Here is a 92004-nt window from a genome sequence, read left to right as displayed (position 1 = left end):
ACGCACCAGTAGAGTTGTAGCAAAGTGATACCCGCGTAAGCAGTAGAAAAAAGATGGGCAGAAAAACGGAGAAGCGAAGCGTCCGTTTTTCAGGAACCTATATCATGCCCTTGGTTGCTCCGAGCATAGCGGAGCAATGGTTCCCCAAAATGGTAGAAACAAAGGGGGCGGTGGCTGTTTGCACAGAGAGGTTCACACGATAACGGAGCGGGCAGGACAGACGGAAGAAGCGGAGCGTTCGCCTTTATCACCGGATTTTCACTTTGGAAAAGTGAATCGAAAAAATCCGGGGATAACAGCGATCTGAAGTTGTTCTGCCCGCGGAGTGGTCAAGTGTGAACAACCGTGGCGAAGTGCAATAAGACAACATCCAAAGTTTGTGATAAAAATCACAGATGGTGTGACTTGCTCGACGTATACTGAAAATATAAGAAAAACATTCATTCCGCGGTTCCGGTTCCCCAGTAGAGAGAACGTGTTCCGGATCATGTGAAACAATTCACATAAATCGCGGCTTTGGACACATGATGATACGTCTATTGCAACAATATAATGTGTCCAGAAATCCAAAAAAGCGGAGGGATTACGATGTCGGTGATCGAAAAAGATGTTAAACAACAAACAGGCTGGAGAAACTTTACCAAAGGAACATGGACCAAGACGGTTAATGTGAATGATTTTCTGGAACATAACCTGTCCCCATACTATGGCGATGAGGCGTTCCTTGCAGGTGCAACCCAGAATACTAAAGAATTGTGGGATATTGTATCCGACCTGACCAAAAAAGAACGGGATAACGGTGGGGTGCTTGATGTTGATGTGAATACGCCTGCAACAATTACTTCCCACCAACCGGGATATTTGGATCAAAGCAAAGAGCAGATTGTCGGAGTTCAAACAGACGCTCCGTTCAAACGTTCCATTCAGCCATTCGGCGGAATTCGCATGATGATTGATGCTTGTGAAGCATACGGGTTCGAAATGCCACAAGGTGTCATTGATATATTTACAAATATTCGTAAAACGCATAACCAAGGTGTATTTGATGCTTACACTTCCGAGATGCGTGCAGCACGTAAAGCGGGTATTATCACAGGTTTGCCGGATGCTTACGGTCGTGGCCGGATCATCGGTGACTATCGCCGGGTAGCTTTGTACGGAGTAGACTTCCTGATTCGTAACAAAAAAGGTGAGCTCAATGCACTTGAAGTTGATGTTATTGATGAAGATGTCATTCGTTTGCGCGAAGAGTTGTCCGAACAGATTCGTGCACTGCAAGAACTGAAACAACTGGGCGAGATGCATGGCTTCGATATTTCATTACCAGCAACAACGGCTAAAGAAGCATTCCAATGGTTGTACTTCGGCTACCTTGCAGCGATCAAAGAACAGAACGGTGCTGCAATGTCCCTTGGACGTGTATCTTCATTCCTGGATATCTACATTGAGCGTGATTTGCAAGAAGGTATTCTGACAGAAGAACAGGCTCAAGAACTGGTTGACCACTTTGTCATGAAACTGCGGATTGTCAAATTCCTGCGCACGCCGGATTACAACGAATTGTTCAGTGGTGACCCAACATGGGTAACGGAGTCTATCGGCGGGATGTCCGTCAACGGCGAAACACGTGTAACCAAAAACAGCTTCCGTTTCCTGCACACACTGCACAACCTGGGACCTGCTCCAGAGCCGAACTTGACTGTTCTGTGGTCCACGAAGTTACCTGAAGCTTTCAAAGATTATTGCAGTAAAGTATCGATCGAAACCAGCTCCATCCAGTATGAAAATGATGATCTGATGCGTCCAATCTATGGCGATGATTATGGTATTGCCTGCTGTGTATCTGCAATGAAGATCGGTAAACAAATGCAGTTCTTCGGCGCACGTGCCAACTTGGCGAAAGCATTACTGTATGCCATCAACGGTGGACGTGACGAAAAATCGGGAGCACAGGTTGGTCCGGAGTATCCTGCCATTACAAGTGAGGTACTGGATTATAATGAAGTGATGAAACGCTTCAAACCGATGATGGAGTGGCTCGCTAAACTGTACATGAATACTCTTAACGTCATCCACTACATGCATGATAAATACAGCTACGAGCGGATTGAAATGGCGCTCCATGACCGTGACATTCTACGTACGATGGCTTGTGGTATCGCGGGACTGTCGGTAGCAGCGGACTCACTCAGTGCCATCAAATATGCCAAAGTTAAACCGATTCGCAACGAACAAGGCATTGCCGTTGATTTTGAAATTGAAGGTGAATTCCCTTGTTACGGCAACAACGATGACAGTGTAGATAGCATTGCTGTAGAGCTGGTAGAAAGCTTCATGAGTATGATTCGCAAGCACAAAGCCTATCGTAACGCAATGCCAACGCAATCTGTACTGACCATCACTTCCAACGTGGTGTACGGTAAGAAAACAGGAACAACACCAGATGGACGTAAAGCAGGCGAACCATTTGCACCAGGGGCGAACCCAATGCATGGACGGGATAAAAAAGGTGCACTGGCATCGCTCGGTTCTGTAGCAAAACTGCCTTATGAACACAGCCTTGATGGTATTTCCAACACCTTCTCTATTGTGCCAAAAGCACTGGGTAAAGAAGATGCTACACGCAAATCCAATCTGACTGCGATGATGGATGGATATTTTGGTCAAAATGCGCATCACTTGAACGTAAACGTATTTGATCGTCAGCAACTGATTGATGCAATGGATCACCCGGAACAATATCCGCAATTAACTGTACGGGTGTCCGGTTACGCAGTTAACTTTATTAAACTGACACGTGAGCAACAACTGGATGTTATCAATCGTACGTTCCACGGTTCGATGTAAGTTACTTTTCCAGTAGTCCAGTCAAGTATTCTGATTCAACATAGAAATGAACGCATAGCGGATGCGAAAAGAAAGGAAGAGGCAACATGGTTAACGGACATATTCATTCACTCGAAACTTTCGGGACGGTTGACGGCCCAGGTATCCGCTTCGTGCTTTTTATGCAAGGATGCCTGCTCAAATGTCAGTATTGTCACAACCCTGACACATGGGCACTGGATGGTGGAAAAGAGATGACATTAGAGGAGGTACTGGCTGAAATACAGCCGTACCTGTCCTACTATCGTAGCTCTGGCGGTGGACTTACTATATCTGGCGGAGAGCCTACCCTGCAAGCTCACTTTGTCGCAGAAATATTCAAGGAAGTCAAACGTCGCTGGGGGCTTCATACGACACTGGATAGTAACGGGTTCAATGAACCGGATCGTATTCATGATCTGCTTGACCATACTGACCTTGTATTACTCGACCTGAAACATATCGATGACGAGAAACATATCAAACTGACAGGTAAATCCAATGAACGTACGCTGAAGACTGCAAGATGGTTATCCGATCATGGTCGAAAAATGTGGATCAGACATGTATACGTGCCTGGCATTCATGATCAGGAAGAAGATTTGTTGAATCTCGGGCGTTTCATTGGCACGCTAAATGGAGTAGAGAAGTTCGAAATTCTTCCTTATCATCAAATGGGAATTTACAAATGGGAAGCACTGGGTAAAGTTTATCCGCTGGATGGCGTACCTTCACCAACCGAGGAAGAAGTTGAACGGGCATATCGCCTGATTGAGCAAGGTCGTGCAGAAACAGCCAGCGTCATTTGTTCAGGAAAGTAAGCGGTAAGCGAACATCTATTCACAAGCAACCTTTACGAATATTATTTCGTAGAGGTTGTTTTTTTATTTTTTTATCTGAACGGTTAACTGGAGCTAGGTAAATCTTTAGATTAACTCATACAGCTTGTTTATATTAACAGATAACTATTTTCATAGTTTTTCACTTCTATTAAAAGTTTACAATTCTTATTCATTATTTTTAGCAACTTTTCCCGTTTCTGAGCGTCTAATCATATGACTTTTAGAGGGGATATTAATAAAATGGGAGCAGAAGGAGCCAAAGACAAAGAATGAATTTGAAGAAGAAGTTGTCCATACTCACCGCTTTTGCTGTTTTTCAGGCCTTTGCAGTTATTCCTGCGAATGCACAAGCAGCAGATTCAAGCGAATCTACGCCAGTGAATACCGCAAAAGTGAAATCCGTTGAGGTTGTAAAGAAAGAACAGCCAATTGCTGAGTCCGAAGTAAAATCAGGAGCAACGACTGATCCTGCTAACAATCCATCAAACAACTCACAACCTGCCAACAATGAAAGCGCCATAGAACCCAATCAGGGAACAACAGATCCTTCTGGAACAGAAGCTACACCTGTAAATCCGGCAACAGGAGCAAACGGGGAACAAGGAACAGGCGAAGAAACAAACACACCAAACACACCAACACCTGCTGAAGTAGAGCAACCAACGACTGGTGGAACAGCTTCGACTGTGCGATCTGCCGGAGACCTGACACTTTATATGAATAGCAACAAGATGGTTCAGGATGGAAAAACGTATCTGGCTGGACAGCCGATGGCTGTAAAAAATGGTGTCTCCTATGTAGCCATTCGTGCTCTGGTTGATCGGGTAGGTTACGACGTAAAATATGATAACCAAACCAAAGAAACGATCATTCTAAGCGGTACGGACGAACTTCGTTTCAAAACAAACAGCAAAGTGTATACCGTTAACGGAGAATCCAGAACGATGAAAGGCCCCGCTTATCAAGAAAAAAACACGTTTATGATTCCATTGACGTCCATTACACAAGCGCTGAACATCACATATACCGTGAATCAGCCTGCGAAGACGGTAGTATTGAAGCTTAACACTAAACCTGTAGCCAGCTTTACGGTACAAAAGGAAATTTTTGCAGGAGATCAAGTGATCTACACGACTAAAAACAGTTCGCCGAACGGCCTTCCGATTGTGGATGAGCAGTGGACTGGACGTCAAGATTCCTTTGATCAGCCAGGCGTTTATACGGTGACTTATACGGTTCAAGATTCCAGTGGCCAGTGGAGTAACCCTTATACGCTTACGATCAAAGTGGAGCGTCCGAATCTTCCCCCAGTAGCGATGTTTACAACGGACAAGGAAGAATACAAAATGGGTGAAAAAATTTCCTACACTGATCAAAGTACAGATGATGAGGATGCAATCGTCAAAAGAGACTGGAGCAACAATGCACTCGCATTTTTCCTTCCGGGACCGAAGACGGTATCACTTACGGTTACAGATCAGCACGGTTTGAGCAACACCTATACGAAAGAGATTATGATCACAAGCGAGACGCTTTATAATCAGTCTGATTTCAACAAATTGTTCGTACCAGTAGGGGACAAATTTACATTCAACGGCGGAGAAGTTCCTGGCATGGAAAAAGTTCCGTTTACGTACACGGATGAACCAAGCCTGCTTATTCGTAGTAACAGCCCTGAGACCGTTAACCAGGAAGGCATTGTCTACAAGGAATCTTCCTTTGGACAGACGCGTTTCATGATTCACCATGTCAATAATACGGGCAAAAGAGTAAAAATGTATGTGATTGCAACCAATAACAATCCATACACAGCTGTATTCGATCAGCAAAATATGGGCTTTGCAGGACCGACGCCATTTGCTACCGTTGCGGGTAAATTGTCCATCGATAAATGGTTCAAATCCATGCAAACGGGGGCAGATTCGAAGAGAGTATACATCCAGCCAGGAGAAAGCAAATTGATTCTGACGGAATTGAACAATATTTCGATGAAAGAAGGGCAGGTCATCTCCCTTTATTCCGACGCTTTCAGTGATTATACTCTTGACTACAACATTGTAATGATCGAAGAAAATAAAGATCCGATGGCCGTGTTGTCCTCATTGCCAGTTCTGGACCGTGACGGCGTTCATAACCGTGGGACTTATCCAAACGCAACACGAATCATTACGTACGATCAGGAAGTTGGCACGAAGCCTTCCCGTTTGCCACTCGGGGATAATGCAAGTGATCCGAATCTCGACGGCACAGACCCGATGGCCTTCACAAGCGCTTCTAACGCTGGTAACTTCGGTGTACTGTACAAAATCACCCTGAACAATGTTGCTCCGCGTACACTGATTTCGTTTAATCCTCGCGGAGGCAAGTATTACGGTTCAGCACTTGTGAATGGACAGCTGGTACAGTTGTCGAATAACAGCCAGTCTCTAAGTGCGCCGAATGAACAAAATGTGCTGTATCGCACAGGTTCTTACGGTGAGAGTGTTACCATTGTTTTCTCTGCTGCCCCTGGTAGCAACTTGCCGGTAAACATTCTGTTTACCCCACTTCCAGCTGAGAAGTAATATTCAAGTGAATCAACCGTACGGTTTGGAGTGAAAGCTTATATTTTATATACCCGTTCACCCCAAAAGTCACCTGTATGACCTATATTCTGAACCGTCAACCGAAGGACTCCATACTTATGGGGTCCTTTGTCTTTAGTTTAAGTTTTTAGTTTAAGCAAAACGCCTATACTTGCGTGTAGGGTTCCGTTGACTCTGTTCTTCATTTCATGCATTATTAGAGGTATACAAAAAGAGCAGAAGCAACGGTTTTTGCCAAAAGATTTTGTCGCATGATGAAAATGCAAAAGGTTTGTATGACAGGAGGTGCTGTAAATCATGCTGTCGACGGAAGAGATTATATCAACTATGTCCTCACAGGGACTTCGTATAACTGATCAGCGCAAGACACTTGCACGGTTATTTGCCGAGTCTCCGGGGTATCTTACACCCAAGGACGTCTACGAATATATGGGTAAGACTTACAGCGGATTAAGCTTTGACACGGTGTACCGAAACTTGCGTGTAATGCAGGAACTAGGCGTGCTGGAGCAAGTTATATTCGAAGATGGAGTGAAGTTCAGAGCACATTGCAGCGAAGGCCACCATCATCATCATATGATCTGCCTGAAGTGTCAGAAGACCTACCCGATCGTTTTTTGTCCGATGCAACTTGCTGATGCTCCCGAGCAATTTCAGGTTGTGGATCACAAGTTTGAAGTATTCGGATACTGCAAGGATTGTGCTGAACATGCTCCAGCGAAGAAGTCATCTACACATCAGCATGCACACAGCCACGGGAAGAATTGAAGATGAAACTTTCGCGTAGAATCGTGCAAGCTCCCATCCGGGTATACCGCAATTATATCTCTCCATTAAAACCGCCGACCTGCCGATTTTATCCTACGTGTTCGGCGTATGCGATGGAAGCAATTGAAGTGCATGGTGCACTCAAAGGTTCCCTTCTAGCGGCGAAACGGATTGCCAAATGTCATCCGTTTCATCCGGGCGGTGTAGATTTGGTTCCGCCTAAGGTGGAAAAAAATGTAGTGATATCCGAACCGTAATGTGCAGAAGAGCCTGATGTTCATTTTTGCTGATCAAAGTGTTATAGAGCAGGTAGCTGGAACCCAGAAGCTTGGTTCTATTCGGTGGTATACTTGACAACAAGGTCAGCATTTCAGTATATTTTTTGTATATGATTTTCCAGTGAAGGGATAAGTACAGACACACCCCCAGTGCAGAGAGCCGGAGAAGCTGAGAACCGGTCTGGGAGGAGGATGGAAGATGGTCCCGGAGGAACCTCTTTCGAGCGTGCAATCAGCGACTTGTCGCTATTGTCGTAAGCCTGAGGCGTGATCCAGCGTTAATGGGCGGTCGAAGGACCGGAAGAGCCTGCGTTTTGTGAAAAATGTGGGGAAATTGGGTGGTAACACGTGAGAGATACTCTCGTCCCATACAGGGCGGGAGTTTTTTTGTGTTCATTTTCGGATCAGGAAGATGGTTCCATTCGAGCGATTGGTATGTATTCGTTAGAACAATTGAAGGAGGAGAAGTCATTCATGACGGATCAAAAAACATTTTATTTAACAACGCCGATTTATTATCCAAGCGACAAGCTACATATTGGGCATGCGTACACAACAGTAGCAGGTGATGCAATGTCTCGTTACAAACGCTTGCGTGGATACGAGGTGCGCTATCTGACAGGTACCGATGAGCATGGCCAGAAGATTGAGCGCAAGGCTCAGGAGAAAGGATTGTCTCCACAGGCCTTTATCGATGAGATTGTCGTAGGCATCAAGGAACTGTGGAACAAGCTGGACATCTCCAATGATGACTTCATTCGCACAACCGAGGAGCGTCACAAAACCGTCGTACAAGATATCTTTGATCGTTTGCTGAAGCAGGGTGATATCTACAAGGGTGAGTACGAAGGCTGGTACAGCATCCCGGATGAAACTTATTACACTGAAACACAGCTGGTGGATGTTGAAAAAAATGAGAAAGGCGAGATTATCTCGGCTAAAAGTCCGGATAGCGGACACCCGGTTGAACTCGTCAAAGAAGAATCTTACTTCTTCCGTATGAGTAAATATGCAGATCGTTTGTTGAAATATTACGAAGAGAATCCTGGTTTTATCCAACCGGAATCCCGCAAAAACGAGATGATCAACAACTTTATCAAGCCGGGTCTTGAGGATTTGGCGGTATCCCGTACCACATTTGAGTGGGGTGTCAAAGTTAAAGGCGATCCGAAACACGTCGTTTACGTATGGATTGACGCGTTGTCCAACTACATTACAGCACTGGGCTACGGCTCTTCGGATGCTTCATTGTACGACAAGTTTTGGCCAGCGGATGTTCATCTGGTGGGTAAAGAAATTGTTCGTTTCCATACGATTTATTGGCCAATTATGCTCATGGCGCTGGATCTGCCATTACCGAAAAAGGTATTTGCACATGGCTGGCTGTTGATGAAAGATGGCAAAATGTCCAAATCCAAAGGAAATGTAGTAGATCCTGTAACCCTGATCGATCGTTACGGCCTGGATTCGCTTCGTTACTATTTGCTGCGTGAAGTACCGTTTGGTTCCGATGGTACATTTACACCAGAAAGCTTCGTAGAGCGTGTGAACTCCGATCTGGCGAACGATCTGGGCAACCTGCTGAACCGTACCGTAGCGATGGTGGACAAATACTTTGAAGGCAAAGCTCCTACGTTTGCTTCCAATGTAACGGAATTTGATGCTTCGCTGGAAGAAGCAGGACATGCAACGGTGGAAAAAGTGGAGCAAGCGATGGAGAACTTGCAGTTTTCTGTGGCGCTTACAGCGATCAGTCAATTTGTTAGCCGTAGCAACAAATATATCGACGAAACACAGCCATGGGCTCTTGCTCGTGATGAAGCGAAACGGGATGAGCTGGCATCCGTAATGTCCCATCTGATTGAAAGCTTACGTATTGCCTCCATTCTTCTACAGCCGTTCCTGACTCGTGCGCCGCGCAAAATCTGGGAACAGCTAGGTATTCAAGAAGGTGAGCTGACAGCTTGGGATTCAGCGAAACAATGGGGCATCGTGCCTGCTGGCAACGCATTGCACAAAGGCGAGCCGATCTTCCCGCGTTTGGATGCGGAACAGGAAATTGCCTATATCTCTGAAGCGATGACAGGTGGACAAAAAGCAGCACAGTCCGATGCAAGCCAGGCAGAAGCAGGAGCCGCTACTCCAGCTTCAGCAGAACCGGTAACAGCACCTGAAGGCAAGGAAGAGATCGGCATTGATGATTTTGCCAAAGTTGAGCTACGTGTGGCACAAGTCATCGCTTGTGAGCCTGTTAAAAAGGCAGATAAATTGCTTAAGCTGCAACTGGATCTTGGTTATGAGCAACGTCAGGTTGTATCTGGTATCGCAAAGTTTTATTCGCCAGAAGAGATGGTTGGACGTAAAGTCATCTGTGTGACCAACCTCAAACCAGTAAAACTGCGTGGAGAGCTGTCCCAAGGCATGATCCTGGCAGCTTCTCATGGGGATCAGCTGACCCTGGCAACCGTACCGGACAGTATGCCAAATGGCGCGCAAGTGAAATAAAAAGTTTTTAAGTATAAGACAAGCAACTAGGGTGTTCAATCGTACAGAGATTGTCACAAGTTTGAACCAAGGGTGGTCCGAAGTGATTCGGACCGCTTTTTTATGCTGAAAAAAGAGCTGATAACTGAAGGACAAGCATATATTGTTATGAACTCCGTACTTCGGGAAAGAATGAATAGGACATGAGCCTTGACAATTAGGAGCAGGTTACCTATAATTCTTTCAGTAATATTTACGATTAAGTGATGTGGAGTGAATTATATATGACATTTATTCAAAAGAAGAGACAGACACGATTAGATCGATCCAGCAAACTTGGCAAACGGAGTATAATGAAGCTACTTTGGAGCGGTCTGCTCATACTTAGTTTGCTTGTATTGTCTGCATGTGGGCAAAACAACGAGAATACAGCCAAAATTGTTGAAGGCAAAGTTAATGTGGTGACCACATTTTATCCGGTATATGCGTTTACTGCAGCGATTGGCGGAGAGGATGCCAATGTTATTAACTTGCTGCCTACGGGAGTAGAGCCGCACGATTGGACACCCAAGAGCCAGGATATTGTGAATACGTCCAAGGCACAGCTTTTCTTATACAATGGTGCGGGTCTGGAAGGATGGGTGCCGAACTTTTTGAAATCACTGAACAGTGATACAAAAGTGAAATCCGTGGCTGTCAGCGAAGGTGTCAAGTTGTTAACAGCAGAAGGAGACGATGGTCACGGACATGGTGAAGAGCATGAGGATGAACATGCCGATGACCATGCAGACGAGAGTGGCAATGAGGAACAAGTAGCCGACCATCATATCGATCCTCATACATGGGTTAGCCCCAAATCCGCAATGATCATGGCGGAAAATATCAAGAACAGTTTAGTAGAAGTTGATCCTACACACAAAGCTGGTTACGAGCAACGTTATAAGGAGCTTCATACCAAACTTGAAGAACTGGATCAGCGTTTCACGAATGAATTAGCATCCGTAGCAAAGAAGGAAATTGTAGTGTCACACCAAGCGTTCGGTTATCTTGCACGTGATTATGGTTTGAAGCAACATGCCATCATGGGACTGTCCCCGGATGCAGAACCAACTGGACAGGATATTGTAAAACTGGCTAAACTGGTTAAAGATGAAGGTATCAAGTACATTTTCTTTGAAGAGCTTGTATCCGACAAATTAGCCAAAACACTTGCCAGCGAAGCAGGGGTAGAAACGATGGTGTTGAACCCGGTTGAGGGTCTGACGCAGGAACAGGTGAAGAACAAAGATGATTATTTCACCTTGATGGAGAAAAATTTGCAAAATCTGCTGATCGCATTAAAATAAGAAGAATGAAGGTAAACATCCAGAAGTCTTTGCTGTTCCATCGGCGAAGACTTTTGGAATGTTAAGCACGATATTTACGTATTTTTATTTATTATGAAGGGCGGCTTTGCCATGCAGCAAATCATGCCATTATGTCATGATCCGATTATCCAGATCGAGAATTTGTCTTTTTCCTACGGGGATCAGCGCGTGATTCAAGATCTCAATTTTATGGTTCAACAACGTGACTTTGTAGGTATTATCGGTTCAAACGGAGCAGGGAAAACAACGTTGCTTCGTATGCTGGTAGGACTACTTCCTCCTGCGCAGGGGGATATCAAGTTGTTTGGAGAGTCGATTCGTAAATTCAAGGATTGGAACCGGATCGGGTACGTGCCACAAAAAAATGCATTTAATCCGTTGTTCCCAGCTACGGTTCGTGAAGTTGTTATGTCCGGGCTGTATAACAACAAAAACATGTTCCGCCGCATCTCTCGTCAAGGCCAGCAACAATGCATCGATGCGATGAAGGTTATGCGAATCGAGGATATTGCCAACAAACGTATTGGACAACTGTCCGGCGGTCAGCAGCAACGTGTTTTTTTGGCCCGTGCGTTAATTAATCACCCTGATCTATTGATTCTCGATGAACCTACCGTGGGGATTGATGCAGAGTCACAAGCCAGTTTTTTCGAACTGATTACCCATATGCATGAACATCATCGGATGACGTTTCTCATGGTGTCACATGATATGGATCGCATGGAGAGTTATCTTGGCGCGGAAGCGGCGCTCACGAATGGCAAGATTCATTTCCATGTGCGTCATTCGCATGAGATCGAGGATTGTGCAGAAACCAACCTGCAGCATACAACCGCGCAGGTACGCTAGCTATGTATGTGGGCCACTAGATGATAGGCCGAAGGAGTCGTGTTAGTTTTGGAAATATTATGGAGTGATTTTTTTCAGCGTGCACTTGCAGGTGGTTTGCTTATTGGTATCACTGCTCCGCTGATTGGACTTTTTCTTGTACTGCGCAGACTCTCGATGATCGGAGACACCTTGTCACACGTAACGATCGCAGGTGTAGCGCTTGGTTTTCTGATCGAGGTATACCCGATCGGTGTTGGGTTGATTTTTGCGGTACTCGCATCGTTTGCTATTGAAAAGTTGCGTAAAGCATATAAGAGCTATGCTGAGTTGTCCATTGCGATTATTATGTCTGGAGGCGTAGCGCTGGCTTCGCTGTTTTTTACACTGGGGAAAGGGTACAATGCGGATGTGATGAGCTATTTGTTTGGTAGCATCTACACATTGGACGTGGCGGATCTGAAGCTGGTGGGTATCGTGACGCTAATCGTTGTTATTGTAGTGGGCTTCCTACATAAAGAGTTTTTCCTGCTCAGCTTTGAGGAGGACGCAGCTGCAGTGACCGGATTGCCAGTTAAAATGCTGAATATGTTAATTACAGTGATGACAGCATTGGTGATCAGTACGGCGATCAAGATCGTGGGTGCTCTGCTTGTATCCGCCTTGTTGACCATTCCTGTCGCCGTCAGCCTGCTCATGGCTCGAAGCTTCAAATCAGCCATTATTCTGTCGGTGGTCATCGGAGAGATTGCGGTTGTGATTGGACTAGTTACAGCGGGGATCTGGAACCTGGCACCCGGAGCAACCATTGTGTTACTGCTCATTGGTATGCTGATCCTAACGATGATTGCTAAAAAAGGGTTCCGAGCCTGATTTCTGACTACTACACTTATCGTTTGAAAACAAGTACTTAAGAGCAAGTGAGCACCAGGAAGGGAGACATTGCTTCATGCCTGATGTTAATGTATGGCTGGCTTTTGTTGCTGGCCTCGCTTCTTTTATATCACCGTGTTGTCTTCCGTTATATCCTTCGTATCTCTCATACATCACGGGAATGACCGTGCAACAGTTGAAAGAGGATCGGAACCAGCGAGAGGTACGCTTGAAGACGTTAACGCATACACTGGCGTTTATTCTCGGATTCTCTGCAGTATTTTATTCGCTGGGTCTGGGTGCAGGATTATTTGGACAATTTTTTAATGATAACCGGGATTTGATTCGTCAACTGTCCGCGATTTTAATTATGTTGATGGGACTGTTTTTGTTAGGTATCTTCAAGCCGCAATTTTTAATGAAGGAACGCAAACTGGATATGAAATGGAAGCCGGCGGGGTATTTAGGTTCCTTTGTTTTTGGGATTGGTTTTTCGGCAGGCTGGTCGCCTTGCATCGGACCGATTCTGACGGCGATTATCGCCATGGCAGCGAGCGAACCTTCAACTTGGCTGACACTGATTACAGGTTATACGGTAGGCTTTGCTTTACCCTTTTTTGTTCTAGCGTTCTTTATAGGTTCGACACGCTGGATTTTGCGTTATTCAAACCTCATGATGAAGATTGGCGGAGCTTTAATGCTCTTAATGGGTATTTTGCTATTCACGGATCAGATGACCCAAATCACAATCTGGCTGCAGCAAATTACACCCGATTGGATGATCAACTTAACATGAAGCATTTTTCTTCTTCAGCAGAATAAATCATTGAAAGCAGGCTGCAGGAACCAGAACTTCTCTGGAACATGCAACCTGCTTTTTATCTGATGATATACGAGTTGAATTAGGTAAAATAGTCAATGTTGGCTAAAGGAAAGTGTTCGAAAATGCGTTCTGTAATGAATTCACGCAGGGCATCTTGCTGGTCATCTTTATACACATATTTGTACTGACCCCAGCGACCCCATTTCATTTTCCGTTTCTCAATATCCATCTCCAGCTTGGTTTTTGGATATCTTTTTTCAATGGTCGCTTTAGCCGTTTTGGTGAAACGGTGCTGAATCATTTCAAATGTCAGGTCTTTGGTAGCCTCTTCAGGCAAGGTATCTGCCAGCTTTTGCAGTAGCTCAGCATAACCTTCTTGCCAGCCATCGTACCAAATAATCGGAGCAATAATGAAACCGAGTGGATATCCGGCATGCGCTATTTTCCCAGCAGCTTCAATTCGCTCTTCAAAGCGTGAAGTGGCGGGTTCAAAGTTTTTGATAACATAATCCGAGTTCACGCTGAACCGGATACGCGTATGGCCATTATGCTTGATGTTAAGTAGCGGATCGACGTGATGATATTTTGTCACAAAGCGTAAACGCCCGTATTCTTCATCAGCCATAAAACGAATAAGGTCGCTCAGGTTTTCCGTGATATGTTCCAGACCGACGGGGTCGGAGGTACAGGCTGCTTCGAAACGGGTAATTTCGGGTTTGCGTTCCTCGATGTAACCTTTGGCAGCCTCAATGATTTCTTCCGTGTTTACGTACACGCGAACGTATGGTTTTGCACCTAATGTGGTTTGAAGATAACAATAATGGCAATGACCCATACAACCTGTCGAGATAGGGATCGCATACTCTGCTGATGGTTTGGACTGGTCAAATTTCAAGGTTTTACGTACCCCTACAACCAGAGTTCGCTTGGCCATCCGGTATTTTTCTTGCTCTGTCTCACCGGGGAGGTTGGTGATTCGATTGTGTGAAGTGGTCATCTGATAAGGAATGTTTTGGGAGGTTACCCATTGCATAATCCGTTTTCCTTTTTCATATTCAAGCGCACCTGGTTCAAAATACACCAAATCGGGAATAAAGGGTTTAGTACCCTTTACTTTTCTAACAGGGGGCTGGGCCACGCTTGTGCTCACAGAATCACTCCTTTCAATACGAAACTGGACTTAGTTTGCCTCAAATGAAGAGAAGTCACGCCTGCCAATCCTTGTGTAAGGCGGATCGGAATCGGGTAGGACTTGCCAATGCGCATTGATAACATGTATCATTAGAAGATAGGGACCAGGTACGTAGAACCGGTCAGAGAGAAGAGAGGGAAGCAGATGCCAACGCCCAGTATGGAAGATTATTTGGAGCGTATATACAAATTGATTGATGAAAAGGGCTATGCTCGTGTGTCTGATATAGCTGAAGGACTGGAAGTACATCCTTCATCCGTGACGAAGATGATCCAAAAGCTGGACAAAGACGAGTACCTGATCTATGAGAAGTACCGCGGGCTGGTACTAACGCCAAAAGGGAAAAAAATGGGCAAACGGTTGATGGAACGCCATCATCTGCTTGAGCAGTTTCTAACGACGATCGGTGTTCAGGAAGAGAACATATATAACGACGTAGAAGGTATTGAACATCACTTAAGCTGGGACTCCATTACATGTATTGAGTCTCTCGTGGAATATTTCCGTCAGGATGAGAGCCGTCTGCAAGATCTAAAAAACATTCAGGAAATCATGAGTAACACGGACTCTTGAGCCTTGAATTCATATGTTGATAAATAAAGGATGCTTCTTGCCAATGGAATGGCGAGGAGCATTTTTAATTTCAATATTTTAATTCCAACCAACATTTGGTCAATTGCGCAACTAAACCCGTCTGCCATGCGTCTATTAAACTAGTAGAATTTACCGCAAATTTAATGATGTTGGAGGATTGTATTGATGAAATTGCGTAAAGGATTGTTGCTACTGCTCATTTTTGTTCTTGGATTACAGTCAGTCGGTATGACCGCTCAGGCAGCAAGTTCAAAACAGATTACTATTTTTCTGGATGGTCAGCGTCTGGAATCAGATGTGTCACCCTATATCATGCCCAAGGTGAACGTAACAATGGTGCCGTTACGGGTCATCAGTGAAGGACTGGGGGCTTCTGTGTTATGGTCCCAGGCAACCCGGACGGTGACGATTCAGAAATCGGATTCAACGATTACGATGACCAGTGGACGTCAGCAAGCGACAGTGGACAATACCGTGGTTGATCTGGATGCTTCCGTGCAACTCAAACAAGGTCGCGTGATGGTTCCAATTCGTTTTGTAAGTGAAAATTTGGGAATTCAAGTGAACTGGAATCAGGCGGCTCAAACCATTGATCTGTACACCGGAGCAGAACCTACGCCAACGCCAGAACCAACGCCAGCTACACCAGCAGAACCGGGAGGAAGTGTAACCCCACCAGCAACGAATGAGATGCGCGGAGCCTGGATATCTACAGTTAATGGTGACTGGCCATCTTCTGGCGCGAAAGGCAATGTAGACAAACAGAAGCAGGAGTACACAAGTCAACTGGATCAGTTAAAAGACATGGGGATCAATGCTGTGTTTGTACAAGTTAGAGCAAATGCAGACGCCATTTATCCATCCAGTCTAGTGCCTTGGAATAGTGTTCTGACAGGAACCCAGGGGAAAGATCCAGGTTATGACCCACTGGCTTTTATGATTGAGGAAGCGCACAAACGCGGGCTTGAATTCCATGCCTGGTTCAATCCGTTTCGGGCAACGAACTCAGCAACAACAGCCAATCTGGCGACTAACCATGTATCCAAGCTACATCCGGACTGGATTGTAAATGCATCGGGTAAACTATATATTAATCCAGGTGTTCCGGAAGCACGTCAGCATATTATGGATACCATTATGGAAGTGGTGAACAACTATAACGTGGATGGAGTGCATTTGGACGATTACTTCTATCCTTCTAACGTGACCTTTAATGATGATGTTGCTTACAAAATGTATAACACGTCAGGTTCAACAGACCGTGCAGCATGGCGCCGTGACAACATTAATCAGTTTGTACAGCAACTTGGACAACGTATTCATCAAGCGAAAGCTAATGTAGAGTATGGGATCAGTCCATTTGGTGTATGGCGTAACAAAGCAAATGATCTGACTGGCTCAGATACCAAAGCGGGCGTAACTGCTTATGACAGCATGAATGCAGATGTTCGGACATGGATCAAACAAGGGTGGATCGACTACGTTGCACCACAGGTATACTGGAGCATGACGCTAAGTGCAGCAAGATACGATAAGGTCGTCGATTGGTGGGTTAATGAGGTAGCCAATACCAATGTAAAATTGTACATCGGCCATTCTCCTTATAAACTCGGAACGCCAGAGATTGGGTGGCACACATCACAAGAAATCATTGATCAATTGACATATAATCAGAAGTATCCATCTATTGGCGGAGACATTTATTTCAGTTCCCAGTATCTTACGAAAAACCCGCTCGGTTTGATTGAACGACTGAAAGCTTACTATGGATTGTAGGGTCTAGTCTAACGTTAATTTTTCTATGTTAATGATCACGGATTCTTCAACTCATAGTTATATGACCAACCCCTGTTCTCATACAGTGGCAGTAGAAGTATGGCTGCCTGGAGAACGGGGGTTTTTCGTTGTGTTAATTAATGGCGTTTTTGAAGGTGGAGGCGTAAAAGGGGTTTCCCTTGCAGGAGCTGTACAGGGAGCACAGGACTGCGGAGTGCAATTCAACCGAGTTGCTGGCACATCATCCGGTTCGATTGTTGCTGCCCTACTGGCTGCGGGTTACCGGGCCGAGGAGATGAAAGAAATCATTGAGAGTACGCCGTTTGCTTCGCTTCTGCAACGGTCGCCTATATTTAATACACGCTGGATTGGTCCAGCAACAAGATTGTTTTTGAAAAAAGGGTTATATTCAGGTGAAGCACTGGAATCATGGATACGCAAAATGCTGGCACAAAAAGGAATCCGAACCTTCGCTGATTTGCCACCTGGAAAGTTGCTCATTACCGCATCGGATATTTCTAACGGAAACATTCTCGTCTTGCCCGACGATATTCGGCGCTTTGGGATTGAACCTTCGAAGCTTGAGGTTGCTAAAGCTGTACGTATGAGTTGTAGCATTCCATATTTTTTCGATCCTGTCATTATTCGGAAATCACCGATGATGTCCAAGGGGCTACCTTTCCAAGATCAGTTTGTGTATGTCGTGGACGGAGGGCTACTGAGTAACTTCCCACTGTGGTTGTTCGATGGAGAACGCTCTGAATCAGGGGGAGAGATCATTCCAGTAGTCGGTTTTAAAATGGTAGGTAAGACAGAAGTAGAACCTGCAAGAATTAAAGGGCCTTTGACCATGTTGCAAGCGCTTGTCGAGACCATGTTAACAGCTCACGATGAGCGTTACATTGAGCAGATTAACCGATTCCGTACGGTCAAAATTCCTACGCTGGGTATTAAACCGACACAATTTAATCTCTCCGTTCAAGACAGTACGAACTTATATCGTTCAGGCGTGGCCTCTGGTCTGGAGTTTTTCACCACATGGAATACGAAGATGTACAACGAGCAATTAGAAAAGCAGCGAAAAGAAATGCGGAAGAAACAGGCGGATTCGCCACCGCTGGTTCCCATATAGAAACGTGAAAAAAGCAATTCTCCGGATGATGGAGAATTGCTTTTTGGGTTTTATTTTACATTTTACTGTGAGAAGAAAACAGAGATATCACCGGAAGGACAAATCAGTGATACTTGGGAACGTCCTCTTCGTTGTTTTTGCCTTTCTGGCCCTGAATGACCTGAAAAGGATAGTCCTTGCGTTTCTTGGACGAACTGCTCTTTCTTGCATTGACATTATTTTGTGCGTTCACTTTAGCCATCGTTTTTGCCGAAGGTTTGATCTTTGGTGTTTTGGCTTTTCGTGACCAACGGGCAGGCGGGAATTTGTACAGCAGGAACACAACTCCGAACACGATCAGAGGGATGAGAATACTGGACAACGAAGCTCTAGTCATAAAACTGATAACCCCAAGAGCAGCCAGTACAATGAATGCCCAAAATACAATAGCCTGCTTATTCATTTCATTCACCCTTTCACAGGATCAAGTGTTGCTACAGGAACTTCCGTTGCGGTCGAAACGTTGGCAAGTTTCGCATCCAGTTCAAGCATGCGATTGAAAGACGCAATGGATACTTCCACTTGAGCGTTCGTAGGTTCTTTGGTCGTAAGCAATTGCAACCACAGGCCAGGGTATCCCAGATAACGTAAGACAGGAATATCACGAAGCGAATTCGTAATCTTGAGTAGTTCGAACGAAATACCTAGTACGACTGGCAACAAGAGCAAACGCTGTCCCATCCGTTCCCATAAATTATCGTATGTGAATACGGAGTATAAGAAAATACCGATGATGACAGTCAACATGATAAAGCTACTACCACAGCGGTAATGTAGCCTGCTGTACTTCTGAACATTTTCTGGTGTAAGTTCTTCGCCAGCTTCGTATGCGCTTATGACTTTGTGCTCTGCACCGTGGTATTGAAACAGGCGTTTAATCATTGGTGTCTGTGAGATTAGCCACAGATAAGCGAGTAACAGGATCAGTTTGATGACACCTTCCAATACATTATGCAGAAATTGATTGTCGAATACATTTTTAAATAAGAAGTCCTCGATCACGACAGGAAGCAGCGTCAGTACAATTTTGCCGAAAAGGAAGGAAAGTATGGCTACCGCAGTCACACCGATTATCATGCTAAGGCTCCAGCCAGTTCCTTGTTTCTCTTGTTGTTTGGCTTTTTCTTCAGGTTCGAGCTCATCATCAGCATAAGCGTCAGCAGAGTAATTAAGATGTTTGCTACCTTTGACACTTGAATCTATAATGCTGACAATTCCGCGTAATAAAGGAATCCGCCGCAATTTCATGACCCAGGTCTTGTCTTGCTTGGGAACTTCCAGATACGTAATTTCGCCGTCTTTTCTACGAACGGCCGTAACATTGACGTGTTTACCGCCAAACATTACGCCCTCGATGACAGCTTGCCCCCCGTAGCTGACAGGCTTGGATTGTTGAGGCAAATTATTCACCTTCCTATTCTGTTCTAAGCCTTTACAATCAAAGGCAGTTTAATATCCTTATTGTATCGAATTTTGAGAGCAATTTCTAGTTTACGAGAGAAAAGGCAAGTGCTGCTGTTAAGATTGTCCTGATTTGAACATACTACGCCCTAGAACTGTGAGAAAATATCTAGCATGCTTGCGAGATCATCTTGCGAAGAAGGGGACGTTTATGATGACAGATCATACTCATGAGGACGTATTAACGAATCATAATCACGAAGGTAAAACGGATCAGCGCACAAATCGGCAACGACCGCGAGAACGTGACGAAAACGTGACGAAACGGCGCTCCGTGCCAAGGCAGGGAGATGCGCACTATTTCACAAATCCGTTTTCCTTTGCGCTGGAACTGGGGTTCTTTGCCGGGCTAATCTGGGGAGGAATCCACTGGCTATTTCATTTTCTGCATTTTACCATTGTACCCGTGGGTTTTCTGGCGGAGCCTTTTTTCAAGCATAAATATATTTATACACCGGCAGGTCACTTGACAGGTTGGTTGTGTTTTATCGTGTTTTCCATCTTTGCGTCACTGTTATATACCTTTACCATCCGCAAATTAAAAGGGCCGTTTCCCGGTATGGTGTATGGGATCGTCTGGTGGGTGATCCTCTTTATCCTGCTTGGGCCTAAACTCGGAATGATGAAACCGTTAAATCAATTGACATGGGATTCAATTTTCACGGAAATTTGTTTCTTCCTTCTTTGGGGGCTGTTCATAGGTTACACTGTAGCGATGGAGTACACCGACGAAAGGAAACGGGAGCCAGAGCACGCAGGAGCCTAGACGCAAAAAAGCTTCTCAATCCGGTAACGGCTGTGTTAAAATAGCAGATGGTTATTTGCAGAGAGGGTGGAGCAGCGATGAAACGAATTATTGTGATCAATGGCCCGAACCTGAACATGCTTGGTGTTCGTGAACCAGGTATCTATGGAACGCTTAGTCTGAAGGATATTGAAGACAAAATTCGCAGACAGGCTGAAGAATTGGGCGTCTCCATCGCTTTTTATCAATCCAACCATGAAGGAGACATTATTGACCGCATTCATGCCGCAATGGGTGAGGCAGACGGGATCATGCTGAATGCCGGGGCTTTTACTCATTACAGTTATGCGATACGGGATGCAATCAATGCCGTGAAAGTTCCTACCGTGGAGGTTCATCTATCCAACATTCATGCACGCGAAGCGTTCAGACATCATTCAGTGCTAGCAGCAGAAACGATCGGGCAGATTGCCGGATTTGGCGAAGTAAGCTATGAACTGGGATTGCTGGCTCTCGTGCGTCATCTGGACAAACAAACCTGAGCCGGGAACCCGGGAATGTGAGAGAAAGAAGGGTTACCGATGGAAAACAAACGAGTACACAAGTTACGTGAGGCCATGGCCGAGCGTGAACTCAAAGCAATGCTGATTACGAATCCGATTAACCGCCGTTATATGACGGGATTTACGGGTTCGGCAGGATATGTGCTTATTACTGAACAGGAAGCTTATTTGCTTACTGATTTCCGTTATATGGCACAGGCATCCACGCAAGCCCAAGGTTTCAACGTGGTAGAGCACGGTGTAAAACCGATGGATTCTGTACGTGATTTGCTGGTTGCAGCGAACATCAACGAAGTTGGCTTCGAACAGGATTCGGTTACATTTGGTACGCACGCTTCTTATGCGGAATCGTTGCAATCGGTTAAACTTACAGCAGTATCCGGTATTGTTGAGCAGCTTCGGATGTTCAAGGATGCTGACGAAATTGCAGTGATGCAGCGTGCTGCAGATTTGGCAGATGCCACATTCAGCCACGTTTTGCAATTTGCGAAACCGGGTATGACTGAACGTGAAGTGGATCTTGAAATGGAGTTCTTCATGCGCAAGCATGGGGCGACCAGCTCCTCCTTTGACACCATCGTCGCTTCAGGCGAACGTTCTGCTATGCCTCACGGTGTTGCAAGTAGCAAAGTAATTGGACAGGACGAACTGATTACGTTTGACTTTGGTGCGTTGCTGGACGGATACTGTTCAGATCTGACACGTACGATTGCAACAGGTAATCCTGTACCTGAACTGCGCAAGATTTACGACATCGTACTGGAAGCACAATTACATACGCTGGAGAACCTGAAACCAGGTATGACCGGACGGGAAGCGGATGCACTTGCTCGGGATATCATTGCAGGCTATGGATATGGAGAACAGTTTGGACACAGCACGGGCCATGGTCTGGGTATGGAGGTTCATGAAGCTCCGCGTCTGTCCAAGCTTAGCGATGATGTGTTGAAACCGGGAATGGTGGTTACAGTTGAGCCGGGAATTTATATTGATGGACTTGGCGGCGTACGAATTGAGGATGACGTTGTGATTACCGAGTCAGGTATTCATATTCTTACGAAATCGGACAAAAAGTTCACCGTTATTGGCTAACATACCCAAACACTTTTTACTTATATCAGGAGGGATCTTTTGTGATTTCAGTTAACGATTTTAAAACAGGTTTGACCGTGCAAGTAGACAACGATATCTATACCGTGCTTGATTTCCAACACGTAAAACCAGGTAAAGGCGCAGCTTTTGTACGTTCCAAGTTAAAAAACCTTCGTAATGGTAATACGGTTGAAAAAACATTTCGTGCAGGTGAAACGATTGGCCGTGCAATTATCGAAAACCGTGGAGTATCTTACCTGTATGCAAGTGGTTCTGAGCATACGTTTATGGACAATGAAACATACGATCAATTCACACTGACTAGTGATCAACTGGAGTGGGAACTGAACTTCCTTAAAGAAAACATGAACGTGAAGATCGTTAGTTACCAAGGTGAAATCCTGGGTATCGACTTGCCTACAAGCGTTGAGCTGAAAGTTATTGAAACAGAGCCAAGCGTTAAAGGTAACACAGCACAAGGCGCTACGAAGAACGCAAAAGTGGAAACAGGTCTGAATGTACAAGTTCCTTTGTTCATCAATGAAGGCGACGTGCTTCTGATTGATACACGTGAAGGTAAATACTCTTCCCGTGCGTAACTTTCACTTGCTGTAAGCTTTAATGCAAGAATGGAAACCCTTTGCCATGAATATGGCAGAGGGTTTTTTTGAAAAAAGATTAGCCTATCAGACGCTTTCGTAATATACTGGGTTAAAGTCATTTCTCGTAGAGAATAATGACGAAAGATATCAATTGATGCATACTGCACAAGGTAGGGAGTGGATTTGCGTTGTCATTGTACGTCATGAAATTTGGGGGCAGCTCGGTCGGAGATACAGAACGCATGAAGCGTGTAGCCGGACGTGTTGTAGAAAAAGCGGATGAAGGACATCAATGTGTCGTCGTGGTTTCGGCCATGGGAGATACTACAGATGATTTGATTGATCAGGCGAAGCTGCTAAACAGTGATTTGCCTGCTCGTGAAATGGATATGTTGTTGACAACAGGGGAACAAATTTCGATCTCCTTATTGTCCATGGCCATTCAGGCACTTGGACGCAAGGCCGTATCCTTTACAGGATGGCAAGCCGGTTTCCGAACAGAACCGGTTCACGGTAAAGCCCGGATTCAGGATATCCGTCCTGAACGTGTCAAATCTGCGCTTGCTGAAGGCAATATCGTTATTGTCGCTGGTTTCCAAGGCATGACGGAAGACGGCGAGATCACTACACTGGGCCGCGGCGGTTCGGATACAACAGCTGTTGCGCTCGCAGCAGCAATTCAAGCGGACGCTTGCGAGATCTATACGGATGTGGACGGAATTTATTCCACAGATCCGAGGATCGTCAAGGTAGCGCGCAAACTGAAAGAAATATCCTACGACGAAATGCTGGAGCTTGCGAATCTGGGAGCGGCGGTATTGCATCCACGTGCTGTAGAGTACGCGAAGCATTCCGGTGTACCTTTGATTGTAAGATCAAGCTTTAACCATAATGAAGGAACGGTTGTGAAGGAGGAAGCGGCAATGGAACAAGGAGTAGTGGTAAGTGGAATCGCGTATGACAAAAACGTAGCTCGCATCAGTATTTTGGGTGTTCCGGATGTCCCGGGCGTCCTTGCCGAAGTATTTGGCGAACTGGCTAGTGAGCAACTGGACGTCGATATTATCGTGCAGAGCGGGGTTCAGGACGGCAAAGCGGACTTCTCCTTCTCGGTTGCACTGTCTGATCGCGAGAAAGCACTTCGTGTCATTGAAGGTCTGCACAGCCGGTTGCCTTACCGTGAAGTTACCTCCGAAGAGAACCTGGTTAAAATCTCGATTGTTGGTGCAGGTATGGTGAGCCATCCAGGTGTAGCTGCTAAAATGTTCAAAGTGATCTCAGGTGAAGGCGTAAGCATCAAAATGGTCAGCACTTCCGAGATCAAGGTCTCCTGCGTTATCGATGGAGAGAAGCTTCATGACGTGATTAAAGCTCTGCACACGGCTTACGATCTGGATACGGCTGAGCAAGCCGTAATCGGTGGACCGCAAGTTCGCAGATAAGATTGCAAATGATGCGTAAAATAAACGTATAATTAGGAAGAGGTGTACCGTTGCCACTAGGCAGCGGTACACCTCTTTTAGCTGTGACTATAGTCGTCTGCACATGTTGCCTCCTCTTACTTTACGGTAAGGTTTTAGCTCGTTCCCTTCCCTCATCTCTGGTACACAATCCAGCAGATTCAATTGTGAACAATAGGTAACATCATGCATTTTCCCTAGTTTATCCAGTCTGCGTGCACTGGATGATGTGCGAACCAGATCTGTAATCTGGTCATGACACTGAGACACAGCCTGATGCAGAATAATACCAAGATCGTTCAGTTGCAGTGGCGAATGGGTCTGACGATACAACTCTTCAATAATACATCCGGCACATAGGCCGTCCTCCAGAGCAAACTCATCCTGCTCTCCGGCACATAATAACAAAATATCCCGTTGTAATTCCAGTAGAGCGGAAGCAACCGCTCTAACATTTAAGAATGCTCCCGCAAGTATATGTCTGGCTCTGGATGCTTTAATCAGAGCTCTTGTACCATCTGTTGTGGTGAGGATAATGACTTTTTCCGCAATGTCACCACTCATATATTCATAGGGAGAATTACCCGCATCGAATCCGGTTATTTGTTTGTCAAAACGTTCCCCGCCCCGAATACTGTTTCCTACCAACATCTGTTTAGCTTGCGGAACAGTCTCCGTAGCTATAACCCCCGCAGCATGATGAGCAAGCGCGGTCACAATTGTGCTTGTTGTTCGCAAAACGTCAATGACGACCACACTTCGCCCTTCAATATCTATCGTTCGTACTTCATTTACATTACCTACAACGTCGACACGCACACCCCACAACTCCTTTTAGTTCCTCGGGATCGAGCATGGATTTCTCAGAGGAACAGTCCATTCTGTCTGCAAGCAATATATGCATGAATGTCTAGACAGGTGCCTAGAACAAAAGATGTCTATGAGTTTTGGCTCGCATTCATCGTCCTTGAAGAATTGATAGATTTCAGCGTCATAAAATGAATGTACAGGCATAAACTTGAGATATGAACAAGCATCAGAGATGAAATTAATCAAGTTGGAGGAGCCTACTCATGAAAGTGAAATGGAGGGATCTTTTTCCTGAACCCATCCGAACCATTCTGGGCAGAATGCCGCCCGCCTTATTGGAACAAGTAGAGGAAATCCGTATTCGAGAAGGCAGGCCGCTGGAAATTAATGCAGGAAACAATTATCACTTCCTCACCCCAGAAGGTGTACCAACGGGAAAACCAGAGGAAGCATATGTTCCTCTGAAAGAAGTAACGCACAGACTGCTTGATCTCATAAGCAACCATTCGCTCTATACCTTGGAAGAAGAATTACGAAAAGGATTCATCACCATCCCGGGAGGGCATCGAATCGGACTTGCTGGCCGGACGGTGCTCAGTGGAGGGCGTGTAGAATATTTACGGGATATCAACGGATTTAACGTCCGTGTTGCCCGGGAAGTGCAGGGCGTGGCTGACCCGATTCTTCCATACCTGCTAGATATGAGGAACGGACAGGTGATGCATACCCTGATACTATCTCCACCGCAGCAAGGCAAAACAACGTTGCTGCGAGATTTGGCAAGGCAGATCAGTAACGGCACGAAACTGACAGCCGGTGGTGAACTGAGGCAGGGGATACGCCCCCGACTAAAAGTGGGCATTGTAGATGAACGTTCTGAGATAGCGGGAAGCTATAAAGGTGTGCCTAGCTTCGACGTAGGGCCGCGCACAGACGTAATGGATGGATGCCCCAAGGCTGAAGGCATGATGATGATGCTTCGTTCCATGTCACCGGACGTTCTGATTGTGGACGAGATTGGTCGGCCAGAGGATGCGGAGGCAGTTATGGAGGCTCTGCATGCAGGAGTTTCTGTCATTGCCACGGCTCACGCACGGGATCTGACTGAACTATCTGCAAGGCCTGCCTTGAAAACACTGATTGCCGAGCAGATGTTTCAGCGTTATGTACAGCTGCAGCGGACGAGCAGAGGCATGAGCTTTCGACTGTCCGATGGCAAGATGAGAGGACTGCAACAGACCGGGGCAGGAGGTGAAGCCTTTGCTTAATATGCTTGGCGCGGTGCTGATCCTGTTCGCAAGTACTCTCGCTGGTTTTTACAAGGCGAGGCAATATGCATTGCGGCCAAGGCAGCTACGTGAGTTGATTGCAGCACTACAGCGGCTGATGACAGAGATTAATTACGGCTTAACGCCGCTGCCTGATGCGATGAACAAGATGGGGGCCCAGACCAAAGAGCCGGTGAGAACTCTTTTTTTACATGCCTCCACACAGATGGAACCTCCACATGGCCTTACAGCCAGGGAGAGTCTGCAAGCCGGTGTCGAGGAGGCATGGGGGAAATCAGCGATGAAATCAGACGAGCGGGAGGTCATGCTACAGTTGAGTTACAGCCTTGGCACCAGTGATCGTCAAGATCAGACCAAACATATTTCGTTAGCCATTCAGCAACTTATGCATGAGGAATCCCGCGCACAGGCCGATCAAGTGAAGTACGAACGAATGAGCCGCAGCCTGGGGATGCTTGTCGGAGCGTTAATCGTCATACTGATCTTCTGAAATAGCCGGGATAGCGAGGTGCCAAGGTCATGAATTTAGAAGTGAACGCAATCTTTCAAATTGCGGGCATTGGAATCATTATAGCGATGATTCATACCGTATTGAAACAAATGGGAAAGGAAGATATGGCTCACTGGGTGACCGTAATCGGATTTGTCGTTGTACTGTTCATGGTTGTTCGAATGCTGGACAGCCTGCTACAAGAGATTAAATCCATATTTCTTTTTCAATGAAATCGGTCATGAAGCCGGATGGTGGTGACCCGTGGAGATTATTCAAGTTGTTGGTCTGGCACTCATTGCAACCGTATTGATTTTAGTCATTAAGGAACAAAAGCCGATGTTTGCCTTTCTGATTGCGGCAGCCACTGGTGTAGTGATCTTTATGCTGTTGATTGGCAAAATTGGCACAGTCATCGAAGTGCTGAAGCGACTTGCTGAAAATTCCGGTATGGAGAGCATCTATCTGAAAACGGTATTGAAGATTATCGGCATTGCTTACATTGCCGAATTCGGTGCACAGATTGTCAGAGATGCAGGGCAAGAGAGCATCGCCTCCAAGATTGAACTCGCTGGCAAAGTGCTGATTCTTGTACTCGCGATTCCGATCATTAGCATCATTATCGAAACCGTGATGAAACTGATGCCAGTGTAGAAAGGGCGGGCGGATAACTGATGAAATTGATGCATAACAAGCCGCGCTGGCGCCTCATCATTGTGCTGATGATATGTTTCATGTTCGGTGTAATTGGACAGGTTGTAGCCACCACGCCTTCAAACGAGTGGATAAAGCAGCAGGCTGATGAGCTTCCGAAGGATCAGGTCGAGAAATATTGGGATCAACTGATGAAACAGTACGGTGGTTTTTTTCCAGAAGGCAAAACACCATCGTTCATGGACATGTTAATTCCCGGGAATGAAGGATTCAGTCTGAAATCGGTATTTTCGGCAATTGGCACGTTTATGTTACATGAAATTTTATATAACGGCAAACTTTTGGTCACGATCGTGATGTTGACAGTGCTGAGCATGATTTTGGAGACACTTCAGACTGCTTTTGAGAAGAACAATATTAGTAAAATTGCATATGCCATCTGTTATCTGGTCATCATTATCATCGCAATCAACAGCTTTAGCGTAGCGATTGGTTATGCAAAAGAGGCTATATCCAGCATGATCAACTTTATGATGGCGATGGTTCCACTTCTGTTCACACTGCTCGCTTCGATGGGTAATGTCGTTACCGTTTCGGTGACGCACCCGCTAATTATTTTCATGATTCATCTCGTAAGTACGCTGATCCATCTGCTGGTGTTCCCACTTCTCTTCTTCTCGGCTGTGCTGCATCTGGTGAGCTCGCTTTCGGATAAATACAAATTGACACAAATGGCTGACCTGTTGCGAAACATCAGTGTAGCCTTGCTGGGCATTCTGCTGACGATGTTTCTGGGGGTTATTTCGGTACAGGGAGCTTCGGGGTCGGTTGCGGATGGTGTCAGTTTGAAGGCAGCCAAATATATTGCAGGAAACTTTGTACCCGTTGTAGGGAGGACATTTGCAGATGCAACGGATACCGTGATCACGGCATCGTTGCTTGTCAAAAATGCAATCGGACTGACAGGTGTCATTATTATCTTGTTCCTCTGTGCGTTTCCGGCCATTAAAATTCTGGCGCTGGCCTTGATCTACAACGTGACCGGAGCGATCATGCAACCTTTGGGAGAGACGCCGATCGTAGATTGCTTGCAAGCGATTGGTAAAAGCATGATTTATGTGTTCGCGGCACTGGCCGCCGTTGGACTCATGTTTTTCCTGGCAATTACGATTCTGCTGACCGCAGGGAATCTGACAGTGATGATGCGTTAAATATCTGTCTGCAGGAAAGGGGCTGGATAGGATGGGGTGGCTGAGCAACTGGCTGCAGGATCTGATCATGATCGTTTTACTGGCAACGTTTGTAGATATGCTACTCCCGAATCGTTCCATGGAACGGTATGTCAAGCTTGTGCTGAGCCTTCTCATCCTACTGACCTTGTTATCCCCCATCACGAAACTGTTGAAAAGTGATCCGGTAGGGGAACTAAAACGCGCCATGACCGCAATGGATGCACCTCCTGACCGGCAAGCCACACTGGAGCAGATTCTGGCTCAAGGGAAGCGAATGCAGGCGAGTGAACAACAACAGTCCCTAAAGTGGACGGCGAAGGAACTCGCTAACGTTATGAAAGGTCAGATTGAAGAGACAACTGGCGCAAAGGTTCAGTCGGTTGAGGTGCAACTGGCGATGAAGAAATCAAATTCGGATACCCAAGCAACCACTTCTGTTGAACTGCCTGTCATTCAGCATGTGGAGGTGCAACTAGCAAGTGGAAAGGGTGATTCGAGACAGGATTCGGATGTGGCTGAACTTGTGAGCAGCAGCCCGATGACAGAAACCAAAGATTCGTTAGAACATGATGAAAATTACCCGAGTACTCAACCTGTGGAGATTGATCCAGTTGAAATTAAGAATATACAGATTGAGTCAAACGGCCAGCGATCCGAGCAACCAAAGAGAGATCAGGTAGCTTCTAATCAAGCATCCGAACCCTCCGTTACCTGGAATGATAGTGAAGATTCAAACGTTAAGCAAACTAGTGTTTCACGGTCTGAACACGCAGTACAAATTATCACATTGCTCAAGGAGAAGTGGGAAGTTGATGCGAGCCAGGTGCGAGTGACGGAGAGAGAAAATGCAGAAGTGCTCTGAAAAGGAGGCGGTCCGATGAAACACTGGTTCAAAAAGCTGGAAAGCTGGATGGGTGGCGGTGAAGGTGGTGCGAAGCGCAGTCAAACCTTACGGTGGTTAATCATTTTGGGACTGATCGGTGTGGGCATCATGCTCTTTAATTCCTTTGTCAACGTCAAAAAGATCGATTCTGAAAACATCGGTCGTGAACCACCAGAACAAGCTACTTCCATGTCGACGATGCAAAATGGTTTGTTGGAAGAAAACCCTTTTCAGGCGATTGAAGTGGCATTCGAAGACAAGATCAAAGGCGTGTTGGAAAATATCGTTGGTGTAGGCACTGTGGATGTGATGGTTACCGTGGATTCTACGGAAGAACTCGTGGTGCAGCGGAACGTCAAAGATTCACAGCAGCTTACCGAAGAGACGGATGCCAATGGCGGTAAACGGCATATGACGCAATATACCCGTGACGGTGAGATCATTACGTATGAATTATCAGGGGATCAGACACCCATTGTCACGAAAAAGCTGAAACCGCAAATCCGCGGAGTGCTGGTGGTGGCAAAAGGTGCAGAGAACAAGGTTGTGAAAGACCTCATTACAGATGCCGTTGAAAAAGGTTTGAACGTAGCGGCTTACCGGATCTCGGTTGTTCCGCGCAAACAGGATTAAAGCTTTGAATGATGATAAGAAGAGATGTGTTGTCAGAATCAACCCTATTTTTGAGGAGGAACTTCTAAATGAATAACAAACGTCAAACAATATGGCTCGTTTCCATGCTGAGTCTAATGGTTATCTTGTCCGCCTATTATCTCTTTACTGAAGATTCCGGGCCCGTTAATCCCCCTGTAGCAGACAGCCAGCAAGTAGATGCGATGAAACAAGGCGAGGCAAAGGAAACTGCTGGTATTCTTGATCCAACAGAAGGTCTGGTGATCAACGAGGTCGTGAACAGCGGAGAGATTAAGGGTGATTCCGGTGCGGCGACCCCGGCTGAGAACACTACTGGCGCAGAAGGTAAGGAAGCCGGAAGCACAGAAAAAACACCTGCTACTGAACCAGGCAGCAAAGAAGGAGAAACGGATCAAAAGTCAGAAAGTAGTGCGGAAAAAGGAGCGGTGACTACCCCAGCAACGGAAGGGAAAACAGAGGGGACTGCTGCTAAAACAGATGAAGAAGTGCTAAAAGAGATGGAACAGCAAAATACGGCTGTGTCGGCAAGCAGTCAGTTCCAGAATTACCAGTGGCAGCGTGAAGAGAGTAACAACCGTAAGTACGAGGAATTGATGACCATTGCAGGAGATCTTAGTAAAACACCGGAAGAAAATGCAAAAGCAACAGAACAGCTCCGGGTACTTGAAGATAAAGAAGCCAAAATTACAGGCATTGAAGAGACACTTTCCCAGCAATTCGCAAATGCAGTCGTTCAAGAAGAGGCTGACAAGTATAAAGTGGTGGTTCTGAGTGACAAACTTGACGTTAAACAGGCGGTTTCTATTGTTGATCTGGTTATGAAAGAATTGTCTGTATCACAGAACAAAATCAGCGTGCAATATGTCACAGAACAGTAATCGGAAATGTGATAAGGAAGCCCCGGGAGCCTGTTCGACTCTCGGGCTCTTTCCATTTTTAATGATTATGATATAATACTAAAAGCCATATGACCGTCCTCGTGAGACTGGCATGATGCCGAAGGAGTGAATAATGGAAATGTTTAAATTGAGCGAAATTAAAGAACTGATCAAATTGGTTGATGAAAGTTCTGTTCAGGAATTGGAAATTGAAAATGAAGGATCACGTTTGTCGATTCGCAAACCAGGTAAAACGGAGTTCGTACAGGCTGCTGCCGTACAACCGCAAGTGATTGCTGCTCCTCAGGTGCAACCTGCTGCTACCGCAGTGGTTAGCGAGGCTGCCCCGCAAGCCGATACAACAAGTCATTTACATAAAATTGTATCTCCGATGGTAGGTACATTTTACAGAGCTTCCTCACCGGAAGCTGGTTCTTTTGTGAGTGTGGGTGATAAAGTTGTTGAGAAAACAACGGTATGCATCATCGAAGCCATGAAACTGATGAACGAGCTTGATGCGGACATCAAGGGAGAAATCGTTGAAGTGCTGGTTGAAAATGGACAGCTTGTCGAATACGGACAGCCTCTGTTCCTGGTAAAACCGGAATAACGGTTTACAGGTTTATAGCAGCCGCATGAGCTTCGAAGGAGGACAAAGACGAAATGAAATTCCATAAAATATTGATTGCCAATCGTGGTGAGATTGCTGTGCGCATTATTCGTGCCTGCCGCGAGCTTGGCATTTCGACAGTGGCTGTTTACTCGGAAGCGGACAAAGATTCCTTGCATGTCCGTCTTGCAGACGAGGCCTACTGTATCGGACCAACACTGTCTAAAGACAGTTATCTTAACTTTACTAACCTGATGAGTGTAGCTACTTTGACGGAATGTGACGCCATCCACCCTGGATACGGCTTCTTGGCAGAGAATGCTGATTTTGCGGAAATCTGTGATTCCTGCAACATTACATTCATTGGTCCTTCACCGGAAGCTATTACCAAGATGGGTGACAAGGCTGTAGCGAAACAGACGATGAAGGATGCAGGCGTACCTGTTATTCCTGGATCAGACGGCCTTGTAGAAACTACCGAAGAAGCGATTATGATTGGACGTGATATCGGGTATCCTGTCATTATCAAAGCTACCGCTGGTGGTGGGGGTAAAGGGATTCGGATCGCTGAAAACGAAGAGCAATTGGTAAAACAAATCACGGCTGCACAGCAGGAAGCTCAGAAAGCATTCGGGAACGCCGGTGTGTATCTGGAGAAATTCCTGACAGGCATGAAGCACGTTGAAATTCAGATTATGGCTGACAAACACGGCAATGCCGTGCATCTTGGCGAGCGTGATTGTTCGGTTCAGCGCCGTCGTCAGAAGCTTGTTGAGGAAGCACCGTGTCCTGTGATCAACGAGGAAGTCCGTACGCTCATGGGAGAAGCTGCTGTGCGAGCTGCACTTGCGGTGAATTACTCCGGAGCCGGTACACTGGAATTCCTTCTAAGTCCAAACGGGGAGTTCTACTTTATGGAGATGAATACTCGTATTCAGGTTGAACATCCGGTTACCGAGATGGTAACGGGTGTCGATCTGATCCGTGAAATGATCTCTGTTGCCGAAGGTAATCCGTTATCTTTCCGTCAGGAAGATGTGGTTATTAACGGATGGTCCATTGAATGCCGAATTAACGCTGAAGATCCTGACCGTAACTTTATGCCTGCACCAGGCAAGATTGGTTTTTACCTTGCACCGGGTGGCCCTGGAGTTCGGGTAGACAGCGCAGCGTACCCTGGTTACACAATCTCACCATTCTATGACTCCATGATTGCAAAATTGATCGTTTGGGGCGCAACTCGTGATGAAGCGATCGCCAAAATGAAGCGTGCTTTGGCAGAATTCGCGATTGAAGGCATCTCAACAACGATTCCTTTCCATCAGAAACTTCTGGAGCATCCAACGTTTATTCGCGGAGATTTTGATATTAAATTTCTCGAGGAAAACGAGATTTAACAGTCATATTGGACTTGTTTGTCATAATCTAGCCCAAATGATATAGTATGTAATAATAAGAGCGCATGTCTCCTGCATCGGATAAGCCCGCCTTCTAGCGGATGGTTGCAGGAGCTCCGGTAAAGCCGGACCGGAAGGGTTCTGAGTGTTTTGAAAATGAACCGGCACCCTGACGGATGGCCGCAAACTTATCTCGCGAAAGGTGTGTTGAACATTTATGAGTACACTACCGACAGAATTTGAACGCACGGATATCGGTGAAATCCAGATCGCACCTGAAGTTATCGAAGTGATTGCTGGACTTGCAACTGTGGAAGTTAAAGGAGTAGCTGGGATGAGCGGTGGATTCGCAGGTGGATTCGCGGAATTGCTCGGCCGCAAAAACCTTTCAAAAGGAGTTAAGGTTGAAGTAGGTCAACGCGAAGCTGCAGTGGATGTTTCCGTTATTATTGAATATGGATACCGTTTGCCGCAGGTTGCTACTGAAATCCAACAAAACGTGAAGCGCTCCATTGAAAACATGACAGGATTGAACGTAAATGAAGTGAATGTTCACATTCATGACGTTCAGTTCAAGAGTGCTGAAAAGGTGGAAGAGATCGACCTGAACACGCAACGTGTAAAATAATAAGACAGATTTCCCCCGGCACTTCTGTCGGGGGTTATCCCGTCTTGGACGGGTCTTTCGTTATGCACTTGAGACGGACAAGGTGATCAACGTTAAGCTTTTCAGCAGTTAAGCAATGTGAGTGAGCAAGGGAGGCTGTGCAGTTCGTGGCTAAAATACTGGATCGGCTTCTGTTGTTTATATACAGCATAAGCGTAGGAGCAATATCGGCAGCGGTAATCTTACTGATTAGCGGTGTGCTGCCATACGAATTGAATTACCAGCAGGAACAAAATGTTATTGTTGCGTCCATTGTCGCGGCAGCGATTTTGTTTGTCCTGAGTTTACGTTTTTTCTACATCTCGATTCGCCGCGAGCGTGGCTCGTTACCTTCTGTGGATCAACGTACCGAGTTCGGGGATGTTCAGATTTCAATGGAGACAATTGAAAATCTCTGTTTGAAGGCTACTTCCCGTTTTCGTGGAGTACGTGACGTCAAAGCGCGCATCCGTGTGGTGGAGTCAGGACTGGAGATTAAGATTCGGGCTGTTGTGGATGGGGAGACACCTATTCCGGCGCTGACTACGGATCTGCAAAAGGCGATACATGATCATGTGCAAGAGATTACAGGAATTCCTGTTTCTTTTGTAACCGTATATATCGCTAATGTGACCCAGTCGCCTAACTACAAGAGTCGCGTGGAATGAGGTGAGTTTCACTGATGTTGTGGAAAGAGCTTTGGGATAGCTACAAGGGACGTATTCTAGGCGTTGCCTTTGGTATTTTATTGGGATTTCTTTATGTTTGGATCGGTTTTTGGGATATGTTGTTCTTTGCACTTTTGGTGTTCATCGGGTATACATTTGGCAGACGAAGCGATGAGAAGCTAGGCTCGTTCATCCCTTGGGGAGAGTTACGACAATGGCTTGGAGATCGCTGGCGTCCGTTCAAATAAGCCTATCAGAACCCTGCAATATGTTTCTTCCGAAAATAGAACTGTAGTTTGAGTTGCCCGATTTTTGGAGGAAACGTGTCGCAGGTTTTTTTGTGAAAAGAGATCGCAATATCAGAGAGGAGCCATGGGTATCCTGTATAGGGTAATGAAGTGGTTTCTTGAATTTTAAAATAAGCATGATGACGCTCGGGATTGAGCGCTGCAGGAGGCAGGACATGAAAAGACGTTTGGCAAGGGAAATTGCAGTACAGAGTCTGTATCAAATGGAAATGAATGAAGTAAGCGCGTCTGAAGCGGTAAATATGCTGATTAATGAAGCGGCTGAGGAAAATGAAACGGAAGTTGAAATCCGTGATGAAGAAAAAATGCGCAGCTACGTTACCGAAATGGTGCAAGGTGCGTGGTCTCATAAGGAAGCGATTGATGGTTTGCTTGTGGATTATTTGAAAGGCTGGCAACTAAGCCGATTGTCTCGTGTAGACCGCCAAATTTTGCGCTTGTCCACCTATGAGATGGTATTCCGTGATGATGTACCAGCAAAAGTTTCTGTCAACGAAGCGATTGAACTGTCGAAGTACTTTGGTACAGATGAATCAGGCAAATTCGTCAATGGTGTTCTTGGCCGCATGATTCAGGAAGTGGATAGCATCAAGCAAAAATTATCCTGAGGGAACATTCTGATGGAGTAGAGTATACAAGCCAGCTTTTCTGTAAGGATGTATCTAGATCGTTTTATCTAATATATGTTCATATAAGGGAGAGAGACTACAATGACAGCATCTATTATTAACGGTAAAGAAGTATCCCAAGAGCTCCGCGCAAGCATGACCGCAGAAGTAAAACAACTAAGCGAACAGGGAGTAGTGCCGGGTCTGGCTGTTGTGCTCGTGGGGGAAGATCCGGCTTCTCAAGTTTATGTGCGTAATAAGGAAAAAGCATGTCATGACCTCGGCTTTTACTCTGAAGTACATCGGTTGGATGCAAGTACATCGCAAGCGGATTTGCTAGCTCTCGTGGACAAGCTGAACAATCAGAAGTCCATCAATGGTATTCTTGTGCAGCTTCCACTGCCGAGCCACATTGAAGAGAAAGCGGTAATCGATGCGATTGCTGTAGACAAAGACGTAGATGGATTCCACCCAGTGAATGTGGGGAATCTGGTTATCGGTGATGACAGCTTGCTGCCATGTACACCTGCAGGTGTCATTGAATTAATTAAACGCACGGGTCTGGAAATGTCCGGTAAACACGCTGTCGTTATCGGTCGTAGTAACATTGTAGGTAAACCGGTGTCCTTGTTATTGCAACGTGAAAATGCAACCGTAACGATGTGTCATTCCCGTACGGCTAATATGAAAGAAATTACACGTCAAGCGGATATTCTGGTCGTAGCGATCGGTCGTGCCAATTTTGTGGATGCCGATTATGTTAAACCAGGCGCTGTTGTGATCGATGTCGGCATGAATCGTTTGGATAACGGAAAACTCGCAGGGGATGTAGATTTTGAAAGTGTAAAAGAAGTCTCTGGCCCAATTACACCTGTTCCCGGCGGCGTGGGTCCAATGACGATCACCATGCTGATGCAGAACACTCTGATCGCGGCAAAACGCGCTCACGGATTGGCCTAGGTAACTGTCTGTGGCAGAGCAAAAAATTTACTCTATTAAAGACCTGAACCGATATATCCGGATGAAACTGGAATCGGATCAGGTTCTGTCGGACGTCTGGCTGCGCGGAGAGATATCCAATTTCACGCATCACTCCAGCGGCCACATGTATTTTACGTTAAAGGACAAGGACAGTCGGATTAAATCCATCATGTTTGCATCGCATAATCAGCGTTTACCCTTTGTACCGAAGGAGGGTGCAAGGGTTATTGCGCGTGGTAACGTTTCGGTATATGAACGCGACGGGCAGTATCAATTTTATGCGACACATATGCAGCCAGATGGTATAGGCAGTCTATATCTGGCTTATGAGCAGCTGAAAAAGAAACTGGAGGACGAAGGATTATTCTCTCCTGCTCGCAAAAGACCCATCCCAAGTTATCCACAAACGATTGGTGTTGTAACATCTCCTACAGGAGCGGCTGTTCGTGACATTATAATCACACTGCAACGAAGGTATCCATCGGCTAAAGTTGTATTGTACCCGGTGCTTGTTCAAGGCAAAGGGGCTGCACCATCCATCGTCAAGGCAATAAACAACTTGAACCATATGGCTGAAGCAGATGTGCTTATTGTAGGACGGGGCGGTGGATCACTCGAAGAACTGTGGGCTTTTAATGAAGAAATTGTAGCTCGAGCCATAGCAGCTTCAACCATTCCAGTGATCTCTGCGGTTGGTCATGAAACGGACTTTACGATTGCAGACTTTGCTTCCGATTTACGTGCTGCGACACCAACAGCGGCAGCGGAACTTGCTGTGCCGAATCGTGCAGAGCTGATGGAACAGATTGCACGAAGACAGCGCCAGTTACAGAACAGTCTGAAGCAACGTGCCGTATATCATCGTGAACGCCTAACTCGTCTTCAGCGCTCCCCCGTGCTGGTGCATCCGCGCAGAACGTTGATGCAGCATACAGAACGTCTGGATATGTTACATCAACGCTTGCAACGAAGTGTGGATACACGAATGAAATGGACGGGAGAAAAACAAGAACGGTTGCGGACAGCTTTACAGCGGTTTAATCCTCGGGAACAAGTGAATACAGCACGCCGGGATAATGCAGCCGCTCGTAAGCAACTTGAACTTGCGATGAGATCAATTACACGTAGCAAGCAACAAGAGTGGAAGTCACTGGTAAGGCATCTGGATGCACTCAGTCCGCTGAAGGTAATGTCACGTGGTTATAGTCTTGTCTACGATGAGCAGGAACAGCAATTGATTAAATCCATAAATGATGTACAGCCGGGCGACTCGGTGAAGATCAAATTAGCGGACGGACAGCTGGACTGTCAGGTCTGGGGAATGAAGGAGGACAACAACATCCATGGCGAATGAACCGGAACTGAATTTTGAAGAGGCAATGGCGGCATTAGAAGACATCGTAGGTCAGCTGGAGCATGGGGATGTTCCTCTGGAGCAAGCGATTGATTTGTTTCAGCGCGGAATGAAACTTTCCCAGTTATGTGGCCTGAAGCTGGAACAAGTGGAACGTAAGATCGAGATGATCGTAGAAGAAGATGGGGAGCTTCGCAAGAAGCCTTTTGGCACGGCTGACGAGGAGAGCGGTGAGATCAATGAGTAACCGTCTTTCATTCGAAGCGTATCTTCAGGAAGTAACTGGAGATGTTACGGAAGCGCTGAAACACACCCTTCCCGAGCATTGGGATGTACCTCGTTCGCTCACGGAATCGATGCAGTATTCATTAATGGCTGGAGGTAAACGCCTTCGTCCACTTCTGGTCGTTGCTGCGGCGGAAGCCTTCGGCGCGGAGCGTACAGCTGCGATGCCGGTAGCCTGCGCCGTGGAGATGGTTCATACGTATTCGTTGATCCACGACGACTTGCCTGCGATGGATAATGATGATTATCGTAGGGGAAAATTAACGAATCACAAAGTATATGGCGAAGCGACAGCCATTCTTGCGGGAGATGCACTGCTGACCCACGCTTTCTACAGCATTGTTCAGACAGGACGTCAAAGCGGAGTGAATGCTGATGCTCTGTTAGCTATTGTCCAGGATTTAGCTGAACTTGCAGGAGCCAGAGGCATGGTTGGCGGCCAGGTTGCTGATATGGAAGGCGAGCAAGGGTTGACCGATTTGTCTCAGCTTCAATATATTCATCTGCATAAAACAGGTGATCTGATTGTCTTCTCCCTCCTTGCAGGTGCTCGCATCGGCGGGGCTACAGAAGGACAGTTGGAGGCGCTGAGTGTATTTGGGCGGGATTTAGGACTTGCATTCCAGATTCAGGATGACATTTTAGACCTGACGGGTGACGAGCAAAAGATGGGAAAAAAAACGCAAAGTGACGTGAATCAGCAGAAGGTAACTTATCCGTACTTTATCGGAATGGAAGCTTCCGTTGCAGAAGTAAAATCCCTCACACAATCCGCTAAAGATGCACTTGAACGAGCGCAATTGCCGGATGCTTCAAGGTTAATGGAGATTGCCGATTATCTGATGAGCCGTGACCATTAACATTTAACTTAGGCAGCTGATTCAATGTGAAATGAACAGTGTAATGATAGTAATGGCTTCTTTATGCCAATAAACGAAACGAAAGCTTCTTTCAATGATTGGAGAATACATAATTACAGAGCTTCGGATATGAATCGTAAGCGAACGACTCTTGATCGGCTGAAGCGGGCTGTAAATTATGATTCTTGTTCATTTATGGTATAATGATTCAATGTTATTCAATCCATTACACTCAATAAATGATATATATCTAATAAACAACAACATTCTAGGAAAGCGGGGAGATTCTCGTGCTGCTTCCACAAATTAAACAACCCAGTGATCTAAAGGTGATGTCCCAGGATGATCTTGTCCTTTTGTCGGCAGAGATCCGCCAGTTTCTGATTGAGAAGCTGTCTGCTACAGGCGGGCATCTTGCACCGAACTTAGGAGTGGTTGAGCTCACCGTGGCCCTGCACTACTGCTACAACAGTCCAACGGATAAAATGATTTTTGATGTGGGGCACCAGGCTTATGTGCATAAAGTTTTGACGGGGCGGATGGATCGCTTTGATACGTTGCGTCAACAGAACGGATTATGCGGATTTGTCAAACGGAACGAAAGTGAACACGATGTATGGGAAGCCGGACACAGTAGTACTTCATTGTCTGCTGCCATGGGTATGGCTATGGCTCGTGATCTGAAAGGTGAGGATAATCAGGTTATCGCCATCATTGGAGACGGAGCGCTTACAGGCGGTATGGCGTTTGAAGCACTGAACCATATCGGACATGAACAGCGTAAGCTGATGGTTATTCTCAATGATAATGAGATGTCTATCGCACCCAATGTGGGAGCCATGCATAAATACTTGAGTAAAATTCGTTCAGATCGTCATTACTTGAAAGCTAAAGATGATGTGGAAGGTATTCTCAAAAAAATTCCGGCCATTGGTGATCGTCTGGCGAAATCGGCGAGCTGGATTAAGGATAGTGTCAAATATATGATGGTTCCTGGTGTTCTTTTTGAAGAACTGGGTTTCACGTATTTGGGCCCGATTAACGGGCATGACATCCCGCAACTGATTGAGGCTTTCAAACAGGCTGACAATGTGGATGGTCCTGTAATGGTCCATGTGCTTACAACCAAAGGCAAAGGTTATCAGCCTGCCGAGGCGGATTCGCATAAGTGGCACGGAATTTCGCCATATAAAATTGAATCAGGTCAAGTGCTCAAAGCTGTTGGAAAACCGATGTACACCGAAGTATTCGGTCAGACGCTCGTTGAACTAGCGAAAGAGGATAAACGTATCGTTGCGGTTACACCTGCAATGCCTACAGGTTCAGGTCTAATTCCTTTCAGCAAAGAGTTTCCGGATCGCATGATTGATGTGGGGATCGCAGAACAGCATGCAGCTACGATGTGTGCGGCACTGGCCATGGAAGGGTTAAAACCGGTTTATGCGGTATATTCTACGTTCATGCAACGTGCATATGATCAGATCGTTCACGACATCTGTCGTCACAATGCAAATGTTATATTTGCAATTGACCGCGCTGGATTTGTTGGACCTGACGGTGAGACACATCAGGGAGTATACGATGTTGCGTTTATGCGTCACATTCCGAATATCGTACTTATGATGCCAAAAGATGAGAATGAACTGCGCCATATGATGAAAACGGCGCTGGATTATAACGAAGGTCCGATTGCGTATCGTTACCCGCGTAACAATGTGGTTGGCGTACCAATGGACGATGTGTTAGTTCCGATTCCAATTGGTTCCTGGGAACAGCTACGTCCAGGTGAAGGATACGCGATTATCGCCTCAGGTTCCATGGTTCAGCTGGCTGAAGAAGTAGCAGATACGGTGAAACGGGAAGGGATAAATACTGGAGTTATCAATGCTCGTTTCCTCAAACCATTGGATGAACAGATGCTTCGTGATCTGGCTGTCCGTGGAACAAAGCTGATTGTGCTCGAAGAAACCTCGCAGGCAGGCAGCATGGGAAGTGCGGTGTTGGAATTCTATGCTGAACAAGGTATACATGATGTTCATGTGCATCTGATGGGCATTCCTGATCGATTTATCGAACATGGCAGCATCAAGGAACAACGTGAAGAGGTTGGTCTCACGGTGGAGAATGTAAGTGCCGAATTGCGTAAAATGGCCGTTCAATCTTCATACGGAATGTCCAAAACACGTTTCCCTTCCTAACATTAGAATGATTAGCGGATAGGAGAAAGACATGTCACTCCCGAAAGAACGAATCGATGTGCTGCTGGTGGAACAGGGCTACTACGAAAGCCGTGAGAAGGCAAAAGCTGCAATTATGGCTGGACTTGTATATGCCAATAATGAACCGATTGAAAAAGCAGGCATGAAAATTCCAAGGGATGCTCAGCTGAAGGTAAAAGGTTCAGTGCATCCTTATGTAGGCAGAGGTGGACTAAAGCTTGAAAAAGCGATTCGTCATTTCAACCTGAATATGAATGATCTTGTCATGTTGGATATCGGTTCATCCACTGGTGGTTTTACGGATTGTGCTCTTCAACATGGTGCATCCCATGTATACGCCATTGATGTGGGGTATAATCAACTGGACTGGTCACTGCGTAATGATGAGCGGGTCACCGTGATGGAACGTACGAATTTCCGTTACGTCACGCCTGAAGATCTGAGTGGACCTGTGCCAAACTTTGCAAGCATTGACGTATCCTTTATTTCGTTGCAAATTATACTTCCGCCGCTTCTGGCTCTGTTGCAACGGCCTGCGGATATTGTGGCTCTAATTAAACCACAGTTTGAGGCGGGACGAGATAAAGTGGGTAAATCAGGTGTTGTCCGAGACCCGAAGGTACACAAGGATGTATTGCAGACCATGCTTCATTTTGCCAGTCAACTTGGATTAAACCTAAAAGGCCTGACCTTCTCACCGATTACGGGTGGGGAGGGGAATATCGAATTTCTCGCACACTGGCGTCTGGAAGCACCAGAGGCCGCACAACCAGAGAACGACGAGGCTTCACTTGATGGGCTTGCAGAGCAGGTCGCCAAAGAAGCCGCTCATACTTTTACGGGAAACTCATCATAGGATGGGTTTCTTTTCGCTGGAAAGATATTTTGGGACAAAGGAAAACGGGTGTTCGATCTCGAATATATCACTGAGGTGAGCGGTAATGGAGGGTCAATATGACACAATCGTTATTGGTGTGTTTGCTGTCTGTTTAATCGTATGGTTGTTTCTCGGACTGCGTAGCTGGCTGAATCGTCCGATTCCGGTAAGCTTTACCGAGTTGAGACTTAATGAAAACATTCAAGATTCTCCTGCTCTGACTTTACTTGAGGCCAATGGATACGACGTGATTGGCGGGAAAATGAAAGTACCTTTAGCCTTTGAGGCCGATAATTCCGTTTTATACAGCAGGTTGTTTATTGATTATGTTGCTGAGCGGCAGGATGCAAGGTATTTAGTCAAAACTTCCCGTCGCAGGCAACCGCTTGAACGAAGCGGACCTGCTATAAGGGACCGCTTTCTTCCCTATTTATTATTGTACCCCGGATGTGAAGGATTGCTTTATGTAGATCTGGATGATTCCGATATAATGGTAATCAGGCTTATGGATTATCAAGAAGACGTGTATGATGGAGAGGATCTGGATTAATATATAATAAGTTTGAAATATGGCATGATACAGCATTGCATTAAAGGTCAAGACTGCATCTTTGCAATACATTTTTAATTGGAGGCATGTATGAAAGGACAACGACATATCAAGATTCGTGAAATAATTAGTCAAAATGAAATAGAGACCCAGGATGATCTGGTTGAAGCATTGCGACAAGCGGGTTTTCAGGTGACACAAGCAACGGTATCGCGGGACATCAAAGAGCTTCTTTTAATCAAAATTCCAATGGATGATGGACGATATAAATATTCATTGCCAACCGATCAGCGCTATAATCCGATTCAAAAGCTTAAGCGCGCGCTCGTGGATAATTTCCTGCACATTGATCACACCAACAATCTTGTAGTGATGAAATGTTTGCCGGGAACAGCGAACTCCATTGCAGCATTGCTTGACAATATCGAGTGGACTGAAGTGATGGGCACGATCTGTGGAGATGATACAATCCTTATTATTTGCCGTACAGAAGACAACAGCGTCACTGTCATTGAGCGCATCATGGGATATATTGCTTAAATCAGCCGGAGGTGTTTTTGCAGATGTTAGTTACATTATCAATTCGCAATCTCGCCGTGGTGGAAGAAGTCGATGTGGTCTTTCATCCGGGATTTCATGTGTTGTCCGGGGAAACCGGTGCAGGTAAATCCATTATCATCGATGCTCTCGGCTTGATCGCGGGAGGACGGAGTTCAGCAGATCTGATTCGGTACGGATGTGACAAGGCAGAGATGGAAGCGCTGTTTGAGATGGAGCCTAGTCATCCGGTGTGGAATACGCTGGAGCAGCTGGGTATTCACTGTGAGCCTGAGGAACATCTGGTGATTCGGCGTGAATTGAACACACAGGGTAAAAGTACATCACGGATTAACGGACAGCTTGTGAATTTGACAATGCTACGCGAAGTGGGCGAGAAGCTGATCAACATTCACGGTCAACATGAGCATCAGAGTTTGCTTCGTGCAGAAAGTCATCTCGGGTTGCTGGATACGTATGGCTCCGATATAATCGGCCCCGTCAAAGCTAAATACCAGGAGCGCTACAGCAAATTTATTGCAGCTGAGAAGGAATTGCGGGCGCTACAAGAGTCAAGCCAGCGGGCTTACCAACTGCTTGATATGTACCGTTTTCAACTGGAAGAAATCGCTGCGGCTGGTCTTACCCAAGGGGAAGATGAATTACTTGGCGAAGAACGGGTCAAACTATCCCATAGCGAGAAAATGATGGACAGTGTTTCGGGTGCATACGATTTACTGAGTGGACAACGCGGATTAGAAGCGATAAGCATAGCTTTATCACAAATTGAAGATATCTCTGGATATGACAGTAAAAGATTGCAGCCGATTGTGGAGCAACTGCAGTCGGCTTTTTACCAATTGGAAGACGTCACCTTTCAACTGCGGGATTATCGGGAACGAATCGAATTTAATCCCGGCAGACTGGAGGAAGTTGAACAACGATTAAATCTGATCTCTGGACTAAGACGCAAATATGGAGATAGTGTAGAACTCATTTTGAATTATTATGAACAGATCAGTCATGAGACCGACCAGCTAGAGAACAAAGATGAGCGCTTGGAGAAGCTTCGTACGGAGCGTGACAAACTGCTTGTGCTTGTGATGGAATCGGCTGAGGAGCTAAGCAAAGTGCGTAAACAATGTGCGGAGGAACTGGCTGCTCAGGTAGAAAGTGAGCTCAAGGATCTGCAGATGGAAAGAACGTCACTACGTGTTCAGATCGTGCCTGCTGAAGATCCAAAAGGCATTGAATGGAATGGACGCCGTATCAGGTTCAGCCGCCAAGGTGCCGACAATGCGGAATTTCTGATCTCTCCTAACCCGGGTGAGCCTCTTCGGCCACTAGGTAAAATCGCTTCAGGCGGAGAATTATCCAGAATCATGCTGGCGATGAAGAGCATATTTGCTCGTCATGACCGCATTCCGGTATTAATTTTTGACGAGGTGGATACAGGGGTTAGCGGCCGGGCGGCACAATCCATTGCGGAGAAGCTTCATCGTCTGTCTTCGACGTGTCAAGTATTCTCAATAACACACTTGCCACAAGTAGCTTGTATGGCGGATCATCAGTATTTGATCGAGAAACATGTTTACGACGGACGCACGATGACTCAAGTGGAATCGCTGTCCGAGGAAGGCCGAGTGAAAGAATTGGCACGTATGCTCGGTGGTGTGGAAATTACAGAAAAAACATTGCATCACGCGCAAGAAATGCTGAATTTGGCGGAAGCCAAAAAAGGGTGAAACGGACGGCTGGCGTAATGTTTGACAGTAATAAAAGCCTGGGGGCGGGGTTATCTTATAGGTACGCAATTGGCGACCACCTTTCGTCAAGCGAAAGAAGCAAAGGGAGTGTGACAGCCATTGAATTCCCCCCTCAGGAAAAAATTGCTAGGTCTTTTATTTGCCTTCTTTCTATGTGTACTTAGCCAGGTTGTACAGCCGATGCAGAGTTATGCTTCTCTGCCTGATGAAGTGCAGGTCTTTGCGGGCAGGCAAGCAGACGTCAGGCTTGCAGTACCAGCCGCTTCAAGCGCTGTCGTAGATCGGCCGGATATCGTTGGACTGGATCATCAGTCTGCGCTCAAGGTTACTCGTCAGGAACCTTTACATCTTCATCCTCAGCAGACGGGACATGCTAAACTAACCTTGAAGCTATGGGGGAAAATTCCCGTTAAAACGGTTAATGTAAACGTAATTCCTGATCTGCGTGTTGTTCCAGGGGGTCAAACGATTGGCGTCAAAGTTAAATCTGCAGGTATCCTGGTTGTTGGGCATCATCTCGTTCGTTCTAATCCGGATGAACAAAAATCACCAGGTGAAGCGGCTGGGATCAAATTAGGTGACTTGATTACACATATGGATGGCAAACGTCTGGATGGTGTATCGGGTGTATCCGAGGCCGTAGAACTTGCTGGTAAACGTAATCAAGGTATTGATGTTGTGCTAAAACGGGGGAATGAAACCATCAAAACCAAGTTAACCCCGGCGTATGATGCAGAAGATAAAGCATGGAGACTGGGATTGTACATTCGAGACTCGGCAGCTGGTGTAGGTACGCTTACCTTCTATGCACCTGATCAAGGCGTTTATGGGGCGTTAGGTCATGTCATCACGGACATGAATACTCAAACCTCCATCGTTGTAGGCAGTGGACAAATTGTACAATCTAATGTTACATCCATCTCGAAAAGTGAAACTGGTGATCCTGGTGAGAAAAGAGCCCATTTTCTTAAAGAAAGCAAAATTTTAGGAAACATCGAGCGTAATACGGCTTTTGGTATCTTCGGTAAGATGTCTCAGAATCCGGAACATAGCTTGTATTCGCAAGGAATACCTGTCGCTTTTTCACATGAAGTGAAGGAGGGACCGGCTGAAATTTTGACTGTGGTCGATGGGCAACAGGTCGAGCGATTCACCATCGATATTGTGCATGTTGCCGATCAATCGGAGCCAGCGACAAAAGGGTTGGTATTGCGTATTACAGACCCTAAACTGATCGATAAGACGGGTGGCATCGTTCAAGGAATGAGTGGTAGCCCGATCGTTCAAGATGGCAAGCTTATTGGAGCAGTGACTCATGTCTTTGTCAATGATCCGAAATCCGGTTATGGATGCTTCATTGAATGGATGCTCCAAGATGCTGGTGTAATGATGAAAAAAGGTCAAGCGAAAAACCTTAAGGCTGGTTAAACAGCTTTAAGGTTTTTTTGTCGAAAGTAAACATATTATATCGTATGCTGAAATAAAATATTTATTATAAAGGATCGAGAAAAAAAAATAAAGAAAAATAATTTTCGACAGAAGGAATTTCACTTGGCGTGTCGAAAATTTAACGTGTAAGGAAATGTACGAAATTGTAAAATACGAGGTTTTAAATAAAAGGAGGATACCGTTTTGCAAAAAATTGAGGTATTGCTGGCCGATGATAACCGTGAATTTACGAATTTGCTCGCCGAATATATATCCGAACAGGAAGATATGGAAGTGACCGGTATTGCATACAACGGTGAAGAAGTATTGCAATTGCTGGAACAAACCCGGGATGTACCGGATGTGTTAATTCTGGATATTATCATGCCTCATCTGGATGGACTCGGAGTGTTGGAACGCCTGCGCGGCTTGAATCTGTCTCCGCAGCCCAAAGTAATTATGCTCACCGCATTCGGCCAGGAAAACATCACACAGCGTGCTGTGCAACTCGGAGCTTCCTATTACATTCTCAAGCCATTTGACATGGAAGTACTGGCGAATCGGGTACGTCAGCTTGTGGGCACGCAAACGACAATGTCTACAAGCAGCGGTTCTTCTTCCTCCATGTATATCAATAAATCTAATGTTGTACCGATGGGCAAACACAAAAATCTGGATGCCAGCATCACGTCAATCATACATGAAATCGGAGTTCCTGCGCATATTAAAGGATATCAGTATTTGCGGGAAGCCATCACGATGGTATACAACAATATCGAAATTTTGGGCGCCATCACCAAAACGTTGTACCCGGCCATTGCAGAAAAATTCAAAACAACGCCGTCTCGCGTCGAACGTGCCATTCGTCACGCCATTGAAGTGGCATGGACACGCGGCAACATCGACAGCATCAGCCACCTGTTTGGTTACACCATCAACATCAGCAAGTCGAAACCGACGAACTCCGAGTTCATCGCGATGGTCGCTGACAAGCTGAGAATTGAGCATAAGGTTAGCTGAACTGATGAGCTGTAAGATTTTGAGGGTATTAAGGATTACAGTTTAGTTGCGGCTATAAAAAATAAGGACGTTTTGAGCCGATAATATCGAATAAATAATACAACAAAAACCACTTGTTTATGGGATTTCTACAATCACATAAACAAGTGGTATTTCTTATCGACAAATTTATGCTTTGTATCAGTTCGAAAAATCTTTTCCGCAAGACATCGGCTTCCTTTGTTTGGCGTATGATTTACGAAATCTGGCGAAGGTCAAGCCAAATCAAGTCTATATTTATTTCAAAAAAAGAGGAAATTCTCAACGTAAATTAAATAAAACTGACACCGTAAGATTAACGACGTCAGTTCGAGACATAAATGTTTTACAATGTTTTGAATTGAGATATTAAAATCAGAATTCAATGAGATGTTCTTTTCTTCTTATCCTTGTATCCATGATGTAACAGCAATGGATGATGGCTTTGGTTCAAGATATGTTGCTCCACCCAAAAGCGTATCGCCGAAGAGCCCTTTTTGATAAACTTGACCATACGTTGATTTATAAATTGGATAGCCAACTCCTATACCTGTTTTACCTCCAGGGACATTCATAGGAACCATAACGGATGTGGATACGCCAATGTGTTCATTAAGACTACGACCAAACTCTGCCGCAACAAACTTTTTAACTCCGATGCTGAGAGAAGTTTGTACCTCTACTGATACACTTTCGTTTGCAACTATCGAAATTTCTACACCATTGCATAACTGAGTTTTCGGTTTATTGCAAAAGTATTTGCCTCTCGCAATTTCAGTCCAATCATCAACACTTTGGGTTGGACTTTTTACAAGTTTGAAACCCCAAATGTTCTGTGGACTAATAGAGTCATCTTGCTCTTTTACAAGATCTCGAGGGTTATCAGATTCATTGTTTACTATTTGAATTGAAACTAACTTTGCGCTTTCGGAAGGCTTTTCAAGTCCGTATTTCTCAATAAGTTCTTCCTGATTAATTTCTGTAGCGTAAACAGTGGTGTTTTCTTTAATTGGTTCCCCATTTAGGTAAACATAGCCAGAAGTTTCACCAGAATCTACGGGGATCAACTCTTTTTCGGAAGCACTAGCGAGACTATAAAAAGTAGCATATAAAGCCAAGACTGAAGAAGCGAGGACCAGAGATAATTTCTTCTTCAATTTTTTAGTCCTCCTTTTAATATTATGTACTAATAATATCCAATTGGAATGGTATATTCAAGATATATTTGTAAATATAATTAATCTTTTGGAAGTAATAAGAGTCAACTATTAAGTTTCATTTTAAAATGATTTTTCCACATGAATATATTGGCTAACGTTAAGTTATATAGAAGTGTATAAACTGCTACCCAGCTATTGCCGAAAAAATTCAAAATGATGCAGTTCACATCGAACTTGCGATCCGTCACGCCATTGAACTGGCATGGACTCGAGGGCATCAGTGACAGCATTAGCCACCTGGATGTTTTGCTAAAGCCCAATAAATATCCGAATTTTTAGTGTATTTCTATATTTGATTTAATAGACATTACAAACTAACATTTTGAACAACACGAAAAAGTGGAAATGTGACTTATTACCTAAAAAGTTTACAGGTTTAAGCAAAGCATTGGTGTTTTTCGAAAAAATTTACCTGAAGTTAACGCTTTTTTAGGTAAAAAGTGGTACGATGTGACCACGGATAGATCAAAAGTGACATGGTTGACGATATGGCGAGGGGTTGATTTATGTGTTTACTCAAATAGGTGAAATTGCTGAACCGATTCCAGTCGTACTGCCAGAGACCAAGTGTGATGCCTTATATCAACTGTTTAAATCCAATCCAAATTTGGAGGGGGTAGCGGTTGAAGGGAAAAAAGGAATTTCATTGATGATGCGAACACGTTTTTTTCAACAGATCGGCTCACAATATGGTTACAATCTCTACATGGGGCGTCCTGTGAAGCTACTTATGAACGTAAACGCACTGGTCGTAGATTATTCGGAACAAATTACAGATGTCAGCGTGGCGGCGATGAAGCGTGAAGAAGCGGATCTGTATGATCTAGTTCTGGTAACATCTGGAGGTCGATTTCATGGGGCGGTGAGTATTCGGCGATTATTGCTAGAGGTTGCGGATGTTCGAGCGGAAATGGCGATATTTATGAACCCGTTAACAGGGCTTCCTGGCAATCGGATCATAGATGACCGATTAGTTCAGGTGCTTAAACAGGATCAATTCAGTGTTCTTTATATTGATCTGGATCAGTTTAAATCGTATAACGATAGTTATGGTTTCAAAATGGGGGATGAGCTTATCCAAGCAACGGCCAATTTACTCCGTGAGCATTTTGGGGTAGCAGAGGCTTTTCTTGGACATATCGGCGGGGATGATTTTATCGCAATCCTGAACCACCATCAGTATAAGCGGGTCTGTGAAGAAGTCATTTCCCAGTTTGAAGAGTTGAAGAAGAATTTTTACAATGAACAGGACTGGAACAATCAGTATGTGATGGGTGAAGGCCGCTCGGGATTGAATCGACCCATTCCTTTAGTATCGGTATCCATCGCAGTTGTAACCAATCTATATCAACGATATGAAAATATTAATCAGATTATTGATGAAGCTACACGTGTGAAAAAAAGCTGCAAATCCATCAATGGCAGCATCATTTGTTCGAATGACATGGAGGGGGAGGCTGTGCGGGCCTAGTTGTACCTAAACTTAGATACTAAATAGGTTAATGTTAATCGTTTAGAAGAGAAGTACTCATATTGAATTGAAGCTTAAATACGTGCAAACCAAATGAGCCTGAGTCACTGTCAATGGTGAATGACAAAAAAACGCCGAGATTTGGAGAATACGTCCCAAAAAACAGCGTTGTCTAATTAGATCTTTATAAATAATTCACAGTCACATGTGTTAAGTAATAAAAGATCGTTTCGTGATAGAAAGGGAATATTAAACCCATCTCACAATATGTATATTTTCTTTACAGGTCTACATCCGTTTAGGTCTAACCATAATTCACCTTCCTTAGATACGAATGTCCACAGAAGAATAAGCCGAAGCAGCAGATTCACTTGCTTTGTTTGGTACAGAGCTGCTTACGCGTCCCTGTTCTGATTTTTCCTCATCGGGAGCACTGTCTTCCAACTTAGGTACCGCCGATTTTCCTCGGTCAATCTCTTGGGATTCTTCTTTGCGCGAACCTACAGATGAGGGAAACTGTCCCGAATCGTGACGTCCAGGCTTATGAATATCGTCTGCCAACTCACCGAGCTTATGATTCGCTTTTCTTATGTTAGACTCTAGATCCTGCACTACTTCTCTTTTTTTCTGAAAAACCGTGCGTTCCGCGTTTTCAAGCATCTGCGTTTTGCCAATATCGCTGTGTGTGTCGTTCTCCAACACAATCCGGTCAAACCGGGTTTCCCCCTCAATCGTATGAATTGAACTTTGCATTTTGTCCCGTAAACCAACCAGCTTTCCCATCTGATCATACGTCTGACTATGCTTGATAAGATGATTCATTGACGGAGTCTGTTGTGGCTCTTCAGGCTTCGATTGTGGTTGCTTCGTCTGATTCATCTGTTGTAACTTGTTCTTCTCTTCCATCTCTTCTGCTTTGATCTGCGCGATGTGACTATCAATCTGCGCAATGGAACCGGTTAAGGATTTTATGCGTTCTGCCTTAGTTTTGATATCAAGCTCATCATTGGATTTAACAATATGGATTTGTTCATTTAATTTTACTTTCTGCTGCATCAACCCTTGAATTTCTTTATCTCGGTTTGAGGTCGGGCTGGCCGGTGGTGTGAAGCTGCTTTTGGTTGCAGGTGAAATTGAATTCATTTTACCTTCTCCCTCTTTAGTATGGTAACGGTCTTTTATCCATATATCGGTTGATGAGGGAGAAGAATGAAGGTTCTACCTGTTCACTAAAAATATACTTATGTAAAGTATTGCGAACTTTATCAGGATAATTGATAATGGTTATCAATGAGTGTGTGGTTTTTAGCGGTCATTGTTTCAGAAGAAACGGAGATTGGAGAGAAATAATGCAATTAAACGAACAGATGCAATATTGGAATTATGCGGCCGTGAAGGTGCTGGATATACGCCGCATCGTCTTAAAGAACGAAATACAACATGGATCATATACACTGCCTGCTGCTTGTTTTATATATTCGATTCGAGGGTCGGCCGACATTCAATTGAACGGAAATAAGTATAAATCAGAACCATTTTTTTTAATTCATGGAGCCAAAGGATCATTATTGAATATACAGGCCAATGAAGATTTCGAATATATTATGTTGTATTACAGAGCATTTCGAGCATTTCCAAATTATCGTAAAAGGTGGTTACAAGGACAGGTTCTAGGTGCTCCGTTTTCCTTACAATATGGATTTACACCGAGGAGTCCATTGAACTTGTTAAGGTATTTTAATGAGATGGAGAAAGTATGGACGCAACCAACCAATTTGGACCTGCTTTATACGAAGAGTCTGTTTTATCAATTCATTCATGAACTGATGGTTCAGCTAGCTGCACAAGAGGTTCAAACCGAAGTTGTTGATCCGGTGAAACAGACGCTTGAATACATTCATCAGCATTATAGAGAACAGGTTACACTTGAGTTGCTAGCAGAACAATTCAATTTTAGCTCGCGTCATTTATCTATGCGATTCAAACGAAAGACGGGTTACAGTCCCATCGATTACTTAATTCAGACGCGAATCGGCAAGGCTCAGGATTTACTTGTACGTTCAGATGCAAAGCTTGGTGATATCGCTGCAGAGGTTGGTTATTCAGATGTATATTATTTTAGCCGAATCTTCAAGAAACATGTGGGCATGTCTCCAACCCTGTATCAAAAGAAGATGAAGGAATTGGGCCGAATAGAAGATCGTCCATTGCACGTATCCGAATCGTCCATTGGCTGGGCATTGAAGTCAAGATATATTGATTATGATAATCATTATCGATATATAAACGGAGGGTCCACACCAATGAAAAGAAAAAATTCAAGTTCCAGCATGATCATGATTGCAATATTAAGTCTAACGATGCTCCTTACGGCCTGTTCTTCAGGTACCGCCAATACACTTTCAGCTGGAGAAGGAACGGGTGCTAATTCGACTAACAGTAGTTCATCAGTAACATCAGAGACGGGAAGTCAAGTAAACAAAGATAAAGAAACACGCACGGTCTCGACCATAAAAGGTGATGTTATCGTTCCGGCTAATCCGAAAAGAGTTGTTGTGCTGTATCTTCAAGGTGATGTTGTTGCACTTGGAGTCAAGCCAATCGCTACATCAGATGTATACGACGGGGCTGCTTACAAGAGTGAGCTTGAAGGTGTAAATTCACTCGGTACCTGGTTCGAACCGAACCCTGAAGCGGTCATTGACCTTGATCCAGACCTGATTATTGTTCCGTCGGAAGAAACATATAACACGTTGAAAAATATCGCACCTACGGTGTATATTCCGTACGAGAAAATGACAACGGAAGAACGACTTCACAGCATAGCCAGCATTTTTGGCAAAGAGAAGGAAGCTGAAGTCTTGATTAACAACCTTAACAGCAAAGTGGAAGAGAGTAAAAAAACTCTTGCAGACGCTGGTATATTGGATAAAACCATTTCCATTATTGAAGGCGGACTAAAAGGTATGGTCGTTGTGGAGAGCAAGCAATTTGGTCGGGGTTCTCAGGCAGTCTATGAGTATTTGGAGATGAAAGCTCCTAAAGTAGTACAAGACAAAATCGATGTCGTATCAGACGAAGATGGCTCTACAATCTCAATGGAAGTTCTTCCAGAATACATAGGTGACTATGTGTTCCGCTCTGTGTATGAAGGGGCAGATGTTCTAACGGATAATCCGATATGGCGTAACATCAAGGCGGTCAAAGAAGGTCGGTTAATCGAGATTGATTTTGATTTCTTTTATTATTCAGATATCTATTCCATCAATAAACAACTCGATTTTGTTGTAGATAAACTTTTGTCTGCTCCAAGAGCACAATAAATGAAGAGGAAATCGCGCACATAAAGTTACGCAGGAGGCGAAAATGATATTGGGATTGTAATTTGAACCCATTTCCATTAGACTTAAACGATAATGAGAATCAATATCACATAATTAATTACCATAGTCGAGTGGATGGAGGTCCTGTAGAGATGAATCAAGAAATAGAGCTTTATGATGTGACGATTATCGGAGGCGGCCCGGCAGGCATGTACTCTGCTTTTTATAGCGGTATGCGAGATATGAAAACGAAATTAATTGAGGCACGCGACAGATTGGGTGGACGGATGCTGTTTTATCCGGAAAAGATGATCTGGGATGTTGGAGGGGTAACACCCATCCTGTGTGAAGATCTGATTAAACAGTTGGAGCAGCAGGCGCGCACATTTGAACCGACACTTGTGTTTGAACAACAGATTGAAGGATTTGAACGTAAAGCGGATGGCACCATTCTGCTAACTTCTGCTACAGGTGAGCAACACTGGACACGTACTGTCATTTTGGCAATAGGATACGGGATATACAAAATGGCGAAACTGGAGCTTGAAGGGGCAGACCGCTATGAAGTATCCAATCTACATTATACGGTGCAAGAGCTCGAGCCTTTCCGCGGTAAACGAGTGTTAATCTCGGGTGGGGGAGACTCCGCTGTGGATTGGGCGAATGAGCTAGAGAGCTTGGCTCAGCAGGTAACGGTCGTACATCGACGTGATCACTTTGGAGGACTGGAGCGGAACGTGTCGCGTATGAAAGAATCTTCAGTTGACGTGCGCACACCCTACGCAATTGAGAAGTTACACAGCATAAGCGGGGATATGATTGAACAGGTAACCGTTACACATATGGAAAGCGGAGAGACGGAGATGCTTGAAGTGGATGCGGTGATTGTCAATCATGGCATGAAGAGTGATTTTGGTCCCATTCGTGATTGGGGATTAGACTTGGGTGAATGGCATGTGAGCACAACCGAAAGATTGCAAACGAACATACCTGGCGTTTTTGCCGCGGGTGATTTCGTCGATTATGGAAGCAAATTGTATCTGATCGCGGGTACATTTACAGATGCAGCTCTGGCCGTTAACAGTGCGAAGTTATATATGGATCCGGAAGCCGAAAAAGTAGCTTATGTCTCTTCTCATAACAGTCGCTTCAAAGAAAAAAACAAAGCGCTTGGTGTTGTGGAGTAGTTAATATTAAGTCGAAACAAGACTTGAACTTAAAATAACTTCGGAAATTTTCCGAGGTTATTTTTTTGTATCATGCGCGTATGAAGTAGTTAGAATTGCACAAGATAGAACAGTCTTTGAACAGGTTTTGGATTGAAGATCAGCTCTAAACCGTCTATAATCAAAATCTACAAGAGGCTTGCGGGAATAATAACAAGTTTTCACGTCTTGCATGCTAGCCTAGGGACTCAAAACCGGATTACATTTCGACAAGGGTGGAGTACAACAATGAAAAAAGGTTCATCATCCGGACAACAAAATACGACTTTCATTCAGAGATTGCTTCAACGTGTGAATGTGAAACGAGTGAAATGGTCCGAGGTTTATCTTGCTACAGCCGGAGCACTGCATCATTTATTGGTCGAGGGCCGACGTAAACGTGCCGCTGTAAAAAGGCAACAGCAGGATATGCCTCTAAGTGAATTAAAATCGTTGAAGCTTGAGCCAGGGGACATCGTCTATACGCCAAGCTCGGAATCAACTTATTATGCCGGGCATATGGGCATTATTGGTCTGGACGGAAAGGTGTATCATGTGCATCCTTACGGGCCGGTTTTTGCGGATACATTGGACTGGTATCTCACTCGCTTTTATGAAGGAGATCGCTTCATTGTGTTCCGTTCCAAGCTCCATCAGGTGGGTATTCGGGCAGCAGAATGGGTTCAAGAACATTATAAGCAGGTAAAATTCTACCGCTTGCAAACGAACCTTCTAAGTGTCGAGCGAAATTATTGTTCCAAATTCATATATCAGGCTTATAAGTTTACATCCGGACTGGATCTGTGGGGACGAAAGTTTGCTAAACTGAAACAGGGGTTCATCTATCCTTTTCGCATAGAGCGTTCATCGGATCTCGACGTACTGGGCACATTTTATAAATAAAACGATGACTGAAAAAACCGATTAGGCCGCTGTTTCTCGGGTGTAGAGAATACAGGTGTCTACGGTTTTTTTTAATATGTACTGAGATTAAAACAGGAAAAACACCCGAAACGTCGAATAAAATATGAGATCGGCACGCACAACTTGGAATCGTATACATAACAGGTGGCGCGATTTTGCAGGCCAAGGAAAAAACGATGACAAGGCTAGCGCATAAGAAAGAGTGAAGCGAATATGAATTGGCTAGGTTTTTTACGGAGGTTTCGGCGGCAGCAAAACGTAGTGAAGCTATCGGACTACACTCCAAAAAAGGAAAGGAGGAACTACTGTTCCATTTGCAGGAAACATGTGAAAAGGGTCGTGTATTATGCTGCTCCACAGGGAAATGTTACAGGTGTATGCAGTTCTTGTAAGACAATAGCAGATGAGAGAGGTATGTTTCCCATTTAATAAGAAGAAATGCGCTCAGGAAACAATATTTTTTTGATTTATGCGCGTTTTTGTAGTACATTAGCAAATGTATTCGAAGGAGGATTCTAATGTACTCAGGAAGACAAGACGATACTTTATACATCATGACCTACACCTTAAATAGCGGTATCAAGGGTACGGTTCCACTGTCTAATAAGCAGATTGTTGAATGGCTCGATTGTTATAGAAATGAGAGACGCTTCGTAACGGAGATCGGCAAAGAGTTTTTTGGGTTAAATGCAGGTTTGGTCGCAGACTTTAAGGTTCAAAATCATTTATCCGATTATCAGCAGACGATCATGCCAACACAGCAGCAGGATAACCTGGAACGTCTGTCCAGTGCTTATAAATCCACCGAGCTATTGATGAAAATTGATTGTAAATGCGGCACGGCCTACGTCACAGAATCTCCTTATAAACGTACCAAATGGTATTGCACGAAATGTAAAGAGATTGTATTCCTGGATGCCAAAAAAGGAATGGTAGAAACGTCACGTGGCGACGCATATTACATGACCAACAAATATTTTGTTTCCCGTGACTAGCGGGAAGTGATTTGGAGAGCATCGCACACAGCGGTGCTTTTTTGTGCCTGTTCTGTTGCTGGCAATAAAAAAAAGCCCAATTGGGCTTTGGTTCTGAGTGTATCTTAGGACGGGCATTCCACTTTATGAGGAGGAATAAAGCAGCAACGACAGCGGGGCTCATAAGCCTCCGAATCGCCGATCATGACAACTGGACCCAATGTAACAGGCTCTCCGTTGACAATTCGCTGTGTAAAGGCAGCATCCGGGCTGCCGCATACCGCGCAGAATGCAGAAAGTTTCTCAATATCATCAGCCATGGCAAGCAGGCCACCGATATATCCGAATTCTTTTCCGCGATAATCCATGTTCAGTCCATCCACAATCACATGTTTGCCACAGTAAGCCAGTTCGGAAACGAGTTCCATGATGGCACTGCTGAAAAACTGAACTTCATCAAAGGCAACAACATCGGCATCTATGGTTTGATTCAGAATGGTCTCAACGGATTCCGGCGTTAATTGCCGGGGAATGGAATGGGCAGGAAGTCTGTAGCCGATCCGGCTTACGATCTCGTCCTGAGCGAATCGATCATCCTCGGCTGGTTTGTAGGCAACGACCTTTTTACGGCCAAATTGAATAAGTTTCTGACAACGGCGAATAAGTTCACCAGATTTTTCACTGAACATGGGTCCAGTAATTACGGTAATACGTCCAGTTTGCACGGTGCTGCTACCCCTCTCGCATACGGAATTCAAAAAAAGCGACCATTACAGATTACCACATCTTCTTTGGAAAGAGCCAGAACTAATATAAATCGGTTTGTGTTACTATATGGATGGTTACGATGTTGGTTCCGAAAGCTGGAGCCACTAGAGTTATCTGAAAAGAGGTGTTACCAATGAACGAAGCATTAACCTCACTGAAGCAACGATATGAGGAGCTGAATAACCAAGGCAAGCTGGATGAAGCTGCGCAGGCATTATTTACAGAACTACTGACAGAAGCAGAACGGCTACAAGCCAGCAATCTGACATTGCGCAGAACGATTCTGAAATCATCTTCGAAAGAGTCACGCATGTCCACTAAACTTCGAGATGCCTTGTATGAATGAAGCATCTCTAATCATGCGCAGAAAACAAAAAAGCCCGGAATCATGAAGTGCTTCCGGGTGTTTCCATCTGTTCTGACTGTTTTTTGGAGCGAAAACGTGGTCCTACATAATTGCGTTTGCGGTCGCGAAACAGAATCCAGCCTCCGAGAAAACTCATGCCTGCCGCAAAAAGCACGAGCCCACCCAAGAAGGAAAGCCACTGGAATCCGGGAGCGATCAGGTCGTTTCCGTGCTCCGCGTAATATAGAAATAAGGCATCTTTCATCATGAGGAAGCCCTTCATGGCCATTAAGCCTGGGATAACGAGTATAACAATTGCGAGAAAGCGCGCAAAGACTATTTTTGTATTCATGAGCATTATACCCTTTCTGCCAGTGTAGACATAAAATAAAGGTTACGCTTACAGGGAATCCCTGCTTATATCATAGCTTGGAATGTACAGACTGTCCATGCGAGAATGGGTCAAATTTTGAGTTGACCACGCAAGGAGAGTACAATGATATATAGAGGATAAGAAAAATGTTAAGGTACCATCGGTCATTTTATTAATATTTATTTTCAAAAAAATGAGCATATAGAGGAGAACATAGAGATGCCAATACCATGTGATGTTGCTGTATTAGGTGGAGGAACGGGCGGATATGTTGCGGCGATCCGTGCTGCCCAGCTAGGCAAAAAGGTCGTTATTATAGAAAAGGACAAGCTAGGTGGAACTTGCCTGCATCGTGGATGTATCCCAAGCAAGGCGCTGCTAAAAAGTGCCGAGATGTACGCTGAGATTCAGGATAGCGAGAGCTACGGCATCGAGACAACAGGAACAACGCTTGTGTTCCCGAAGGTTCAGGCGCGTAAAGATGCGATTGTGGAGCAACTTCATCAGGGCGTTCAATATTTGATGAAAAAAAATAAAATCGAAGTCGTGCACGCCAAAGGACGTGTGATCGGGCCGTCGATCTTCTCACCACAGAGCGGGGCTGTAGCGGTGGAGTATGAGGATGGCGAGATGGACACGGTCGTTCCAACGAACCTGATTATTGCTACGGGCTCACGTCCACGTGTGCTACCGGGTCTTGAACCGGATGGACGATACATCATGAGCAGTGATGAAGCGCTTCGCATGGACGAATTGCCAGCTTCAATCCTCATTGTGGGCGGTGGTGTTATCGGTCTGGAATGGGCCTCTATGCTGAATGACTTTGGCGTGAGTGTTACGGTGGTTGAGACAGCGGCTCATGTGCTTCCTGCAGAAGACGAGGATATAGCAAAAGAAATGCAACGTTTACTTGGTAAACGAGGCGTGCGTTTCTTGACTGGCGCTAAGCTGATGACCGACAGTTACCACACCGATGATCAGAACGTGAACATTGACGTGCAGCTTGCGGGAGATAAGGTAGAAACGCTGACGGCTGAAAAAATGCTGGTGTCTGTTGGGCGTCAAGCTAATGTTGAAAATATCGGACTTGAGAATACCGATATCAAAGTGGAACGAGGTTTTATTGCGGTCAACAAACACCTGCAGACTGGAGAAGGCCATATCTATGCGATTGGTGATTGTATCGGCGGGTTACAGCTTGCTCATGCCGCAAGTCACGAAGGCATCCTTGCAGTCAATCATCTTGCTGGTGAGAGCGTGCATCCGGTTGAAGCACATCGGATTCCGCGCTGCGTGTATACACGCCCGGAAGCTGCCAGCATTGGATTCACCGAGAAAGAAGCTAAGGAACGCGGATACGAGATCAAAACCGGCAAGTTCCCATTCCAGGCCATCGGCAAGTCTTTGATTCACGGAAGTCGCGATGGATTCGTGAAGGTTATTGCGGATGCCAAAACGAATGATATTTTAGGGGTACATATGATTGGCACCCATGTTACGGAATTGATCGCTGAGGCTGCATTGGCACAAATGCTGGATGCAACGCCATGGGAAGTCGGACAGACCATACATCCGCATCCTTCATTGTCGGAAATTATGGGCGAAGCGATGTTAGCCGTGGATGGAAAAGCGATTGGAATGTAAGTCAGACAACCCTGAGTGAGAAAGGTACTTTCCTTTTTTGGGCAAAAGGGATTATAATAAGGTTAAGCCAAGTCTTAGTACCAGGTTATAAGATCGGGTAGTAGGACTTGCAAAAGGCTTTGATTAAAAGGAGGTACCTCATATGAGTTCACAAGGTACTGCAGATGCGGTTCATCGACATCAACAACTGGGACTAACTGATGGAGAAGTTTTAGATATGTACAAATACATGCTGCTTGCACGCAAGTTTGACGAACGTTGCTTGCTCTTGCAGCGGGCGGGCAAAATTAACTTTCACGTATCCGGTGTGGGTCAGGAGGCAGCGCAAGTCGGGGCGGCTTTTGGTTTGGACCGTGATCATGATTACTTTTTGCCTTATTACCGCGATTACGGTTTCGTTATGGCCGTAGGTATGACACCGCGTGAGCTGATGCTGTCTGCCTTTGCCAAGGCCGAAGATCCAAACAGTGGCGGCCGGCAGATGCCAGGCCACTTTGGTCATAAGAAACTGCGTATCGTTACCGGGTCCAGCCCGGTGACTACACAAGTTCCTCATGCGGTCGGATTTGCTCTTGCTGCCAAAATGCAGAAGAAAGAGTTTGTTTCTTTTGTTACCTTTGGGGAAGGTTCAAGCAACCAGGGGGATTTCCACGAAGGCGCGAACTTTGCAGGTGTGCATAAGCTGCCTGTCATCATTATGTGTGAGAACAATCAATATGCAATTTCGGTTCCTATTCACAAACAGCTCAGCGGCAAAATCTCTGATCGTGCACTGGGGTATGGTTTCCCGGGACTTCGCGTAGATGGCAACGATGCACTCGAAGTGTACGCGGCTGTGAAGGAAGCACGCCAGCGCGCTATCGCCGGCGAAGGTCCGACACTGATTGAAGCGATGATGTATCGTTTGTCTCCACACTCGACTTCGGATAATGACTTGGCCTACCGGACGAAGGAAGAAGTTGAGGAGAACTGGAAGAAAGACGGCGTACTTCGGATGAAAAATTATTTGATTGAATGCGGCATCTGGGACGAAGCCCGGGATGCGGATCTGGCTTCCCAGCTTGCGCTGGAAATGAAAGAAGCAACTGAATATGCAGACAATGCGCCATATCCCAAACCTGAGGACACGCTGACGCATGTCTATGCAGACAGCGAAGAAGGGGGACGGTAATCATGGCTATGATGGAATATATTGATGCAATCCGTCTCGCAATGAAAGAAGAGATGGAACGGGACGAGAATGTTTTTGTTCTTGGCGAGGACGTCGGTGTAAAAGGTGGCGTGTTCACCACAACCAAAGGGTTGCAGGATCAATTTGGCGAGATGCGTGTCATGGATACGCCACTATCTGAATCGGCGATTGCCGGTGTGGCTATCGGTGCAGCAATGTACGGCATGAAGCCGATTGCGGAAATGCAATATTCGGACTTTATGTTGCCGGCAACAAATCAGATTATTAGTGAGGCGGCCAAAATCCGCTATCGCTCCAACAATGATTGGAGCTGTCCAATTGTGATTCGAGCGCCAATCGGTGGCGGGATCTTCGGCGGCTTGTACCACTCCCAATGTCCGGAATCCATCTTCTTTGGTACACCGGGACTCAAAATCATTGCTCCTTACTCGGCGTATGACGCGAAAGGTTTGCTGAAAGCGGCTGTCCGCGACCCGGACCCGGTACTCTTTTTCGAAAATAAAAAATGTTACAAGCTGATCAAGGAAGATGTGCCTGAAGATGATTACATCGTTCCAATCGGTAAGGCCAATGTGCTTCGTGAAGGTGCCGATATTACAGTTATCGGGTACAGTCAGCCATTGCATTTTGTTATGCAGGCCGCTGAGGAGCTGGAACGGGAAGAAGGTATCACGGCACACGTACTGGATCTGCGTACACTGCAACCGCTCGACCGTGAAGCGATTATCGATTCTGCCCGGTTGACAGGCAAGGTGCTGATCGTGCACGAAGATAACAAAACCGGTGGTGTAGGCGCAGAAGTGGCGGCGATCATCAGTGAGGAATGTCTGTTTGATCTGGACGCCCCTATTCAGCGTTTGTGCGGTCCAGATGTACCAGCTATGCCAATCAGTCCTACGCTGGAGAAATTTTATATGCTGAGCAAGGATAAAGCCAAAACAGCCATGCGTGAACTTGCAGCGTATTAATCGATAAAGATAGAACAAAGTTTGGAGTGATAAATCAATGGCTGAACGTATGAAATGGATCGAGGTCATTATGCCGCAGCTCGCGGAATCTCTGGTCTCGGCTACCATAGCCAAATGGTTGAAAAAACCGGGTGACCGTGTGGAGCAGTACGAGCCGATCTGCGAAGTCATTACGGATAAAGTGAATGCCGAGATACCGTCTACGGTGGATGGCATTATGGGTGATCTATTGGTGGAAGAGGGTACGACAATTGCTGTAGGTGAAGCCATCTGCCGCATGCAAGTCGCTGCTTCGGATGAAGATACAGCTGAACAAGTTCCACCTGCTGCGAGTCAGGAGGAACCGATTCGGCAAGCTCAAGCACCGCGTACTGGAGGCCAATCTCCTGTAGCAGCTACAGGATCAAATGCAGCAGCATTTGATCCGAATCAGCCGATGCGTCATCGGTATTCTCCTGCAGTACAGTCCTTGGCAGCAGAGCATGGACTGAATCTGCAGCAGGTTTCGGGAACAGGGGCTGGCGGTCGAATCACACGTAAAGACGTACTTGCCTATGTTGGGCAAGGTGGTCAAGCGAATGCAACATCAGCGTCTGAACAAACATCTGTTGCGGCCAATCAGGGAGTACAGTCGATATCTTCTTCACCGTTCAGTGGAATCAGAGATACAGGTTTGAATACAGGTTCGGTAGCTTCTGGTGGCGTGGCAGGACAGACACTACCTGCATCCGATGCAGGCGTTCCTGTGCGTCATTCCGGAATCCACCTGACCGAAAGTCCGAAAATTCCACAGATTGAAGTGGAAGGCGGCGGACAAGGAAGATCAGAATATTTTATCGATGTTACCCCTGTGCGTAATGCCATAGCGCGTAACATGCGTCAAAGTGTATCTGAAATCCCTCATGCGTGGACCATGATTGAAGTGGATGTAACCAACCTCGTCATGTTGCGCAACAAATTGAAGGATGAGTTCAAACGGAAAGAGGGCATTAACCTGACCTATCTTTCGTTTATGATGAAGGGTGTCGTCAATGCAATTAAAGATTACCCGATCATGAACTCAGTATGGGCTGTTGATAAAATTATTGTGAAGCGGGATATTAACTTGTCCATGGCTGTAGGTACAGAGGATTCGGTGCTTACACCGGTCATCAAACAGGCCGATCAGCGTAATATCGCGGGTCTCGCTCGCGAGATTGATGATCTGGCTCGCAAGACCCGTGAAGGTACGCTGAAGCTGGATCACATGCAAGGCGGTACATTTACAGTGAACAATACAGGTTCATTTGGTTCGATCTTGTCCCAGCCAATTATCAACTATCCACAGGCCGCTATTCTTACCTTTGAATCCATTGTGAAGAAACCGGTGGTCATTAATGATATGATCGCGGTGCGGTCCATGGCTAACTTGTGTCTTTCTCTGGATCATCGGATTCTGGATGGCGTCATCTGTGGACGGTTCCTGCAACGTGTTAAGGAGAACCTGGAAGGCTACAACATGGAAACGAAAGTGTATTAAGTTTATATTATAGAAAGACGGGAAAGTGTATGTGCCTCGGGCCGTGCACTTTTCTGGCTGTCTAGAGACGGATGTATCTTCATATATTAAACCATGGGCAGAAGGATGTGAGGAAACATGGGCAAACCGCTGAATGTGGCATACATACCGATGCTGGATTATGAAGCGGCATGGAATCTTCAGAAATCAATTGTGCAGCAACTGGACGAAGGTGAAGGTCCTGAACAGCTGTTGCTTTTACAGCATCCACCAACCTATACCATTGGTTCACAGAACCATCCGGAGCATCTGCTGTGGAGTGAGGAAGAGCTGAAAGCGCAGGGCATCTCTTTGTTTCAAATTGATCGCGGCGGTGATATTACTTATCATGGACCGGGTCAATTGGTAGGTTACCCTTTGTTAGTACTAGGTCGGGATGAGGAACTGGATCTGCATGCTTACTTGCGTAAGCTGGAGCAGGTGATGATCGATTATCTCGCCGATCAGGGCGTTGAATCCGAGCGCAAAGAAGGATATACGGGCGTATGGATCGGTGATCTGAAGATTGCAGCCATCGGCATTAAGTTTAATCGGTGTAAGCATCGACGTGGATTCGTGACGAGTCACGGGTTTGCTTTTAACATTACCTCAGGCATTCAACATGCTGGGTTTCAGGGTATCATTCCATGTGGAATTGAACAGTATGGTGTGACTTCTTTGGAGGATATCACGGGGAATTCATACACAGTTGAGCAGGTAGCCCGGGACATTGTTCCTTATTTTCAGCGTATATTCCCATATGATCTGATGTGGAGTACAGAAAAAGAAGCTCTCCAGCGTCTGTAGACAGCGCGTTGGAAGAGCTTCAGGTCAGGATGACTATCCAAACAGCAACGGTTCCAGTGCGATGAAAAGAGTGGAGCCAACCATAGCTGCCAGCATGAGATAGATCACAATTTTGAACCATTTCTTATTTTGCATGAAGAGAGAACTCCTTTCAGAACTTTTGAACAAGCCATAGTACCTGTATTGTACCGTATCTACGATAGGGAGGAAAGTCTAATGATTAATGAACAGCGTGTGATTCAGCATTTTATGGATTTGGTGCAGATTGATAGCGAAACAAAGAATGAACAGAATATATCCAAGGTGTTAAAGGAACAATTCGCGGGTCTTGGTCTTCATGTCTATGAGGACGATACAATGAACGAGACAGGGCATGGAGCAGGCAATCTGGTCGTTACACTGGAAGCTGAAGGTGTGGCAGGTGTAGAAGGTGTAGAGCCGATGCTCTTCACATGTCACATGGACACCGTAACCCCCGGACAGGGAATCAAACCGGAGCTTGGTGAGGACGGATGGATTCGCAGTGATGGCACAACAATTCTGGGAGCGGATGACAAGGCGGGCATTGCGGCTCTGTTTGAAGCCATTCGTGTTATTCAGGAGAACAACATTCCGCATGGCAAAATTCAGTTTGTGATTACGGTCGGAGAGGAGTCGGGTCTTGTCGGTGCACGAGCAATGAATCCGAAAGATATCGATGCTTCCTTTGGTTATGCGCTGGATTCTAACGGAGCAGTGGGTACGATCTGTGTGGCTGCTCCAGCAAGAGCAGAGATTGAGATGAAAATCTATGGCAAGTCGGCGCATGCCGGAGTGAATCCAGAAGATGGAATCAGTGCCATTCAGGTTGCAGCCAAAGCGATTGCGGCGATGAAGCTTGGACGCATTGACGACGAAACGACAGCGAATATTGGCAAATTTCAAGGTGGCTCTGCACTGAACGTGGTATGTGACTTTGTTCAGATCGATGCGGAGGCTCGCAGTATTGTGCAGGAGAAAATTGAACAGCAAATTGCCCAAATGCGTGAAGCATTGGAGACGACATGTCGCAAATATGGCGCAACCGCAGAGTTCCGCAGTGAGATTAAATATCCTGCATTTGGCTTCCATGATGACCATGAGGTAGTGCAACTTGCCCAGCGTGCGATTCGAAGCCTGGGTCTGGAAACAAGCACGTTTGCTTCTGGCGGTGGCAGTGATGCGAACATTTTTAACGGGTTCGGCATTCCGACGGCGAATCTGGCTGTAGGGTATGAAGATATCCACACGACCAAAGAACGCATTCGCGCAGCAGACATTGTGAAACTGTCCCAGGTCGTTATCGCGATTGTGCAGGAAACGGCAAAAGGCAAATAAGTGATTGGGATATTTGATAGTCTATGAGATGATATAATTGGAGCGTTTTGAAAAAAGAAATGAAAGTCCGAATTCGGTGCAGACCGGGTTCGGACTTTTTGAACAATGGTGAAGCTTCTAGCCTTTGCGTCCCGCAAGCATGTCGCTGAGTTTGGTTTCAGGGCCCCATTCACGCATCCACTGTCTAAGGATAAGCTGTACTTGTCTGGCTTGTCCGACCACATGCGCAGACTGAGGTGTGAGATAACTTTTCATTTAGTGAATCCCCCTTGGTTCTCGCTGTACGCATTAGACTTGTACACACGATTAAATTCTTATAGGCTCACCATATGCCTGAAATCACAGTTATATACTACATCTCAGTTCAATTGAACGAATTTTTTACACATCAACGGAGAGGACAGAAAAAAACTGGAAAAGCGAAGCGGTCGCCTTTATCACCGGATTTTCTACCTTTGCAACAAGAGAATCAAAAAATCTGGGGATAACAGCGATTGGAAGTTTCTTCTGTCATCGGAGTGTCCGTGTAAATCAACTCGGCTCAATTGAACCATCACAAATGAAAAGGAGCTGAAGTACACATGAAATCCAAAACATCTGCTGCATCCATCTATGCACCTCAACCTGCGAATCCCAAGCTTGACGAAGTGACGGTATCCACCAAGCCGATCTTTGAAGGCAAAGTGATTTCACTTCAGGTAGACACAGTAAAGCTACCTAACGGACAGACGGCGACCCGAGAGATTATCAAACACCCGGGAGCGGTAGCGGTACTGGCATTGAGGGGAGATCGTATGCTGGTCGTGGATCAATATCGTCAGGCGATGGGACGTACCGAAGTGGAAATTCCTGCGGGCAAGCTTGATCCGGGTGAAGAGCCGGAGGTGGCTGCAGCGCGTGAACTGAAGGAAGAAACGGGATATGAAGCCAAGTCGCTCCGTCATCTGCGGTCTTTCTACACCTCACCAGGCTTCGCGGATGAGATCATTCACCTGTATATCGCCGAAGAGCTGGAAGCTGGAGAGATGGCTCTGGACGAAGATGAGTTTCTTGAAGTATCGGAGATCACGCTAGAGGAAGCGTACAAGCTGATGGACGAAAATCGAATCAGTGATGCCAAAACGATGATGGCTGTGTATGCCTGGGATATTTACAAAACGACAGGACGGTTTTAATCATGCAAAATCAAAAGGCAACGCTACCGCTGTGGGAGCCATGTTATGCGGATCTGCATATCCACATCGGACGCACGTCCCGTGGTGAGGCAGTTAAAATCAGCGGCAGCCGTGACTTAACTTTTGAGAATATAGCCAGGGAGGCCTCCACTCGTAAAGGAATTCATTTGCTTGGGGTTATTGATTGCCATTCTCCGGTTGTGCAGAGGGATATTGAGGATCTGCTGGAGAACGGTACGATGTCTGAGGTTGAGGGCGGCGGTATTGCGTATCAGGACACCACCATTCTGCTCGGAACCGAAATCGAGCTTCGCGAGCCTGAGATGCGTGAGTTCCACATGCTCGCCTACTTCCGAGATCTGGGTACCATGAAGTCTTTTACAACCTGGATGGCACGTTATATGAAAAATGTAAATCTCAGCTCCCAGCGGGTATATGTACCTGCTCTTGAGATGCAAGCGGAGATCAAGGCACGCGGCGGGTTGATTGTACCCGCTCACGTGTTTACACCGCACAAGGGCATTTATGGTAGCACAGCGCCACGTATGGCGGATGTGCTGGACACGAGCCTTGTGGATGCGGTTGAACTGGGTCTAAGCTCTGATTCCTCTATGGCGAGTTACATTCGGGAACTGGATCAGGTTCCGTTTCTAACGAATTCGGATGCGCATTCGCTAGGTAAAATCGGGCGGGAATACAATGAGTTACAGATTGCATCGCCTTCTTTTGACGAATTCCGTATGGCATTGCTAGGGAAAGAGGGAAGAAGGATTGCGGCCAATTATGGTTTGAATCCAAGACTCGGTAAGTATCACCGGACCTATTGTGCAGCATGTGGTAGCGTCATGGATGAAAAGGATCTGTCTGCTGAACGTTGTTCTCTTTGTGGTAGCCCCAAGCTGGTTCAAGGGGTGCTGGATCGTATTCTGGCTATTGCTGATCGTAAGCAACCGGAGCTTCCTGCAGAGAGGCCGCCATACTATTATCAGGTTCCGCTTGAGTTCATTCCAGGGCTTGGTAAAGCCAAGCTGCGTCAACTGCTGGATCGTTTCGGAACAGAGATGGCTGTCCTGCATCGTACAGATGAAGCTCAACTAGCCGAGGTCGTTGGTCCGGTGCTCGCCGAATTGATCGTAGCGGCTCGTAATGGTGGGCTGACATTGTCCTCTGGCGGTGGGGGCACATACGGTAAGGTCGCAACCAAAGAGCAGACATCTCAGAAAATGTAGAACGAGCATGATGTGTAGAGCGGGTTGTTATAATTCGGACAAGAAGTCATACAGATGAGCCCAGGTTCATAAGCTGAATCATAAGGATGATTAAGTCTAACGTTTGATATGTCTTATATCTCCTTGCAGCAGGATAACCGGAAAGGGGACTCGTACCTGTATGCGTTCTTCTTATTTTACGTTCAAAGGGCAAACCTCGTTATATGTATTCGTCGCTGTCTTATTTCTGGTCGGTGTCATCTTTGGCGCATTGATGGTCAACGCTCTTTCCTTGGAACAGCGCCAGGATCTCGAAGCCTATTTGGGCAATTTTTTCATGACGGTGCAACATAGTTCGCAAGGGACAGAGCACACTGCCTATTGGGATATTGCCATGCTTCATCTAAAATGGGTCGGTTTAATCTTTATTCTCGGTTTGTCTGTTGTAGGTTTACCAGGCATACTGGTTCTGGATTTTTTAAAAGGGGTATTAATCGGTTTTACCGTAGGTTATCTCGTCGGACAGTATTCGTGGAAAGGGCTGCTGTTTGCACTTGTATCCGTAGCGCCGCATAATCTGTTCGTCATCCCAATCCTGCTGATCTGCAGTGTGGCTGCGATGACGTTCTCGTTATATATCATACGTAATCGCGTTTTGATGCAACGCGCACCAGGCCGTCAAAGACCGTTTGCTTCCTATGTTATTTTGACGGTGGTTATGGCGGTATTGCTGCTTGGGGTGGCCTCTTTTGAAACCTGGATAACCCCCGCAATGATGCGCTGGGTCACGCCGATGCTACTTCCTGTCTAGCTTGTACTACATGTCCTAAAATGTTGACTTTGATATTGAACTCCCCCTATAATGAAAAGAGTGGGTTAAGTTGCAGTGTGCAATGATTTCCTAGGGGGAGGGAGAAAATGGAAGCACGGATCGATAAAATTAAGCAGCAACTACAGTCCCAAGGTTATAAATTAACGCCCCAGCGGGAAGCCACCGTAAGAGTACTTTTAGAGAATGAAGAAGATCATCTGAGTGCAGAGGATGTATTCATGCTCGTTAAAGAAAAGGCTCCCGAAATCGGTCTGGCAACCGTGTACCGTACCCTCGAACTATTGAGTGAGTTGCATGTTGTAGAGAAAATCAACTTCGGCGACGGTGTAGCGCGTTATGATCTGCGCGGAGATACATCCAAGCATCACCATCATCACTTAATCTGCGTGCAATGCGGAAGTATGGATGAAATACGTGAGGACTGGCTTGGACCGCTTGAAGAACGACTGGAGCGGGAATTTAACTTTTCGGTAGTAGATCACCGACTGGACTTTCATGGAATTTGTTATCGTTGCAAAGCTAAAAATGAACAAAAGCCCAAAGATGAAGAATAACATAGCCTATCTTCAAGCTCTCACCGGCGGTTTTGACGGGGGAGCTTTTTTGGTCACGAACCTGGCTTATGGTTCGCTCGTCAAGGCATATTCCCGGACATTTGGACATACCCTGTTTCAAGAACGATACTGGACTTGAAATATGGGAGGGGACAGTTCCAATGATTATATCTGTGCGGAGAGGGCTCCGTTTTATACGATTTATTGTATTTTTTGCTGCGCTGGTGTATCTTTTCTACCACGTACTCGATCTGTTTAACGGCTGGATTTCACCTGTGGATCAGTATCAGATGCCAACGGGCAATGCGGTTAAGGTATTTCAGGAAACGGATTGGCCAGGCACGGGAGAAGCACGTCCTACGATGGCGGAGCGCCTTCGTCTCTTCTATTGGTACGGTGAGTAGCTGCAGGCGTGGAGAGTAGCTCCGACAGTCAGGGATGCAAATACGGAAGCAGCCTGCCGTTTGGCATTGCTGTCAGATGAGGAGTGTTGTACATGAATCAGACCATACACGCCTATGCTTTATACCTGGAAGAAGATAAAGGAATGTCTAGTAGCACACTGGAATCTTATCTTCGAGATGTGGACAAGTTCGTGGAATTTGTGAAAAAGGAATATGGAATCCGCGATGCAAGTGAGGTTAGACGAACACATGTTGTGTTATTTGTGGGTCAGCTCAAACAGGACGGCCGTGCGAATGCAACGATTGCTCGCAGCATCGTGTCTTTGCGATCGTATTTCCATTTTCTGATGCGGCGTGGCGAGATTGTACAGGATCCTACGTTTGATGTGGAAGCACCCAAGGCCGACAAGACACCTCCCCAAGTTCTTACGATTCCGGAGATCGAACTGTTGCTTGCTTCTCCAGATGTCAGCTCGCCCCAAGGCGTTCGAGATCGAGCCATGCTGGAGTTGTTATACGCTACGGGCATTCGGGTGTCGGAACTGATTGCGCTGGATGTACGGGATGTACAGCCTGGGATGCGCTTCATTCGTTGCGGCGGAGCGGGTAAAGAGCGCATTCTTCCGATTGGTGCACCGGCTGCCCACTGGGCGAGCGTATATATAGACGAGTTCCGTGAACAATTGCTTAAAGCAGGAACGGACGAGCAGGCATTATTTGTGAATGTATCCGGCAGACGATTAACCCGTCAGGGATTCTGGAAGTTGCTGAAAAAATCTGCTGTGGACGCGGGGATCTCGGGTGAGATTACACCGCACACACTTCGCCATTCATTTGCGGCTCATCTCATTGCAAACGGAGCTGACACTCGTGCGGTTCAGGACATGCTTGGTCATGTCGAACAGCCCGGACAGCAATACAGTCAGCATGGGCGCAAGACGATGAAAGAAATTTATGAGACCCATCATCCACGTGCAAAATAAAGCTTAACGCATGGTTTGCACCTTTAGCGTTTTAAGTTAACTTATATTTGAAACCAACCAACGCCGTTATACATACGCGGGTTGCATGTTAAATTACTGATTTCTTACGCCAACACAGGCGTAGACATGACAACCTTGCTGAATCTTAAACGGTTCGTTACTACTCAAGGAGGAACAACATCTTATGACAACACTAAACCAACAGATGATTGCAGAGGCGGCAGCCTACATTCAAAGCAAAAGCTCCATCAAACCGGAAGTCGGTTTGATTCTCGGGTCAGGGCTCGGCGTTCTGGCTGAACTAATTGAGGATGGCGTTAACATTGCGTACCAGGATATTCCGCATTTTCCGGTGTCCACTGTAGAAGGACACGAAGGCGAACTGTTGCTTGGTACGATTCAAGGCCGTCCGGTTGTGATGATGAAAGGCCGCTTTCATATGTACGAAGGATACGGCCCGGAATTAACGGCATTCCCGGTACGTGTCATGAAAGAGCTGGGCGTGAGTAGTCTGCTAGTAACGAATGCAGCTGGTGGCGTAAATACTTCTTATCAAGCAGGTGACTTGATGCTCATCTCCGATCATTTGAATATGACTGGCAAAAACCCGCTAATTGGTCCGAATGATGCTGCGCTTGGCGTACGCTTCCCGGATTTATCCGAAGCCTACAGCCGTCGTTTGCGTGCACTTGCTAAAGATACAGCCGCAACTCAAGGTTTTAATGTGCAAGAAGGTGTGTATGCAGGTCTGCTTGGCCCTAATTACGAAACTCCAGCAGAGATCAGAATGCTTCGTACCCTCGGTGCCGATGCAGTAGGCATGTCCACCGTTTCCGAAGTGATCGTAGCGCGTCATGCGGGCATTGAAGTGCTGGGCATTTCTTGCATCAGTAACATGGCAGCGGGGATCTTGGATCAGCCTTTGTCTCATGATGAGGTAATGGAAACGACGGAGCGTGTACGTGAAGCTTTCTTGGCGCTCGTGCTGGCAGTTATTCCTAAGATGTAATGTTGAACTGAAGATGAACAAAAGCGATCCTTAGTTTGAAGGACCTAATAAGGAACAATTCATTGAATGATGTTTGCTCAATGAGCTGTTCCTTTTTTTATAATATTAAAGATGAGAATGATGATATTCACTTTAGATGGATAGCAATGATTGAATGCTTGGTTCAATGTCAAATGGTTCCGTCGTTGTCTCAAATCTTCCTCGTACCTGACCGTTCTGATCAATTAAAAATTTAGTGAAGTTCCACTTGATCCCATCACCCTTGTAGATATCAGGGAATTTTTCGTTTAGAAAATGGTCCATCCATTCTCCGCTAGCCGTTTCGGTGTCAAAGCCTAGAAATGGTGCTTGTTCGGTTAAAAATTGAAAGATCGGATGAGCGTTCAGCCCCCTGACTTCAATTTTTTCAAATAACGGGAACGTTAACTTCAATTGATTTTCACAATGAGCTTTCACTTCAAAATTGTCCCCTGGCTCTTTCTCATTAAACTGGTTACACGGAAATGCTAGAATCTCGAGTCCATAACGCTGGTACTTTTCGTACAGCTGTTGAAGTGTTTCAAATTGACGAGCGTAGCTACACTTACTGGCTGTGTTTACAACAAGCAGTACCTTTCCTCGGTATATGGTGAGATCAGCTAGCCTGCCATCTATGAAATGGACTTTTTTATTATAAAAAGACATTGGAATCATCCTCCTAAGTTATTTCAATTGTGACATATACATCATAATCTGATATCACTCATAGGGGAAATATATATAAATGATAAATAACATAGGTAAATCCTATAAATAATTTTTTTCTTATATAAGTTGAACTATTCTTTTACACAATAACGGAGAGGACAGAAAAAACCTGAAAAAGCGGAGCTGAAAGCTTTCTAAAAGAAAGCTACATCGGAAGCATAGGCTTCGCCTTTATCACCGGATTTTCCCCTTTGGAAAAGGGAATCCAAAAAATCTGGGGATAACCGCTACTCTCCAGGTTATTCTGTCATCGGAGTGGACCGTGTAAAATTTTTAGTTCAACTTATATAGTAAAAAAAAGTTAGGGAAAACCTGCTGAGATTGGAATAATTTACTTCAAACCCGCCGACAATGGATAGCAGTACATGCGAGGACTTACCACCACGCTATTCATTTGAGGAGGGAATCTAGTGAAAAAAAGAATAATGGCATCGTTCATGACCCTTTGTATGCTGCTACCCGTAATGGCATCTTCTGCTTTGGCTGAGGAAACACCCAAGGCTGCTGGCGGGGCGGATTTGGCTCCATCAGCACGTTCAGCCATTCTGATGGATGCAGATACGGGAACTGTTATTTATGAGAAAAACAGTCATGATCAGTTGCCTCCGGCGAGCATAACGAAAATTATGACCATGTTGCTTACCATGGAAGCGATTAGTTCAGGCAAACTGAAGTTAACGGATAAGGTAAGAACGAGTGAATATGCGGCGTCTATGGGGGGCTCACAGATCTTTCTGGAGCCTGGGGAAGAGATGAGCGTGGATGATATGTTGAAAGGTATTGCCATGGCCTCCGGCAATGATGCATCTGTAGCAATGGCCGAGAAGCTTGCTGGCTCGGAAGAGGCTTTTGTACAGATGATGAACGAGCGTGCGCAGGAGCTGGGTATGAAGGATACACGTTTTGCCAATGCGAACGGACTGCCGGTGGATAATCATTATTCCTCTGCGCACGATATCGCGGTGATGAGCCGCGAACTGCTAAAACATCAGGGCATTACGAAGTACACGGGTGCATATCAGGACTACTTGCGTAAAGATTCCGAAAAGCCGTTCTGGCTCGTGAATACCAACAAACTGGTGCGTTTCTATCAAGGGGCAGATGGTTTGAAAACGGGGTACACTTCCGAAGCGAAATTCTGTCTGTCGGCTACAGCTTCTAAAGATGGGCTTCGTGTCGTTGCGGTAGTCCTTGGTGAGCCGAATACCAAAACCCGGAACAGTGAAGTTTCCTCTATGTTTGATTATGCATTTGCTCAATACACGATGAAGGCACTGTACAAAGCAGGTGATCTGCTGGGCAGTCTGAAGATTGAAAAAGGTGATGTCGCGGAGATGCCGCTGAATGCTGCACAAAACTACAGCGTTCTGATGCGCAAAGGAGCCAAGTCGACAGATATCCGGCATGAGCTGATTGTAGCCAAAGAAGTGAAGGCTCCGATTAAGGCTGGTCAGAGTGTAGGTAAACTCGTCGTATATCAAGGCAACGAGGTAATTAAAGAGTTTGATATTCAGGCTCCGCAAGACGTGGGTAAGGCAGGCTGGTGGAAGATGTTCAAGCGCACAACATCGAACTTGTTTGATTAAGCGGCAGGAAGCGCCATTCTCCTTGGGGCTGGAACGGTTTTTGTAGTTAAATAGGGGTTTTCTTCTAGTTTTGTCGGGGGGCAGGAAAAGCCTTTGGCAACGTAGAAAACCTTGTTCTAAGACAGGGAGGAGAGTGGGCAAACGTGAATTTGAATGTGGACATGGAGCATCACCGCGGGATTTTGATTGTGCGATTATCCGGGGAGCTGGATCACCATACAGCTGACATGGTACGTATGCAGATGGATGAAGCGATACAGCGCAGACAATGTGAACATCTGGTGCTGAGTTTGAAAGACCTCGAATTTATGGACAGTTCAGGCCTAGGTGTTATTTTGGGAAGATACAAGTTGATCAAAAATAAAGGCGGTAAAATGGTCGTCTGTGATGTAAATCCGCCGGTATACCGTTTGCTGGAAATGTCGGGATTGTTCAAGATCATGCCGATATACGAAAATGAGGGCACTGCTCTCTCAGGTCTGGAGGTCGTCTCATGAATGAAGGAACAGGGGCAAATTTCATGAATCTGCAATTTGCGGCCAAGTCGGAGAACGAATCGTTTGCACGGGTTACCGTTGCGGCTTTTATCTCTCAGCTTGATCCCACTATGGACGAGCTTAGTGATCTCAAAACGGTTGTCTCTGAAGCGGTGACCAATAGCATCATCCACGGATACAATAACAATCCTGAAGGTGTTGTGACGATTCAGGCCGAGATTCGTGACGATATGATCACGATCATTGTAGAGGACCGCGGTGAAGGCATCGAGGATCTTGAACTGGCCAAACAGCCGCTGTATACGTCCAAACCCGAACTTGAGCGGTCGGGCATGGGATTTACGATCATGGAAAATTTTATGGATGAATTCGAAGTCAGCAGTGAGCCCGGCAGAGGCACCTCCATCAAGATGAAAAAAAGGATTGAATCCAAGAAAGCATTGTATAATTAGGGGTTGGTGTTCTTATGGATGCTGAAGTGAAACCATCTTCACAGACCTATTTGGACGATGCCGAGGTCAAACGGCTGATTGCGCTCAGTCAGTCGGGTGACCATGAATCACGGGATACGCTGGTGAACTGCAACATCAGACTCGTCTGGTCCGTCGTGCAGCGTTTTATGAACAGGGGATATGAACCGGAGGATCTGTTCCAGATTGGTTGTATCGGCCTGCTCAAGTCAGTGGACAAGTTCGATCTCAGTTATGACGTGAAGTTCTCGACGTATGCGGTACCGATGATTATTGGTGAGATTCAGCGTTTCCTGCGGGATGACGGAACCTTGAAGGTCAGTCGTTCGCTGAAAGAGATGGCCAATAAAGTCCGCAAGAAGAGGGACGAACTCTCGAAACATCTGGATCGATTGCCTACAATTAAGGAAGTTGCCGCTGAACTCGGGGTTACCCCGGAGGAAGTGGTATTCGCACAGGAGGCTAACAAACCGCCAACCTCCATTCATGAGACGGTATTCGAGAATGATGGTGATCCGATTACACTGATGGATCAGATCGCGGATGAGTCTCAGGAGAAGTGGTTCGACAAGCTGGCGCTGAATGAAGCAATCGGCGGCCTGAGTGAACGGGAGCGGCTTATCGTATACCTTCGGTATTACAGGGATCAGACTCAATCCGAAGTGGCAAGCAGACTGGGGATATCCCAAGTGCAGGTCTCACGGTTGGAGAAAAAAATACTGCAATCTATTCGCGATCAAATCGCGCAGTGATTCAGGATTGATTCAGGGATGATTCCATCCACCGGTATGGGTATGGATTCATCATGATACGACAACTAACAACCTCAATTCGCGTTATTTGGCGATGGGGTTATTTGTCGTTTTAATATTTTGTGCGGACACGGAGGACGAACGTTTGAACTGTAAAAGAACAATTAAAAGGATAATACAGCCAGTACCTAACCATTGATAGATACCGAAGGGCTCATTCAACCAAAGAACTGTGGTACCCACTGCCGCCAAAGGTTCGGCGCTCCCTAACAAGCTGGTCTCCTGAGGCGTGAGGTATTTCAGGCTGGCAATGTAGAACCAGAATGCGAGTAACGTTCCAATCAATATGGAAAACAACAAATAACTACAGGTCTCTGATGTCAGCAGTGTAAGGTGGATCTTCCATGGTGCATGAACAAAGCTCATACCCACTCCACCAATCACCATGGCCCAGCCAACGACCACGAGAGAATCAAATTCGTTAAGTAATCTGACCGCATACAATGTATAAAATGCAGCAGATACACCAGATAACAATCCCCAGATCACTGCTGGCTGCGAGACGGATAACTGATGCAGAGAGCCATTTGTAAGCAGAAGAAAACATCCCAAAAGCGCCAGAGCAGCGCAGATTATAAGTTTGGCTGTAAGTGGGGATTGTTTGCGCAATACCATATATACCATGATCATGACAGGAGAAAGATATTGCAAAAGTGTGGCGACAGCCGCATTGCCGTGATCAATGGAAGCCATGTAAGTGTACTGTACAGCCAACATGCCGACCAAGCCAAAGATAATAAATGGCAGGGCTGTTTGTTTCGATTTCCAAACTTCAAGAATCTGTGAACGGCTAGGTGTAAATAATTGCAGTAAAAGGAGAAGGATGCCGGCACATAACAATCGCACGGTTACATACCAATTAAGATTGATATGGTGCATTTGAAATAGATTTTGAGCCACCGTTCCTCCGATACCCCAACAAGTAGCTCCTGTCAAAACCAGAAGTATACCTTTGAACTTGGGTGTTGACACTATTGATTTCATGTTTATTCGCCTCGCCTTAAATATAAGAATAGTGATATAGTAAGACAGAATTGATTTGATTAATATCAATATTGCACAAAAAAATATAACAACATTGAGATGAGAATATTGAGGAAAATAAAATTTGACATCAATCAACAGCTAAAGGAAATGACAGAACATCGTACTGATGATCTGTCTATCGCTTGTTACAAGACAACTATATCCGAGCATGTACAAGGGTACATTCCTTTGCACTGGCATGATGAATTGCAGTTTGTAGCAGTGATTCAAGGTGAAGTATTATTTCATATTAATGAACAGCAAGTAGCGGTTACAGAAGGAAATGGGGTATTCATTAACAGCGGCATGATGCACATGGCAGAGGATTGGAGTACGGGCGATCCGAGCATTTATCTCTGTTTGAATGTGTCCCCGCAATCACTGGCCCCTGCCGAACTTTACATGAAATACGTACACCCGTATGTAACAGCAACGAATTTGCCATATCTCATGATCGAAAAATCTGACTCCTGGGGAGAGCAGCTTCTTCAGAATATCGCTCTTGTGAGACAAGAAATTGAAGAGCAGGCTCCATATTATGAACTGAACATTGCAGGAGCTGTGCTGGAGATCTGGAAAAGGTTAATTATGAATGGTTACTCACTCGAACATAACGAAACAGAGATGATCCGTAGCAAACGTATGAAGCATATGCTGATGTGGATTCATCAAAACTATGCCGAGCCGCTCAGGCTGGACGATATCGCAAAGGTAGGTCAGTTAAGCCGTGCGGAGACCTGCCGAAACTTTCAGCAAATACTGCGTACAACCCCCATGCAATATGTGCTGGATTATCGTATCCGAAAAAGTACAGAGCTTTTGCGTTTCTCACAGCGCAGTGTCACCGAAATCGCGTATGAGGTTGGGTTCAACAGTACCAGCTACTTCATCGAACAGTTCCGAAAAATGATGAAAATAACGCCTTTAAAGTATCGAAGGGAGGAGCAGAAGGGGAGGCATGATGAGAAGAATGAGATACGTAGTTAGTGTTTAGGATTCATGAATTGTCCGACAGGAGCATCACCTAATGGATACAACAAATACGATCTGGCCAAGTATATTTAGAGGAGGGCGAGCTGAAGTATATTGGCTTGCCTTTCTCATTTCTTCCTATGCCGATCTCATTTAGAGCGCCCGATACCGATCCATCCCGGAGCGTCCAGGGCCCCTATGTTTTTTTCTTCGATGCACCAGCATACATTCATCCCCCTGCCCACCCCCGCAAGTTTCTTTCCTTTGGTTTGGAACAAGAGGGAGGCAAGCCAGCGGAGGGAAGGAATCGGTAAAGGAGCGAAGCGAGCGCGTTTATCACGGGATTTCCTCCTTGAAAAGGAGAGAACGAGAAATCCGGGGATAACCAGCGCCCGATATCGATCCATCCCGGAGCGTCCAGCGCCTTCCATGTCTTTTCCTTCATCCCAAGGAACCTAGCCTACATGTTTTTCCCCTCAGCGCACCAGCTTTCAGTCTTTCCCCTGTCCTCCCCCCGCAAGTTACTTCCATTTCGTTGGAAAAGAGAGGGGCAGGCCAGCGGAGGGATGGAATCGGTAAAGGAGCGGAGCGAGCGCGTTTATCACGGGATTTCCTCCTTGAAAAGGAGAGAACGAGAAATCCGGGGATAACCAGCGCCCGATACCGATCCATCCCGGAGCGTCCAGCACCCTCCATACTCTTTTCATCCACGACCAGACTTCCAGCTTTTATCCCCCTGCCCACCCCCGCAAGATTCTTACATTTCGTTTGGAAAAAAGAGGGAGGCAAGTCAGCGGAGGGAAGGAATCGGTAAAGGAGCGAAGCGAGCGCGTTTATCACGGGATTTCCTCCTTGAAAAGGAGAGAACCAGAAATCCGGGGATAACCAGCGCCCGATACCGATCCATCCCGGAGCGTCCAGCGCTCCCTCCACACTCTTTTCCAACTTAAATGTAATAAATTTGCACATTCTTCAAATACTAACCTAAATTACGCAGTAAAGGAGTGCTGTGGATGTCCCAGACACCCACTCCCACGGTCTACGTCCGCATGCGCAGCCGGATTCGCATTCAGAGAGGGCGAGCGGTCAAACTGCGGGATATTGCCCACGTACTGGCCTCATCCGAGGAACAGGAAAACAGGCTACTGGAACTTGAACTGCTGCAGCCCGGACCGGAGGACGGCAACCTGATCCTTATTGACATCTTGCAGATTATTCCCCGGATTCGGCAGCTTCTGCCGGATGTGAATGTGGAGCTGATGGGGTCCGGGCATACGTTAGTTGAAGTAATGGCAGGTAGTGGTAAGGCTTCGAAATCCTTGTTTATTCTGGTATGGTTGCTGCTGTTCTTCGGTTCAGCACTGACCATTATGAATTTTCACGCAGACGTAAATATGCAGGAAGTACAGATTCGCATCGTAGAGATGCTGACAGGACACCGGGATGAGCATCCGTACTTATTTCAGCTTGCCTATTCCCTTGGGATCGGCTTCGGCATGGCGGTATTTTTCAACCATCTATTTAAGAAAAAGTGGAATGAAGAGCCAACACCGCTCGAAGTGGAAATGTTCCTTTACCAGCAAAATGTAGACCAATTTGTCGTCATTGAAGAAACCGAACGTATGCATAAGCAGAATCAACGGGAGTTGAACGACGATGAGCGTGCTTAACGGAGCGATCAGCATTGTGCTTGGCATTGCCGGGGGAATCGCTGTGGGGAGTGGTGTTATTGCGCTTATTCTTGTACTCGACATGATTCCGAGACTGGCTCAAGTGACACAGTCCTATGACAAAACGCATTGGTACGAGGGTGCTCTCATTGGAGGTTCGCTACTGGGCACGGTAGCCGATTTCTGGCATTGGAAAATGCATGGCGTTATGTTGCTCAGCCCGATCGTTGGATTGTTCTGCGGCGTTTTTATTGGTCTGCTGGCTGCCGCTCTGACAGAAGTATTAAACGTGCTACCCGTTCTGGCTAAAAGGTTGGGCATGCGGTCATATTTGTTTGGACTGTTGCTGGCGATGATTCTGGGGAAAATGACAGGCTCACTGTTTGACTTTTTCGTTTATCAGCGGTAAAGCAGCATGACAGGTTTAAGGAGGATGGACATGGACGAACATAACAATCAAGCGGGTCATGAACAAGAAGATAGCACTACGGAAGATATGATGCATAAGTCTGCTTATGAAATCCAGAAGGAAGAAGAGAAGAGGGAATATCAGAAGAAAAAGCAAAACGAGATGTCTGACAGTATCGAGGAATCCGTGCACTATTGGCAACACAATGACGACATCTCTCCTCGCATGAGTGATAACAAAAACACATTGAAGCAAGTGCTCGGTCTTGGCGAGTCTTTTGATGTTACGCTGAGGGAGATGGTGCTTGGTGGCAAACATGTAGGGCTACTGATGTTGAGTGGTTTTGCCAAAGACGAGATTTTGCTTGAAGTGTTAAAACGATTAACGTATCTCTCACCAGATCAAATATCCGATCACGCGCTTAAATCTTATTTTGAATGTTACATTCCTCATATCCAGGTAGAACGAGTAGAAAAGATGAGTGCCGTCATTAGTAAAGTACTGACTGGAATGAGTGCCTTTTTTGTTGAGGGCGACCGATCTGTTCTCATTATGGATACTCGGAGTTATCCGGTTCGCTCCCCCGAGGAGCCTTCGCTTGAACGTGTCGTTCGCGGTTCACGGGATGGTTTTACAGAAACTCTGCTTACGAATGTGACGCTGGTGCGCCGCAGAATACGTGACCCTGGGCTGAAGTTTGAGATCATGCAGGTTGGGCGAAGAACACAAACCGATGTATGTGTGGTGTACATTGACGATATTGTGGATAAGGTGCAGGTCGATTCGGTTCGTGAAAAAATACTGTGTATCGATATCGACGGCATTCCGGCAGCTGATAAACAGTTGGAGGAAGCGATTATTAATAAAGGATGGAATCCATTCCCCCTGGTTCGTTATTCGGAACGTCCTGACGTTACAGCTTCTCACTTGCTGGAAGGACGAGTCGTTATTTTTGTAGATACTTCCCCCAGCGTAATGATCTTGCCGACGACCTTTTTTGATCTATGCGAACATGCGGAGGAGAACAGGCAGACTGCTCTTATGGGAACCTATTTGCGCTGGGTGCGTTTTGCAGGCATCCTGATCTCTCTGTTTCTGTTGCCACTATGGATGCTGATGGTCATCGAGGCTTCGCTGAAACCCGTCGGTTTGGATTTCATCGGCCCACAGGAAAGCGTGAAACTGCCGATTATTATTCAGTTTCTGCTCATCGAGCTGGGTGTAGACTTATTACGGATGGCTGCAGTTCATACCCCGACCCCTCTGGCTTCAGCCATGGGTCTGATTGCGGCTATATTGGTCGGAGATATCGCGGTAAAAACGGGGTATTTTGTCAATGAGGTTGTGCTCTACATGGCTATTGCGGCGATCGGAATGTTTGCTACACCAAGTTACGAGTTAGGACTGGCGAACAGATTGGTCAGATTATTGCTACTGGTTGCAGTTGCGATATTCAAGGTGCCGGGTCTGGTCGTTGGAACAACGTTGCTGATTGTGGCGTTGACCATTCACCGTTCATACAACTCCTCGTATCTGTGGCCATTTATACCTTTTAATGCAAAGGCATTTGGCAACTTCCTGTTCAGGGTTCCATTGCTTGTCAGCAAGAAACGTCCATCATTCAACAAAACGCGTGACAACACCAAGATGTCTGAGGATCCCGACGGTGAATTGCGAAAAAGTAAAAAACACAAATGATGTGCCGAAAAATCCATTCATCTCCCGGCTTAATTTGATATACTGGTGTAAAATCAATGGAATAGTAACTGTTCCAGTATACAAAAAGTGAGGAATGCAAACGATGTATTTACACGGTACAAGTAGAATAAATGAGCAAGGTCACCTGGAGATTGGTGGAGTAGACGTTACGGATATGAAAGAGCAATTTGGAACGCCGCTCTATGTTGTGGACGAGCAATTGGTTCGCGAGCGCTGCAGAGAGTACATGGAAGCTTTCCGCGCTTCAGGTTTGGGCTTCCAAGTTGCATATGCAAGCAAAGCATTCTGTGTAATGGCGATGTGTGCTCTTGCAGCAGAGGAAGGTCTTTCTCTGGATGTTGTCTCTGACGGCGAACTGTTCACGGCATTGCAAGCAGGCTTCCCGGCAGAACGCATTCATTTCCACGGCAATAACAAAACGATCGAAGAGATCGAAATGGCGCTTGACGCTGAGATTGGATGCTTCGTAGTAGACAACTTTAACGAGTTGCACCTGCTCCAAGCTGTCGCAGCGGACAAAAACCGTAAAGTAAACATCCTCCTGCGTGTAACGCCGGGTGTTGAGGCGCATACGCATGAATATATTTCGACAGGACAAACGGACTCCAAGTTCGGTTTTGATATCGGCAACGGTACAGCATTTGAGGCGATTGAACTTGCATCCAAACAATCCAACCTGGTATTGCTTGGTGTTCATTCTCACATCGGCTCCCAGATCTTTGAGGTGGAAGGGTTCCAGATGGCGGTTCAACGTGTTGCTGAATTTGCAGCAAGTGTATATGAGCGCCTGAATGTGGCATTCAAAGTCGTAAACCTGGGCGGCGGATTCGGAATCCGTTATATTGACGGTGACACGCCGCTTGAAGTGGCTCAGTATGTGAAGGCCATTACCGATGCGGTAAAAAATCATTTTGCACAAATCGGCTATGCAGTGCCTGAAATTTGGGTTGAGCCAGGCCGCAGCATCGTAGGTGAAGCAGGTACAACGCTGTACACCGTTGGAACGAGCAAAGACATTCCAGGCGTGCGTAAATACGTAGCTGTAGACGGTGGTATGACGGATAACCCACGTCCTGCATTGTATGAGTCCAAATATGAGGCTGTACTGGCAAATCGTGCAAACGAAGCGGCAACAGAAACGGTCTCTGTAGCGGGTAAATGTTGCGAGAGCGGTGACATGTTGATATGGGATCTGGATCTGCCAAAAGTGGAGAGCGGTGATCTGCTTGCCGTAGCTTGCACAGGGGCATATAACTACTCCATGGCAAGCAACTACAACCGGATTCGTCGTCCGGCGGTTGTGTTTGTCAAAGATGGTCAAGGCGATGTGGTTGTACGTCGTGAGTCATATCAGGACATTATCCAAAACGACCTCGTGCCAGCGCGTATTGGCAAACAGCCAGTTACTCGTTAATTCAAGTTCCTATAGCGCTAGATGAGGACGGAAGGGGCTTGCCCCTTCCGTCCTTTGTCATGGACATTGTAGCTATTTGGCACGCTTGAAGGCTTGTATTTGAGAGTAGAAAATCAAAAATATAGCTCTTTCTTTTGCGATTCGGCCCTTTTCGGTGTACACTAAGAAAAGTGCTGTAATGCTTGACCACAAGTTTGGTATTGCATCACAATTACTTTTGCTCAAAATTGAAAGGAGTCATTTACATATGGCGAAACAAGCGAAAATTAAATTGGCAAACGGCGGAGAAGTTCTGATTGACCTGTTCGATCAAGAAGCTCCAAACACCGTAGCAAACTTTGAAAAATTGGCAAACTCCGGTTTCTATAACGGACTCGTTTTCCACCGTGTAATTCCGGGCTTCGTAGCTCAAGGCGGATGCCCTAGTGGTTCCGGTACTGGCGGTCCTGGTTACACAATCAACTGTGAGATCAACCCGAACAAACACGAGCGTGGAACACTTGCGATGGCACATGCTGGCCGCAACACAGGCGGAAGCCAGTTCTACATCTGCTACCAACCGCAGCCACATTTGGACGGACAACATACTGTATTTGGTAAAGTAAGCAAAGGTATGGAGTTTGTTGATGCATTCGAAGGCCGCGACAAAATGGAAACTGTTGAAGTTGTAGAAGTTTAATTTCAACTGAATCTGCTCGGCGGCATCAAGTTAACCCCTGGTACATTCCTATTACGGAAGTACCAGGGGTTTTGTGCATTGTACAACTTTTTTGCGTAATTGCCTTGCAAAGTGTTATCAAAAATAAGCTTAAAGGAACTGGCGGGACGAGTTGAACGTAGGTTATTCTAGCTAGGAACAGATTGTTGAGACCGAATACATGAGGTTTGACAGCGCACGGATATACTGAGCATGCATGTTTTCAGAACTACTGTGAAAGGATGTTGTTACTTTGACTTTAGATGTTGTACAGCAACTTAAATTACTTCAACACATTTATAGTGAGAGCACGATTTGGGACGAGGAGTTGCGCGCTTCAAGACACAATGTGCCAGAGGACGTATCGGCGGAACAATTACAGGCACTAGAGGCTACCGGACATGAGCCTAATCACTTTGAAAGACCGCAACATGAGGAGACAATCCGAGAACTGAGAACATTGGCTGAGCGTTGGACGCTTCAGGAGGCTGCTCAGGCGTTTGTGGCTTCTCTCTGGTCAGCGCCAATGATCTGGCGTTCACTTCTTACAGGAAAACTGATCGCAACCAGTATACCTGATCATGAATATGATCCATATTCTTCCAGTCATAAGTGCCAGATCTGTGGTTTGGATGTGAATGACGGAGTAGATACTTCGCTTCAGTGGTACTGGCGAATAACCAACGGCACACCGCTCGATGGAGATATATTTGGACATGTACTCGCTCTGAGAGAAATGGCCGCTTCGCAGGAGCTTCCTGTTCCGTGTGAATATGATCGCTGGACGCTGCGCGCCGTGTTAACGGTGCTGCGCAATCTGCCACCCAAGACTCGGTACAGCAAGGCAGCGGATGCGCTCAAAAAAGAACAACTGCTACCAACGAAAAAGGTATATGTTTACCGCGACCTGCTTGAAACGCTGGCGCTGATCGGCATTCTGGAAACGCCAGAACAGCCAGGAATGATTACAGCCTTCACCTCATATGCAGAACGCGACAAGAGACCTAATACACGCGTTGAGGTACAAGCTCCCTTGGCATGGTGGGATTCATCTGTAGGAATCAACGAGCACAATTTGAACCTGATCTTTGGTGAATTCGATTGCAGTGATGTATCGCTTGAGAACAAGCCTGAACCGAAACCACTGGCGAGTGAGACCGTTATTGGTGCATTTGAAAGCAGACGAGGTGTAGGTACCAAGGCGAAGGTGCCGAAAAAATCTCCGGATGCCGGTACAGGTGAAGTGCAGCCTGGAGACGTATATGCAGTGAAAGTACTTAGTGGTTCTTGGGTTACTGTATATTGTCATGAAGTGAAGGACAAACGTACCATTGTTGAATATCTGGATGGCGTGTTCCCCGATATGCCGGGAAAAGAAGACCTTATTCTGACCGTTCGTCCAAGGCCGGATGAGCGCTGGCAGTGTTCGGCCATTGGAATCGACTCGACCAGTTGGGTCAGAAGAGTAGCCCGCGATATGCCAGCACCTAATGCTTCCCAGCCCAAACCTGAGAGTGTTCCGTTCCATGCTGCAAAGGATTTGAGGCACATGGCAAGCTGGTGTTTTCCAGACCTTTAGAATTTATTTTCCAATATTGATGAAGTCCGTGTCTCGTCTGAGATGCGGATTTTGTAATATAAATGCTTATTAAAAGTTAGTATGTGACAAAAAGAAACAAAAATGAATTGATTTTTTGACATTAAAGTGCTAACATCCAATTAATAACGAAAGCGATCCTTCAGGGCAGGGTGTAATTCCCTACCGGCGGTGATGCGTGTTGGGGATTTATTTTCCACCGATATGGCAAAGTCCGTGACCTGTCTGCTTATAGCAGATGGCTGATCTGGTGTAATTCCAGAACCGACAGTATAGTCTGGATGGGAGAAGGAGTGGGTGTAAGCCGGTGTGGTTGCACTCCGCAGGAGTGATGTCGCATAGCATTCAGCTCGTTTGGATGATATGTGTGGAAGGCTTGTTTATAATGAGTTTTCTAATACATAATACCGTTATATAGAACTCTTCACCTGATTTTTTGTATATCATTCTACAGCTCGAATGGGTATGCAATAAGGTATGTGTTTGTTTTCACTTACCTGTTAACTGGTTTTGGTGAAGTGTCGGTATTGGTGTGTTTCATCTCTCCTGCAGATGACAGTAGTCTTCCATCATCCCTACCTGAACAGATTGTTCGGTGGGGATTTTTTAGTTCGAGATTATAACCGTGGGGTGAACGGATATGGAAATGATCAATGATGAATTTTATATGGCGTTAGCACTGGATATGGCAGAACGGGCACAAGGACAGACTGGAATTAATCCTGTCGTAGGATGTGTCGTTGTTAAAGAAGGACGTGTTGTTGGTCTAGGAAGCCATCTGAAACGAGGTACAGGCCATGCAGAGGTGCATGCGCTGAATATGGCTGGAAGCGACGCGGAGGGTAGTACCGTTTACGTAACGCTTGAACCTTGCAGTCATTATGGCAAAACGCCACCCTGTAGCGAACGTTTGATCCATGAGAAGGTTAAACGGGTGGTGGTTTGTTGTGAAGATCCGAATCCGCAGGTTTCTGGTACAGGCATTAGTATGTTGCGTCAACAAGGCATCGAAGTTGAAGTGGGTGTTTTGCGCGAACGCGGAAGACGTATGAATGAAAAGTTTATCAAGTTTATTACAACAGGCCTTCCTTTCGTTACCCTCAAAACAGCTTCTACGCTGGATGGAAAAATTGCTACGCGTAGCGGGGACAGCAAATGGATCTCCAACGAACTGGCGCGTGAGATCGTGCATGCGCTTCGTCATCGTCATCAAGGCATTATGGTTGGCGTGGATACGGTAATCGCCGATAATCCGGAGCTGACTACCCGCTTGCAGGTAGAAGGCATCAGTCCGGTACGGATCGTTGTGGATTCCAAGCTGAGGTTGCCTGTAGGCTCCAAAATGGTCAAGGATGGACTTGCGCCAACTTGGGTGCTTACAACCGATGAGGCTAGCCAGGAAGCGGCTGAGCGACTCGAGGCTTACGGTGTTGAAATTATTCGCTGTGGGCCTGGACCACGCGTAGATTTGCTACATGGGCTGAGCAAACTGGGAGAGCGGGATATTGGTTCGATTCTGCTGGAAGGCGGCGGTACACTAAATGGTGCAATGCTGGAAGCACGGCTCGTAGATCGTTTACTGATGTTTATCGCTCCCAAGATTGTGGGTGGATATGATACTCCGGGAAGTTTCCGTTTTGAAGGCGTAGAGCGCATGAGTCAGGCAATCCAATTGCATCAGCTGGAAATTGAGCAAGTTGGAGATAATATTAGCATTGGCGGTATTCCGATTTGGCCAGAATAGGAGGAAGATAGCATGTTTACGGGTTTGGTGGAAGAAGTCGGTCAGATCCGGCGCATTGGCCGTAAAGGTGAGGCCCTAGTTCTGAACATCGCTGCTTCTGTCATTATGGACGATCTAAAAATTGGTGACAGTGTTGCGGTTAACGGGGTTTGTCTTACCGCGACCACGCTGGAAGGCGGTGGTTTTACCGCAGACGTCATGCCGGAAACGTATCGACACACCAATCTCAATCAGCTTCAGTCCGGCAGTAAGGTTAATCTGGAGCGGGCCATGTTGTCCGGTGGACGATTCGGCGGTCATATCGTGCAGGGACATGTGGATGGGACTGGGGTTATCGGTAGTATTACTCGGGATCAGAATGCAGTTGTTTTTGAGATCAGACCGGGTGACCATGAACTTTTCAAATTTCTAATTCCAAAAGGTTCGGTCACTTTGGATGGGATTAGCTTGACAGTGGTACAGACGACTCAAAGTTCCTTCACGGTTTCGATTATTCCCCATACGATTGGGGAAACGGTTTTGAATGTCAAAAAGACAGGAGATACCGTCAACATTGAATGTGATATTTTGGGGAAATATGTAGATCATCTGTTGCAATACGGCAAGAGCCATGCGGAAACGAGAACAGGCAAGCCAAGCAGTCTTAGTGAAGAGTTTCTCTCCAATCACGGGTTTGCATAAACATAGGAAAGACAGGGATAAAACATAGAACTGGAAACAGGAGGTGCGGCTGATGTCAGAACAATCCGAGCGATCCATTCTGGACTCAATTGAGGCAGCTATTTATGATTTGATGCGTGGTAAACCCGTAATTGTGGTCGATGACGAAGATCGGGAAAATGAAGGGGATTTTATTGCTTTGGCTGAAAAAGCAACCCCTGAGGTCATCAATTTCATGATTACCGAAGGTCGAGGACTCGTCTGTGTTCCCATTACGCAGCAGCGGGCAGATGAATTAAATTTGAAACCGATGGTTCAGCAGAATACGGATTTCCATGGGACAGCTTTTACGGTCTCTGTGGATCACAAAGATACAACGACGGGAATCTCGGCGCATGAGCGTTCCATTACCGTTAAAGGTTTGATTGATCCGAATGCGAAAAGCAGTGATTTTCGCAAGCCGGGTCACATGTTTCCGCTCATTGCCAAAGACGGCGGTGTGTTGCGTCGTGCCGGACATACGGAAGCGGCAGTTGATCTGGCGATCATGTGCGGCTCTTACCCCGCAGGTGTCATCTGTGAAGTGATCAAGGAAGATGGTACGATGGCCAGACTTCCTGACCTGCAGGAGATTGCACGTAAGCATGATCTGAAACTGATTAGTATCCAGGACATGATTCGTTACCGGAATGAGAAGGAGAAGCTGGTGCAACGTGAAGTTTCCGTGCGTATGCCGACGGACTTTGGCGAATTCCAGGCGGTGGCGTATACGAACGCCGTGGATAATAAAGAACATGTTGCCTTGGTCAAAGGGGATATTGACGGGTCCAAACCTGTATTGGTTCGTGTTCACTCCGAATGTTTGACTGGCGACGTGTTCCACTCTCACCGTTGTGACTGTGGCCCGCAGTTTGATGCGGCGCTGAAGCAGATCCATGATGAGGGTAATGGCGTACTGCTCTATATGAGACAAGAAGGCCGTGGGATCGGTTTAATCAATAAACTCAAGGCTTACAAGCTGCAAGAAGAAGGTCTGGATACAGTGGATGCCAATCTGAAGCTTGGTTTTGCTGCTGATCTGCGCGATTATGGGATCGGTGCACAAATTTTGAAGGATCTTGGCGTTCGTCAGATTCGATTATTAACGAATAATCCACGGAAAATTAAAGGCTTGGAAGGATATGGTCTGGAAGTGGTAGAGCGTGTACCGATTCAGATGCAGGAGAATGAAGATAATACAGCTTACCTTCACACCAAGCAAGCCAAATTGGGCCATATGCTCAAGTTTGATGATATCGAGCAGAATGAACAGTGATTTCAGTTACTCGCGATAATTTTCTGATATGTAAATATTGGAGATTTTACATGTTCAATTGCAGCACCTATAACATTATATATCGACAGGGAGATGACGATAATGCCTAACTATTTTGAAGGACATTTGGTATCGGAAGGTTTAAAATATGGCGTGGTAGTTGGACGTTTTAATGAATTTATTACGAGCAAGTTGCTTAGCGGGGCGCTGGATGCGTTCAAACGTCACGGTGTGCAAGATAATGAAGTAGATGTAGCTTGGGTACCGGGAGCTTTCGAAATCCCGCTTATCGCTCAGAAAATGGCCGAAAGCGGCAAATACGATGCGGTCATCACACTCGGAACGGTTATCCGTGGGTCAACAACACATTATGATTATGTCTGCAACGAGATGGCTAAAGGGGTAGCGGCAATTAACCTGAAAACAGGGGTGCCAACTATCTTTGGATTGGTTACTACGGAGAACATTGAACAGGCGATCGAACGTGCTGGAACGAAGGCAGGCAATAAAGGTTGGGATGCTGCTACAGCTGCAATTGAAATGGCGAACTTGACGAAACAGCTAAAATAGTGCTTATTTAATAGTAGTGCCCTGCTTTGCGCAGACGAAATCGGGAGACCGGTTTCGGACGGCTGGCAGGGTTTTGTATTTTTCTGGCGGGAGGATTCGTCTAGTGACGGTAGTTACATACAAACTGGAGACTTTTGAAGGGCCTTTGGATCTGTTGTTGCATCTGATTGATAAGGCTGAGATCGACATCCAGGATATTCCCATCAGCGATATTACCGATCAGTACATGGCGTATCTGCATTCCATGCAGGAGCTGGAACTGGATATAACAAGTGAATTTCTGGTGATGGCAGCTACGCTGCTGTCCATCAAGAGCAAACTTTTACTGCCCAAACCACCGGTAATCGAGGATTTCGAGGATTATGATTATATGGAAGATGAGGATTATGATCCGCGTGCCGAACTGATTGCACGCCTTATCGAATATCGCAAATATAAAGGAATAGCGCGGCATCTGCATGAACGGGAATGGGAACGCAGTCTTATTTTTTCCAAAGAGCCCGAAGATTTGCGACCTTATATGCCTATGGAGGAACAAACGAATCCGGTGCAAGGTCTGCATACTTCTGATCTCATCGCGGCGTTTCAGAAAGCACTTCGAAAGGCTGAGAAGCGTACAACGGTCACCCGGATCAAAAGGGACGAAATTTCGGTCAAGGACCGCATACGTGAAGTTATTGGTGCCTTGGAGCATTTAGGTCCTGGGGGGCGGTTGTTATTTTCCAAGCTTATGGATGATCAGATATATCGCCATGAGATCGTGGTTACGTTTCTAGCAGTGCTGGAGCTGATGAAGATGAAGCAGATTGTTTGTTACCAGGAACGGTTGTTTGAGGATATCGTTATGGAGTGGAGAGGGGAAACAACGAATCATGGATTTTCCGAAATTGAAGTCGATTATTGAGGGCCTTTTGTTTTTGTCCGGAGAAGAAGGTCTAAGTGTCAAACAGATTGCTGAAATTGTGGACCAGCGGGTAGAACTGGTTACGGATGCCATTGAGGACATGATCGGCGATTTTGCAAGGCAAGGGCGAGGTGTGCAGATTCTGAAGATTGCAGGTGTCGTGCAGCTCGGAACGTTGCCGGAACATGCGGCCTATTTTGAGAAGCTTGCTTACTCTCCTGCACGTACATCGTTATCCCAAGCGGCGCTTGAAACTTTGGCCATTGTAGCTTATCGTCAGCCCATTACACGGGTGGAGATTGAGGAGATTCGTGGCGTAAAATCGGAGCGTGCTATCCATACACTCGTGAACAAGGATCTCATTGTTGAAGTGGGGAGAGCGGAAGCGATTGGACGCCCGATATTGTACGGAACAACGAAGTCATTCCTTGATTATTTCGGACTAGCTTCGATTAAAGATCTTCCCGAACCGGGTTTGTTTGAAGATTCGGAAAACCTGGAGGAAGAAACGCAGTTGTTATTCAACAAGTTGGACATGAATCAGCCGGATGTTTCGGATACTGACGTACAAAGCGTTTTTGATTTTGAAGAGGAAGCAGCATTCCCGGAAGAAGATATCGCTGTAGATCCAGAGGATGATTCTTCGGGTTCCTCCTCCTAATAAATGCTAATAGTTAAAGCCATATAAGGACAATGTGGAGATCGATCCACGTTGTCTTTTTGTATTTTCTCCAGAACAGCGGTGAAGTTGTCTGGAATGATGTATACGATATCGGGCATTTCGATGGTGCATTTCGGCAAAAATTGGGGGATTTCATGGCATTCGTGAATTTTTTCCAGCAAGGAATGCCATACTAGACATGATAAGAATTGAGGGCTTGGAGGTAAGGCCTGTGTGGATCTGGCTTGGAGGAATCGGTTTGTTCATCGCACTGCTGATTGCCGCAGTCCTCATCTCAAATGTTCATGTTCATGTTATATTTCGCAAACATAAGAGCGATGACTACGCAAATATCAATGTTCGACTGCTGTATGGCTTCGTGCGGATGAATTACGAAATTCCGAGCATTGTTTTCCGAAATATGAAAGAAGGCTTCTTGCTTAAAACAGAACAGTCCATGAACCATTCCCGAGGAGAAGTTTTGGGTAGCGAGCAGGTGAACAAACGAAAAGTAAAAAACTGGGCAAAAGAAGTCAAGGTGATGCTTCGAGCAACAGAGGCTCTGAAAGTATGGGTCAGACAGACGCTCAGACGAGTATATATAACGAATCTGTTCTGGTCTACTGCGGTTGGTGTAGGTGATGCTGCTTACACAGCAATGCTAACAGGTTGGTTATGGAGTATTAAGTCCATGATTGTTGGCTTCTTAACGTACCAGATGCGTTTCAAAACGGTGCCTGACCTTGAGGTTCTTCCGGTATGGTCCGACGAGATGGAATTTCGAACAGAACTGGATTTCAAACTGCGAATCCGCATGACGACCATCTTAATTGCTGGAATCAGACTGCTTACCCGCGTGCTGCAGGTCGA

General features: G+C 45.9%; 95 protein-coding genes, 1 pseudogene and 1 riboswitch (1 of these 97 cut by a window edge). Of the genes and pseudogenes, 82 read left to right on the top strand and 14 right to left on the bottom strand.

The features are described from left to right. Positions 1 to 178: 178 nt before the first annotated feature. From BLQ13_RS29035 to BLQ13_RS17865, 11 genes are all read left to right on the top strand, one after another. Positions 179 to 307 (top strand): hypothetical protein, encoded by a 129-nt coding sequence (locus tag BLQ13_RS29035; protein WP_276326751.1) that lies wholly within the window; start codon positions 179 to 181, stop codon positions 305 to 307. Between the two features lie 281 nt (positions 308 to 588). Then, positions 589 to 2847: a formate C-acetyltransferase gene (gene pflB / locus BLQ13_RS17910; RefSeq protein WP_090922577.1), complete on the top strand. Its 2259-nt coding sequence runs from the start codon at positions 589 to 591 to the stop codon at positions 2845 to 2847. An 86-nt stretch (positions 2848 to 2933) separates the two neighbouring features. Beyond that, entirely contained in the window at positions 2934 to 3686 is a 753-nt protein-coding gene (gene pflA, locus BLQ13_RS17905) for a pyruvate formate-lyase-activating protein (RefSeq protein ID WP_090922575.1), read from the top strand. 290 nt (positions 3687 to 3976) lie between these two features. Continuing rightward, on the top strand, positions 3977 to 6271 hold the full coding sequence (locus BLQ13_RS17900; RefSeq protein WP_090922573.1) for a stalk domain-containing protein: 2295 nt from the start codon (positions 3977 to 3979) through the stop codon (positions 6269 to 6271). Positions 6272 to 6589: 318 nt separating this feature from the next. After that, complete coding sequence (locus BLQ13_RS17895; protein ID WP_090922571.1) at positions 6590 to 7060, top strand: Fur family transcriptional regulator; 471 nt, start codon at positions 6590 to 6592, stop codon at positions 7058 to 7060. Positions 7061 to 7062: 2 nt separating this feature from the next. Then, complete coding sequence (yidD, locus tag BLQ13_RS17890; RefSeq protein ID WP_090922569.1) at positions 7063 to 7317, top strand: membrane protein insertion efficiency factor YidD; 255 nt, start codon at positions 7063 to 7065, stop codon at positions 7315 to 7317. A 456-nt stretch (positions 7318 to 7773) separates the two neighbouring features. Continuing rightward, positions 7774 to 9843: a methionine--tRNA ligase gene (metG, locus tag BLQ13_RS17885; RefSeq protein WP_090922717.1), complete on the top strand. Its 2070-nt coding sequence runs from the start codon at positions 7774 to 7776 to the stop codon at positions 9841 to 9843. 332 nt (positions 9844 to 10175) lie between these two features. Continuing rightward, positions 10176 to 11168: a metal ABC transporter solute-binding protein, Zn/Mn family gene (locus BLQ13_RS17880; RefSeq protein WP_244159369.1), complete on the top strand. Its 993-nt coding sequence runs from the start codon at positions 10176 to 10178 to the stop codon at positions 11166 to 11168. Positions 11169 to 11279: 111 nt separating this feature from the next. Further along, a complete protein-coding gene (locus BLQ13_RS17875; RefSeq protein WP_090922564.1) occupies positions 11280 to 12038 on the top strand; it encodes a metal ABC transporter ATP-binding protein in 759 nt (252 codons plus the stop codon). A 48-nt stretch (positions 12039 to 12086) separates the two neighbouring features. Further along, complete coding sequence (locus BLQ13_RS17870) at positions 12087 to 12890, top strand: metal ABC transporter permease (RefSeq protein WP_090922562.1); 804 nt, start codon at positions 12087 to 12089, stop codon at positions 12888 to 12890. A 76-nt stretch (positions 12891 to 12966) separates the two neighbouring features. After that, positions 12967 to 13686 (top strand): cytochrome c biogenesis CcdA family protein, encoded by a 720-nt coding sequence (locus tag BLQ13_RS17865; RefSeq protein ID WP_090922559.1) that lies wholly within the window; start codon positions 12967 to 12969, stop codon positions 13684 to 13686. A 106-nt stretch (positions 13687 to 13792) separates the two neighbouring features. Here BLQ13_RS17865 and splB read toward each other — a convergent pair whose 3' ends face one another. Then, positions 13793 to 14863, bottom strand: a complete 1071-nt coding sequence (gene splB / locus BLQ13_RS17860) for a spore photoproduct lyase (protein ID WP_090922557.1) — start codon at positions 14861 to 14863, stop codon at positions 13793 to 13795. A gap of 186 nt (positions 14864 to 15049) precedes the next feature. On the opposite strand from splB, the gene mntR reads away from it, so the two are divergent. From mntR to BLQ13_RS17845, 3 genes are all read left to right on the top strand, one after another. Continuing rightward, complete coding sequence (mntR, locus tag BLQ13_RS17855) at positions 15050 to 15478, top strand: transcriptional regulator MntR (RefSeq protein ID WP_090922556.1); 429 nt, start codon at positions 15050 to 15052, stop codon at positions 15476 to 15478. A gap of 186 nt (positions 15479 to 15664) precedes the next feature. Beyond that, positions 15665 to 17275 (top strand): family 10 glycosylhydrolase, encoded by a 1611-nt coding sequence (locus BLQ13_RS17850; RefSeq protein WP_090922554.1) that lies wholly within the window; start codon positions 15665 to 15667, stop codon positions 17273 to 17275. A 130-nt stretch (positions 17276 to 17405) separates the two neighbouring features. Next, positions 17406 to 18407, top strand: a complete 1002-nt coding sequence (locus BLQ13_RS17845; protein WP_090922552.1) for a patatin-like phospholipase family protein — start codon at positions 17406 to 17408, stop codon at positions 18405 to 18407. Between the two features lie 103 nt (positions 18408 to 18510). Here BLQ13_RS17845 and BLQ13_RS17840 read toward each other — a convergent pair whose 3' ends face one another. Together BLQ13_RS17840 and BLQ13_RS17835 are read right to left on the bottom strand one after the other, a co-directional pair. Next, positions 18511 to 18849 carry an MraY family glycosyltransferase gene (locus tag BLQ13_RS17840; RefSeq protein WP_090922550.1) on the bottom strand — a complete coding sequence of 113 codons (339 nt, stop codon included), beginning with the start codon at positions 18847 to 18849 and terminating at the stop codon, positions 18511 to 18513. 5 nt (positions 18850 to 18854) lie between these two features. Then, a complete protein-coding gene (locus BLQ13_RS17835) occupies positions 18855 to 19847 on the bottom strand; it encodes a DUF1385 domain-containing protein (RefSeq protein WP_090922548.1) in 993 nt (330 codons plus the stop codon). A gap of 211 nt (positions 19848 to 20058) precedes the next feature. Here BLQ13_RS17835 and BLQ13_RS17830 point away from each other — a divergent pair, with 211 nt between their 5' ends. From BLQ13_RS17830 to BLQ13_RS17810, 5 genes are all read left to right on the top strand, one after another. Then, complete coding sequence (locus BLQ13_RS17830) at positions 20059 to 20673, top strand: YqhR family membrane protein (protein WP_244159359.1); 615 nt, start codon at positions 20059 to 20061, stop codon at positions 20671 to 20673. A gap of 77 nt (positions 20674 to 20750) precedes the next feature. Then, positions 20751 to 21194 (top strand): type II 3-dehydroquinate dehydratase, encoded by a 444-nt coding sequence (gene aroQ, locus BLQ13_RS17825; RefSeq protein ID WP_090922544.1) that lies wholly within the window; start codon positions 20751 to 20753, stop codon positions 21192 to 21194. Between the two features lie 39 nt (positions 21195 to 21233). After that, entirely contained in the window at positions 21234 to 22307 is a 1074-nt protein-coding gene (locus tag BLQ13_RS17820; protein ID WP_090922542.1) for a M24 family metallopeptidase, read from the top strand. A gap of 41 nt (positions 22308 to 22348) precedes the next feature. Continuing rightward, positions 22349 to 22906 (top strand): elongation factor P, encoded by a 558-nt coding sequence (gene efp, locus BLQ13_RS17815; protein ID WP_090922540.1) that lies wholly within the window; start codon positions 22349 to 22351, stop codon positions 22904 to 22906. A 191-nt stretch (positions 22907 to 23097) separates the two neighbouring features. Then, entirely contained in the window at positions 23098 to 24351 is a 1254-nt protein-coding gene (locus tag BLQ13_RS17810) for an aspartate kinase (protein WP_090922538.1), read from the top strand. Between the two features lie 87 nt (positions 24352 to 24438). On the opposite strand, the gene BLQ13_RS17805 is transcribed toward BLQ13_RS17810, so the two are convergent. Next, complete coding sequence (locus BLQ13_RS17805) at positions 24439 to 25188, bottom strand: 2-phosphosulfolactate phosphatase (protein WP_090922536.1); 750 nt, start codon at positions 25186 to 25188, stop codon at positions 24439 to 24441. A 254-nt stretch (positions 25189 to 25442) separates the two neighbouring features. Between BLQ13_RS17805 and spoIIIAA the strand changes: the two genes are divergently transcribed. The 25 genes from spoIIIAA to spo0A all read left to right on the top strand — a co-directional run bounded on the left by spoIIIAA (position 25443) and on the right by spo0A (position 47373). Next, positions 25443 to 26447, top strand: coding sequence for a stage III sporulation protein AA (gene spoIIIAA, locus BLQ13_RS17800; protein WP_244159358.1), 1005 nt, complete (start codon positions 25443 to 25445; stop codon positions 26445 to 26447). Further along, a complete protein-coding gene (spoIIIAB, locus tag BLQ13_RS17795; RefSeq protein WP_090922534.1) occupies positions 26440 to 26958 on the top strand; it encodes a stage III sporulation protein SpoIIIAB in 519 nt (172 codons plus the stop codon). Before spoIIIAA ends, spoIIIAB begins: the two co-directional genes overlap by 8 nt. A gap of 29 nt (positions 26959 to 26987) precedes the next feature. Continuing rightward, the gene (gene spoIIIAC / locus BLQ13_RS17790; RefSeq protein WP_017687585.1) at positions 26988 to 27191 is read left to right on the top strand and encodes a stage III sporulation protein AC; all 204 of its coding nucleotides are present in this window, start codon (positions 26988 to 26990) and stop codon (positions 27189 to 27191) included. A 31-nt stretch (positions 27192 to 27222) separates the two neighbouring features. Next, a complete protein-coding gene (gene spoIIIAD, locus BLQ13_RS17785; protein WP_090922532.1) occupies positions 27223 to 27612 on the top strand; it encodes a stage III sporulation protein AD in 390 nt (129 codons plus the stop codon). Between the two features lie 20 nt (positions 27613 to 27632). Continuing rightward, positions 27633 to 28823, top strand: coding sequence for a stage III sporulation protein AE (gene spoIIIAE, locus BLQ13_RS17780; RefSeq protein ID WP_090922530.1), 1191 nt, complete (start codon positions 27633 to 27635; stop codon positions 28821 to 28823). A 31-nt stretch (positions 28824 to 28854) separates the two neighbouring features. Beyond that, the gene (spoIIIAF, locus tag BLQ13_RS17775; protein ID WP_090922528.1) at positions 28855 to 29706 is read left to right on the top strand and encodes a stage III sporulation protein AF; all 852 of its coding nucleotides are present in this window, start codon (positions 28855 to 28857) and stop codon (positions 29704 to 29706) included. Between the two features lie 15 nt (positions 29707 to 29721). Beyond that, the gene (gene spoIIIAG, locus BLQ13_RS17770) at positions 29722 to 30360 is read left to right on the top strand and encodes a stage III sporulation protein AG (protein WP_090922526.1); all 639 of its coding nucleotides are present in this window, start codon (positions 29722 to 29724) and stop codon (positions 30358 to 30360) included. Positions 30361 to 30428: 68 nt separating this feature from the next. After that, on the top strand, positions 30429 to 31259 hold the full coding sequence (locus BLQ13_RS17765; protein WP_090922524.1) for a SpoIIIAH-like family protein: 831 nt from the start codon (positions 30429 to 30431) through the stop codon (positions 31257 to 31259). Between the two features lie 139 nt (positions 31260 to 31398). After that, positions 31399 to 31869 carry an acetyl-CoA carboxylase biotin carboxyl carrier protein gene (accB, locus tag BLQ13_RS17760; RefSeq protein WP_090922713.1) on the top strand — a complete coding sequence of 157 codons (471 nt, stop codon included), beginning with the start codon at positions 31399 to 31401 and terminating at the stop codon, positions 31867 to 31869. A gap of 53 nt (positions 31870 to 31922) precedes the next feature. Next, positions 31923 to 33266 carry an acetyl-CoA carboxylase biotin carboxylase subunit gene (accC, locus tag BLQ13_RS17755; RefSeq protein WP_090922521.1) on the top strand — a complete coding sequence of 448 codons (1344 nt, stop codon included), beginning with the start codon at positions 31923 to 31925 and terminating at the stop codon, positions 33264 to 33266. A gap of 217 nt (positions 33267 to 33483) precedes the next feature. Next, the gene (locus tag BLQ13_RS17750; RefSeq protein ID WP_090922519.1) at positions 33484 to 33894 is read left to right on the top strand and encodes an Asp23/Gls24 family envelope stress response protein; all 411 of its coding nucleotides are present in this window, start codon (positions 33484 to 33486) and stop codon (positions 33892 to 33894) included. Positions 33895 to 34040: 146 nt separating this feature from the next. Next, complete coding sequence (gene amaP, locus BLQ13_RS17745) at positions 34041 to 34580, top strand: alkaline shock response membrane anchor protein AmaP (protein ID WP_090922517.1); 540 nt, start codon at positions 34041 to 34043, stop codon at positions 34578 to 34580. Between the two features lie 14 nt (positions 34581 to 34594). Next, complete coding sequence (locus BLQ13_RS17740; RefSeq protein ID WP_090922515.1) at positions 34595 to 34828, top strand: DUF2273 domain-containing protein; 234 nt, start codon at positions 34595 to 34597, stop codon at positions 34826 to 34828. A gap of 215 nt (positions 34829 to 35043) precedes the next feature. After that, on the top strand, positions 35044 to 35496 hold the full coding sequence (nusB, locus tag BLQ13_RS17735; RefSeq protein ID WP_090922513.1) for a transcription antitermination factor NusB: 453 nt from the start codon (positions 35044 to 35046) through the stop codon (positions 35494 to 35496). A gap of 102 nt (positions 35497 to 35598) precedes the next feature. Beyond that, on the top strand, positions 35599 to 36456 hold the full coding sequence (folD, locus tag BLQ13_RS17730; RefSeq protein ID WP_090922511.1) for a bifunctional methylenetetrahydrofolate dehydrogenase/methenyltetrahydrofolate cyclohydrolase FolD: 858 nt from the start codon (positions 35599 to 35601) through the stop codon (positions 36454 to 36456). Positions 36457 to 36466: 10 nt separating this feature from the next. Next, the gene (gene xseA / locus BLQ13_RS17725; protein ID WP_090922509.1) at positions 36467 to 37831 is read left to right on the top strand and encodes an exodeoxyribonuclease VII large subunit; all 1365 of its coding nucleotides are present in this window, start codon (positions 36467 to 36469) and stop codon (positions 37829 to 37831) included. Then, positions 37821 to 38078 (top strand): exodeoxyribonuclease VII small subunit, encoded by a 258-nt coding sequence (xseB, locus tag BLQ13_RS17720; protein ID WP_090922507.1) that lies wholly within the window; start codon positions 37821 to 37823, stop codon positions 38076 to 38078. The genes xseA and xseB overlap by 11 nt, the downstream gene beginning before the upstream one ends. Beyond that, a complete protein-coding gene (locus tag BLQ13_RS17715) occupies positions 38071 to 38976 on the top strand; it encodes a polyprenyl synthetase family protein (protein WP_090922505.1) in 906 nt (301 codons plus the stop codon). The genes xseB and BLQ13_RS17715 overlap by 8 nt, the downstream gene beginning before the upstream one ends. Before the next feature lie 290 nt (positions 38977 to 39266). Continuing rightward, positions 39267 to 41174: a 1-deoxy-D-xylulose-5-phosphate synthase gene (gene dxs, locus BLQ13_RS17710; RefSeq protein ID WP_090922503.1), complete on the top strand. Its 1908-nt coding sequence runs from the start codon at positions 39267 to 39269 to the stop codon at positions 41172 to 41174. A 31-nt stretch (positions 41175 to 41205) separates the two neighbouring features. Then, positions 41206 to 42051 (top strand): TlyA family RNA methyltransferase, encoded by an 846-nt coding sequence (locus BLQ13_RS17705; protein ID WP_090922501.1) that lies wholly within the window; start codon positions 41206 to 41208, stop codon positions 42049 to 42051. Between the two features lie 85 nt (positions 42052 to 42136). Continuing rightward, positions 42137 to 42622 (top strand): hypothetical protein, encoded by a 486-nt coding sequence (locus BLQ13_RS17700; protein WP_090922499.1) that lies wholly within the window; start codon positions 42137 to 42139, stop codon positions 42620 to 42622. Positions 42623 to 42712: 90 nt separating this feature from the next. After that, the gene (gene ahrC / locus BLQ13_RS17695; protein ID WP_090922497.1) at positions 42713 to 43162 is read left to right on the top strand and encodes a transcriptional regulator AhrC/ArgR; all 450 of its coding nucleotides are present in this window, start codon (positions 42713 to 42715) and stop codon (positions 43160 to 43162) included. Between the two features lie 23 nt (positions 43163 to 43185). Beyond that, entirely contained in the window at positions 43186 to 44904 is a 1719-nt protein-coding gene (recN, locus tag BLQ13_RS17690) for a DNA repair protein RecN (protein WP_090922495.1), read from the top strand. Positions 44905 to 45024: 120 nt separating this feature from the next. Beyond that, entirely contained in the window at positions 45025 to 46353 is a 1329-nt protein-coding gene (gene spoIVB / locus BLQ13_RS17685; RefSeq protein ID WP_090922493.1) for a SpoIVB peptidase, read from the top strand. Between the two features lie 204 nt (positions 46354 to 46557). Continuing rightward, positions 46558 to 47373: a sporulation transcription factor Spo0A gene (gene spo0A, locus BLQ13_RS17680; protein ID WP_090922491.1), complete on the top strand. Its 816-nt coding sequence runs from the start codon at positions 46558 to 46560 to the stop codon at positions 47371 to 47373. Between the two features lie 422 nt (positions 47374 to 47795). Here spo0A and BLQ13_RS17675 read toward each other — a convergent pair whose 3' ends face one another. Beyond that, positions 47796 to 48548 carry a hypothetical protein gene (locus tag BLQ13_RS17675; protein WP_090922489.1) on the bottom strand — a complete coding sequence of 251 codons (753 nt, stop codon included), beginning with the start codon at positions 48546 to 48548 and terminating at the stop codon, positions 47796 to 47798. 188 nt (positions 48549 to 48736) lie between these two features. Here BLQ13_RS17675 and BLQ13_RS17670 point away from each other — a divergent pair. Beyond that, a pseudogene (locus BLQ13_RS17670) lies at positions 48737 to 48851 on the top strand (sporulation initiation factor Spo0A C-terminal domain-containing protein); the annotation flags it as partial. Positions 48852 to 49119: 268 nt separating this feature from the next. Continuing rightward, positions 49120 to 50082, top strand: a complete 963-nt coding sequence (locus BLQ13_RS17665) for a GGDEF domain-containing protein (RefSeq protein ID WP_090922488.1) — start codon at positions 49120 to 49122, stop codon at positions 50080 to 50082. 324 nt (positions 50083 to 50406) lie between these two features. Here BLQ13_RS17665 and BLQ13_RS17660 read toward each other — a convergent pair whose 3' ends face one another. Then, a complete protein-coding gene (locus tag BLQ13_RS17660; RefSeq protein WP_090922486.1) occupies positions 50407 to 51225 on the bottom strand; it encodes a FlxA-like family protein in 819 nt (272 codons plus the stop codon). 206 nt (positions 51226 to 51431) lie between these two features. Between BLQ13_RS17660 and BLQ13_RS17655 the strand changes: the two genes are divergently transcribed. The 4 genes from BLQ13_RS17655 (at position 51432) to BLQ13_RS17640 (ending at position 56529) form a co-directional block, all read left to right on the top strand. Beyond that, complete coding sequence (locus tag BLQ13_RS17655) at positions 51432 to 53405, top strand: AraC family transcriptional regulator (RefSeq protein WP_090922484.1); 1974 nt, start codon at positions 51432 to 51434, stop codon at positions 53403 to 53405. Between the two features lie 152 nt (positions 53406 to 53557). Then, complete coding sequence (locus BLQ13_RS17650; RefSeq protein WP_090922482.1) at positions 53558 to 54592, top strand: NAD(P)/FAD-dependent oxidoreductase; 1035 nt, start codon at positions 53558 to 53560, stop codon at positions 54590 to 54592. 267 nt (positions 54593 to 54859) lie between these two features. Next, positions 54860 to 55513 carry a hypothetical protein gene (locus tag BLQ13_RS17645; RefSeq protein ID WP_090922480.1) on the top strand — a complete coding sequence of 218 codons (654 nt, stop codon included), beginning with the start codon at positions 54860 to 54862 and terminating at the stop codon, positions 55511 to 55513. Positions 55514 to 56052: 539 nt separating this feature from the next. Further along, positions 56053 to 56529: a hypothetical protein gene (locus BLQ13_RS17640; protein ID WP_090922478.1), complete on the top strand. Its 477-nt coding sequence runs from the start codon at positions 56053 to 56055 to the stop codon at positions 56527 to 56529. 104 nt (positions 56530 to 56633) lie between these two features. Here BLQ13_RS17640 and BLQ13_RS17635 read toward each other — a convergent pair whose 3' ends face one another. Continuing rightward, positions 56634 to 57233, bottom strand: coding sequence for a thymidine kinase (locus BLQ13_RS17635; RefSeq protein WP_090922476.1), 600 nt, complete (start codon positions 57231 to 57233; stop codon positions 56634 to 56636). A gap of 176 nt (positions 57234 to 57409) precedes the next feature. Here BLQ13_RS17635 and BLQ13_RS17630 point away from each other — a divergent pair, with 176 nt between their 5' ends. Continuing rightward, entirely contained in the window at positions 57410 to 57622 is a 213-nt protein-coding gene (locus BLQ13_RS17630; protein ID WP_090922474.1) for a hypothetical protein, read from the top strand. A 40-nt stretch (positions 57623 to 57662) separates the two neighbouring features. On the opposite strand, the gene BLQ13_RS17625 is transcribed toward BLQ13_RS17630, so the two are convergent. Beyond that, positions 57663 to 57980 carry a DUF2627 domain-containing protein gene (locus tag BLQ13_RS17625; protein WP_090922472.1) on the bottom strand — a complete coding sequence of 106 codons (318 nt, stop codon included), beginning with the start codon at positions 57978 to 57980 and terminating at the stop codon, positions 57663 to 57665. A 234-nt stretch (positions 57981 to 58214) separates the two neighbouring features. On the opposite strand from BLQ13_RS17625, the gene lpdA reads away from it, so the two are divergent. The 5 genes from lpdA to lipB all read left to right on the top strand — a co-directional run bounded on the left by lpdA (position 58215) and on the right by lipB (position 64143). Continuing rightward, positions 58215 to 59639, top strand: a complete 1425-nt coding sequence (lpdA, locus tag BLQ13_RS17620; protein WP_090922470.1) for a dihydrolipoyl dehydrogenase — start codon at positions 58215 to 58217, stop codon at positions 59637 to 59639. Positions 59640 to 59781: 142 nt separating this feature from the next. Continuing rightward, positions 59782 to 60810, top strand: a complete 1029-nt coding sequence (locus BLQ13_RS17615) for a thiamine pyrophosphate-dependent dehydrogenase E1 component subunit alpha (RefSeq protein ID WP_090922468.1) — start codon at positions 59782 to 59784, stop codon at positions 60808 to 60810. A gap of 2 nt (positions 60811 to 60812) precedes the next feature. After that, a complete protein-coding gene (locus BLQ13_RS17610; protein ID WP_090922464.1) occupies positions 60813 to 61799 on the top strand; it encodes an alpha-ketoacid dehydrogenase subunit beta in 987 nt (328 codons plus the stop codon). Positions 61800 to 61836: 37 nt separating this feature from the next. After that, entirely contained in the window at positions 61837 to 63318 is a 1482-nt protein-coding gene (locus tag BLQ13_RS17605) for a dihydrolipoamide acetyltransferase family protein (RefSeq protein ID WP_090922462.1), read from the top strand. A gap of 117 nt (positions 63319 to 63435) precedes the next feature. After that, positions 63436 to 64143, top strand: a complete 708-nt coding sequence (lipB, locus tag BLQ13_RS17600; protein ID WP_090922460.1) for a lipoyl(octanoyl) transferase LipB — start codon at positions 63436 to 63438, stop codon at positions 64141 to 64143. 33 nt (positions 64144 to 64176) lie between these two features. On the opposite strand, the gene prli42 is transcribed toward lipB, so the two are convergent. Further along, positions 64177 to 64278 carry a stressosome-associated protein Prli42 gene (gene prli42, locus BLQ13_RS17595; RefSeq protein WP_090922458.1) on the bottom strand — a complete coding sequence of 34 codons (102 nt, stop codon included), beginning with the start codon at positions 64276 to 64278 and terminating at the stop codon, positions 64177 to 64179. Between the two features lie 81 nt (positions 64279 to 64359). On the opposite strand from prli42, the gene BLQ13_RS17590 reads away from it, so the two are divergent. Then, complete coding sequence (locus BLQ13_RS17590) at positions 64360 to 65499, top strand: M20/M25/M40 family metallo-hydrolase (protein WP_090922456.1); 1140 nt, start codon at positions 64360 to 64362, stop codon at positions 65497 to 65499. A gap of 117 nt (positions 65500 to 65616) precedes the next feature. On the opposite strand, the gene BLQ13_RS17585 is transcribed toward BLQ13_RS17590, so the two are convergent. Beyond that, positions 65617 to 65754 (bottom strand): Z-ring formation inhibitor MciZ, encoded by a 138-nt coding sequence (locus tag BLQ13_RS17585; protein ID WP_090922454.1) that lies wholly within the window; start codon positions 65752 to 65754, stop codon positions 65617 to 65619. 326 nt (positions 65755 to 66080) lie between these two features. Here BLQ13_RS17585 and BLQ13_RS17580 point away from each other — a divergent pair, with 326 nt between their 5' ends. From BLQ13_RS17580 to BLQ13_RS17550, 7 genes are all read left to right on the top strand, one after another. Continuing rightward, positions 66081 to 66674: an NUDIX domain-containing protein gene (locus BLQ13_RS17580; RefSeq protein ID WP_090922453.1), complete on the top strand. Its 594-nt coding sequence runs from the start codon at positions 66081 to 66083 to the stop codon at positions 66672 to 66674. Between the two features lie 2 nt (positions 66675 to 66676). Next, entirely contained in the window at positions 66677 to 67903 is a 1227-nt protein-coding gene (locus BLQ13_RS17575) for an endonuclease Q family protein (protein WP_090922451.1), read from the top strand. 160 nt (positions 67904 to 68063) lie between these two features. After that, positions 68064 to 68693 carry a stage II sporulation protein M gene (gene spoIIM, locus BLQ13_RS17570; protein WP_090922449.1) on the top strand — a complete coding sequence of 210 codons (630 nt, stop codon included), beginning with the start codon at positions 68064 to 68066 and terminating at the stop codon, positions 68691 to 68693. 107 nt (positions 68694 to 68800) lie between these two features. Further along, complete coding sequence (gene fur / locus BLQ13_RS17565; RefSeq protein WP_090922447.1) at positions 68801 to 69268, top strand: ferric iron uptake transcriptional regulator; 468 nt, start codon at positions 68801 to 68803, stop codon at positions 69266 to 69268. A 161-nt stretch (positions 69269 to 69429) separates the two neighbouring features. Continuing rightward, a complete protein-coding gene (locus tag BLQ13_RS17560; RefSeq protein ID WP_090922446.1) occupies positions 69430 to 69672 on the top strand; it encodes a DUF4227 family protein in 243 nt (80 codons plus the stop codon). A gap of 92 nt (positions 69673 to 69764) precedes the next feature. Next, complete coding sequence (locus BLQ13_RS17555; protein WP_090922444.1) at positions 69765 to 70655, top strand: tyrosine recombinase; 891 nt, start codon at positions 69765 to 69767, stop codon at positions 70653 to 70655. Positions 70656 to 70839: 184 nt separating this feature from the next. Next, positions 70840 to 71664: a purine-nucleoside phosphorylase gene (locus BLQ13_RS17550; RefSeq protein ID WP_090922442.1), complete on the top strand. Its 825-nt coding sequence runs from the start codon at positions 70840 to 70842 to the stop codon at positions 71662 to 71664. 132 nt (positions 71665 to 71796) lie between these two features. Here the strand turns inward: BLQ13_RS17550 and BLQ13_RS17545 are convergent, their stop codons facing one another. After that, a complete protein-coding gene (locus BLQ13_RS17545; RefSeq protein WP_090922440.1) occupies positions 71797 to 72348 on the bottom strand; it encodes a glutathione peroxidase in 552 nt (183 codons plus the stop codon). A 527-nt stretch (positions 72349 to 72875) separates the two neighbouring features. On the opposite strand from BLQ13_RS17545, the gene BLQ13_RS17540 reads away from it, so the two are divergent. The 4 genes from BLQ13_RS17540 (at position 72876) to sigF (ending at position 75716) form a co-directional block, all read left to right on the top strand. Beyond that, a complete protein-coding gene (locus BLQ13_RS17540; RefSeq protein ID WP_420848947.1) occupies positions 72876 to 73997 on the top strand; it encodes a D-alanyl-D-alanine carboxypeptidase family protein in 1122 nt (373 codons plus the stop codon). A gap of 143 nt (positions 73998 to 74140) precedes the next feature. Next, the gene (gene spoIIAA, locus BLQ13_RS17535; RefSeq protein WP_090922436.1) at positions 74141 to 74494 is read left to right on the top strand and encodes an anti-sigma F factor antagonist; all 354 of its coding nucleotides are present in this window, start codon (positions 74141 to 74143) and stop codon (positions 74492 to 74494) included. After that, positions 74491 to 74946 carry an anti-sigma F factor gene (gene spoIIAB / locus BLQ13_RS17530; protein WP_090922434.1) on the top strand — a complete coding sequence of 152 codons (456 nt, stop codon included), beginning with the start codon at positions 74491 to 74493 and terminating at the stop codon, positions 74944 to 74946. Before spoIIAA ends, spoIIAB begins: the two co-directional genes overlap by 4 nt. 14 nt (positions 74947 to 74960) lie before the next feature. Next, a complete protein-coding gene (gene sigF / locus BLQ13_RS17525) occupies positions 74961 to 75716 on the top strand; it encodes an RNA polymerase sporulation sigma factor SigF (protein ID WP_090922432.1) in 756 nt (251 codons plus the stop codon). Between the two features lie 84 nt (positions 75717 to 75800). Here the strand turns inward: sigF and BLQ13_RS17520 are convergent, their stop codons facing one another. Then, positions 75801 to 76760, bottom strand: coding sequence for a DMT family transporter (locus BLQ13_RS17520; RefSeq protein WP_090922430.1), 960 nt, complete (start codon positions 76758 to 76760; stop codon positions 75801 to 75803). Between the two features lie 150 nt (positions 76761 to 76910). Between BLQ13_RS17520 and BLQ13_RS17515 the strand changes: the two genes are divergently transcribed. Then, positions 76911 to 77789 (top strand): AraC family transcriptional regulator, encoded by an 879-nt coding sequence (locus BLQ13_RS17515; RefSeq protein WP_244159357.1) that lies wholly within the window; start codon positions 76911 to 76913, stop codon positions 77787 to 77789. Between the two features lie 134 nt (positions 77790 to 77923). On the opposite strand, the gene BLQ13_RS17510 is transcribed toward BLQ13_RS17515, so the two are convergent. Both BLQ13_RS17510 and BLQ13_RS28330 read right to left on the bottom strand, forming a co-directional pair. Continuing rightward, positions 77924 to 78205: a hypothetical protein gene (locus BLQ13_RS17510; protein ID WP_090922426.1), complete on the bottom strand. Its 282-nt coding sequence runs from the start codon at positions 78203 to 78205 to the stop codon at positions 77924 to 77926. Between the two features lie 90 nt (positions 78206 to 78295). Then, positions 78296 to 78481: a hypothetical protein gene (locus BLQ13_RS28330; RefSeq protein ID WP_139168917.1), complete on the bottom strand. Its 186-nt coding sequence runs from the start codon at positions 78479 to 78481 to the stop codon at positions 78296 to 78298. Positions 78482 to 78787: 306 nt separating this feature from the next. On the opposite strand from BLQ13_RS28330, the gene BLQ13_RS17500 reads away from it, so the two are divergent. The 13 genes from BLQ13_RS17500 to BLQ13_RS17440 all read left to right on the top strand — a co-directional run. After that, positions 78788 to 79444 carry a stage V sporulation protein AA gene (locus BLQ13_RS17500; RefSeq protein WP_090922421.1) on the top strand — a complete coding sequence of 219 codons (657 nt, stop codon included), beginning with the start codon at positions 78788 to 78790 and terminating at the stop codon, positions 79442 to 79444. Then, positions 79431 to 79853 carry a stage V sporulation protein AB gene (locus BLQ13_RS17495; RefSeq protein WP_090922419.1) on the top strand — a complete coding sequence of 141 codons (423 nt, stop codon included), beginning with the start codon at positions 79431 to 79433 and terminating at the stop codon, positions 79851 to 79853. The genes BLQ13_RS17500 and BLQ13_RS17495 overlap by 14 nt, the downstream gene beginning before the upstream one ends. 87 nt (positions 79854 to 79940) lie before the next feature. Next, positions 79941 to 81551 carry a spore germination protein gene (locus BLQ13_RS17490; RefSeq protein WP_167375777.1) on the top strand — a complete coding sequence of 537 codons (1611 nt, stop codon included), beginning with the start codon at positions 79941 to 79943 and terminating at the stop codon, positions 81549 to 81551. A 103-nt stretch (positions 81552 to 81654) separates the two neighbouring features. Next, positions 81655 to 82986 (top strand): diaminopimelate decarboxylase, encoded by a 1332-nt coding sequence (gene lysA / locus BLQ13_RS17485; RefSeq protein WP_090922415.1) that lies wholly within the window; start codon positions 81655 to 81657, stop codon positions 82984 to 82986. Positions 82987 to 83233: 247 nt separating this feature from the next. Further along, on the top strand, positions 83234 to 83665 hold the full coding sequence (locus BLQ13_RS17480) for a peptidylprolyl isomerase (protein ID WP_090922413.1): 432 nt from the start codon (positions 83234 to 83236) through the stop codon (positions 83663 to 83665). 271 nt (positions 83666 to 83936) lie between these two features. Beyond that, a complete protein-coding gene (locus BLQ13_RS17475; protein ID WP_090922411.1) occupies positions 83937 to 85262 on the top strand; it encodes a hypothetical protein in 1326 nt (441 codons plus the stop codon). Positions 85263 to 85414: 152 nt separating this feature from the next. Then, positions 85415 to 85577: riboswitch (FMN riboswitch) on the top strand. Between the two features lie 343 nt (positions 85578 to 85920). Beyond that, positions 85921 to 87024 (top strand): bifunctional diaminohydroxyphosphoribosylaminopyrimidine deaminase/5-amino-6-(5-phosphoribosylamino)uracil reductase RibD, encoded by a 1104-nt coding sequence (ribD, locus tag BLQ13_RS17470; RefSeq protein ID WP_090922409.1) that lies wholly within the window; start codon positions 85921 to 85923, stop codon positions 87022 to 87024. A gap of 12 nt (positions 87025 to 87036) precedes the next feature. Beyond that, a complete protein-coding gene (gene ribE / locus BLQ13_RS17465; RefSeq protein ID WP_090922407.1) occupies positions 87037 to 87705 on the top strand; it encodes a riboflavin synthase in 669 nt (222 codons plus the stop codon). Between the two features lie 52 nt (positions 87706 to 87757). Then, entirely contained in the window at positions 87758 to 88999 is a 1242-nt protein-coding gene (locus BLQ13_RS17460) for a bifunctional 3,4-dihydroxy-2-butanone-4-phosphate synthase/GTP cyclohydrolase II (protein ID WP_090922405.1), read from the top strand. Positions 89000 to 89101: 102 nt separating this feature from the next. Next, a complete protein-coding gene (gene ribH / locus BLQ13_RS17455) occupies positions 89102 to 89569 on the top strand; it encodes a 6,7-dimethyl-8-ribityllumazine synthase (RefSeq protein WP_090922403.1) in 468 nt (155 codons plus the stop codon). Positions 89570 to 89672: 103 nt separating this feature from the next. Further along, positions 89673 to 90473, top strand: a complete 801-nt coding sequence (locus BLQ13_RS17450; RefSeq protein WP_090922401.1) for a segregation and condensation protein A — start codon at positions 89673 to 89675, stop codon at positions 90471 to 90473. After that, on the top strand, positions 90442 to 91134 hold the full coding sequence (gene scpB / locus BLQ13_RS17445; RefSeq protein ID WP_090922399.1) for an SMC-Scp complex subunit ScpB: 693 nt from the start codon (positions 90442 to 90444) through the stop codon (positions 91132 to 91134). The genes BLQ13_RS17450 and scpB overlap by 32 nt, the downstream gene beginning before the upstream one ends. Before the next feature lie 232 nt (positions 91135 to 91366). After that, positions 91367 to 92004 carry the 5' portion of a DUF2953 domain-containing protein gene (locus BLQ13_RS17440; RefSeq protein ID WP_167375775.1) on the top strand. It continues 100 nt past the right edge of the window, so the window shows 638 of its 738 coding nt (coding positions 1-638); the start codon lies at positions 91367 to 91369; its stop codon lies off the right edge, out of view.

It is taken from the genome of Paenibacillus polysaccharolyticus, from assembly GCF_900102085.1.
Taxonomy (GTDB): Bacteria; Bacillota; Bacilli; order Paenibacillales; family Paenibacillaceae; genus Paenibacillus; species Paenibacillus polysaccharolyticus.
Note: the sequence above shows the minus strand (reverse complement) of the source record. Positions and strands in the feature narration are given on the sequence as shown.

What these genes read in the sequence shown, in the direction of transcription:
- BLQ13_RS17765 (WP_090922524.1), top strand. Translation starts at nt 30,429, where the DNA reads ATGAATAACAAACGTCAAACAATATGGCTCGTTTCCATGCTGAGTCTA.
- BLQ13_RS17830 (WP_244159359.1), top strand. Translation starts at nt 20,059, where the DNA reads ATGATGACAGATCATACTCATGAGGACGTATTAACGAATCATAATCAC.
- BLQ13_RS17625 (WP_090922472.1), bottom strand. Translation starts at nt 57,980, where the DNA reads ATGCTCATGAATACAAAAATAGTCTTTGCGCGCTTTCTCGCAATTGTT.
- BLQ13_RS17540 (WP_420848947.1), top strand. Translation starts at nt 72,876, where the DNA reads ATGGCATCTTCTGCTTTGGCTGAGGAAACACCCAAGGCTGCTGGCGGG.
- spoIIIAG (WP_090922526.1), top strand. Translation starts at nt 29,722, where the DNA reads ATGAAACACTGGTTCAAAAAGCTGGAAAGCTGGATGGGTGGCGGTGAA.
- BLQ13_RS17875 (WP_090922564.1), top strand. Translation starts at nt 11,280, where the DNA reads ATGCAGCAAATCATGCCATTATGTCATGATCCGATTATCCAGATCGAG.
- BLQ13_RS17850 (WP_090922554.1), top strand. Translation starts at nt 15,665, where the DNA reads ATGAAATTGCGTAAAGGATTGTTGCTACTGCTCATTTTTGTTCTTGGA.
- BLQ13_RS17630 (WP_090922474.1), top strand. Translation starts at nt 57,410, where the DNA reads ATGAACGAAGCATTAACCTCACTGAAGCAACGATATGAGGAGCTGAAT.
- BLQ13_RS17560 (WP_090922446.1), top strand. Translation starts at nt 69,430, where the DNA reads ATGATTATATCTGTGCGGAGAGGGCTCCGTTTTATACGATTTATTGTA.
- BLQ13_RS28330 (WP_139168917.1), bottom strand. Translation starts at nt 78,481, where the DNA reads ATGAAAAGAGTATGGAGGGTGCTGGACGCTCCGGGATGGATCGGTATC.
- spoIIAB (WP_090922434.1), top strand. Translation starts at nt 74,491, where the DNA reads ATGAATGAAGGAACAGGGGCAAATTTCATGAATCTGCAATTTGCGGCC.
- ahrC (WP_090922497.1), top strand. Translation starts at nt 42,713, where the DNA reads ATGAAAGGACAACGACATATCAAGATTCGTGAAATAATTAGTCAAAAT.
- BLQ13_RS17895 (WP_090922571.1), top strand. Translation starts at nt 6,590, where the DNA reads ATGCTGTCGACGGAAGAGATTATATCAACTATGTCCTCACAGGGACTT.
- BLQ13_RS17490 (WP_167375777.1), top strand. Translation starts at nt 79,941, where the DNA reads ATGATGCATAAGTCTGCTTATGAAATCCAGAAGGAAGAAGAGAAGAGG.
- BLQ13_RS17500 (WP_090922421.1), top strand. Translation starts at nt 78,788, where the DNA reads ATGTCCCAGACACCCACTCCCACGGTCTACGTCCGCATGCGCAGCCGG.
- BLQ13_RS17705 (WP_090922501.1), top strand. Translation starts at nt 41,206, where the DNA reads ATGTCACTCCCGAAAGAACGAATCGATGTGCTGCTGGTGGAACAGGGC.
- prli42 (WP_090922458.1), bottom strand. Translation starts at nt 64,278, where the DNA reads ATGCAAAATAAGAAATGGTTCAAAATTGTGATCTATCTCATGCTGGCA.
- BLQ13_RS17555 (WP_090922444.1), top strand. Translation starts at nt 69,765, where the DNA reads ATGAATCAGACCATACACGCCTATGCTTTATACCTGGAAGAAGATAAA.
- BLQ13_RS17865 (WP_090922559.1), top strand. Translation starts at nt 12,967, where the DNA reads ATGCCTGATGTTAATGTATGGCTGGCTTTTGTTGCTGGCCTCGCTTCT.
- BLQ13_RS17460 (WP_090922405.1), top strand. Translation starts at nt 87,758, where the DNA reads ATGTCAGAACAATCCGAGCGATCCATTCTGGACTCAATTGAGGCAGCT.
- spoIIIAA (WP_244159358.1), top strand. Translation starts at nt 25,443, where the DNA reads ATGAAAGTGAAATGGAGGGATCTTTTTCCTGAACCCATCCGAACCATT.
- BLQ13_RS17840 (WP_090922550.1), bottom strand. Translation starts at nt 18,849, where the DNA reads ATGAATAAGCAGGCTATTGTATTTTGGGCATTCATTGTACTGGCTGCT.
- BLQ13_RS17545 (WP_090922440.1), bottom strand. Translation starts at nt 72,348, where the DNA reads ATGTCTTTTTATAATAAAAAAGTCCATTTCATAGATGGCAGGCTAGCT.
- BLQ13_RS17640 (WP_090922478.1), top strand. Translation starts at nt 56,053, where the DNA reads ATGTACTCAGGAAGACAAGACGATACTTTATACATCATGACCTACACC.
- BLQ13_RS17820 (WP_090922542.1), top strand. Translation starts at nt 21,234, where the DNA reads ATGGAAAACAAACGAGTACACAAGTTACGTGAGGCCATGGCCGAGCGT.
- BLQ13_RS17655 (WP_090922484.1), top strand. Translation starts at nt 51,432, where the DNA reads ATGCAATTAAACGAACAGATGCAATATTGGAATTATGCGGCCGTGAAG.
- ribD (WP_090922409.1), top strand. Translation starts at nt 85,921, where the DNA reads ATGGAAATGATCAATGATGAATTTTATATGGCGTTAGCACTGGATATG.
- BLQ13_RS17740 (WP_090922515.1), top strand. Translation starts at nt 34,595, where the DNA reads ATGTTGTGGAAAGAGCTTTGGGATAGCTACAAGGGACGTATTCTAGGC.
- spoIIIAE (WP_090922530.1), top strand. Translation starts at nt 27,633, where the DNA reads ATGAAATTGATGCATAACAAGCCGCGCTGGCGCCTCATCATTGTGCTG.
- fur (WP_090922447.1), top strand. Translation starts at nt 68,801, where the DNA reads ATGGAAGCACGGATCGATAAAATTAAGCAGCAACTACAGTCCCAAGGT.
- BLQ13_RS17610 (WP_090922464.1), top strand. Translation starts at nt 60,813, where the DNA reads ATGGCTATGATGGAATATATTGATGCAATCCGTCTCGCAATGAAAGAA.
- BLQ13_RS17495 (WP_090922419.1), top strand. Translation starts at nt 79,431, where the DNA reads ATGAGCGTGCTTAACGGAGCGATCAGCATTGTGCTTGGCATTGCCGGG.
- BLQ13_RS17510 (WP_090922426.1), bottom strand. Translation starts at nt 78,205, where the DNA reads ATGGAAGGCGCTGGACGCTCCGGGATGGATCGATATCGGGCGCTGGTT.
- pflA (WP_090922575.1), top strand. Translation starts at nt 2,934, where the DNA reads ATGGTTAACGGACATATTCATTCACTCGAAACTTTCGGGACGGTTGAC.
- BLQ13_RS17880 (WP_244159369.1), top strand. Translation starts at nt 10,176, where the DNA reads ATGAAGCTACTTTGGAGCGGTCTGCTCATACTTAGTTTGCTTGTATTG.
- nusB (WP_090922513.1), top strand. Translation starts at nt 35,044, where the DNA reads ATGAAAAGACGTTTGGCAAGGGAAATTGCAGTACAGAGTCTGTATCAA.
- lipB (WP_090922460.1), top strand. Translation starts at nt 63,436, where the DNA reads ATGGGCAAACCGCTGAATGTGGCATACATACCGATGCTGGATTATGAA.
- BLQ13_RS17715 (WP_090922505.1), top strand. Translation starts at nt 38,071, where the DNA reads ATGAGTAACCGTCTTTCATTCGAAGCGTATCTTCAGGAAGTAACTGGA.
- spoIIIAF (WP_090922528.1), top strand. Translation starts at nt 28,855, where the DNA reads ATGGGGTGGCTGAGCAACTGGCTGCAGGATCTGATCATGATCGTTTTA.
- yidD (WP_090922569.1), top strand. Translation starts at nt 7,063, where the DNA reads ATGAAACTTTCGCGTAGAATCGTGCAAGCTCCCATCCGGGTATACCGC.
- BLQ13_RS17480 (WP_090922413.1), top strand. Translation starts at nt 83,234, where the DNA reads ATGGCGAAACAAGCGAAAATTAAATTGGCAAACGGCGGAGAAGTTCTG.
- BLQ13_RS17575 (WP_090922451.1), top strand. Translation starts at nt 66,677, where the DNA reads ATGCAAAATCAAAAGGCAACGCTACCGCTGTGGGAGCCATGTTATGCG.
- mntR (WP_090922556.1), top strand. Translation starts at nt 15,050, where the DNA reads ATGCCAACGCCCAGTATGGAAGATTATTTGGAGCGTATATACAAATTG.
- scpB (WP_090922399.1), top strand. Translation starts at nt 90,442, where the DNA reads ATGGATTTTCCGAAATTGAAGTCGATTATTGAGGGCCTTTTGTTTTTG.
- BLQ13_RS17660 (WP_090922486.1), bottom strand. Translation starts at nt 51,225, where the DNA reads ATGAATTCAATTTCACCTGCAACCAAAAGCAGCTTCACACCACCGGCC.
- BLQ13_RS17550 (WP_090922442.1), top strand. Translation starts at nt 70,840, where the DNA reads ATGACAACACTAAACCAACAGATGATTGCAGAGGCGGCAGCCTACATT.
- BLQ13_RS17650 (WP_090922482.1), top strand. Translation starts at nt 53,558, where the DNA reads ATGAATCAAGAAATAGAGCTTTATGATGTGACGATTATCGGAGGCGGC.
- BLQ13_RS17750 (WP_090922519.1), top strand. Translation starts at nt 33,484, where the DNA reads ATGAGTACACTACCGACAGAATTTGAACGCACGGATATCGGTGAAATC.
- aroQ (WP_090922544.1), top strand. Translation starts at nt 20,751, where the DNA reads ATGAAACGAATTATTGTGATCAATGGCCCGAACCTGAACATGCTTGGT.
- spoIIM (WP_090922449.1), top strand. Translation starts at nt 68,064, where the DNA reads ATGCGTTCTTCTTATTTTACGTTCAAAGGGCAAACCTCGTTATATGTA.
- BLQ13_RS17520 (WP_090922430.1), bottom strand. Translation starts at nt 76,760, where the DNA reads ATGAAATCAATAGTGTCAACACCCAAGTTCAAAGGTATACTTCTGGTT.
- BLQ13_RS17615 (WP_090922468.1), top strand. Translation starts at nt 59,782, where the DNA reads ATGAGTTCACAAGGTACTGCAGATGCGGTTCATCGACATCAACAACTG.
- ribE (WP_090922407.1), top strand. Translation starts at nt 87,037, where the DNA reads ATGTTTACGGGTTTGGTGGAAGAAGTCGGTCAGATCCGGCGCATTGGC.
- accB (WP_090922713.1), top strand. Translation starts at nt 31,399, where the DNA reads ATGTTTAAATTGAGCGAAATTAAAGAACTGATCAAATTGGTTGATGAA.
- pflB (WP_090922577.1), top strand. Translation starts at nt 589, where the DNA reads ATGTCGGTGATCGAAAAAGATGTTAAACAACAAACAGGCTGGAGAAAC.
- lysA (WP_090922415.1), top strand. Translation starts at nt 81,655, where the DNA reads ATGTATTTACACGGTACAAGTAGAATAAATGAGCAAGGTCACCTGGAG.
- spoIIIAC (WP_017687585.1), top strand. Translation starts at nt 26,988, where the DNA reads ATGAATTTAGAAGTGAACGCAATCTTTCAAATTGCGGGCATTGGAATC.
- BLQ13_RS17700 (WP_090922499.1), top strand. Translation starts at nt 42,137, where the DNA reads ATGGAGGGTCAATATGACACAATCGTTATTGGTGTGTTTGCTGTCTGT.
- BLQ13_RS17515 (WP_244159357.1), top strand. Translation starts at nt 76,911, where the DNA reads ATGACAGAACATCGTACTGATGATCTGTCTATCGCTTGTTACAAGACA.
- sigF (WP_090922432.1), top strand. Translation starts at nt 74,961, where the DNA reads ATGGATGCTGAAGTGAAACCATCTTCACAGACCTATTTGGACGATGCC.
- BLQ13_RS17605 (WP_090922462.1), top strand. Translation starts at nt 61,837, where the DNA reads ATGGCTGAACGTATGAAATGGATCGAGGTCATTATGCCGCAGCTCGCG.
- BLQ13_RS17900 (WP_090922573.1), top strand. Translation starts at nt 3,977, where the DNA reads ATGAATTTGAAGAAGAAGTTGTCCATACTCACCGCTTTTGCTGTTTTT.
- lpdA (WP_090922470.1), top strand. Translation starts at nt 58,215, where the DNA reads ATGCCAATACCATGTGATGTTGCTGTATTAGGTGGAGGAACGGGCGGA.
- BLQ13_RS17590 (WP_090922456.1), top strand. Translation starts at nt 64,360, where the DNA reads ATGATTAATGAACAGCGTGTGATTCAGCATTTTATGGATTTGGTGCAG.
- xseB (WP_090922507.1), top strand. Translation starts at nt 37,821, where the DNA reads ATGGCGAATGAACCGGAACTGAATTTTGAAGAGGCAATGGCGGCATTA.
- metG (WP_090922717.1), top strand. Translation starts at nt 7,774, where the DNA reads ATGTATTCGTTAGAACAATTGAAGGAGGAGAAGTCATTCATGACGGAT.
- ribH (WP_090922403.1), top strand. Translation starts at nt 89,102, where the DNA reads ATGCCTAACTATTTTGAAGGACATTTGGTATCGGAAGGTTTAAAATAT.
- BLQ13_RS17580 (WP_090922453.1), top strand. Translation starts at nt 66,081, where the DNA reads ATGAAATCCAAAACATCTGCTGCATCCATCTATGCACCTCAACCTGCG.
- recN (WP_090922495.1), top strand. Translation starts at nt 43,186, where the DNA reads ATGTTAGTTACATTATCAATTCGCAATCTCGCCGTGGTGGAAGAAGTC.
- folD (WP_090922511.1), top strand. Translation starts at nt 35,599, where the DNA reads ATGACAGCATCTATTATTAACGGTAAAGAAGTATCCCAAGAGCTCCGC.
- BLQ13_RS17585 (WP_090922454.1), bottom strand. Translation starts at nt 65,754, where the DNA reads ATGAAAAGTTATCTCACACCTCAGTCTGCGCATGTGGTCGGACAAGCC.
- BLQ13_RS17645 (WP_090922480.1), top strand. Translation starts at nt 54,860, where the DNA reads ATGAAAAAAGGTTCATCATCCGGACAACAAAATACGACTTTCATTCAG.
- accC (WP_090922521.1), top strand. Translation starts at nt 31,923, where the DNA reads ATGAAATTCCATAAAATATTGATTGCCAATCGTGGTGAGATTGCTGTG.